Origin of the sequence: Entomohabitans teleogrylli, assembly GCF_001484765.1 — a bacterium.
Lineage (GTDB): Bacteria > Pseudomonadota > Gammaproteobacteria > Enterobacterales > Enterobacteriaceae > Entomohabitans > Entomohabitans teleogrylli.
The window spans coordinates 285,358-400,700 of the sequence record NZ_KQ947376.1 but is presented as its reverse complement, the minus strand read 5'-3'; the positions used below and the strand labels follow the sequence as shown (position 1 = coordinate 400,700).

The following is a 115,343-nucleotide window of genomic DNA, read 5'->3' as shown; positions in this document are numbered from 1 at the left end:
CATTGGCCTTTGCCGGCTGCACATCCAGATAGGCCATTTCCAGCGACTGGTTCTGGGAAGTGAAAGTGAAGTATTTTACCGGCCAGGCATAATCAAACCCTTCCAGTTGAACGCCGTAAGAGGGGGTGTCGGCGGCCAGCGCCGGCGCGGACAGGGCAACGAGCAGGGCGACGCAGGATAATCGTCGGGAAGGCATGGGCAGGCTCTCCATCAGCAACAGGAAAATGCCGCAGGCAAGCGGCAGCAAAATATAAAATGTAGAGCATCGGCAGCGGGACGTAATGTAAAGCGCGGTAAAGGTCCGATCGCCGCTGCGCGACATCCACCCGCCGGAGACGGGTGACTACGCCTGGTAGCGTTTAAGCTGGCGCGGCGGGCAGCGCAGGGTCTCATCCGCGCGGAAGATCTCCAGCAGATAGTCGACCACGGCGCGCACCCGCGGCGCCATCAGCGCCCGGTGCGGGTACTGGAGCACCATCTGGTAATCGCCGGGATCGTGTTGATCCGCCAGTACGATCTGTAGTTTTCCGGCCCTGAGGTGCGCCAGCGCATGGTGTACGCCGACCTGAGCGATGCCCAGACCGAGGCAGGCGGCCTCCACCAGCGCTTCAGGCGCGGAAAGCGTCACCACGGCCGACCCGGGGTCAAGGGTGGTCAGACTGCCGTCGGCGGCGCGAAATCCCCACGGCGACGCTTTACCGCCAAGAAAGCGCCGGGCGATAAGATGATGGCCGGTTAAATCACCAGGCGATCGGGGAATGCCATACCGCCGGAGATAATCCGGCGCGGCGACCAGAATCATCTTTAACGGGCATACCGGACGGGACACCAGCGAAGAGTCAACGATACGCCCGCCTCTGATCGCCAGATCGTAGCCATCGCGCACCAGATCGACGACCCGATCGTCAAAGTCGACCTCGACAGAAAGGGCCGGATAGCGCGCCCTGAGACCGGGCAGCGCCGGCAGGAGCTGCTGCCGGCCAAACGCGGCGCTGCTGGAGATCCGCACCCGGCCGCTGGTTTCACGCTTGCCGGACATCACGGTATCCACGGCGCTATCCAGCGCCTCCAGCGCAACCCGGGCCTGGTTGAGAAACGCCGCGCCTTCTTCCGTCAGGCTCAGTTTGCGGGTGGTACGATTCATCAGACGAATGCCCAGCGTTTTCTCGAGGCTGGCGACATTCTTGCTGACTGCCGCAGCGCTTATCCCCAGAGCGCGGGCCGCGGCGGCAAAGCTGCCGCTATCGCAGGCGGCGACAAAAGAGAGGATGGCCGGTACGCGCTGTGTGAGTTGCATTGATATCCCCGGGTCGCTGATCAGAAAGCGTTCAGTATGCCGGCAATTATCAACTTCAGGTTATCTGTTCTTCAACACTACAGGTTATTAACGCGACCTGGCGCACAGGGCATACTCTGGTTATCGCCGCGTGGCATGAGGTTCCCGGACAGGCAACCTCCGACCGCGCGGGACGGAGTAACCGACCCAACAAGGAGTCTCACCATGAACCGACGTCATCTTTTGCAGGCTGGTCTGGTACTGGCGCTCTCTCAGGCCAGCGGTATCCTGGCCGTTCAGCCGGCGCAGGCCGCCGACAAGCCGCATCAGGCGCGCATCAAAACCCTGGTGATTGTTTCACACCCTTATCCGGAACGTTCTGTGATGATCAAAGGATTACAGCAAGCGGCAGAGCGTGTCGACGGGGTGACGGTACGTAATCTGGAAAGCCTGTATGGTTTTGATACCCGTGCGATTAACGGGTCACAGGAGCGCGATATCACCGGGCAGCACCAGCGCATCGTATTTATGTTCCCGACCCACTGGTTCAATATCACGCCGATGATGAAAGCCTATCTCAATGAGGTGTGGGGCAGTGTCGGACCGGGGCTGTGGCGGGGTAAAGAGATGCTGCTGGTCACTACCGCGGCGGGGGGCGACAGTACTTACGGCAAATCCGGCAGAATCGGCGTCGCGCTGGATGAGGTATTCACCCCAATGCAGGCCAGCGCGCTGCACGCCGGGATGACATTTCTGCCGCCGCTGGCGTTTCAGGGGGTCTCCGGCGCGCAACTGGCCGACTATCAGCAGCAACTGATCGCGCGTCTGGAAAACTAGTTATTATCCTTTATGGTGAGCAATCGCTCACCTCCAGAGCAAGGCTACGCACGGCATCAAAAATCACCGCGCATTTCATCCCGGATGATTAACTCAAATCCCCACCGGCTACCAGCAGGATCGTGCCGGTGATATACATTGCTCGGGCATCGATGAGCAGGATGTAGAATCAACCGGGCCCTCGTTTAATCTTCGATTAATTAAACTCACCGTTATTCTTTTCCCGGGAAATGTCGGTCAGCGCAGCTGATTATATTATTCACAACACCGATAAATTGCATTAATTTCATTTTCCATGAAAATGTAATAGTGCCATTAATTAGCTGCTGAGTTCATTCTGACAATAATGTCATCAAAATGATGGCGGTTTTGTGATAGCGTTATTTTTATCTGGCGCGAAAACTATTTAACTGTGGGCGGATAACCCTGCATCCATCGGTCATCCGCAGACCGCCAGTTTTCCGGGAAAGCGCCGGTATGCCCTGTCGTCCGGGCGATGGCGTTTTAGGGTATTGCGCAAAGAGACGGGTAATGAAAAGAAAACTTTCGCTGGTGGCGCGACTTAGCCTGATTTTCTCCTGCGTTATGCTGGCTGTCTGGTGGTCGTCATGCTTTTTTCTGCTGTCGGCGATTAAAGCTAATTTCGCCACGCTGGAAAATAACTTTATTGAGGGGAAATTACAGTCTATTTCCCGACTGCTGAAGAGTGAATGGTCGGACAATAATGTCAATAACCAGGCGCTGCAGGAAAAAATCAGCGCCGCGCTGGTCGGTCACCGCGGGCTGTTGGTGGTAATAAAAGATCCACGGCAAAATAATATTATTGCGCTGTCGTCAGATCCGTGGCAGTCCACGGCGGATTTTTTGCATGTTACTGAGACGCCTGCCGGAAGTCTGCTACTTACCGACCGCGATCGGCGCAACTGGCGTTATCTGTCGCAATCGATTCGCGCTGCGGACAGCGCTCACCCTCTGACCCTCACCGTGGCGGTGAATGTTGACGATCGGCTTCAATTTCTCGCGACCCTGAGGCGCTGGCTGTTCTGGTTTAATCTGGGACTGATGTTTATCGCGGTGTTACTCGGCTGGTTAACGGCGCGGCTGGGCCTGAGGCCGCTGCGTAAGATGACGCATCTGGCATCCGGCATCACGAGCAGTCAACTCGATAAACGGCTCGACGCCACGCTGGCGCCGCCGGAAATCGCCGGCGCCGCCCGGGAATTCAACGCCATGCTGGCGCGGCTGGAGGATTCCTTTCGCCGGCTGTCGGCGTTTTCTTCGGATATTGCCCATGAAATCAGAACCCCGATCAGCAACCTGATGATGCAGACCCAGTATGCGCTCGCCAGAGAGCGCGAAGGCGAGCAGTACCGGGAAATTTTGTTCGCCAATCTTGAGGAGTTGAAGCGGCTGTCACGGATGTGTAATGACATGCTGTTTCTGGCGCGCTCGGAAAACGGCCTGCTACAGTTGCACAGCGGCGCTATCCGGCTTGAAGAGCAGTGGCGGGCGCTTATCGAAATGTTTGAACCGCTGACCAGCGAGAGTGGAAAAAATATCGCGTTGAGCGGCGCGGCGACTGTACAGGGGGATGAGGATATGCTGCGGCGCGCTTTCAGTAATTTGCTGGTTAACGCGATTAAATATTCCCCTGAGCGCACGACTATCAGCGTCGATATTCTCCGCCATGACGCCGCGGTGGAGATTTGCGTGATGAATGCCACCGCGCAGCTCAGCGCCGATAACCTTGACCGGCTGTTCGACCGCTTCTGGCGGGCCGACGGCGCCCGTTCGCAGTATCGCGAGGGGGCCGGGCTGGGGCTGTCGATTACCCGGGCGATTATTCAGGCTCACGGCGGGACGCTGACCGCGCAACGGCAGGGGGAAAACATTCTGTTTTGTATCCGTCTGCCGCACTGAGGCCGAGATATCCGGCGGTTGATGGTAAGATATTTACCGTCTGGCGCGAACCGCTGGTTCTGCGCCGCCACAGCCGCTGACGGACACGCAATTTTGACGATAACCAGGCGCCTTGCAGGCGTAACTCAGAAATTATCAGCCAATGCTTTTCAGCTCGTGAAGAAGCTAGCCGCCGGGATAGCTATCCTGCTGGCGGTGTTTTTTATTGGCCGCATTTACGAATCACAAAGCGGACCGGCCCTGCAGCGCTGGCACAGTTGGGCGCCGGAGGAGATGTCCGCAGAGGCCATTGACGCCGCCAGTTTTGCGAGCTGGCTGGCGCAGGAAGATGCGCTGTTTCGCGCGCTAAAGCAGCAGGTCAGCGATGACATCGCGGCGGATCAGCGTACCTCGCTGAATCGCTATTACCCGGGTAGCCTGGTGTACCCCGGTCGCTTTCCCCGCGACTGGAACCGTTCGTTTATCCTGATGCCGACAGGCCAGCCGCGCGGGGCGGTGGTTCTGCTGCACGGTCTGACCGATGCGCCGTATAGCCTGAAATCGATCGCGGAAAATTACCAGCGCCGGGGATTTATCGCCGTAGCGCCGCGTCTGCCGGGACACGGAACGGTACCCGGGGCGCTGACGCAGGTGGTATGGCAGGACTGGCTGGCGACCACACGTCTGGCGGTGCGCGAGGCCAGTCGCCTGGCGGGACCGGCGCTGCCGCTGCATATTGTCGGTTATTCCAACGGCGGCGCGCTGGCCATGAAGTACGCCCTCGACAGTCTCAGCGACGCCTCGTTACGCCGCCCCCAGCAAATTGTTCTGTTGTCGCCGATGATTGGCGTAACCCGCTTTGCCCGTTTCGCCGGGCTGGCCGGGGTGCCGGCGTTCTTCCCGGCGTTCGCCAAAGCTGCCTGGCTGAACATCACCCCGGAGTTCAATCCATTCAAATATAATTCGTTTCCGGTCAACGCCGCCCGCCAGTCGTGGCTGTTGAGCCGTACGCTGCAACAGCAAATTATTGACGACAGCCGTCGTCAGTTGCTCGATCAGTTGCCGCCAGTCCTGACGTTTCAGTCGGTGATGGATTCCACGGTCAGTACCCGGGCAGTGGTGGAGTCGCTGTATGACTACCTGAGTGATAACGGCAGTGAACTGGTACTTTTTGATATCAACCAGGCGGGCAGTTTCGCTGCGTTGTTTCGCCCGGCCTCATACTCCGCCGTGACGACACTGCTGCCGCCCATGGCGCGGCGCTATAACGTCACGGTAATCGGCAATGCCTCTGCGTCATCGCCGCTGACGGTGGAAAGGCATATCGCCGCCGGCCAGCGCGAGGAGAGGGTGCGCCCGCTGGGTATCCGCTATCCGCAGGAGATGTACTCGCTGTCCCACGTCGCGGTGCCGTTCCCGATCAGCGATCCGCTGTACGGCAGCCAGCCGCAGCCCAAAAATCAGTACGGTATCAGTCTGGGGACCATTTCCCTGCGCGGCGAATCATCGGTGCTGATTGTCGAACCGGAATCGCTGATGCGCGCGACATCAAACCCGTTTTATCCGTATATACAGGCGCGTCTCGATCATAATATCGCCTGTAGCGATCGGCCGGACGTGGTGCCGTGCATTCGCGCAGGAATACCGCTGACCGACCAGCCGTAATATTGATGGCTGGCGGTTATGGTTATCACCCGGCGATTCACAGCAAACCCGTACGTTACGGCTGAGTTATCGTGCCCATTTACGCGAACCGAACACGCACAGGATGACGCCCATGCAGGTGCCCATCATCAAGGGGCTGATGGATTCATTGAGCAACGCAGCGGAAAGCGCCAGGCCGAAGAAGGGTTGCAATAACTGGAGCTGGCCGACCGTGGCAATACCGCCCTGAGCCAACCCCCGGTACCAGAAAATAAAACCGATCAGCATGCTGAAAAGCGCAACATAACCCAGCGCATACCAGGCCGGTTTTCCAATACTGCTGAACGTCGCCGGCTGTGTCGCCAGCGCCAGCGGCAACATTAATGGCAGGGAGAGTATCAGCGCCCAGCTAATCACTTGCCAGCCGCCCATCACTCGGGTCAGTTTGGCGCCTTCGGCGTATCCGAGACCACACACCAGCACCGCCGCCAGCATCAACAGATCGCCACACAGCGACACGGTAATATCCTGACGGACCGCAAACCCGACAACCAGCAGGCTTCCCAGCGCCGAAAATCCCCAGAATGCGCGGCCGGGCCGTTCACCGCCGCGCATAACGCCAAAAACCGCCGTCGCCAGCGGCAACAGCCCGAGAAATACGATTGAGTGGGCTGAGCTGACGTGCTGCAGGGCCAGCGCGGTCAACAGGGGAAATCCCATCACCACGCCGAGGGCGACAGTCAACAGCGCCAGTAGCTGAGATTTTTGCGGTTTCGGCGCGTTAAACAGAATTGTGATAATGATCGCCAGCGCGCCCGCGATCGAAGCCCGGGCGGCGGTAAGAAAGAGGGGATCAAAATCCAGTACCGCCACACGGGTGGCGGGAAGGGAAGCACTGAAAATCACCACCCCGATCAACCCGTTCAGCCACCCGTTTAGCGAACGATATGTTGTTTTGTCTGTCATTTTATCCTCCCGTCAGCGTTCATAATGTTGCGGCCAGCGCCCTTGACGGGAAAAAGCATACCCACCACAATTTATGACAATCAAATTATTGTCATGGATACAATGCCGTGAAAGCGCGATATAAAGCTCTGGTCGATAGTTTTGCCGAGGACATTCACAGCGGAAAATTGCCCGCCGGAACCCGACTGCCAACTCATCGCCGCCTTGCCGCCGAACAGCGCATTTCTCTGGCGACCGCGACCCGGGTCTATGGCGAACTGGAGGCGGCAGGGCTGGTGAGCGGCGAAACGGGCAGAGGAACATTTGTCCGGGAGCTGGCGCTGCCAGCGGGGCAGGGCGTCGATCAATATGCCATTGCCACTGACGTGCTGGATCTGAACTTTAACTACCCGTCATTGCCGGAACAGGCGGAGCTATTGCGCAAAGCGCTCAGACAGCTTTCCGGCGCCGGAGATATAGAGGCGATGCTACGCTATCAGCCCCATGGCGGCCGGTATCAGGAGCGCAGCATCTTTACACAATATCTGGCCGGACAGGGCGTTCACTGTACGCCGGAGAATGTGCTGATCGTTAACGGGATACAGCACGGTCTGACGGTCACCATAATGGGACTGCTGAAACCCGGCGATGTGGTGGCGGTGGATATGTTTACCTACCCCGGTTTCAAAGTGCTGGCGGAACAGTTTCACATCGAACTATTGCCGGTGCGGGGTAATGCGCGCGGGCTCGATCCTGATGATCTGGAGAAACAGTGTCAGACGCGCCGCATCAGGGCAGTCTACACCATGCCCACCCTGCACAATCCGCTGGGTATAGTGATGGACGAAGCGACGCGCAGACAACTGGCAGAGGTTGCCCGCCGCTACGATTTGTTACTCATTGAGGACGCCGCCTACGCCTGGATGGTTGACGATGCTCCGGCGCCGCTACACTGCGCGGCGCCGGAGCGTACGGTCTATTTGTCCGGCTTTTCAAAAAATGTCGCCACCGGGCTGCGGGTGGCTATGGTGGTGGTGCCGGAAGGGAAAAACGCGCCTGTGGAACGGGCCATCCGGGCAACGACCTGGAATACCCCGGTGGTGATGGCGGCAATAGTCAGCAACTGGATCCAGGACGGAACGGTAGACAGGCTGGAAGCAGCCAAAAAACAGGATGCCCGGCAGCGCCAGAGGCGAGCCCGGGCCATTCTTGAGCCGCTGGTTTACCAAAGCTATCCCTGTTCATGGTTCATCTGGCTTCCTCTGGGAGAGGAGGTGCGCGCAGACAGGGTAGCCAGCGCGCTGTTAAAAGAGAAAATTACCGTATCAACCGCGGCGCCTTTTTGCACATCGACGCACATCCCCCACGCGCTACGGCTGGCGCTGGGTTCCGTGACAATGGGAGAGCTGGAGCGCGCCGTGCAGAGCGCCAGGGACATCATTGATTATTATTCTGCCTGGTGAAGATCCGGGCACGCCGGAGTGATCAGACTATGCCCATAGCGACCAGTGCCATCACCCGGCAAATAAAATCCGGCATCAGTTAATTCTTAATCCGGTTACCTGAAGGGGGGCCAGTGGCCTTTACAATATCTCGACCCGCTGGCTATGATGGCGCCTTGCGTTAAGGAAACGTAACTACCGGCAGAGCAGCGTATTGCATGCTGGCGGCAGTTTGTGAAACAACCCTTCAGGAGAGTCTTTATGGTAAATATTTATCTGGCCAGTCCGTTTTTCAGCGACGATCAGATTGACCGGGTGCAACGTGTCGAGCAGGCGCTGGAAAAGAATAAAACGGTAGATAAATATTTTTCGCCGCGGCTGGCCGACCCGGATAATCTGGAATATGGCAGTATGCCGTGGCGCGACTTTATCTTTAAAAATGATATTAAACATCTCGACGAAGCGACGGTCGTGGTGGCGGTGGTCGATTTTTTTGAAGACCACGTCGATAGCGGCACCGCCTATGAGATAGGCTATGCGCATGCGTTTAAAAAGCCGCTGATAATCGTTCAGGAAAAAGGCCATACGTTAAATCTCATGATCTCTGAAAGCCTGACCCGCTATGTCAACAGCGTTGAAGAGCTGGCGAGCTACGATTTCACCAGACTGGAGAAAAACGTCTTTACCGGCGATGTTTTTTGATGATCCCCGGTCGCGTCAGAGTACGCGACCGCTTTCCTGAAAGCCTACCCGTTTACCGCTCACTACCGGCGGGTACGGTATAAGACCAGCGGTTGCCGCTGTCGTTGACCACCTCATAGTTCACCGTCTGACAGGGACCGTCCGCGCCAGTCAGGGTCACTGGCAGGTGCGTCGCCGGCGGTACCATCACGCTATCGAGCCGGTAGTTACCGCAGCTCAGGCCGCTCAGGGTCATATGCCAGGGGCCGGGATTGTCGATAACCAACTGGCGCTGGCGCGGCAGAAAGCGAAAGGTCAGCTTTCCACCATCCTGTTCGCGCAGCGGCGCCACGCCGGCTGGGCGGATGAACAGCTTCATACGGATGCGCAGCGGCAGGATCACTTTTTGCTGCTGGCGCTCATCCTGCGCGGTCAACGGCGGGATCTGGTAAATATTCAGCCAGTACAGGGACTCCCGGTCCCGGGGCAATGTATCCCGGTCCGCTAACAGCAGTTTGACGCTGCGCAATTCACCGGGCTCCATGCGGAATACCGGCGGCAGGATCGTTAACGGCGTTTTCACACTGTCCGGCGCCACGCGCGGATCGCCTTCATCCACCCAGAGCTGTACCAGCGTGGGCTGCTGTGGCGAGTTGCTCAGCGCCAGCGAAACGCTGTTTTCATCGCCATTAAATACCACCCGGGTGACCTCGGTATTGACCACCGCCCACAGTGACCCGCCCGACAGGCTACCTGCCAGCAGCAACGCCGCGGTAGCAGGGCGGCTATTGAAAGCTAACCAGCACCTGAAGCTGAGCATAGACGACTCCTGAAGTGATGGTCTGACCGGGAATCGCCTCCAGCGAGGCGGTAAAATCACCGGTGTAAATGTTGGTACTCCCCGAGGCGCTGAGGGTGGTCAGATCCTGATAGCCATACCAGCCGCCGGCATTGCCGGTCGTCATGGTGGTAGCGCTGGGTAGCAGGTTAAGCGGCTGGCCGGAGAATTTATCGCTGTAGATGCGCAGCCCTACCCCGGAAGCCGTCCCGGAAGAACCGTAATTATTGCTCAGCAACCAGGTATAACCCCCGGAGGCGGTCATCAGCCCCAATGTCCTGGCTGCGCTGGCCGCGCTGGCATTATTGACCAGAAACCCCATCGCTACATTGGCAGACGAAGTGGTTGATGCCGCGGTGCCGGATTTAGCGCCAGATTCGCATTCGACATTCACTGAGAAAGCCGCCTGGCTGGTGCTACCGCTGGCCAGTTCCGCGACGGTGATAGTCGGCAACGTAACAATCGCCGGATAATCGCTGATGCGGCAGGCCGCTCCTCTGACGAATGCGCTCTGGTTGTACAGGCTCCAGCCGCCGGGCCAGGTACTGGCCCAGCCATTATAGTTGGTCCTGCTGTCGCTACCGACAGAGAGCGAGGGACTTAACCCGCCGCCCTGAAAGGCAATATAACCCGCTGGTCCTGCCCAGCTATAAGTGCTGCGATTGCTACTGTCAGAACCTTTACTGGCATCATCAACCCGAAATAATTCGACGAAGACATCGCTGAACGCACTGGCGGGAACATAAATATAGGTGCCGTCGTTAAAAACATCGGATTCAGGTATTGCGCGATTCTTCCAGTAGCGGGAGTAATATTCCCCGCTCTTCAGGTTGGTCAGCCGTACCGCGACGTTTTTTAGATAGGTATAGTAGGCGCCCTCAATAGCGGGGACGTCATACATTCCTCCCCAGGCGTCATCTCCATTGGTGGCGTAGTATTCATAAATGCTCCCCAAATCGGTGACGTTGCAGCGGAACAAAATCTGATTCGCCGCATATCCGGCAGTGCGCGCTGCCGGCACAAAGGTGGCCGCCGAACTGGCCAGCAGGGTGCCTTCCGGCTGAAACCCGACACCGCCGTTACTTAGCGATATCACTGCCGGCAACCCCAGTTTTCCCCGTGACTCAGCGTCAGTGGCTCCGGTCCAGTTAGCCGCGGTATACCCGGCGGCCAGTGCGGCCTGCGAGAGGGAACTGGTGGATATTACCCTGATACAGGATGCTGGCGTTACTGTGCAATAGAGTGTCGTCAGTAACAGGCAGGACAGAGAAAATGCATATTTCATCAGCGATTACTCCTGGCGGCAGGGAAGGGTTAACTGGTACAGCGGAGCGTCGGTGGTTGCCGGCAACTGGTAATACACCTGGCAGCGCCGGGCTTTATCATTTCCCCATTCCACGTACAGCACGCCGGACTGTGCCGGGAGACGCGCATAAATTTGTCCGCCCTGGCCAACCATGCCCACCGATTCTCCGTCGCTGTTGGTGACCTCCGCCCCCATTGGCGGCTGGCTGTTGTCGGGTAAAACGGTGTTGATCAGCGCGGCTTTGCCGTTGATGGTGGCGAATTTCACGTGTGTGATAGCGCCAGCATAAGGAACCACCCGTTTACTGCCGCCCACCAGTTCAACATCATCACTCATCTCCAGACTGTCGAGGCTGATGTTGTTATAGCGATAGGGGGTCATATTGGGTAACAGCGCATAGCCGAAGCGATCGATTTCCGCTCCCTGACCGTTGCGGACCGTGGCTCCCCGGGCGCCGGGCGCTTCGACCAGCGCGAAAGTGTCACTGGTGTAAGGCCCGGCGGTTAAACCACCGCGGTGCGCCACCAGGGTACCGGACATCCCCAGCCCATACTGGCGATAATCCTGGCCTTTCGACGCCGAGGCGCGCAAGGCGCCCACCGCGGTGCGATGTTCCAGGTTACCGCCAAAAGTAGCGCTGTCGCGGCTTTCCCGCTTGTCGCGCTCCACGCCGGCATAAACCGAGTAAGAGGTATTACTTTTCTCGCCAACGGTGCCGCTCATTCCCAGCGTGGCGGTTTTGTAGTTAGCGTTGCGGTTCATATCCAGATTGATCTGCGAACGACTGCTGCCAAAATCAAACGGCACCGAAATCCCCAGTGAAACCGTATTCTCGGTGTATTTACGCTGATTATCCGTATCAAAATCGCTGTCGTTGACGCTGGTGTAGTATTTACTGGTCAGCACATTGCGCTGGCGCGCCACATTCAGGTTAAAGGTGATATCGCGCCAACTGGTGCTGTAACCGAGCTGTAGCTGAGTAATACGTGAGGAGTCGCCGTAGTAATCCGAGGTGCTGCCGTTAAGGCTGAGCATCCCCCAGTCGCCGAGCGGCTGACTGACGGTTGCGGAAAAACTGTTGCGCTGGCGCAGGGTGTCAGAATAGTAGGTGACATGATTTTGCTGCTGGCGGCGCACGCCCAGCACATCCTGCAGATCGCGGTAGCCGCTGGTCGAATAACGCCAGGCGGCGAGTACCAGGTTAGTTCCGCTGGTGAAGGTTTTACTGTAGCTGGCTTCCACGCGCCATCCCTGAGCGCTGCGGTCATCCTCAACGCTGGCGTGTGAATAGACGGTATTCAGACCAAAGGCGCCCACCGGCGTCGCCAGAACGCCGCCGAGCAATCCGGCCTGGTAGTCATCAGCGATACGGGTGCCGATGTTGGCCGTCAGGTTGTTGTTAATCCCACGCTGCAGTACGCCTTCAAGGAATTTATTGTCGATGCTGTAATAGCGGCGTACGTGCCCCAGCGCCAGTTCGTAATTCCAGTTACCGGGGCGCACAGAGTCCGGCACCGCGGAATAGGGGACCGTAAATGTAGAGACCTGGCCGTTAGCCTCGACAACGTCGACCTGCAAATCGCCCTGGCCGCGGGTGTTATAGAGATCGTTAATCACGAAAGCGCCGGGAGAGACCGCCGTTTCATGGATCACTTTCCCCTGCTGGCGCACCACCACCCGGGCGGCGGTGGCGGCCACGCCGCGCACTTCCGGCGCGTAGCCGCGCTTACCCTGCGGCCACATACGCTGATCGGTACTCAGTTTCACCCCGTTAAACGACAGGCTGCCAAACAGGCTGCTGTTGGTGTAGTTATCACCGATGGCGACGATGCTGTCGATTTGCGGGATCGGCCGCTGAACCCAGGTTTTCACCGCATTGTATTTGTACTGGCTGCCGGAAATGCTGTTATCGGCATAGCGCAGGTTTCCCTGATGACGAACCTGCCAGAGCCCGAAGTTAAGTCCGGTATTAATATTGCTCCACAGATAGTTGTAGCGGAAGTCAGAGGCGGTGTTTTCGCTGTGATAGAAGTTGGTATTGTGACGTAGAAACAGCGCCGCGGCGCCGGCATCCCATTCGGAAACCGGGATATAGCCGCGCGGGTTGCGGTACAGTCCGGCCTGGGGGATGGTCATATTTAAACGCAGCCTGGCGGTATCGACATTCCAGATAATTTTCTGCCCCAGTTGACTGATAGCCCGGCATCCCGACGCGGCGTTAGCGGAATTCGCCGGCGGCGTTACGCGGATGGCGCTGGCTTCAATCTGCGCCTGTGTAAAACAGGGTTCAATCTGTTGCGCTTCAGACGGCGAGTGCTGGAGGGTAACGGTTTCTTTGCCGCGAATCAGTTGACCATTAAGGTAGATATCCAGAACATAATCACCGCTCAGCAGGTCATCGTCGGCCTGGTTAAAGCGACTGAGATCCAGACCGTTGCCATAACCGGAACCCTGCAACAGCGAAGGGTCGAACCAATATTCAGCAACCGCCGGCAGCGGTAACAGCAACGCTGCGAATAATGGCGTAAATTTTGGCGAATGTAATGCGGCAGGCAACGGATTTTTATAATGAATAATTTTCACTTATTCTCGCTCCCTGATCGTTAACCAGTGTGATCCGCACACTTTTCATTTGCGCCACAGCCGCCGGGAAAAAGAAATTTTCACTACTGAAAGGGGAGATCATATCGTTTTTATTAACGTGGTTACCGGATACTCCGGCGATATGCAGCCCGGCGATGGTCACGTAGTAGGGTTGGTTATTCGTGATGGAGATCCCCACCCGGCCATTGTGACTAATTCTTTTTACCTGCAGATTCTCGAGTATTTTTTGCGGATCGCCGGCCAGTCCTGCCGGTCGGTAAAAAAACTTCACCCGGTTACGCAGCATAATTAATATACTGTTTTGTTTTTCGTCGCTGTTTTTGGCATTTTTCAGATTGGACGGCGGAACCTGCATGAAATTAAACCAGAACATGGTTTCCCGATCCGCGGGTAATGATTTGGCGCCAGTAAACACAATGCGGATCACCTGGCCGCTATCTGGCTGTATGCGAAAAACCGGCGGGGTGGCGACAAACGGAATGGCCGCTGATTTTTCCGGTCCGTCATTGATGTCGCCATTGTCAAACCAGGTATTTATCACATAGGGAAAATTGTCTTTGTTTTTCAGATGGACATCGGTCGATTTAGCCGCGCCATTATAAATAATTCGCGTACCGGTCATTGTCACACTGGCACTGGTTTGCCCACCATAGCCAGCGGTTATTAGCAAAAGGAGAAAATAAAATAAGCGGATTCCATGGCTATGAATATTCATCAGTTTCTCCTGAAAGATGAAAATGGCGGGAAGACTTCCCCGCCATAACGGGATTTATTGATAAGAAACAGCGTACTGCAGCGATGCCTGAACGGTACCGGCAGTAGAGGCGCCCGTGGCATAATACTGGGCAGTATAAGTGGCAGTAGCGTCAGTTTCACCTGCGGCCAGCGTCAGATCGCCGGCGCCGGTAAAGGTATCTCTGAAATCGATTTCTGTATCAGCAGTGTCGAGAATCTGGATTTCAACTTCTGAAGCTGTACCGGTGCTGACCAGGTTACCGGTCCCGGCACTGACGTTGTTGCCAACAAACACAGTAGAGATATTCACGCCGGCAGGCGAGCCGGTACACCCGCTCACGCCAATGTCAAACGTGGTCTGGCCCGCGGTATCTGCAGGGGTTGACAGTGTTGATGATGAAACGGTCGGCAACAGTACGATGGGCGCCGCATCAGTACCATTCACCGATACAGAGCAAGTCTCGTCAGTCACTTCCCCCATAAAGGTAATCGTATTGTCAGACGCCAGCGCATTGCCGGATAAAATAACAGAAGCCAGAGCCGCAGAAAGTAACGCGCGATTCAGTTTCATAATTAAAACTCCATTTTTCACTAAGTTATGATGATTCTGCCAGTACAGGCAGGTGTTGCTGCCATAGCACAGGGCCACGGTGTAAAAATGATGCTGGTGCGAATAAAATCCGGAAGAATCTACCGTCGGTATAACGAAAGAATGTCATGGCACAGAAAAACGCCATGAAAATTGGCATTGCTTAATCCATATTTTTTTAATAAAAGCCGCTTACGCTGCGATATGCTCTTCATGTTATTCCCGGCTTCCGGCATTTCATCTTCACTGCACAGACTTTTCATAAAGTACCAGTTACTTTCGTTTGACTTGCCGGAATCTGTATGTTTGTTGTTTAACGTGCAGATTAATTTAACAAACTGCAGACAGCTAAGGTTACGCGGGATAACCCAGGGGAATCTGCCGGTTTTTATTTCTACTTTATGAAAAGCCGGCATAAACACCACCCGGCATGACGGATTAATGTGACTGACCAGATGTTTTCGCGCCATTAAATCATCAACGGCAATAATTAAAATCTCATTGCCGCTCAGGTTATTCATCAAAACGGGGGGCGATTGACAGTAAACGTTAATCGTCACGCCATTTATAAAATTCCTTTTGAGAATCTCGTCGACGCCGGACAGGAAGAAACTGTCATCAGATATTATGTAACAAGTCATAATTGCTGTGTTTAAACATCCTGTATTTAAGAAAAAGTCACGCTCCCTGATGGGTTGCGATTATCTGGTATCAGCATGGGGTTATGAAATTGTTTGTAGCATTCATACGTTAACATTCCATTGGTTAATGCTATTGGGCGAAACATCAGGAAAAGAATCACCCTGGTGCAGATGACTCAAGTTCATTGATAAAAATTCTTAATGGGTGATACAGAGGGAAAAAACAGCATAACGTTAAATTCAAATAACCATATGATTAATATGAGCATCAATTGCCACAGAGATTTTGAGACATAAACAATCGTTACAATTCACAAAAAGAAGTGATTAATATAAAACGCTTTTCAGCACTTTTGCCGGACCGGGAAAAATCCCAAACCAGGAGTAATCCGCAAAAAATGATGAAACACCAAAATGCGATCTGCGTCACGTTTAATCAAAATTCTCACCAGCTGCCACGGGAAAAATTCCTGGTAAGTCACCCCTGATTCTGTTGATAAGACGAATCTCAATAGCGCAAATTTTCAGCCATGAGACAGCTAAGTGACTTTCCCGTAGCCCTGAACAGATGGGGCAGGCCGGATGCAATAGTGAAGTTAACCCGGCAGTGAAAGGGGCTGGCGATGTTGCGGCAGATCGAAACGGAAGAGTGCATGGCAAGCCACGCACCTTGATTAATGCGTGGTGCCGCCGACGATCGGCACGTCCTGGTCGACGGTTAATGCAACGGTAATGGCAATCTCCAGCGCCTCGCGCATCATGCCCAGGGTCATCGACGGCGCTCCTGAATGAGCGACCGCCTGTTCAGGGAGATACGGTACGTGGATAAACCCGCCGCCCGCATCTGCTATATCCTGCAATTTATGCAGCACGCCATACATAACATGGTTGCAGACAAACGTCCCCGCGCTCTGGGAGACGGCGGCCGGGATCCCCGCCTGGCGCATCGCCGCGACCATGGCTTTGACTGGCAGGGTACTGAACCACGCCGCCGGACCGCCGGCTATCACCGGCGTATCGATTGGCTGCTGACCGCGGTTGTCCGCAATACGCGCATCATTAATATTGATTGCCACCCGCTCCACGCTGATTTCTGCTCGTCCTCCGGCCTGGCCCACGGCCAGAACGCGGCGCGGGCGAAATTCGTCAATGGCCGCATTCAGCACTGATAGTGAGTCGCCAAATGTGCAGGGCAACTGGCGCGCCACGATCCGACTGCCGGCAATTTCGCGCTGATGCAGTTGCCGGACCACTTCCCAGGAAGGGTTGATGTCTTCACCGCCAAAAGGCTCAAAACCGGTAATCAGTACGACGGACATAGTATTTATCCTGAACAAACGACAACACACAGACTGAGCAATGGTACATTATTATTTTACAACGAATACATGACAACATCTCAGGCTGTAAATCACATGCGCGTAGTTGCTGAAATAATGGCAGAACGCGGCGTAGTTATTGTCTGATCACCGTCTGTGCCAGTCCCATTCCGCGTGCAACCAGACTGCCAGCATAACCCAGCTTGAAACACACATGATGTCCGGCCAACGGGTTAACCCTGCAAGTAACTATGTTGGAGGTGATACAGGGCGTTACCGCTCCCACCAGGGCATTTACAAAATACGCCTTTAGAATCCATCTAATTTGTACTCAACAAACGGGTGTTTTCTGCCGACGATCATATCCCCGATCTGGTCTATGACATCGCCCGATCGGTGAAGACGCCTTTTTATTCAATTGATGTGGCAGCAAACACTGCGGGCACGCTGCGTTTGATAGAGATTGGCGACGGGCAGGTTTCAGACAGTAAGGAGTGGCCGGTGGAAAAGCTGGTGGACGCTTTCCGCCTGCGGCATTTAGCGAACTGCGGGATTTTGCAAGGAGCGCGCAGGCAGGGCACTGCGCGCTCCTGCAAAGCTGAAGTCAGGTGAAATACCAGGTCGCGACAAAGGCGATGACCAGCGCTGGCGTGATTGACAGTACCGGGTAACGTTTGATGCCGGAGATATTCATCGCGGCGCCAATCAGAATAATGCCGCCACATCCGGAGAAATTGTGTATGACCTGTAGCGGCACGCCTTCGGTCATCAGCGCGGACGCGGTGCAATATAAAGTCGTTTCAATAATAAATAACGGGATCGCGATAAAAAACACCGATGCGCCGAGGATCAAGCAGAAGGCGATGACGGTAAAGAAATCAATGACCGACTTTACCAGCAATAAGTCATAGTTTCCGGTCATCCCCTCGGTTAATGATCCGATGATGCCGGTCGCCCCGGTACAGAATAAAACCACCAGAGTAGTGTAGGTCTCAGAATATTTCTCTCTGGAAATAGCGGGAGGAACTTTAAATATATCGATATTTGATAACTTTCTCTGAAAGACGCCGGATAGCGCCACCACGCCTTTCTCCAGACGACTCAGTTCGCCGATGATAAACCCGATAATGATTGATAGCGTCACGATGACAAAATTATCAATTTTTACAATAAGATAAACACCAATACCAAAGGTAATCAGCGCAAAGATATCGGGAATTTTTTTAATCAATTCGCCATTAATTCTTTTTTTGAACAGGACGGCAAAAAGTGTACCGGAAAGTATCGCCAGAAAATTGATCCAGGGTCCCGTCATCCTGTCGGCCTCTGCGTATTTGCGACTATAAAAGTAGCCGTAAATTGTATAGAAAGCGGCCTGCAATGCAAATCAAGCTGATATTCACTATATCCTTTATTGATAGTGCACAGCACGAATAGCGCAATAGTGTATTTTTTTTCGGCAAAGAGAATCTAAAAGCTAATAATTTACCCAGGATAATATTCAACTTTAATAAAGATCGCTGAGCGTCGTGGAAAGAGTAGGGTAGCCGCCGCTTAGCACTCCTGACATAATCCTGATGTAATATCACCAGGCACTTGTCAGGCGAATGACGTTGTATAAAATCAGACTGACTGTATGATTTGCGCCTGACGACACTCTGCGGCTCAAAGGCAGCGACTGGAACCGCTGAACGACACTGGCACTGAACGGGAGATAACCATGTCTGAAAACAAGGATAATTCGTTACTCAACCAGTTGGATACCATCGCCAGAGGACTCAGTGAAACCTTTGCGCCGTTTTGCGAAGTGGTGGTGCACGATCTCAACAACCCGCAACACGCCATCCTTGCCATTCACAATAACTTATCCGGCAGAGAGACCGGGCAGCCGGCCACCGAGCTGGGACTGGCGCGCATTGCGTCACCGGACTTCCCCAGTATTATTGCTAACTATGCCAACCAGTTTGCGGATGGCCGGCCGGTAAAGAGCACCTCCATCGGCATTAAAGACAGCAGTGGTAAATATGTCGCCGCCCTGTGCATGAATGTGGATATGACGCTATTTCGGGGAATACAGAGCGCTCTGGCGCAGTTCACAGAGATTGAAAGCAGTGCGGTGGTCGAACATCTTGAGCCGGCTACCGGTTCCGAAGCCATTCGCCAGCGCATCGACAGCTATGCGGCAAAGCGCGCGACCACGGCCAGAGCGCTCAACGTTGCTGACCGCAGAGCCTTAATTCAGGCATTACGTAAGGAAGGGCTGCTGGAGGTACGTAAGTCTATGGACACCGTGGCCCAGCATCTCGGCATCTCCCGGGCGACGGCGTATCTGTATGCCCGCCAGGAGAACGGTTAAGCGCGCGTTCCCTGCGCTGACCGATACCGCGGTGATTGGTCCGGCGGCGAATCACTGCCAGAAGGGGCGACGGCCGACGGGCTTATCGCAGACGATCCTGGTCGCCGCCTGCACCCCGCCCATCGGTATATATGCCAGTAACAGCGCGCCGATAATCAGTAACCCGGCCATAAACCACAAGCCGGCATTAAAATCCCCGCTCATATCATGCATTACCCCAATCAGCAGTGGGCTAAGCCCGGAGCCAATATTGCCCGCGCCGCTGATAGTCGCCAGCACAACCGCCTGAGCGCCGACGCTGATCGCCCGATCGGGCGTAGTCCAGAACAGCGTCATGGCGGTGAATGCTCCGGCTGAGGCCATTATCAGACCCGGCAACTGAATCAGCGGATGTGCGGTCAGTGATGTCAGCAGCCAGCCAGCGGCGGAAAACAGGTAAGGGTAGATCGTATGACGCTTACGTTCTTTGAGGCGATCGGAACGTTTGCTCCACCACATCATCACCACGATGGTGCAAAACTGGGGGATCGCCGCCAACAGACCGACGGTAATATTGCTGCTGGAGGCATTAAAGCTTTTGAGGATTTGCGGCGTCCAGATATTGATGGCGCTGAGACTATTAGTGAGGCAGAAGTAGGCGAGAATATAGAGCGCCACTACCGGGGTAAAAATTTCGCGCCACAGCGAAACGGGCCGGGAGGTCAACATCTTCCGGTTGGCGCTGCGATCGCTTTCCATCATCCGCTGAAGAGTCTGTTTTTCATCAGCACTCAGCCATTTTGCATCCGCCGGTTTATCATCAAGATAAAACCAGGTCACTACGCCAAGGATCACCGACGGCAGCCCTTCCAGCAGGAACAACCATTGCCAGCCCCTGAGGTTCATCACCCCGTCCAGCGCCAGAATATAGCCGGAAAGCATCGATCCGAACATCATCGTCAGCGGCATAGCGATCATAAACAGCGCGTTGGCGCGGGCCCGATACCAAGACGGAAACCACCAGGTGAGATACAGCAGAATACCCGGCACAAAGCCAGCCTCAGCAACACCGACAATCATACGTAGCGCATACAGCGTACCGGCGCTGGTGGCAAACAGGGTACAGGTAGACGCCACGCCCCAGACCACCATAATGACGGCGATCCAGCGCCGCGCCCCAACCCGGCTGAGCATAATGTTGCTCGGCACCCCGAACAGCACGTAGGTGACGTAAAACAGCGTCGCGGCGAGGCCAAACATCGTGGAGGTCAGCCCCAGATCCTGGCTCATGGTCAACCCGGCAAAACCGATATTGATGCGGTCCAGGAAGGAGAATACAAATAAAACGAACAGGAATGCCACCAGGCGGCGGAACAGCTTACTCATTACCCGCTGTTCATCGGCCGTCGCCTGATTCTCCTGCGCAGATTGCGTTAACGTCGACATACTTCTCTCCTCGACCGTTACAGGTTGTTGCCGAGCCGGAAACCTTCCAGAACATCGTCTTTACGGGTGTAAGAGAAGCCATCGGCGCCGATAGTGACCGCCATTTCGCTCGGCTCGCTGCGCTCTGTGACCGGCTGGGGGTTGCCATCCAGATCCAGAACCAGCGAACCTTCGGTATACCAGCTCGCGACCACCGGATTACCCCACCAGTCGCGGCGCTGGTTGTCGTGTACATCCCAGCTCATCACCGGGTTGTCCGGATCGCCGGTGTAATAGTCCTGGGTGTAGATCTCAATACGATGGCCGTCAGGATCGCGCAGGTAGAGATAGAAGGCATTAGAAACCCCGTGGCGACCGGGACCGCGCTCAATCAGGTCTGATTTACGCAGCGCGCCCAGCTTGTCGCAAATCGCCAGGATATTGTGCTTCTCATGGGTTGAGAAGGCGATGTGGTGCATGCGCGGACCGGCGCCGCCGGTCATGGCGGTATCATGTACCGTTTGTTTTCGGCGCATCCAGGCGGCGTAAATCACTCCCTGTTGATCGCGGATCTGTTCCGTAACCTGAAAGCCGAGGGACTGGATATATGCCACTGCCTGCGGCACATCCGGGGTAATCTGATTAAAGTGGTCGAGGCGCACCAGCGCGCCGGGGGTATGGAGATCATAGCGCCATGTCAGGCGTTCAACATGTTGAACATCGTGGAAAAACTCATAGGGGAAGCCGAGCGGATCTTCAACGCGTACGGAATCGCCTGTCCCGCGGGTGAATCCGTTTTTGCGGCGCTCGGTCCGGCATCCCCTGGCCCGAAACCAGGCCTCGGCCCTGTCGACATCTTCCGGACTACGCACCCGGAAAGAGAAGGCCGCCACGGCGGCAATCGGCCCCTGGCGCAGAACGAGGTTATGGTGAATAAACTCCTCAATGGAGCGCAGGTAAATATGCTGGTCGTCTTCTGCGGTGACCGTCAGGCCGAGAATATCGACATAGAATTCGCGGGCGGTCCGCAGGTCGGTAACCTGTATCTCCATATAAGCACAGCGCAAAATATCCGGCGCCGGTACAGTGGCTATTACATTTTCAATCGTCATTGTAGGGTCTCTCAGGGTTATCGATGTGCATATCAGCGCAATTTGCACCACGGCGACAGGCCACAGCCAGCCGCGGACACATTGCCCATGGGTTTATTATGGCTTTATTAAGATATTAACGTTTTAATTTATTTAAGCCTTTATCCGGGCGATATCAAGCCAGTTTATTTAAAATTAATCCGGGCAGGGCGGAGGGTTGTAAAGATAAATTGATGCTGAATTTCATTGTATTAGCAATTTATCGAATAAATGTGTAAAAAAACCGCTTCTCTGATTTGTGATCCAGACCAGATTATTAATATGTTAATAGTGTTGGTCTGCGCTAAAAATGAGGACATTGTGGTTTAACTAATGATAAGCGAAAGCGAGAAACGCATGAATTCACTGTTCTCCTCATTGAGTATTACCCAGTTGAAAACCCTGCTGGTTATTCTTGAACAGCGCAACCTGACCCACGCCGCCGCGACCATGGGCAGCAGCCAGTCGGTTCTCAGCCGCCAGTTGGCCCATTATCGTGCCGCCTTTGATGATCCGTTGCTGGTTCGCCAGGGGAAACAGTTTCTGTTAACGGATAAAGCCAGTGCGCTGCTCGCCCCGCTGAACCAGATATTACAAAATCTCGACTCGCTGGCGCAGCCGTTGACCTTCGATCCCGGGAGCTGTACTCGCCGGTTCTCTATCGCTGCCTCCGATTATGTTGCCACCCACATTCTGCCGGACTTAATTCGTCACCTCGGGCAAGTCGCGCCGGGGGTTTGCATTGATTATCTGACCTGGCAACCCAATCGTTATGACTGGCTGTCCAGCGGTAAGGTGGACCTCGCCACCACGCTGGTTGAAGATGCGCCGCCGGAATTTCATGGCCGAACAATCGGCGATGATATTCCGGTCTGTTGTTTACGTCGCGATCACCCACTCGCCAGCGCGGAAAAAATTACCCTTAGCGATTATCTTAACTGGTCGCATATTAAAATTAGCGGCGGCGGTGATAAAGACAGTTTTATTGATAATTACCTGAAACAGCAGCAGGTCAGCAGGGTTATTCGTCTGTCGGTGCCGTTTTTTTCCGCAGCGCTGGACGTGGCCGCGCAATCAGACAACCTGTTAACCATCCCCCGATATTTACTGGAGCACAGTGTTGGAACTCGGCCATTAACCTGGCGGCCACTGGATTTCGCCGCCTGGTGTTTTCGCTATTGGGTTGTCTGGCATCGCCGCACTCATAACTCCCCGGAACATCAGTGGTTTCGGCAGTTTGTCTATCGGCACTGCCAGGCGTCAGCGTCGTTAAATCCCGGGCGTCAAAGCATGTCATATTGACATGGCAACTATTCCCGGACCGACATGTTCGCCGGCGCCGACGACTGCTAACGTGATGATGGATATCCGGAGGAATATTTTTTACCACGCCATCAGCACCGTAAATTAATTATCCAAAGGACATCAGGAAACCGATTATTTATTTAATGACGGAATTTACTCATCAGCCAGTGAGCACAGGGAAGTGCATTACGCGCCAAAATAATATTCACCGGCCGCTAATCATGAATGAGGATTTTAATATGAATAATGACCAGAATACGCCGCAGCATATGACGGGCGGGGATGCTGTCGTTAATGGCCTGAAACACCACCAGGTGGATACTGTGTTTGCCTTACCCGGCGCGCAAATTTATGGCCTGACCGATGCCTTAGCGCGCCACAGCGAGGCAATTCGCACGATTGGCGCCCGGCATGAACAAACCAGCGCCTATATGGCCTACGGCTATGCCCGATCTACCGGACACCCCGGGGTATGTGCCGTGGTCCCGGGGCCAGGTATTCTTAACGCCAGTGCGGCGCTGTTAACCGCCCATGGCTGTAACGCACCGGTACTGGCTCTGACCGGCGATGTCGAATCCGCTTACAAAGACCGTGGGCGCGGTCAGCTACATGAGCTACCACGTCAGCTTGATATCCTCGGCCATATCGGAAAGTGGAGTGCCCACATTGAGCAGCCCTGCGACGCGCCGTGGCTGGTTGCCCGCGCGTTTCAGGAGATGACGTCCGGCAGACAAGGGGTGGTGGCGCTACAGGCAGGATGGGATTTCTTCACCCGTACGGCGCGGGTGGATGGTGTTGCGCCGCTGGCGCGGAAACCGAAACCGCCGGTAGATACTGATGCTATCGACGCGGCAGCGAAACTTCTCCAGAGCTGCCGGGCGCCGATGATATTTGTCGGCAGCGGCGCTTCAGGGGCTGCGCCGGAGGTGAGGGAGCTGGCCGAAACTCTTGGCGCGCCGGTGGTCAGTTTCCGCGGCGGCCGGGGGATTATGGCTGACGATCATCCGCTGGGGTTCAACGTGGTTTCCGGGGCGCGTCTCTGGCCGCAGACCGATGTGGCGATTGTGATCGGTTCACGCTTTGAGCTGCTGGATATTCGCTGGAATTACCGTCCGCGGGGGCTGAAAATTATACGCATTGATATTGATGCCGGCGAAGTGCGACGCCTGAAGGCGGATATCAATATCATCAGCGACGCGTCTGACGGCGCCCGGGCATTGATTAGCGCCGTTAGCGCAACCGGGACACCGCCGCGACGCGACCAGACGCTGGCGGAAACCAAAGAAATCGCCGCCGCAGCCATTGAGAAAATCCAGCCGCAGGTCAGTTATTTACAGGCAATTCGCGAAGTACTACCGCGCGATGGGATCTTCATTGACGAGGTATCACAGGTCGGATTTACCGCTATCTTTGGTTTACCGATGTACCAGCCGCGCACTTTTATTTCCTCCGGCCATCAGGGAACTCTCGGTTACGGCTTCCCGACGGCGCTGGGGGTTAAAGTAGCCAATCCCGGCAAAGCGGTATTGTCTATCTGCGGCGATGGCGGTTTTATGTTTGCCGCTCAGGAGCTGGCAACGGCAGTGCAGTACAACATTAATCTGGTCACCGTGGTATTCAATAACCAGTCCTATGGCAATGTTTACCGCGATCAGCAGCAGAGCTTCGCCGGCCGTTTTATTGGTTCTGAGCTGGTAAATCCGGATTTCGTGAAGTTCGCGGAAGCTTTCGGCGTGCAGGGGATACGCGTCACCACGCCGCAAATGCTGCGCCAGGCGCTGGAACAAGCATTCGCCGCCGATAAACCGGTGTTAATTGAAGTAGCGGTAGCGCGCGGCAGCGACAGCAGCCCGTGGAAATTCCTCCACCCGCAGTTTAATGATTGACGAGAGGCAAGGGCAGGGAAGCCTGAATATGCTATTTAATATATTCTGGCATTTTTAAGCACGTTTACTGTTTTACCGGGATTTCGGGAAAAATGGAAAATGGCAGCCCGCACTTTTCCAGGATACACTTAATCGCAGCGCTGTCGACATGTTACATGCGGGGGCTGTGAAATGCTTAATTCTGAATTAAAATACAATTCGCCTTCCGGGCACACCTTCCGACATCGTATTGTTGGTTATTTATTGTTTAGCCTTATGGCGCCAGGATTATTATTTAATATATCCGTTATTTCTCAGGCTAATGCAAACTCAGATCACGAGGAGCTTAGCAAGCAAATTCACAAGGAAGTTAAAAACATATCTAAAAATGAAGGGTTCCTTGTCGACCCCAAAATAACCACGGAAATTATTTCAGACGCTGAAAACTTTAGCGCAAATTTTTGTTGGTCAGAGCCACCTCGATGTAAAAAAACCATCCCTGAAGCCAGCGTTCTGAATGCCGTCATTAATAGCTTCTTTCAGGATTTGCAAGTATCTCCTATTGATATCGAAACGATAGCGTCGCGTCTTGCCCGGCAAGACGGAATGAGTATGAGTGATGCCGGATGGCCGGCTATCCGCAGCAATGAGGTCAGTGTTGTTGAACTACCTGACTCTCTGGATGGCGCTGAAGTGTCGCTCATTACGTCGACAACAAAGGTGAAATTAGGCAAGGCCGGCTCGCTGCTTTTTATTTGGCCGGGAACGCATCAGTTAATTGCTACCCGCGAAGATGGTCAGGTAATTTATGGGACTGTCAAAGCGTCTCCACATAGTAAAGGAGTATGGACTGAATCATTGTTCCAAAACTCACTAACGGTGGGAAGGATTGACCCCGACATCAGCTTATACTGCCACTATGCAATACCACAAAATCCCGATAAAACGACATTACCGGCACCTCTGGGATTATTTAATACCGGTCGGGCGACGATTGGTGAATCTCAGGAAAAACGCATATCCAATATTATTCCGGCAGCACGCCTGTCGGGTCTGAATATTAAAGTCACTGATGAGACTGAACGTTGCGACCGTCAATGTCTTAATGGTATTTCAATCGCTTTTATACAGGCAATTTCGCTATGGAGATCGGGTTGCGCACGTTGTTCAGGCAATTCGCTGGTAGTGATTCGTACCGCAGACCAAATCTGGCTGGACATGCGTGCTGCCAATCGCCTCCGTGACATGTCCCGTAATAAAAACAATGCGCTAGACTATGATTTATCACATATCCAGCCAGCAGAGATGCAGCGTTATCAACACGCCCCTGGTTACTGGCAGGCAGGAAGCTACATCGTTGGGTATGAACAAATTGATCAAGACAACGTCCTGAAACAAGAGCTATGCCAGATAACAACCACGCCTACACCTGACTGGATTAGTTTTGCCCAGGGATATCTTTGCCCGGGGAAAGCAGTTCTGCCCACAGAAATAACCCCGGAGCTTATCATCACCAAAGACTGGACCAGTTGTGGCGAAGGTGCCATAGCATGTGCTATCCCGGGAGGGAACATACAAGTTACTGCACAATATTCTTACTGGATCCCAGGAGTACCCGCCAGCACGCCGATACTTAAGGGCAGTGGTAATAGCAGCACACCTTACCAAATAAATTTAGTCATTCTCCATGAAGTCGGGCATTGGTTTGGACTACGCCACCCGGAGGATATCGGCCTGGCATACAGAGATATCATGAAGGGTCGTACTGATAGCGAAAATGAATGCGTGTCCGCAGACAGCCTTACGATGTTAAATAATGCAACAGACAAACGCTGGAAATACCGGGCAACAGCGAATCAGGGCCTTATGCCCGGAAATTAAAATCTCATCAGGATCACTATTATGAATCGCAAACCATCGCTTTTGTGCCTTTTTGTTGTGTTTACTGTTCCATCTCTACCTGTTTACGCAGCGGATTATAATCAGCAAATCATCACTACTGTAGAGTGGCTAGCCAGGAATAAATCAGGGCTTGGTTATAGCCTGAACAGCCGTTATACCGAAGATCTGAAATATGGAGATTACACCTTCCGTTCAACCGGTGGAACAAGCACTATGTGCGTTGCTGCAGTGTTTGAAGTACTGATCAGGACACTGGCCATGGCTAAAGATAGAGAGGGAAATCCGGTAAGTTCTAAGCTACTTAAGGGGCAAGTCCTGGATGGGTCCAAAGCCCTTAATATATCACCATATGCATTTCAGTATGCTTCTCTGGTTAATATTCCTGAATACAAGAGAAAATTTTCTGCCGGAATAGGTGACGCGTTTGTTCTCTTTGGTATGGGACAATATGTGACATTTAAAAATGCGAAGGGCGGAGACTTTGTCTATTTTAATCGCTCCAATGGTTCAGGCCATGCGGTGATACTGATTAGTTATCTTAACCGTGAGGGAAAACCATCCAGCGATGCTGAGAGCGCCATTGGTTTTCGCTATTTTTCAGCCCAGAAAAATGGCACTAATGGTATGGGATACCGGGATGCATTTTTCGGTAGTTGCCCAAAAGTGGAAACCACCTATGTCAAGGATTGTGGTTTGATCAAGTCAGATAAACGTGCACTGTTCGCAATAAGTCGACTCAACGATCCTAACGAATGGTTCACCGATTTCAGCGCCATACGCGTTGAACGATACTTTAAAGGAGACTCTATCGATTCGATCACAGCCGACGAAGACGCATTTCGACAACGTGCAAAGGAGGAATTGACGGAAGCAGAAAAAAAAGCGCAAGTGTATGCAAAGCAGGGTAAATTCCCGCTGATTGTCACTGAGATAGGAGGTGAAAACGACATGGCGAAACAGTCATTGAAAGAAGTTGAATTCGACGAGGATGCTTTTGGGCCAAACTTTGCGGAATAAAAGATCGTTGTTATCAAAAAGGGCCTCACAGGAAGGCCCTTTGTCAATTTACGCCAAAGAAAAAGTTTAATAACTCGCCGACTCTGAAAATCCCGGAAGGTAATTTTAGCAATACAGTCGGTAAGGCCCGAAGGAACCCACACAGATAACTGGTAGTTAGTCGAGCAGTTTTTATCAACAAGAATGCGCCACATAAGGATTTGTGATTACCCTATGAGTATGTGCCGCTGGGGAGCAGGGACCATAAACCAGGTCCAGATTTATAGTCATTCATGGGCTGACAGTCTACCAAACTCAATTTAACATAATATACATTATGCGCACCAAAATGGTTCTGGTAGAAATCTGGATTTATCTGCTTACCAAAGTTTTCCCCGAACCTACCATTCCAGACATGTCGCCCCAACATTGGAGTCATCCGCTTTGCCACTGCAATCATCAACCCATTTTGTGAAACCCGTTACGACAATCCGCGTTAACTCCATTCGACCAGGGATGCACGCGATTGGTTACATCGCTCATTTTGCTGTCTACGCTAACGCCTCAGAAGTCAGGCGTGCTTCCATGACAACCGATATCCGCAGTATTACAAAATGTGGATAGCCCACCATACACGAAAAAATAATTCCCCTCGGTGTTTGGCGTCTGAAAACCAGCACGTATCAGCTCTCGTTATCAGTACTATAAACAGTATAGATTTTTTCTTTATAAATTATTTTGTTAGGCTATTGTAAACTAAAAAAATAATTCACTGCACCATCGGCAAAATCGGGACAATACTTAAAGTACCCGTTCGATAACATAGCCACCGTATGCGGGAGGAAAACATGACTAAATCTGTTGCGTCACAGGAGGCGACATATCCCCTGCAACAACGTTTTATCCGGCAGGTAATCGCGCTGGACCGCGAATATCTACTCCAGCTTGAAGCACTGAAATCCACGCTATCCGGTTTACAGCAGCAAGCCACGTTTTCAGTGACGCAGCGTGACGAGTTGTTTGCCTGGCGTGACGAACTTCAGCGCCGTATCAACACTTACCAGACACTGTGCGCTAAATATCAGGACGCACTGATCTCCGGACAGCACCTCGAACTGATGGCCTATATGCTATTCGGTGATGTGCGCAGTGCACGAACACAAAAGAACATTGATGAATATATCCAGATGCGCGGTACGGCAAATGCCGAACTGAAGGCGTTACTGGTAAATCTGGATTCGCAGGCCGCGCTGGGACAACACCTGCAACTGCGGTTACAGGGAGAAAAACATATCAGACGTTTTCTTGACGAATCCCCCCACTACCGCGCCAGACGCAGCGCTGGCTGAGCCTGTTCAGGCTCAGCCCTCCCCGTCTTCCGGTTCTTCTGTTGTGACAAAAACAGGTTCAATACGCTTGATGCCCGCACTGTTAATAATGATTCGCGCCCGTTCCAGGGTACTCTCTTTCCCGTCTGTTACGCGACGAATCAAATTAATATGATAAACTTTCTCACCATATAAAACCTGATCGTCATCCAGGGTTGGTAACTCATTGAGTAGCTCATCAGTATATTTCAGAAATGGCGTAATATCGAGACGCGTAATATCCATAACAGAACGATTAACCCCGGTGAATAACTGGTTGCTGGCGCGCAATTGCACATGCTTAGAATAATGCAGAATATCTTCACTTAAATAATAGTTCTGAATATCCAGAATATGTACTTTCCGACGCATCGCTTTGACATCGCCCGGCAACTGGCTTTCATCGACAAAGACGAAAGACTCATTACATTTGCCGACCGGATAACGCAGATTTTTATAGATTTCCTGCTGCCTGTCTGGCAACCAGCGGCGAAATGTGGAAAACAAACGCGCCCGAAATCCCTCTTTCATCCGATCCTTAAAAATGTAGCCAATCACCATGGCGAGAAACAGCTGCATACTCAGCGCTCCGTATTTTCCCTGCCAAATAAAGGCAACTGCGGTAGCAAAAATCATGGCAATCGCAGCGGCGATACCGGCAATGGTATGAGCAAGAAAGGTCTCGCCTTTTTTACGCCGAATATCCAGATACATCGGGCTGCTGATGTATTTCTTCAGAGTATTAACACGATAAATGACTAACTCGTTATCCGAGCCCGGCGATGGGAAAGTATCAGGATGCTGGTTTTTCCGGTACAACATCTGTTCACGCCAGAACGCACGCAGACTATCGTAGCCTGGCGAAGCGGCAAGACTGTTGAGCAGCTTGCGGCCATAGTGCGTTATCATCAGGGCAAGAAATTCATCGCCGTAGTCCACAATACGCAGTGCATTAGCCTGTGCCCCTGGCGCCACGCGTTCCCGCATCCGCCGATATCCGGCGAGAATGTCCGCCGCGATGGCGGTGAAACTTATCAGCGCCTGCTCACGCTTTTCCCCTCCCAGCCTCAGGATGTAGCGCACCTCCACATGTAATGCCCGTTTAAAAGTGAGGCAAAACATTTTCAGCCGATATTCATAACCCTGGGGAGAGATATCTTTGCTATGCTCAGCCAGTAATTGTTCAATATTGGCCAATGTCCCGGGTACATCAGCTGCCAGCTTGCGCAACATCAGGGTCGGAGGACGCAGACGGATGTAGTTCTTCAGGTTTTGCTGGAATGCCTGTGGCGGATACGTCCAGCGATTGATCTGTAAACTGGAAGGAAAAAACAGCCAGGTTTCAATATGATAATTTTCCGTCTGGAAAGGTTTATTACTGGCCTTCTGTGGAAAAAAAATGCGCTGCTTAATTTCAATACAACGCTTTCCCGATGCTCTTAAGGTATCTCCTGGCATCTTTGCCTCCTGCATAAAGGTGGTAACTCAGCGAATTACCACCTTCGTGTCGATGCTACCAGAGTGCGCTATTGAACCCCATCAGTGGCATGACATACTGGGTCCAGAGAATCAGCAGCCCCCAGATAATAATCATCTGTGTCATACCATATCTGAACGATTCACCCGTCGAGTAATGGTCAAGCAAATAACTGATGTTGGCCGGCTTGGAATTAAAATAAAGCACATACACCTGGTTAATCAGGAAAGCCATCGGCAGGCAGAATCCTACTACGTCCCAACCAAACTTTTTCGCGATACTGATAATAATCGGGAACATGATGATGGTACGCGCGGTTTTACTCTCGCTGACCAGTGTGGTGATAGCGAATACCCCACTCAGGACAGCAAAGACTAACAACTTACCGCCGCCAGAAGGATCGATCTGCCATTTATCGAACAGGCTGTGAATATAGAGACCAACGATATCAGTTTGATCTACCATCCCACCCAGCACGTAGGCACCAAAGCTGAACATCAGCATATGCCAGGGAATATCTGCGTCGTTCCACTTCATCACCCCCAGTGCGGGCAGTTTACATACAGAAGGCATCAGCACCACACAGGCTCCGGCAACAGCGATCACCTCGGCGCGCATCCCATGCACCCGGTCAGTAGCCCACAGCACCAGAACGATGATAAAGGTCAGCGCCGCACGGATTTCCGCTGAGGAAATTTTCCCGAGCTGCTGCAACTCGCCCTGCAGACGCCCCATCCCGCCCTCAATCTTCGGCTGTGCATCCTCTTTCTTGATCGGGAAAATCCATCGCGTACCGGTATACCAGGCAATAGCGCACTGGATCAGCGCCAGCGGGAACAGAGCCATAAACCAGTCGCCGTAATAGACTTTATATCCCGCTTGCTCCAGCATAGCGACCGCCAGCAGGTTGGCCGCCGACCCGGTGATAAACGCACTGGCCGACACGTTATTTGCCAACAGATTCAGCAACACCATGTTACGGCCAACGTTGTTGCGTTTTTCTCCTCCCGTGGCGCCATAGATAGCGGAAATTACCATAAACAGCGGTAACAGCAGCGCCGTTTTTGCAGAGGTGGCACTAATAAACGCACCGAGTACCAGGTTGAGCAAAATAAAGCACCAGAACAGCATGGAAATATTATTGCCCATACGTACCAGCAACCAGAGCGACATGCGCTTCGCCAGTCCCGTTACCACCAGGGCGCTGGCCATAATAAAGCTGGCAATATTGAGGATCATGACGGGTTCGCCCAGCATGGCGAAGGCGGGACGCATCTTCATGGTACCCGTGAGGATTACCACTACCACCACGATCAGCGAGGTCAGATAATTGGGAATCGCCTCTGTTAGCCATAGCACCAACGAAGCCAGGAAAATCCCTGTCGCGCTGTAGCAGTTAGCGGGAGGCACTTTGGTCTGGGTCTCAAACATCTCGATAGACCCTACCCACTGCAGATGAAACATCAGGAACAGCAGGATAGCCAACGGCATACCGATGAACTTGATCCGTTCCATCCAGAGGCCGGATTTAATCTCCTTGAATTTCTCCAGAGAATAATTGCTCATATCCAGCGGATCGAAAGTTTTTTTAACGCCTTTTTCCGACATGGCCTGTCTCCTTATGCCTCCGCAGCAGTAAATCCACTCGCGGAGGCCTGTACATCACATGCCAACAACCTGTCTGGCGGCCTTCAGATAATTAGTATTAGGCAGTTCGTCGAGCCCCAGTGCCGCTACCGCCGCCTTAATTCCTTCATAGTCTTCACTTTCGCAACAGGCGGTTTCCAGCAACGCGCCGTTAAACCACACCTGAGCATATTCGCTGATAATGCCGTTAACGGAAAAACCGTAACGCATCTTCTCTACCTTAACCGGAACCAGCTCGCTGCTGGCTCGCGCCATGCCGATGAACTCATCAAGCGTGTAACATTCTTTATCCAGCGCGAGACTGACCTGAAGGTGCTGTAAGATAGTCTCCAGTTCTTCACGCTGTACCGGAAACTGAAACTTGCCGCGCGGCTGAAAAATTTCATAACCTTCCGGGGTTTCGCCAGTTTTGGTTTTAATATCCAGCAAACCATCGCGCACCTTGACGTTGACGGCATCGGTATGTACCGATAAAAAATAGGTTTCTTCTGGCATTTTGCGTGCCTTAAACAATGTGGCTTTAGCGTCCCACATTTTTTCTTTCACCAGATCAACAATCCCATGCCCGAATACGCGGAACTCGGCACGTGGAACAATTTTTTCAGCGTCGCTGGCCGAAGTGGCAATATTCTTATCCATATGTGTAGACATTATGATTCTCCTGTTTCGTTATGGGGGATACGACGCTATTTTTCCCAGGTGGTATAGGGATTGGCGACCAGATTAGAATTGAAGTACCGCGGATCGCCGCTAACCTCTTCCCCGATCCATGCAGGCTTATCAAATTGCTGATCTTCACTTTTCAGCTCGACCTCTGCCACGATTAGTCCATCGTTAACACCGAGGAATTCATCAATTTCCCATACCACCTCGCCTACAGGAATTTTGTAGCGTTTCTTTTCGATAATCGGACGTTCCGCCAGTTCATCCAGCATAGCGCAGCAGTCGGCATAAGGAATTTCATACTCATATTCAGTTCGTGTTGCAGATACAGTAATTCCCTTGATTGTAAGATATGCCTTATCATTTATTGTCCGGATACGAACGGTTCTCTCTTTTACACTGCTGAGATATCCCTGGCGATAAACTGTCCCCTGAGCCAGGGCACGCCATTGCTCACCACATACCAGAAATTTTCTTTCAATTTCTTTAGCCATATAAAGCCTCTCTCATTGTCGAGTCTGTGTCAGGAGTGATTTGTTATCTCTATCAATTGCCTCCATATTAAGCAGACATTTATGAGAATAAAAATTGTAAATCAGTATCAGACCTATAAGTCCAGATTATAGATTGACAAAGATCACAATAATCATTTTTCAATTATTTTTAGTGAGTTATATTTTACGCGGGTGTGATGAATGCACTGGATTTATGCTGGGGCAATATCATGCGCCCTAAGCATGGCGCATCCAGAATAACCACTCTTATAAGAGTGTTACAGGAAGTACACATCAGATTTTACCCTGTGCGGGCGCATCTAACGGTGATTACGAAATATATTCTCCAGCAACTCAGGAAATTGCCCCCATTCATTATCCGGGGAATCGTCATAAAGAAGAGAAATGAAGCCAAGTGCAGCACGTGACAGGGAACGTTCACTGTGGCACACCAGGTAATAATCTACCGAGAGATTAAACCCTTTCACTCGTAACTCAACCAGATCGCCGCTATCCAGCTCGTCAGATATCGCCAGATAAGGGATCGCCGTGACGCCATATCCGCTACCTATCAGCCTCTTGGTTGCCTCAAGGTTGGACAGAGTCACCCGGTTTTGCGGAGCGATGTTCGCAGAATGACGTTTGAACCAGGAGTTAACTTTGGCGCGCATCCGCGTCCCCTTCTCACGCATAATGAAAGGGGCTTCCAGCAATTGAGCGGGACTCATCTCACGGGTGGAGTGCTCCGCCAGAGGAGAGTCTCGCCCAACGACAACTTTGTAATTTTCTCTGTGCAGGAACACTTGTTGCAACTGGGAACGAATCACGGAACGCCCGGCGAAACCCAGTTCAGCTTCTCCACTGGCAACGAGCTCCGCAATATGATGAGAGTTACCGGTCAGAATTTCCAGTTCAATGCCAGGAAAACGCTCATGAAAACGCTGGATAAAACGAGTGAGATAGTAAGTTCCCATCACACCGGTGGCGCCAATCGTCAGACGACCTACCTGTAGCTTACTGATATCCTGAAATACACTCTGTACTTCATCAAACAGATGAAAAATACGCTGTGTATACTCAAACAACACCTCGCCTTCTTTCGTCAGGCTAATTTTTCGCCGGGAGCGATCAAACAGAGAAACCTTCAAATAGCTTTCCAGCGCCTGAATCTGCATGCTGATGGCTGGCTGGGATAAAAACAAGGTTTGCGCAGCCCTGGTGAAACTCCCGCTGATGGCAACCTGGTTGAATGTCTTAAAATGGTCGATATCCATATTTGCTTACCGGCATATAATAAATAAAGGAGAACTATGCACCCGGGCTGGAAATGTGTGCAGACCCAAACATGCTACCACGCGGCCCACTTTTTCGGATAAACATAACCTTAATTAAAGTGCTTTTTAATATTGTCTGATTAGCAAACGATATCTTTTCTCATTCGCATCCACACTTGCAAAGTGTGCTCTTACAGAAGCGTCAACACCAGCTTCCACCGCTGCGCTTATTGGTCTGTATTCAATTGCGTTTTTCGCATCATGCAGTGTCAGAAAGCGGTCTATCATTAATTCAGATTTACCCAACGCTGTGCCGCAGTTTTAGTTTATGGATACGAGATTAACTTTTTGATTAGATGAGGCAATATGAGCACTCCTGATGATAATCAATCCGCCGGATGCCCCTTCCATGCCAATACCACCGGCCAGTACGCCGGCGGCGGAACAACCAACCGGGACTGGTGGCCGCACGAATTACGCGTCGACCTGCTTAACCAACATTCCAGACGTTCTAATCCCCAGGATGAAAATTTCAACTACCGCGAAGAATTCAAAAAACTCGACTATCACGCTCTGAAAGGCGATATCAAAGCCCTGTTAACCGACTCGCAGGAGTGGTGGCCGGCTGACTGGGGCAGCTATATTGGGCTGTTTATTCGTATGGCCTGGCATGGCGCCGGCACCTATCGCTCGGTGGATGGCCGCGGCGGTTCCGGTCGCGGCCAACAGCGCTTTGCGCCAGTCAACTCGTGGCCGGATAACGTCAGCCTCGACAAGGCCCGCCGCCTGCTTTGGCCTATCAAACAAAAGTATGGGCAAAAGATCTCCTGGGCTGACTTGTTCATTCTGACCGGCAACGTAGCGCTGGAAAACTCCAGCTTCCGCACTTTCGGGTTTGGCGCCGGCCGTGAAGATGTCTGGGAGCCGGATCTCGACGTGGACTGGGGTAATGAAACCGTGTGGCTGGCCCACCGCCACCCTGAAGCCCTGGCGCATCAGGCGCTCGGTGCCACTGAAATGGGTTTGATTTATGTAAACCCGGAAGGCCCTGAAGCGAGCGGCGACCCACTGTCAGCCGCCCCGGCGATTCGCGCCACCTTCGGCAACATGGGCATGAATGACGAGGAAACCGTCGCGCTGATTGCCGGCGGACATACCCTGGGTAAGACCCACGGCGCCGCACCCGGTACTCACCTTGGCCCGGATCCGGCCGCCGCGCCGCTGGAAGCTCAGGGGCTGGGCTGGAAAAGCGACTTTGCCAGCGGCGCCGGAGGCGATGCTATCACCTCTGGTCTGGAAGTCGTCTGGTCACAAACCCCGAGCCAGTGGAGCAATAACTTCTTCGAAAACCTGTTCAAATATGAATGGGTACAGACACGCAGTCCCGGTGGCGCTATTCAGTTTGAGGCGAAAGACGGTCCGGAAATTATTCCCGATCCGTTCGATCCGGCCAAAAAGCGCAAACCGACCATGCTGGTCACCGACATCACTCTGCGCCTGGACCCGGAATACGAGAAAATCTCGCGCCGTTTCCTCAACGACCCTCAGGAATTCAATGAAGCATTTGCCCGCGCCTGGTTCAAACTCACCCACCGCGATATGGGCCCTAAAGCGCGCTATTTAGGACCGGAAGTGCCTGCCGAAGATCTTATCTGGCAGGATCCGCTGCCGGCGCCAGTACACAAACCGACGCCGATAGACATTGCCACGCTGAAATCCGCCATCGTCGAGTCCGGATTATCGGTCAGCGATTTAATTTCGGTCGCCTGGGCCTCTGCCGCAACTTTCCGCGGCGGTGATAAACGCGGCGGCGCTAACGGCGCGCGGCTGGCGCTGGCACCCCAGAACGAATGGGAAGTGAACGCCCGGACAGTACAGACCGTATCGAAGCTGAAAGCCATACAGCAACATTCCGGTAAACTGTCTCTCGCTGATACCATCGTGCTTGCCGGCGTGGTTGGCGTTGAGCAAGCGGCGATTGCCGCTGGCGTACCGATTAATGTCCCCTTCACTGCCGGACGCGTCGACGCCCGCCAGGATCAAACGGATATTGAGTCGTTCAACCTGCTCGAACCCCAGGCCGATGGCTTTCGTAACTATCGTAAGAACTCAGACGGCCCGTCAACGGAGGAGTTGCTTATCGACCTGGCGCAAAAACTCACTCTGACGATACCGGAGATGACGGTATTGATCGGTGGTTTGCGGGTTCTGGGCGGCAACTTTGATAACAGCCTGCATGGTGTTTTCACCGACCGCCCCGGCGTGCTGAGCAATGACTTCTTCGTTAACCTGCTGGATATGCGCACCAAATGGCAGCCCACCGACAGCAGCAGCGAACTGTTCGAAGGCCGTGACCGCAGCAGCGGCGAGGTTAAATACACCGCCACCCGAGCCGATCTTATTTTTGGTTCGCACAGCGTACTGCGCGCCGTCGCAGAGGTTTACGCCTGTGATGACGCCAGGGAGAAGTTTGTCAAAGACTTCGTGGCGGCATGGACCAGGGTGATGAATCTCGACCGTTTTGACCTCGCCTGATCCGCGCCGGGCAACCCGCCTGCGTATTGTGCACAGGCGGGCAATCGGCTCATCTCTCCACCTCTCCCTGTTATCCGGGGAGAGGTATCGATAAGTAAACAGAATTGTCGCCACGACGCTATTCGCTGAGCGATGATTCCCGTACACTGAGCCTTCAGGCTGACTGAGGGTTCCTGTTATGGCACTTCCCCGTATTACGCAAAAAGAGATGACCGAACGCGAGCAGCGCGAACTGAAAACGCTGCTCGACCGTGCGCGTATAGCGCATGGCCGCCCGCTGACTAATAGCGAAACAAACAGCGTCAAGAAGGAATACATCGATAAACTGATGGTACAGCGCGAAGCGGAGGCCAGAAAGAGCCGCCAGTTGAAGAAAAAACAGGCTTACAAACCGGATGACGGGGCTTCATTCTCCTGGTCGGCGAATACACCCGCTCGCGGCAGGCGCTGATCTCCGGCGCGTTATGGTCTGATAGCCAACCTTTGCCCGCCCTGGCGGGCACTGTGTTACTCAGGATAACGAGGTGCGATAACCCACGGAGCTAAATCAACGCTACGCGCGGATTTTTTCCAGAAAGATAAACTTCAGCCCATCCCCCATATCCTGCTCTCTGAACGCGGTATAGCCGATTCTCTGATACAGCCTGATGTTTCTTGCACTTTTGTTACTGGTAAAAAGAACATATCTGCGCTGCGGGCACAAATGCTCAATTTCGCGCAACAACCGAGTACCGATTCCCTGCCCCTGCAGATCGGGGTGAACGATTAGCTTCCCGATATGCAGCGACCCATTTTCTGAACAGGCTCTCACAGAAGCGACAATATCGCCACACGCATTCTCCACCTTGAGAAATATCCCGCTGTAAAACTCGATGACAACCTCTTCAAGGGTTTGCGTAAGAGGCGGAATGAGAGGGTTATTGCATAATCTGGCTTCACTCTGGTAGGCAATATATTGTAAAGCCAGTATTTTAGGTAAATCTGTGCGCAGTGCCTTTTCAATAATCATCCCTGTCTCTCCGGAGTTCTGTTGAGGATTTTATCCATAAAATAACCTGCCCGTTGCATCAACTCACGATATACTGCAAAAATCATCCTGGCGACAATAAGGAGATAGCGTTAATGGAACCGACAGCACTTCACCCACAGGCTATGCACATCGCCCTTGAGCTGCCTTTTACTACCCAAACCCAGCCATTTGGCCCGCAGCATGAGGTTTTTAAAGTCCAGGAGCGGATGTTTATGCTGGCGACTCACCTGCGTGGCCAGCCGATGGTAATCCTGAAAGCCGATCCGGACAAAAGCCTGTTAAATCAGCAAATTTATCCCTTCATCACCCCTGGCTACCATATGAATAAGCGCCACTGGATTTCCGTTTACCCGGCCCCTGAATTATCACTGGCGCTGCTTGAAGAGCTGATCGTCGATTCCTGGAATCTGGTGGTGAAAAAGTTACCGCTGCGCGATCAGAAGCGCATCCAGCCGCAGCGTTTTCGCTAAACAGCAAACCCATTGGCTGAATCATAACGCCAGCGCCTGCCAACAGCATCTGATGCGGTAACATCGGCAACCTCCACATATTCATTCCTGCGAGGCCTGTGATATCAGGCACGATGCTGATGTATCATCACAAGGAAGTTTAATGAGTATGTTGTAACTAATGATATGCAAGGCCAGTAAAAACGCCCGCTATTGCGGGCGTCCGGCGACGATATCGGCGCAATATCAGCACAATGGCGCTACGGCACTGCGCATCCCGTTATCAAGAATCGACTGCAGATCTGCCGTCACCTGCTCTACCAGCCCCGGTACCCGGGTCAGATCCTGCTCCCAGTGCTGGCTATCGGAAAGCACCGATATCACCAAATCGACCAGCGCAATATGGCCAGCACCAAGGTCTCCCCATAGCTGCTGGTAACGTTCCAGCCAGTGGGCGTCATCCTGTAGCGGCCAGCTTTTACCCGCGCATTTCCCCTGGTAAAAGGCTATCAGCGCTGCCAGCGCAAAGGTCAGACGGACCGGCAGTTGTCCCTGCCGCTCAACCCCGGCCAGCAATTGCGGCAGAATACGAGTGCGGTATTTGGTCATCCCGTTCAGGGCAATAGACAACAGCTGGTGGCGAATATACGGGTTGCGAAAGCGCCCGGTCACCGCGCGGGCAAATGATTCCAGCTCATCGCGCGGCAAATCCAGTACCGGAATAATCTCTTCATGAATCGCCTTCTCCACGAAGTTGCAAATTTGTCGATCGTTCATCGCTTCGCCAACCGTCTCCAGCCCGGCAAGCCAGGCTACCGGCACCAGCGCGGTGTGGGCGCCATTGAGAATCGCCACCTTGCGCTCTTTATAAGGCCGGATATCGTCGACAATCAGTACATTCAGAGCCAGCTTATCCAGACGCAGCTCCCGGGCCAGTGATGCCGGCCCCTGAATGACAAACAGCCAGAAATGCTCAGCGGTATCGAGAAACGCATCGTGATAGCCCAACTGATTTTCCAGCTCAGTCGCTTCGTCGCGCGGGTAACCGGTGACAATCCGGTCAACCAGCGTAGAACAGAAGGTGTTCGCCTCTTCCAGCCAGCGGGTAAATGCCGCCGGCAGCTGCCAGCTTTGCGCATAGCGCAGCACCAGCTCGCGCAGCGCGGTGCCGTTATAGTCAATCAGTTCGCAGGGAATGATAATCCAGCCTTTATCCGCCGCGCCGTCAAAATGGCTAAAGCGTTCAAACAGCAGGCGCGTCAGTTTTGCCGGGTAACTCACCGCTGGCGCATCGGTAAATTTATCGTCTGCATGCCAGGCGATCCCCGCTTCCGTGGTGTTAGAAAACACAAAGCGGATATCCGGATTATGGGCCAGCTTCAGGTATTCATCATATTGCTGATATACGTTAATTTCCCGGTTAACGGAACGAATCAATCGCGCATCGCTAACCGCTTCTCCCTGCTCGTTAAGACCGCGAATAATCGTGGTATACAGGCCATCCTGAGTACTGAGCGATGGGGGGAAATCGCTGTCTATCGGGCGCACCACCACCACTCCGGCGTTCAGATCGGTATGTTCATTTAACAGATCAATCTGCCAGTCGACAAAGGCGCGCAGGAAATTACCTTCACCAAACTGGATAATACGATCGGGATACTGAGCGCCAGGGAAATCGCGACGGTTAAGAGTTTTCACGGTTGCGTCCTTTTAAAATTGTCTCGGGGAAGGTGAAATCATGGCCGACGTGCGGCCAGCCATGGCTATAGCGCTGGTTATCGCTTAAAAACGCCGCTGGCCCCTGTAGCGGAATATGATATTGTGATCGTTAACTTATTTTCTGGTACTTAACTGGTACTAAACCAGCCTGCGCGAGAATTCACCATGAGTCGCCCCCGGCATTTACGTCACACCGTTATTCATCAGATTGTGGAGAGTATCGCCAGCGGCCATCTTACCTCGCCGCTGCCCTCACAGAATGCGCTGGCGGAAATGCTCAACGTCAGCCGCACCACGGTGCGCCACATTCTCGGGCAGCTTGTGCAACAGGGAACGTTGGATCTTCAGGACGGCCAGTATCATGTGCGCCAGTTGCCCCACGCCAGCGAAAACCTCCCTCACCTGCACGCTGCGCCGGAAGCGCAGCAGCAGTGGTTTGAACGAGCGTTCTATAACATGATTAACCAGCGGGAGTTGAAGCCCGGCCAGCGCTTTACCGAACTGCAACTGGCCAGAACCACGGGAGTCAGCCCGGTGGTCGTGCGCGAGTTTTTATTGCGCTTCAGCCGCTACGCGCTGATTGAAAATGAACGGCGCGGCAGCTGGCGAATGAAGAAGTTCGACCAGCACTGGGCGACCCAGCTGTTTGAATTACGCGAAATTCTCGAAACCCATGCGCTGCGCAAGTTTATGCGCCTGCCGGCCAGCGACGCACGCTGGCTACAGGCCCGGGATCAGTTAGCGCGCCATCGCGGGTTGCGCGATACCATTGGCGGCAATTTTCGTCTGTTTGCCGGGCTGGATCGGGATTTCCACGCCCTGCTGCTTTCCGCCGCCGATAATGTCTTTTTTAACCAGTCGCTGGAAATCATTTCGATCATCTTCCACTTCCACTATCAGTGGGATGAGAAAGACCTCCAGCAGCGCAATATCGTTTCCGTGGATCAGCATATGATCATTCTCACCGCCATGCTGGCGGGCGACGAACCTGCCGCCGCCGGGGCGCTGCACAGCCACCTCGATACCGCGCGCCAGGCGATGATCAAATCCCTGGCGCTTGACCGTTAGTCGGCCCTGAGGGATTTAAAGTAAATTGTGGTACCGCTGCGGGCGCCATCCGGCATCAGCGCAAAATCCGGGATAACACCCACCCGCTGCCAGCCGCACTGCTGGTAAAACCCCTCCGCGCCGCTGCCGGTCGCCGTATCCAGCACCAACAGGTATTTGCCGGCCGCCAGCGCCTCCTCTTCCAGCCGGCGCATCAGCGTATTAGCCACCCCGCGCCGCCGGGCGCGGCTGTGAACCAGTAATTTGGCCACTTCAGCTCTGTGGGGCTGATTCTCCGGCAAACACATCTGTAACTGTACGGCCCCCAACAGCTGTCCGTCGCTTTCCTCCGCCACCAGTAGCTGACGTTCGCCCCGCGCCACTGCGTCAGCGGTACATTTCCAGAAGGCCGCCGCTTTTTCCACCGTCATCGGCAGCATAAAGCTGACCGAAGCACCCTGCTCCACGCAGTCAATTAAAAGAGAGTTCAGCGCTTCCATACGCTGCAGGATTTCTGCTCCCTGAAGCGCTTTAATCATCAATGTCATTTGATTGCCCACCTTTGCCCGTCAGCTCTTTACCGATCATCATTGGTCTGAAAAATCAGTTAATTATCAATCGATGAGCATATCGCACAGGCGGGAACAGCGAGTCAGAGGAAATTGTTATGGCTGACCCCGGAGCGCGGCAACTGTCTACCCCGGGGCGACGCAACAGACAGGAGGCGACAATCACGCCATTATCTAACGCGCCATCTGGCGCTGTACCTTCATCTGGTACATGCGGGCGTCCGCCGCTTTGATAAGGCCGTCAAGACTGGCCGGTTGATCGGGATGACAGGAGGCGCTTCCCCAGGAAAAGCGCAACTGCCAGGGATGCCCGGAAGCGTGGTTCCAGTCGGCGACGGTCTGGCTAAGCCGCTGCAGCGCCTTAGTGGTTTCCTCTTCGCTCATGCCCGGCAACAGCAGACAAAATTCGTCGCCCCCCAGTCGGGCGACCACATCCGCCTCGCGAAACGTTGTCTTCATCATGGCGGCCATCGCCGTCAACGCGTTATCCCCGGCCTGATGTCCCCAGGTATCATTGATCTGTTTAAATTTATCGAGATCGATATATACCAGGCTCATGGTTTCCCGACGCCGGGCTGCGCTTAACAGCGCATAGTGACCAATCGAGGTCAGCCCGCGGCGGTTGTTCAGGCCGGTCAGTTCGTCGGTGGACGCGGCGTTGAGTACCGCGAATTCATCTTCGACAATCGATGCCAGATCACGCAGCACCATCACTTCATGGGACGGGAACTGTCGCGCCTGATGATCGACCAGGCAAAATGCGCCAATGTTCATGCCGTCCGGCATCCGCACCGGGCAGCCGGCATAGAAGCGAATATACGGCGGGCCGGCTACCAGCGGGTTGTCCGCGAAGCGATTGTCGGCCAGCGCATTATGTACCACCAGGGGTTCACTGCTCAGAATGGTGTGAGAACAGAACGAGACATCGCGCGGCGTCTCCTGCAGACCATGCTGCGCGCCGGAGGTCAGCCATAATTTATTGGCATCCACCAGACTGACCAGCGCCATCGGCACATCAAAAATGCGCTGCGCCAGCCTGGTCAGGCGATCAAAGCGCTCCGAAGGCGCGGCTCCCAGCAGGCCGGATTCATACAGCGAACGCAAACGCTGCGTTTCATTGGCGGGAATATCAGCAACTTTCATCTTTCCTCCCGGTCAACAGTCAGCATATCCGTTCACACTGTTGCCTGATATATAGCAATTAATTCAGTCAGTTATACTCTACCGACTCTTTCAGCATAGCAGAATAATCAGCAAAAGACGATGCTGTCTCAGCGTATGAAGAAGTGTGTCGGTCGCGGGAGGACGTGGCGGGCGGTCACAAAAATATTTTTCGCAGGATATCCGATATATTTCCCGGGCGCGAAACCTTTTATTGGTTTCCTTTGTGCTGCATCGCAATATTTTTCTGAATAATAAACCCGCCATTCTGGCGACAGCCTGGCAACGTTTTCTCTCATCATCTACGCGCCGGAAAAATAATCCCAACCAATTGATTTATATCAAATTAATTTTCAATTTATATATTTCAAATAAATAAATAATTATTTTATATGAAAATTTCCCGGGTATTTTTCTGTAGTACTTTGTCGGCTTTCATTACAAAAACCCGCTGAACGCCTCGCGCAGACACCTATTAGGATAACCCGGCATCCCAATTGCGGATGTCAATAAATTTTCAGAAAGAGAATCCTTATGAACAGAAAAGTACTGGCGATAATGATTCCGGCCCTGATGGCGGCAAGCGCAGCGCATGCGGCGGAAATCTACAATAAAGACGGCAACAAGATGGATTTGTATGGCAAGATCGATGGCCTGCACTACTTCTCTGATAACAATGGCGCCAGTGGAGACCAGAGCTATCTTCGCTTCGGTTTCAAAGGTGCGACACAGATTAATGACGCGCTTACCGGCTACGGTCAGTGGGAGTACAACGTACAGGCCAACAATACTGAGAATAGCAGTAATCAATCCTGGACACGGCTGGCCTTCGCCGGCCTGAACGCCGGGCATTACGGCTCCTTTGATTATGGCCGTAACTATGGCGTGCTGTATGACGTCGAAGCCTGGACCGATATGCTGCCGGAGTTCGGCGGCGATTCATACAGCCGGGCGGATAATTTCATGACCAGCCGCACCAACGGCGTCGCCACTTATCGCAACAGCTCTCTGTTTGGTCTGGTGGATGGTCTGAATTTCGCCGTCCAGTATCAGGGAAAAAATGAAGGCGCCAGCAACGATCAGGAAGGCACTGCCAGCCGCACTTCCGGCAGTGATGACCGTTATGAAAACGGCGACGGCTGGGGCCTGTCTTCGACGTGGGATCTCGGTATGGGTATCAGCGCCGGGGCGGCGTACGCCTCCTCCGATCGCACCAACGATCAGATGAACAATACCACTGCCGGCGGGGATAAAGCCGATGCCTGGACTGTCGGTCTGAAGTATGACGCCAACAAAGTTTATCTGGCGACGATGTATTCTGAAACCCGTAATATGACGCCCTACGGCGACAGCAATGGCGTGGCGAACAAAACCCGGAACTATGAAGTCACCGCCCAATACCAGTTTGATTTTGGGCTACGCCCGGAAGTTTCTTTCCTGATGTCCAAAGGCAAAGATCTGAACACCACCCGCAATGACAGCCAAATCGTGAGCGGCGACAAAGACCTGGTAAAATACATGTCGGTCGGCGCTTCGTATTTCTTTAATAAAAACATGTCCACCTACGTGGACTACAAAATCAACCTGCTGGACAGCGGCGATTCGTTCTATAAAGACAACGGCATCAACACCGATGACATAGTGGCGCTCGGTCTGGTCTACCAGTTCTGAGTCCGGGCAATAACTCGTGGTCCCGCTGCGGCGGGCCATGGCTCCCGTTTCATTGCGGCGGTTGGTTCATCTCCTCGACCAGCCAGCGAAAAATAACCTCAACCACATACTGTTGCTGCCGATCGCTCAGGGCAACGCCCGGGGCAATGGCGTGCCACTTCGCCAGGCAGCCGCGACAACAGGTCGCCGTGGCATGCTGGGCGATAAATACCGGATGCCCGCGCATCGGCGTTTGTTTACCGTCGTGCGGCGGAAATGCCGGCGCCAGGCGGGCAGCGACAAAATCGCCGGCGTGAGATTTGATCCGTTCGGCGCCCTTCTCCAGGCAGTACTGGCGTTCTTTATGACCCAGGTGAAAGCGGCTGCGAAACCGCGATGCCTTCAGGCGCCGGAACAGACTATCGGTATCAGGTTGCATGACTCTCGACCTCCGGACTGCGGTTTACCATAAAGCGCTGGCGCATACCCGATCATCAATGCGTGACACCGTCACCATTAATCGCCCTATTGTGATTTTGAACAACGATTTACCCTGTGTTTAATTAATATCGCCTACTGTTGAACTCAGGTAAGTAACGTGGAGACAGAGATGAAACGGCGACGCGGCGAGTTAGCCATTATTGGTCTGGTGGTGGGGCTGGTCACCCTGACGATCACCGCCGTTGGTTTACTGTTATTCGCCTCACTGAGCGCCCCGTTCCTCTCCGGCTGATCCCTGCGCCGTGAATAACGCGCCAGTGACATTGTCACCTGAACGTTCTCTTTCCCGGTTCAGTAAACCGAGCGTCCCAGTTGCGCCGCCAGCAGTTCCAGCGCCGCAATCCCCACTAATGAATTGCCGGCGCGATCGAGCCCCGGGCTCCAGACGGCAATCGACATTTCATGGGGCACGATTGCGATAATGCCCCCGCCGACGCCGGATTTACCCGGCATTCCCACCCGCCAGGCAAATTCGCCGGAACTCTCGTACATCCCGCTGGTCGCCATCAGCGCGTTTACCTGACGGGCCTGTAACGGGGTAATCACCGGTTCGCTCAGGTGTGGCGCCCGTCCCTGATTCGCCAGGAACAGAAACGCGCTGGCCAGTTCAACGCAGCTCATTTTCAGGGCGCAGTAATGGAAATAGTTGTGCAACACGGTGATGACATCATTATGAAAATTACCGAATGATTTCATCAGGTAAGCAATTGCCGCATTGCGATCGGAATGTTCGAACTCGGAGCGCGCCACCCGGCGGTCATATCCGATATCCGCCACGCCGCACAGCGCGCGCACCACTTCCAGCATCCGCTGCCGGGGAGCGCTGAGGCGGCTTTGCAGCATATCGCACACTACCAGCGCCCCGGCGTTAATAAACGGATTACGCGGTTTGCCGCGCTCCAGTTCCAGTTGTACCAGCGAATTGAACGGCTGCCCGGAGGGATCTTTACCGACTCGCAGCCAGATTTCCCCTTCCTCGTAGCGACTCATGGCGAGGATTAGACTCAATACTTTAGAAATAGACTGAATGGAGAAACGTTCTGTGGCATCCCCGGCCTGATAGCACGTCCCGTCCACGGTGCAGACGGCGATCCCCAGTTTATCCGCCGCCACTTCCGCCAGCGCCGGAATATAGTCCGCCACCTTGCCCTGGTACACCAGCGGGCGAACCTGATCGAGGATCGCCGCCAGTTTCTGATTACTTAACGCCTTCGCCACTGCCTGTCTCTTTCTTGCAATACATCGGCGGCCAAGTATATAGCAGACACATTAACAGGAGTAATGTTTTATCCGGGCGTCAGCGCCGGTCCCGCCACACAGTCTGGATATTGCAGAACTCATGCAAACCGAAGTGCGACAGCTCGCGCCCGAAGCCGCTCTTTTTCACTCCGCCGAAGGGTACTCGCGGATCGCTGGCGCTGTAGCCATTGATAAACACGCCCCCGCATTCCAGACGCGCAGCCATATCGCGGGCCCGCGTTTCACTGGCGGTAAACAGCGTCGCCGACAGGCCAAAATCGCTGTCATTGGCCAGTTCCAGCGCGTGTTCCGGGTCTCTGGCGATGCTGATCGCCGCCACCGGGCCGAATAGCTCTTCGCGGAACGCGGTCATCGCCGGCGTCACATCGCTCAGCACCGTCGGCGCATAGTAGTTGCCCGGACCAGGCAATTTATCGCCGCCGACCAGCAGGGTAGCGCCCTGGCGCAGCGATGCGCACACCTGCTGATGCAGCTCATCGCGCAGATCGTAACGCGCCATCGGTCCCACCTGGGTCGCCTCATCCAGCGGGTCGCCTACCCGCAACTCCCGGGTGGCGGCGACAAACCGCTCACTAAAACGCTCAGCCACCCCCTGCTCAATAATGAAACGTTTCGCCGCTGCGCACACCTGGCCGCTGTTCTGGAATCGCCCCTGAACCGCCGCCTGTACGGCCTCATCAAGACTGGCATCATTAAGCACAATAAAAGGATCGCTGCCCCCCAGCTCCAGTACGCATTTCTTCAGCGCCGCCCCCGCCTGGCCGCCAATAGCCGCGCCGGCGCGCACGCTGCCGGTGACCGTCACAGCGGCAATGCGCGGATCGTTAATCGCCTGGCTAACGCCGGCGGGATCGATATTCAGTAAAGTAAAGACCGCCGGCGGGAACCCCGCATCGCGAAACAGCGCCTCAATCATCAACGCGCAGCCCATTACCGACGGCGCGGGTTTCAGCAGATAGCCGTTACCCGCCAGCAGAATCGGCACCGCGCCGCGCAACACCTGCCACAGCGGAAAATTCCATGGCATCACCGCCAGTACCGGCCCCAGTGGACGAAACTCAACCACCGCCTGCTGATTTTCCACCTGCGTCGGTTGCGCCGCCAGCATGGCCGGACCGTGCTGCGCATACCAGTCGCACAAATGGGCCGATTTGCGAACTTCGGCGCGCGCCTGGGCGATAGGTTTACCCATTTCGGCGCTGATCAGCCGGGCCATGGCATCTTCACGCTCGCGCAATAGTGTCGCCAGTACGCGCATCTGCCCCGCCCGCTGCGCCAGCGGCAGCGCCCGCCATAGCAGCCAGCTCTGCTGATGAGCGCCGATAGCGGCGTCGATTTGCGCGGTCTCGAGAAACGGCCAGGCGCCAAGAACTTCGCCGCTGGCCGGGTTAACGGAAATAGCGTGACGGTCGGGATGGTTCCCCATAAGAGCGCTCCTGTATGCAAGTCAGTGATATCACGATAGCGTTGCGCTGTATTTTATAAAACTGAATAATACTGACCTGAGCATTCACAAAATGAGAAAGCTATGGATCTGACACAGCTGGAGATGTTTAACGCCGTCGCGCAAACCGGCAGTATCAGCGCCGCCGCCCAACAGGTGCATCGGGTACCGTCTAACCTGACCACGCGCCTGCGCCAGCTGGAGGCGGAACTCGGTACAGCCCTGTTCATTCGCGAACATCCGCGCCTGTATCTGTCGGCGGACGGCCACAACTTTCTGGCCTACAGCCGCCAGATTATGGCGCTGGTGGAAGAAGCGCGCAGCGTGATGGCTGGCGCCGAGCCGCGCGGCGTACTGGCGCTGGGCGCGCTGGAAAGTACCGCCGCGGTGCGCATTCCCGGGATCCTTGCCCGGTTCAACCAGCGTTACCCGCGAATACAACTGGATCTGTCCACCGGCCCATCAGGCAGTATGCTCGACGGCGTGCTGGACGGCTCGCTGTCCGCCGCGTTTGTCGACGGCCCGCTGCTGCACCCGGTGCTGGAAGGTGTGCCGGTGTTTGATGAAGAGATGGTGATAATTACCCCGCCGGGACACGCGCCGGTCACCCGGGGGCGCGATGCCAGCGGTGAAAGTCTGTATGCGTTCCGCGCCAATTGCTCCTACCGGCGTCATTTCGAAAGCTGGTTGCAGGCCGACAGCGCCGTAGCGGGGAAAATACACGAGCTGGAGTCGTACCACGGCATGCTGGCCTGTGTGATTGCCGGCGCCGGGCTGGCAATGCTGCCGCGCAGTATGCTGGAAAGTATGCCGGGCTGCCACCAGGTCAGCGTCTGGCCGCTGCCCGCCCCGTGGGGAATGCTGACCACCTGGTTAATCTGGCGCCGCGGCGCCCGCAGCCGCCTGCTGGATGCTTTTATCGATTTGCTGCCGATCGCGGAAAGCGAACATCCCCGGCACAAAGCGGGAGACTGAGCGCATGCCGCGTCAGCGCAGCTCGCGCACGCCCTGCCAGATCAGCCGCGCCGCCATGGCCCCCACCACACAGCCGATCACCCCGCTGGCGACCCGGTGTATCCGTCCGTAGGCCCGGCGTACCACCTCACGGGAGAAGGTCTGGCACAGCAGTAACCGCCACAGAAAAGAGACCACAATCAGCGCAGCCCAGGTGACCAGTTTCGCCCACAGCGGGGTCTGCGGCGTCAGAGTGACCGAGAAGATGCCGATAAAGAACAGTACCGTCTGCGGGTTGGAAAGATCGGAAATCAGCCCGCGGCGAAAAAAGCCCAGCGCACTGCCGCCCTGCGGCTTTTGCAGTCCGGAAATCGCCATGGCCTGGCGGTTACGCACCACGCCCCAGGCATACCACATCAGGTACAGTCCGCCGGCGATTTTGATTACCGCGAACAGGCTCTCAAAGCGGGTCATCAGGGCAATCATGCCAAACAGCCCGAGCCCGGAATAGATGGCATTGCCCAGCACCACGCCGCAGCCACACAGCAACCCCGCCCGCCGTCCGGATGACAGGGTAGTCTGAACGACAATAAACAGGTTGGCTCCCGGGTTCAGAAAGGTCAGCATAAACAGCCCTACGGTGACCAGTACGCCATGTATCGGATCCATTCCTCGCCTCCGGCAACATATTATTATCGAAGAAAACCGCCTGTCCGGCGCCCCGCTACGCGCCGGAACCGATAACAATATTACCGGAGCGCCGCGGCGCAAATATAGCGAAATCCCCCGATCCTGCGCGGCGGATCGCAAAGTCATTCGCACGCCAGGCGGCGCAGGGGCTGAGTGGTTAGCGCAGGCCGGAAAAACCGTCCTCAGCGCAGGTAAATAGTACCGTTCAGGTAAGTGGTCGCCTGGCCGCCAATCCGCACCCGATCGCCACGCCATTCGCAGCGCAGCTCTCCACCCCGGGCGGCGCCCTGCCACGCCAGCATCTGCGTTTTGCCCAGCTTCTCGCCCCAGAACGGGATCAGCATCGAATGGGCCGAGCCGGTGACCGGATCTTCGGCCACCGCTTCCCCGGGGCAAAAAAAGCGGCTGACAAAGTCATAATTCCCTTCCCCCGGCGCCGTCACGCAGATCATTTTATCCAGTGGCAGCATGCCGTGAATATCCGGATCCAGCGCCGCCAACTGTTGTGGACTGTCCAGCACCACCAGGTAGTCGCGTCCCACCCGCAGTTCCCGGCAACCGTCAATGCCCAGACATTCAAACAGCAGCGACGGCGCCACCGTCGGCTCGCTGCGCCAGGCCGGAAAATCCAGATACAGCCAGCCGCCGCTGCGGCTGACCCATAAGTCGCCGACAAAACGGGTCGTAAAACGAATGTCGGTTTGCGGATAATTGAGGTGCTCAAAAATCACGTGGGCGGCGGCCAGCGTGGCATGTCCACACAGGTTGATCTCCCCCTGAGTGGTAAACCAGCGCAGTCCGAACCCATCATCCTGGTGAATAAAGAACGCCGTCTCCGACTGGTTATGCTGGCGCGCCATCTTCAACATCACCTCATCCGGCAACCAGTCGCTGAGCGCGCACACTGCCGCCGCATTACCGTCGAAGGTCGTTTCAGAAAACGCATCCACCATCCAGAAATCAATGGGCTGCATGGTTACTCCTGATTTATTTGACACGATCAATTCGTTAACCTGGCATGTCCTGACGGGAATTGCATCTTAAGTTTGCGCCGCGTTTCAGTTAAGCGAGAGATATTACCGGCATACATATAAAAATGAGATATTCATCACAAATCGGTTGTATCAGTGCAATGAATGGTTTTAAGATCGTTGCCTCTCCGGTTCCTTTTAATCAGCACGATACTTTTTTATGACGATAAATACCGTTTCACGCAGGACGGCGTGGCTGCGGGTGGTAACCCTTGCCGTCGCGGCCTTTATCTTCAATACCACGGAATTTGTTCCGGTAGGGTTGTTGTCCGATATCGCGCAAAGCTTCTCTATGGAAACGGCGCAGGTCGGCATTATGCTGACCATTTATGCCTGGGTGGTGGCGCTGATGTCGCTGCCGTTTATGCTGATGACCAGCAAAATGGAACGTAAGCGGCTGTTAATCGGTATCTTTATCCTGTTCATCGTCAGCCATGTACTCTCTTTCCTGGCGTGGAATTTCGTGGTGCTGGTGATTAGCCGTATCGGCATCGCTTTCGCTCACGCGATTTTCTGGTCGATTACCGCATCGCTGGCAATCCGCATGGCGCCGCACGGGAAAAAGGCGCAGGCCCTGAGCCTGATCGCCACCGGTACCGCGCTGGCAATGGTACTGGGGCTGCCCATTGGCCGTATCGTCGGCCAGTATTTCGGCTGGCGTACCACCTTTTTCGCCATCGGCGTGGTGGCGCTGATTACCCTGCTGTGCCTGGTGAAACTGCTGCCGCGGCTGCCCAGCGAACATTCCGGGGATTTACGCAGCGTTCCGCTGCTGTTTCGTCGCCCGGCGCTGGTGAGTATCTATGTACTGACCGCTGTGGTGGTCACCGCCCACTATACCGCTTACAGCTATATTGAACCGTTCGTGATGAACATCGCCGGACAGAGCGCTAACTTTGCCACCTTCCTGCTACTGGTCCTCGGCGGCGCCGGCATTATCGGCAGCCTGGTGTTCGGTAAACTGGGTAATCAGCACGCCTCGGCGCTGGTCAGTGTGGCGATCGGTCTACTGACGGGATGCCTGCTACTGCTGTTGCCGGCTTCCGACAGCGCCGCTCATCTCACGTTGCTCAGCCTGTTCTGGGGTATCGCCATTATGGTTATCGGCCTCGGGATGCAGGTGAAAGTGCTGGCGCTGGCGCCGGATGCCACCGATGTCGCCATGTCGCTGTTTTCCGGGATTTTTAACATCGGTATCGGCGCCGGCGCGCTGCTGGGCAATCAGGTCAGTCTGCACTTGTCGATGGCTTCCATCGGCCTGGTGGGCGCCGTCCCGGCGCTGGCGGCGCTCATCTGGTCAGTGGTGATTTTCCGCCGCTGGCCGGTAGCGCTGGAAGAACAGCCGGGTCATTCGTAATCACCTGGCGCCCCGGCCCCGGTCACCGTTCCGATAATCTGCTGCTGCCAGTTAAACCACGGATTCCACGTCAGCCTGGCGTGGATCCTTCCCGCCTCCTGAAGTCCCCAGTCGGAATACCACACCGTCTCCCCCGCCAGGCAGCGCCGGGCGCTCTCCTCCGCCTGACCATTGCCGCACAGGCGCTGGCTGCCGCGGCGTCCATAAACAGGGTTTTCCGGGGCAAACAGCACCGACATATGGGAGAACTGGCTAATCCGCTCCTCAGGCAGCGCGTCGCTGCGCGTCAGGATACGACTGTCCTGCGCCGCCGCATCCGGCAGATCGCCATACCAGATTAACCGGCTGCGCGGATGGGTAAAGGTAGCGCTGAATTGCCCCAGCACCCACAGGCTGTCCACCACCGAGTCGTGGCGCGCCATCACCACCAGCGTCGGTTTGGGATAGGTCTGGCGGGCGATCAGGCGCCGCACCGCGCTGCTGGTGTGGTAATACTGGGCAAAACCATTGGTCGGTACCCGCAGATAGCGGGTGGCGATTTGCTGCGGATAAAGCGCCGACGGCGGGCGCAGCCAGTCGCGAACCAGCGCCAGCGGCGGCGCCAGAAAATCATAAGGGGTGCGCGATTTCAGCGCCGGGGAAAACAGCAACAGCCCGGCCACTTGTGGATGACGATACGCGTATTCCAGCGCCAGATTGCCGCCGGTGGAAAAACCGCCCAGCCAGACTTCCGGCACCTCCCGCGCCAGTATCGCCGCCTGCTCGCGTACCACGCTACGCCACTGATTAACAGAGACATCAATCAGATCCGCCGGCCGGGTACCATGTCCGGGCAGCAGCACGCTACGCACCAGAAATCCCTGACGCGCCAGCGCCGGGCCGAGATCGCTGAACGATCCCGGGCTGTCGCCCAGGCCATGAACCAACAGAATCCCCCGCCGGGCCGTCCCTTGCGGGCGCCACTCCTGCGGGGTATTCCAGCGCAGTTCAGCCTGTTTATCCAGCGACTGAAACGCGCGTTGCGCTTCAACCATCGCCACCGTCTGGCGCTGATACCCGGCAAAAGTCTGCGGCTGTTCGGGAAGCGACGCCGTGAGGCGGCAACCGCTCAGCCCCAGCGCCAGAATAACCAGTACCCCCCTCGCGAATCCTTTCATGCCGCGCCTCACTGGTAGGTGGAAATAATCTCCAGTACACCGTTAATCACAAACTGGACGCCCATACAAACCAGCAAAAAGCCCATCAAACGGGAAATCGCTTCGATTCCCCCTTTACCCACCAGGCGCATAATGGCGCCGGAACTGCGCAGGCACGCCCAGAGGATCACCGACACCGACAGGAACACCAGCGGCGGCGCCACGGTAATCACCCAGTCGGGAAATTCACTGCTGCTTTGCGGTACCGTTGAAGCGGTACTGATGATCATCGCAATGGTGCCCGGCCCGGCGGTGCTGGGCATCGCCAGCGGTACAAAGGCGATATTCGCCGTGGGTTCGCGGCTGAGCTCTTCCGATTTGCTGCTCGCCTCCGGCGATTCGTGGGCTTTCTGGGTAGGAAACAGCATCCGGAAGCCGATAAACGCCACAATCAATCCCCCGGCAATCCGCAGGCCGGGGATCGAAATCCCGAAAGTACTCATCACCAGTTGCCCGGCGTACCACGCCACCATCATGATGGCGAAAACATATATCGACGCCATCAGCGACTGCTGATTGCGCTCGACGCTGTTCATATTTCCCGCCAGCCCGAGGAATAGCGCCACCGTGGTCAATGGATTCGCCAGCGGCAAGATGACCACCAGCCCAAGGCCAATCGCTTTGAATAGTTCCAGCATTCTCAGTTCCCCTGTTACATAAGGGCCTGAGTATAAGAAGAAAACTGCCCTGGCACCACGCCCGTAGTGTAAGGTTTTCTTAGTTTCATTGGGTGACTATCCTGGCCATTGTCAGGGAGCTAACAACCGACAAGCTTATGTTATTTAAAGGTTAATAAATAGTAGCAATGTAATATCCTGAAACGATTTTGCAAATAGTGTGATCCAGATAAACAATTTGTTTGACTTATACTTGCCTGAGCAATAATATCCAACGTGATTAATCTACTTGCCTGGGCAACAACTTTGAAACACTCCAGCGATCTGTTCAACGAAATGATCCCTCTGGCACGCCTGATTGTGCTGGTGAACCAGAAGAAAGATCGCCTGCTCAGCGGTTATTTATCTCCCCTGGAGATTACCGCTACCCAGTTCAGGGTGTTGTGCTCGATTCGCTGTGAAACCTGCATTACCCCGGGAGAGCTCAGCAAGCTGTTATCGGTAGATCCCGGCGCTCAGGCCCGCATGCTCGATCGTCTGATGAGCAAAGGCTGGATAGCGCGGCTACCTAACCCCAATGACAAACGAGGCGTACTGATCCAGCTTACCCCTGAGGGCCTGGAGATGTGTGAAAAGTGTATCGCCTTAGTGGGGCACGACCTGCATAAAGAATTAACAAAAAACCTGACGGCAGAAGAAGTGGCGACACTCGGGTACCTGCTAAAGAAGGTACTGCCGTAGCGCAAAGAAAAGAGGTAAGACGATGTCCAGACGCAATAATGATGAAGTTACTGTAAACAGCATTTTGGACTGGATTGAAGATAACCTGGAGTCACCGCTGTCCCTTGAGGTGGTCTCCCGGCGTTCTGGCTACTCAAAGTGGCACCTGCAACGGATGTTTAAAAAAGAGACCGGCCATTCTTTAGGGCAATATATTCGCAACCGCAAACTGACAGAGATCGCGCTGAAACTCAAAGAGAGCAACGAACCGATTCTTTATCTGGCCGAGCGTTACGGATTTGAGTCCCAGCAAACCCTGACCCGGACGTTTAAAAACTATTTTTCGGTACCGCCGCATAAATATCGTATTACCAGTATGCGCGGCGAAGCCAAGTTTTTACATCCGATTAAACATTAATCGTACTATTGCCGGCAGATCATCGCTGATGCCGGTTTTTATACATCGCCGCCCGTCTTCGGGCGTAAAAATGAGGTCACTATGAAACGTCTGGTCTGCGCCGTTGCGGCAATGCTGGTCATGGCATCCGCACAGGTCATGGCGGAAAGCCCCCCTACCTTCACCTATAGCCAGTCCAGCCACGGCGGCATGATCGTCCCCGGGGCCGGCAGCCACTCCCCGTATGATTTTAGCCACCGCGGGGCTGGCAGCGATAAGTCTGATGAACTCGGCGTGCCCTATTACCATAACGACGACGCAGAGTAATTCACGCGGCCCGGCAGCCCTGCCGGGCCGGACGCTTAGCCCCGGCGCATCGCGGCGCGACGGCGCAGGCGAATGCCAAACACATTGATATACAGCCCCGCCATAATCAGCAACGCCCCCAGCAACTGAATAACCGACATTCGCTCCCCGAGCAGCAGCGCGGCGCTGGCCATTCCGACCACCGGCACCAACAGCGACAGCGGCGCCACGCGCCAGGTCTCGTAACGACCCAGCAGCGCCCCCCAGATACCATAGCCGACAATCGAGGCGATAAACGCCAGGTAGCACAAGGATAACAGTGTGACGAGGTCCACTTCGCGTAGACTACTCGCTATCGCTTCTGGACCGTCCAGCAGCGCGCTGGCGGCAAAGAATGGCGCGATGGGGATCAGTGCGCTCCACACTACCAGCGACAATATCGCCGGCTGCTGCGGCAACTGCATGATCTTCTTGTTGAAGATATTACCGCAGGCCCAGCACAGCGCGGCGCAGAGGGTCAGCATAAAACCGAGCAGCGTCACCTGCTGATCGCCGAGGCTACCTTCAATCAACACCAGCACCCCGAATACCGCCAGCGAAATCCCCACCAGTTGTTTGCCCTGCAGTCGTTCGCCGAAAGCGAAAGCCCCGAGTACGATGGTGAAAAAGGCCTGCGCCTGCAGCACCAACGAGGCCAGACCAGCGGGCATCCCGTATTTAATGGCGCAGAACAGAAACGCGAACTGGCCGAAGCTGATAGTCAGCCCGTACCCCAGCAGCAGACGCAGTGGAATGTTCGGGCGCGCGACAAAGAAAATAGCCGGGAAAGCCACCAGCACAAAGCGTAATCCTGCCAGGACCAGCGGCGGCATGTTATGCAGCCCGACCTTAATAACCACAAAGTTAATTCCCCAGGCGATCACCACCAGCAGCGCCAGCAGTCCGTCTCTCTTTGTCATACCTGCCCCTTTTATTATTAAAAAACTAATCTAGTGCAAATTCGCCTGCCGATACAGGAAACGCTTTTCGCCCGGCGCGGCGCCCTGTACCTGGCGACGGCTTCCTGTCTATACTGCCTGTCTGTTCATGAACCAGAAATAAAAATGTTATTGCTGAAGCCGTTACGCTCGTTTTCCACCGGCGCCCTGCTGCTATCGTCGCTGCTACTGACCATTGGCCGCGGTATGACGCTGCCGTTTATGACGATTTACCTCAATCGCCAGTATGGACTGGATGTACATCAGGTGGGCGTTGCCATGACCATTGCGCTAACCATTGGCGTGGCGTTCAGTCTCGGGTTCGGTATGCTGGCCGACCGCTTTGACAAAAAGCGCTATATGCTGCTGGCCATCCTCGCGTTTCTGAGCGGCTTTGTATTGATCCCCCTGACCCACAGCGTGCCGCTGGTGGTGCTGTTTTTTTCGCTGATCAACTGCGCGTATGCGGTGTTTGCCACGGTACTGAAAAGCTACTTCTCCGATACGCTGGCCATCGCCGAGCGGCCGAAGATCTTTTCGCTCAACTATACCTTTATCAACATCGGCTGGACCGCCGGCCCGCCCCTCGGCACACTGCTGGTGATGTACAGCCTCAATCTGCCATTCTGGCTGGCGGCGTTAACCGCCATCCCGCCGCTGGCGCTGATTGCCCGTTTTGTCACTCCGGTACCGGTAACCCGGCAGCCCGACGGGCAGCCCGGCTGGTCGCCTGGAAAACTATTGCAGGATAAGGCGCTGTTCTGGCTGACGTTTTCCACCTTCCTCGGCCAACTGGTGTTCGGCTCCTTTACCTCCTGCCTGTCCCAGTATGTGATGGCCGTGTACGACATTAACCTGGCGCAACAGGTGGTGGCGGTGGTTCTGCCGGTCAACGCGGCAGTGGTGGTATCGTTGCAGTACAGCATCGGTAAACGGCTGCGCCAGGACAATCTGCGACGCCTGATGTTTTACGCCAGCCTGTGTTTCGCCGCCGGGCTGGTGGGCTTTATGCTGTCCGGTACCAGTCTGGTGATGTGGGGATGTTCAATGGTGGTATTTACGCTCGGGGAACTGATTTACTCGCCGGGGGAATATATGCTGCTCGACAGCATCGCGCCGCCGGGTATGAAAGCCAGCTACTTTTCCGCCCAGACGCTGGGTACCCTGGGCGGCGCTTTTAACCCGCTGCTGACCGGATATCTGTTGACCTGGCTGCCGGCGTGGACGCTGTTCATCGCCCTGATTCTGCTGGTTGGGCTGGCATATCTGACGATGCTCAAAGGCATGCGCGCCGGCGGTCTGGACCTGCTACAGAAATAGGTTACTTAAATCGCCACCAGCCGTCTGACGCCGTCGGCCTCCATCTGCGCGCCAGTTCCCTGCTGGATAATGGCGCCGCGCGACATCACCAGATAGCTGTCCGCCAGTTCAGCGGCAAAGTCGTAAAACTGTTCGACCAGCAGAATCGCCATATCGCCCCGGGCGGCCAACTGGCGGATGACCTGGCCTATCTCCTTAATCACTGAAGGCTGGATCCCCTCGGTGGGTTCGTCGAGAATCAGCAGCCCAGGCCGGCAGGCCAGCGCCCGACCAATCGCCAGTTGTTGCTGCTGGCCGCCGGAAAGATCGCCGCCGCGGCGCTGCTTCATCTCCTCCAGCACCGGGAACAGCCGGTAGATCTCCTCCGGCACCCGCTTCGCCTCCCGGGCCGGAAAGCGCGTCAACCCCATCAGCAAATTCTCCTCCACCGTCAGGCGCGGGAAAATATCGCGGCCCTGGGGAACATACGCCAGACCGGCCGCCACCCGCTGGTGAGGGCGACGGGTCAACAACGACGCGCCGTTATAACGGATCTCGCCGCTGCGCGCCGGGACCAGCCCCATCAGGCATTTCAGCAGCGTGGTTTTACCGACGCCGTTGCGCCCCAGCAGGCAGGTCACCTCGCCGGGCCGGGCGCTGAACGACACGCCGCGCAGAATATGGCTACCGCCATAGTATTGATTCAGCGCATTGACTTCGAGCATGTTACCTCCCCAGATAGACATCAATGACCTGTTCATTGGCCTGAACTTCGCGCAGCGTGCCTTCCGCCAGCACCTGGCCCTGATGCAGTACCGTAACCCGATCGGCGATGGTCTCTACAAACCCCATATCGTGCTCCACCACCATCAGCGAATGCCTGCCGGCCAGACTGCGAAACAGTTCGGCGCTGTATTCGGTTTCGGCGTCAGTCATCCCGGCGGCGGGCTCATCCAGCAACAGCAGATACGGCTCCTGCACCAGCAGCATGCCGATTTCCAGAAACTGTTTCTGGCCGTGAGACAGGGCGCCGGCCCGCCTGTTGCGTTCGGCGCCAAGGCGCAGGGTGCCGAGCATTTCGTCAATGCGATCGCGCTGTTCGCTGTTGAGCTTCGCCCGCAGGGTCGCCCACAGCGATTTGTCCCCTTTCATGGCGATCTCAAGGTTTTCAAAGACCGTCAGCGCCTCAAATACCGTGGGCTTCTGGAATTTGCGGCCAATGCCGCAGCGGGCGATAGCCACCGGATCCATGCGCGTCAGTTCCAGCGACTGATCGAACCAGGCGCTGCCGCTGTCGGGACGGGTTTTGCCGGTAATCACATCCATCAGGGTGGTTTTTCCGGCGCCGTTAGGCCCAATCACACAGCGCAGTTCACCGACGCCGATATTCATCGACAGCCGGGTCAACGCCTGGAAACCGTCAAAGTTGACGTTAATCTCTTCCAGTTGTAACACCGGATCGGTCTGGCTGCGAAAGCGATCGCCGCTCTGCGGCCGGGTAAACAGTTCCGCCTGGACTGGCATTAGTCGCCTCCTTTACGCAACAGTCCCATCACCCCGCGCGGCAGCCACAGGGTGACAAGGATAAAAATCAAACCAAGAAACAGCTGCCAGTATTCCGGCAACCACATGGTGAACAGACTTTTCGCGCCGTTGACCAGCCCGGCGCCCAGCACCGGACCAATCAGGGTGCCGCGTCCGCCCAGCGCCACCCAGACAGCGGCTTCAATGGAATTGGTGGGCGACATCTCCCCCGGGTTAATGATCCCCACCTGCGGGACATACAGCGCCCCCGCCAGGCCGCACAGCACTGCGGAAAGTACCCAGACCAGCAGTTTAAAACCGCGCGGATCGTAACCACAGAACATCAGGCGCCCTTCGGCGTCGCGTACCGCGGTCAGTATCCGGCCAAACCGCGAACGGGCCAGCGCCAGACCGAGCGCCAGGCTGAGCAGCAACAGGATCACCGTCGCCAGAAATAGCCCGACCCGGGTGCCGGTCGCGGTAACCGATGCCCCGAGCAGCGTGGTAAAGCCGGTAAAACCGTTGTTACCGCCAAAGCCGGTCTCATTGCGAAAAAACAGCAGCATCCCCGCCCAGGTCAGGGCCTGAGTCATGATCGAAAAATAGACGCCGCGAATCTTTGAGCGGAAGGCAAACCAGCCAAACAATAGCGCCAGCAGGCCTGGCACCAGCACCACCAGCGCCAGCGCCCAGACAAAATAGTCGGTGCCCCACCAGTACCAGGGAAGCGAATCCCGGGAGAGAAACGCCATAAAGGCCGGCAGCCCGTCGCCGGCGGCCTGGCGCATCAGGTACATACCCATGGCATAGCCGCCGAGGGCAAAAAACAGCCCGTGGCCCAGCGACAACATCCCGGCATAGCCCCATACCAGATCGAGGGCGATAGCCACAATCGCATAGCAGAGAATTTTCCCCACCAGGGTCAGCGTCCAGGTGGAGACACTCAGCGGATGACCCGCCGGGAGCAGCGCCAGAAACGGTAGCGCCAGCAAAATCATCATCGCAAGGCTCCCCAGCCACAGCGTCAGCCGTGGCGCCCGGGTCGCCAGCGTTAGCGTAACCGGCTGCGTCATTCGACGGTCCTCCCTTTTAAGGCAAACAGCCCCTGCGGCCGTTTCTGGATAAACAGAATAATCAGCACCAGGATGAGAATTTTGCCCGGCACCGCGCCGGTGAGCGGTTCAAGGATTTTATTGAAGATCCCAAGACCGAACGCCGCGGCGACGCTGCCCGCCAGTTGCCCGACGCCACCCAGCACCACCACCAGGAATGAATCGATAATGTATCCCTGGCCCAGTTCCGGCCCGACATTGCCCAGTTGCGACAGCGCCACGCCGCCCAGCCCGGCGATCCCTGAACCGAAGCCGAAAGCCAGCATATCCACCCGCCCGGTCGGTACTCCGCAGCAGGCGGCCATGGCCCGGTTCTGGGTCACCGCGCGCAGATTCATGCCTGGACGGGTTTTGTTAAGCAGCAGCCAGGTAAAAAACAGCACCAGCAGGACAAACCCCAGCACCACGATCCGGTTCCACGGCAGGATCAGATTCGACAGTACCGGCAGCCCGCCGGACAGCCACGCCGGATTAGCCACTTCAAGGTTTTGCGGACCAAACAGCATACGCACCAGTTGGATCAGCATCAGACTGATCCCCCAGGTCGCCAGCAGGGTTTCCAGCGGCCGGCCGTACAGATGGCGAATCACCGTGCGCTCCAGCGCCATACCGACAGTGGCGGTCAACAGAAAGGCCGCCGGCAGCGCCGCCAGCGGATACCAGGCCAGCCACTGCGGCGCCCAGAGCTGAAAAGCGCTCTGCACCAGCCAGGTCGCGTAGGCCCCCAGCATCAGCATTTCGCCGTGGGCCATGTTGATAACCCCCAGCAGACCATAGGTTATCGCCAGTCCGAGCGCCGCCAGCAGCAGAATCGATCCCAGCGAAAGCCCCATAAACGCCTGGCCGAGCAGTTCACCGCCCAGCAGTCGCCAGTGAATCCCCCGTAGCGCATCAGCTGCCGCGGCGCGCACCTGTGGGTCCGCTTCCCGTTCCGGACTGACGAACGGCTGCAACAGCGCCTGTGTTTCCGGACTGGTGACCTGCGCCACCCGCTCCACCGCTTTCAGACGGATAGCGGCATCGCTGCTGTTCAGTTGCAGACGTGCCAGCCCCTGGCTGAGCGCAGCACGCACCGGATCATCGGTTTCCGCCGCCAGACGCTGCGCCAGCAGCGCTTCTTGCGCCGGCTCCGCGTCTCTGGCGAGAGTGCGTGCCGCCTGCAAACGAATAGTGACGTTGTCACTGAAAAGCTGATGGCTGGCTAGCCCCGCCGCCGCCAGGGTGCGCAGGCGATTGGTGAGTCGCACCTTTTTCAACGCGCCTGCGGCGCTGGCGATGGTCCCCAGCGGCAGCAGCCGATCGCCCTGCTGTTCAAAAGGTTGTCCGGTGCTGTCCACCACCAGCCGTTCACCGGCCAGCGCCTGCAACAGCGCCAGCCGTTCGGGATGCGGGGCAACGGCCCATTGTTGTAACAGTTCGGCCTGCCCGGCGCGACTGGCGGCAACAAATGCCTGCGCGTCATCAGGCGTCGCGGCCCGGACGACCAGCGGACACAGCCACACCGCCAGCCACACCAGAGGTAGCAGAATTCGGGTTTTCATGGTGAGTTCTCCGCGCAGGCCCTCCCTTACGGGAGGGCTGGCGCTTACTGGCCGGTGGTTTTCATTGGCCGATCGGCTTTCTTGTCGTTACCGGGAATAAACGGGCTCCAGGGCTGAGCGCGCACCGGCTGGTCGGTCTGCCAGACCACGTTAAACTGGCCGTTATCTTCGATTTCGCCAATCATCACCGGCTTATGCAAATGGTGATTCGTGGCGTCCATGGTCAGGGTAAAGCCCGACGGCGCTGAAAAAGTTTGCCCGGCCATGGCGGCGCGAACTTTATCGACATCGGTCGTCCCGGCCTTTTCCACCGCCTGGGCCCACATGTTAATACCCACATAAGTGGCCTCCATCGGATCATTGGTCACCACGCTATCGGCCCCGGGCAGTTTGTTGGCCTTCGCCCAGGCCTTCCAGTCGGCGACAAATTTCTGGTTTACCGGATTGTCCACCGATTCAAAGTAGTTCCAGGCCGCCAGGTTGCCCACCAGCGGTTTCGTGTCGATACCGCGCAGTTCCTCTTCCCCCACCGAGAACGCCACCACGGGGACATCGGTGGCTTTGACGCCCTGATTAGCCAGCTCTTTATAAAACGGCACATTGGAGTCGCCGTTAATGGTCGATACCACCGCGGTTTTGCCGCCGGCGGCGAATTTTTTGATGTTGGCGACAATGGTCTGATAATCGCTGTAGCCAAACGGGGTGTAGACCTCTTCAATATCTTTATCTGCTACCCCTTTACTGTGCAGGAAAGCGCGCAGGATCTTATTGGTGGTGCGCGGGTAGACATAGTCGGTGCCGAGCAGGAAGAAGCGCCGGGCCCCGCCGCCGTCTTCACTCATCAGATATTCCACTGCCGGGATCGCCTGCTGATTGGGGGCGGCGCCGGTATAGAAGACATTTGGCGACATCTCTTCCCCTTCGTACTGCACCGGGTAGAACAGCAGGCCGTTAAGCTCCTCAAATACCGGCAGCACCGATTTACGTGATACCGATGTCCAGCAGCCGAAAACGACCGCCACTTTATCCTGGCTCAGCAACTGACGGGCTTTTTCGGCGAACAGCGGCCAGTTAGAGGCCGGATCCACCACCACCGGCTCAAGCTTTTTGCCCAGCACCCCGCCGCGGGCATTGATTTGCTCAATGGTCATCAGCGCCACATCTTTGAGCGGCGTTTCCGAAATGGCCATGGTGCCGGACAGGGAGTGCATAATCCCCACTTTGATGGTCTCCGCCGCCCGGGCGCTGAACGTGATGCCCATCCCGCTCACCAGCGCGGAAAGCGCAAAAGCTTTTAATAATGATCGACGCTGCATAAGACTCTCCTGAAATGACAGTTATTGTTGTGTACCCTGGTAAGCCCTTTTTTCCTGCCGCGCCTGTTGCAGCGCATGCAGGGTGATTTTGCGTACTTCCGCCTGGCTGGCGGCAATATGCTCGCGTAGCATCCGGCTGGCCTCCCCGCAGCGGCGACCGATAATCGCCTGCAAAATGGCGCTATGTTCCGCGTAGGTCGCCTGCACCCGCGACGGCTGGGTGAAGTCCATGCGCCGTACGATGCGGATCTTTTCCGTTACTTCCCGGTGTACCCGCGCCATTTGCGGATTACCGGCGGCGGCGACCAGCGTCATGTGAAACTGTTCGTCGTATCGCGCGACCGCGCTGCCGTCCGCCAGCGGCGGCGTATCAATCCAGAATTGTTTCAGCTGTTGCAGGGGCAACGGCATTACCGCATCCGGCAGGCGGCACAGACGCGCCACCGCTTCCAGCTCCAGTACAATCCGCAGGTCGTACAGCGCCTCCAGTTCGTCAAAGTCGATGGCTTTAACCTGCCAGCCGCTACGCGGCTGTACCTCGAGGTACCCCTCCTGCTCCAGGCTATACAGCGCCTGACGCACCGGGGTGCGACTGGCGGCCATCTGCCCGGCGACGTCGTTTTCGCTGAAGCGGTCTCCCGGCAACAGTTGAAAATCAAAAATCGCCTGCTTCAGTAGCCGGTAGACCCGTTCCGCCTGCCCCTCCGGACGCGGCGCGCCCTGCTCATTGCGATTCATAGCGCCTCCGCCGTTAACTGGCGATATCCAGCCACAGCAGCGCGTCGCCGGGGCCGACCGGGCGCCCCTGCTGGCAACTGATGCGGGTTACCGTACCGTCGCAGGGCGCGGAAACCATCAGCTCCATTTTCATCGCCTCGACGACAATTAATGCCTCTCCCTGCTTCACGCTCTGCCCCGGCTCGACGAGGATCTTCCAGACGTTGCCGTTGAGATCGGCGCTCACCAGGTGACCGTCCTGCTCTTCGCCGGCGGCGGCCTCGTCGGACACAACGTCAACCGGCAGTTCGTCGGCGCTGTGGTGTTGCCACAGCGCCACTTCCTGGCTGAAAGCCGCCTGCTGGCGCTCGCGAAACGCCGCAATATCGGCGGCGTTATCGGCCAGAAACTGGCGATACTGCGCGAAATCAAACTCCGCCTCTTCAATGCGCAGCGTCGCTCGCCCCTCGCGAAACGCATCGCGCAGAGTGACCAGCTCAGCCTCGCTGACCGGGTAAAAACGCACCTGATCGAAGAACTTCAGCAGCCACGGCTGAGCGCCAAACTGTGGGTTGCGCAAAAACGGGTTCCACACCGGCACGGTACGGCCGACCAGCTGATAGCCGCCCGGGGAATCCATGCCGTAGATACACATGTACATCCCGCCGATCCCTACCGTTCCTTCCGCCGTCCAGGTGCGCGCCGGATTATATTTCGAGCTCAGCAGTCGGTGGCGCGGATCCAGCGGCACCGCGCAGGGAGCGCCAAGGTAAACATCCCCCAGCCCCAGAACCAGATAGCTGGCGTCATACACAATGCGCTGTACCTCATCGCGGTGCGCCAGACCATTGGCGCGCTGGATAAAGTCGACGTTATTCGGCAGCCACGGCGCTTCGCCGCGTACCGTCTGGCGGTAGCGCTCCACGGCCGCGAGGGTGGCGCTGTCCTCAAAGGCCATCGGCAGATATACCACCCGGGAGGGGATCTTCATGGCGCTGACATCGCCGAGCCGTTCTTCAAGGGCCACCAGATGAGCGACCAGAGTGGCCTGCGCCAGTCGCTGTCCGTCATAGCGCACCTGCAGGGAACGCACCCCGGGCGACAACTCTTCCACCCCGTCCGGGGCGCTGTCGCGAATCGCCTGCATCAGCAGATGAACGCGCATGCGTAGCGCCAGGTCGAGCACATTGTCGCCATACTCAATCAGCAGGTAGCTGTCCCCGGCCTGGCGAATGGTCATCGCCGGAATGTCATCCCGGGCCGGAAGCCACGCCAGAATCGCCGGATTCACCGTATCCCCGGCCGGGAGCGCCAGTTGGCTGCGCGTCACCGCGCTGACCGCGCACAAGCTGTCGATCGCCGTTTGCCGGGCCTGTAACAGGGCCGCGGCCTGCTGTTCATCAATCAGGCGGAAGCGAATACGATCGCCGGGTTTCACCTGGCCGACTTTCCACAGTTCAGCGCGGGCAATGGTGACCGGGCAGACAAATCCCCCGAGGCTTGGGCCGTCGCGGGTGAGGATCACCGGGAAGTCGCCGGTAAAGTTCACGGCGCCAATGGCGTACTCGCAGTCGTGAACATTGGAAGGATGCAACCCGGCTTCGCCGCCGTCGGCGCGCGCCCAGTCCGGTTTAGGTCCGCTGAGCCGTACCCCGAGTCGGTTCGAGTTGTAATGCACCTGCCACTCAGTGTCGAAAAAGGTCGCCATCGACGACGGCGTGAAGAAATCCGGCGCCCCGTGGGGGCCATACAGCACGCCAATGTCCCACACCTCGCCATACTGCGGGATCAGCGCCGCATCAGGGCGGCCCGGCTCGGCGACCGGCGCTGGCGTGGTGCAGGCCGGCAGCGCCGGACGGGACAGCGGCAGTAGATCCGCCACCCGCAGGGTACGTCCGGCGTGTCCGCCGAACTGGCCGAGGGCAAATGTCGAGCGGCTGCCCAGATAACAGGGCACATCGATACCGTTGCGTACTGCCAGGTAGGTGCGGCAACCGCGGGTGGCGCGCCCCAGTTTCAGTACCTGTCCGGCCCGCACGCTTAACGGCTGCCACAGCGCAACGGGTTCGTCATCAAGCCACGCCGGACAGGTCGCGCCGGTCAGGGCGATCACCGCCGGGCAGTGAAAGCGCAATACCGGCCCCTGCAGGGTAAATTCCAGTCCGGCGGCCTGCGGATGGTTACCGACAATGCGGTTCGCCAGCTGGAACGCATAATCGTCCATCGGTCCGGAAGGCGGCACGCCGATATCCCAGTAGCCGGTACGGCCAGGGTAATCCTGCACACTGCTCCAGGTGCCCGGCTCCAGTACCTCAATGGCGTGAGCCTGATAGACCACCTCATCCAGCAGACGGGTCCACATTCGGGCAACGGCGAACGCTTCCAGCGCCACAATCTGGCGCAGGTAGTCGAGATTGGTGGCGATGCCGTGCAGTCGGGTCGCCGCCAGCGCCTGTTGCAACCCGGCCAGCGCCGCCTGGCGGTCGGCGCCGTGAACAATGATTTTGGCGATTAGCGGATCGTACCACGCCGTCACTTCGCTGCCGGTGGAGACCCAGCCGTCGACCCGGATACCGGCAGGGAAAAAAACATCGGTCAGTACCCCGGGGCTGGGTTGAAAGTTGCGCAGCGGATCCTCGGCATACAGGCGAACTTCAATGGCGGCGCCCTGCGGCGGACGGCGCAGAGCCGCCCAGTCCGGGGTTTCACCGGCTGCGACCTGCAGCATGCAGTCGATCAGGTCCAGCCCGGTAACCATCTCGGTGACCGGATGTTCCACCTGCAGGCGGGTGTTGACTTCAAGGAACCAGAAGCGATCGATGGCCGGATCGTAGATGAACTCCACCGTTCCGGCGCTGCGGTAATCCACCGCGCTGCCCAGCGCCACGGCGGCGGCATGCAGCGCCGCGCGGGTCGCGGACGGCAGCCCCGGCGCCGGCGTCTCCTCCACCACTTTCTGGTTGCGCCGCTGCAGGGAACAGTCGCGTTCGCCAAGCGCCACCACCGTACCGCAGCCATCGCCGAAAATTTGCACTTCCAGGTGGCGGGCGCTGTCAATACAGCGCTCCAGAAATACCCCATCGTCGCTGAAAAACTGCTGGCCGAGGCGCCTGACGCTGTGCCAGGTTTCCAGCAGTTGTGTTTCGTCGGCGCAGCGGGTCAGGCCGATCCCGCCGCCGCCGGCAGTGGTCTTCAGCATCACCGGATAACCGATTTCCCGCGCCGCTTCACAGGCCTGCTGCACCGTCTGTAGTAAACCGCTGCCCGGGGTCATCGGCACGCCGGCGGCGCTGGCCAGCTCGCGGGCCCGGTGTTTAAGACCAAATTCGCGGATTTGTTGCGCGGTCGGTCCGATAAAGACAATTCCCGCGGCTTCACAGGCTTCGGCGAATTCCGCCCGCTCGGAAAGAAAACCGTAGCCGGGGAATATCGCTTGCGCCCCGCTGCGCCTGGCGGCGGCAATAATTTTGTCGATGTCCAGATAGCTGTCTGCCGGCTTATCGCCCCCCAGCGCAATCGCCTCATCGGCATCAAGGACGTGCTGCGCATTGCGATCCGGATCAGAGAATACCGCCACGCTGGCGATACCGCGTTTTTTCAGGGTGCGGATAGCGCGGCAGGCAATTTCCCCGCGGTTGGCAATTAATACTTTGCGAAACATAGCGCCTCCTCAGGCCTGCTGATGTCGGGCCAGCCAGGCTTTCCAGCCGCCCCATTCGGTGATGTCCGTGGCGTCATCCAGCGCCCACGCTTCACAGATAAATCCTTTCACCCGGCGTCCGTCCGCCAGTGTCAGCGTACCGATCCCCAGCGGCGCGGGAATTTCCGCCACCAGTTCACCGAAACGCGCCAGCGGGATATCCCACAGTTCAACTGCGATCGGCGCCCCGCTGTCGCTGCGTGCCAGCCCCGGTTTCGCCGGTGTGCTGTTCGCCAGCGCATACAACCGGTAACCGGCGTCAGTGGTGGTTTGCTCCGCGAATACCGCATCGCGCTCAGTCAATTGATAGTTCAGCGGCATGCCGCGCAGATGCGCCCCCACCACCGCCAGCCGGACATATTCTGGTGACAATGTCACGTATACGGGTTCCACCATCTGCCGCGACGTGGCTCCCAGCGACAATCCCACAGCCTGCTGCCAGCGCTGGCCAAAGTGGCTCAGGGCGGCGTCGTGCCACGCCCGGGCCACCAGGGTGATGCCCGCCGGCAGTCCGTCCTCACGCCACGGTCCCGGCAGCGCCAGCGCGCAGAGATCCGCCAGATTGGTAAAGTTGGTGTAATAGCCAAAATGCGCGTTGTAACGCACCGGTTCACGGGCAATCTCTTCGCGGGTATGAATCGTCGGCGATGTCGGCACCAGCAGCGCATCCACCTGCGCCAGGGTTTCATGGATACGCCGCGCCAGCGCCGCCCGGGTGTATTCCGCCTGCCATGCCTCGCTGGCGCTGTACTGCTGCCCGCCGCTGATGATGGCGCACACCACCGGGTCCATTTCCTGCGGGTTGTCGCGCAACAGCTCCCCGACGGCGACGGTACGTTCCGCCACCCATGCACCCTGATAGAGTTGCTGCGCCAGCTCGCGGAACGGCGAGAAATCAATCGTCACCAGCTCAACCCCCAGCGCCTGCATCTGCGCCAGCGCAGCGCGGAAAGCCGCCTCGCTGAGCGGGTCGCCGTAAAACTCCAGTACATCCGGCACGCCCAGGGTTGGGGTTTGCGCAAAGCGGGCCGGCGCGGTAGCCGGATGGCGGCGCGAGTAGTCATCCCGGGCATCGTAACCGGCGGCAATGCGCACGACGGTTTCAGCATCGGCAACCGTCAGAGCAAAAACCGACACGGTGTCATTAAGCCGGCAGGCCGGCACCACGCCGCACGCCGACAGCCAGCCTTTGGTGGGTTTGAGACCGACGATATTGTTAAATCCGGCCGGAACGCGCCCGGAGCCGGCGGTATCGGTACCGAGGGCAAACGGTATCAGCCCCCGGGCCACCAGCGACGCCGAGCCGGAGCTGGAGCCGCCGCTGACGTAGCGATCGTTAAAGGTATTGGGCACCGCCCCCCAGGGCGAACGGGTGCCTGACAGGCCAGTGGCAAACTGGTCGAGATTGGTTTTCCCGACCACGATGGCGCCGGCGGCCCGTAGTTTCGCCACCACCGTGGCATCCTGCTGCGCCGGACGGGCAAAGGCCGGACAGGCGGCGGTGGTCACAAAGCCGGCGACATCAATATTGTCTTTAACGGCGAAGGGCACGCCGAATAGCGGATAGTCCGCCGGCGCACCACCGGCACATTCCAGAGCGTCGATCTGCGCGTCAATCTGCTGCATAGTGGCGAGCGATATCCAGGCCGGATCGGACTCTTCGAATGACGCCAGCAGTTGACGATAAATATCACGCAGACGCTGTGGTTGCTCGCGAAATATATCGCGCCACTCCTGCAGGGTTAATGCATTTAAGGATTTCCCGTATAATGACATGTCTGGCATCCCAACTGGTATACAAGATGAGACAGTTAATGCAAAGTAAGTGCCATATTTATTTTATTAATAATTTTCAATCAGTTAAAAATAAACCAACAATCAAAAGAGGATAATTTTCCGCAAAAACAAGGCGCCGGAAATAAATAATGCCCGGCGATGGTGCAGGATGAATAAATAAAGTGCAAAGCCAGCTAAGAAATAAGCGTCGGTTATGACAAAGAGATCGCAAAATGATTATTTACGCGCCCGACAATAAGCGCCAGAGATAGCTGAATTGATCGCCCCGGAACCGCGCCCTGCCCGCTGCCGGCGACCTTTAAGTATCGTCAATGGTTGACGACGCCCGGCGACAGGCGTTTAATGCGTGATGCTAAAGTTAACTATTCGTAAAAGATATGATCGTTCGTCCTCATCAGCACTGGTTTACGCGTTTGTTCGTCTGGCATGGCTCAGTACTGTCGAAAATTTTCACCCGCCTGTTACTCAATGTGCTGCTCTCGGTCAGCGTGATCTTTTTCCTGCCGTGGTACGAACGGCTGGGCATTAAGCTGACCATTGCGCCGTTCAGTATCCTCGGGGTGGCGATCGCCATCTTCCTCGGGTTTCGCAACAGCGCCTGCTATGCGCGCTTTAACGAGGCGCGCCAGCTGTGGGGAGAACTGCTGGTCGCCAGTCGCTCTCTCGCCCGCCAGGTAAAAACCCTGTTGCCCGACGATCCGCAGGCTGTCACCCATCTGCTTAATTTGCAGATAGCCTTTGCCCACGCTCTGCGCCTGACACTGCGCCGTCAGCCGCTGACGCCGACATTGCGCAAATGGCTGACGGAAGACGAAATCCGCCAGGTGAACCGCTGCCAGTCGCCCTGCCAGCAGATCCTCGTGCTGATGAGCGACTGGCTGGCGCGCCAGCGAGCGGCGGCGACCTTTTCCGATGTGATGTACAGCGGCCTGAATCAGCACCTCAACGCCCTTTCCATGGTGCTGGCCGGCTGCGAACGTATTGCCGGTACCCCCATTCCGTTTGCCTATTCGCTGATTCAGCACCGTACCGTTTACTGTTTCTGTATTTTGCTGCCCTTCGCGCTGGTCAACGACTTGCACTCTATGACGCCGTTTGTCTCCGTGTTCATCTCGTACACCTTTATCTCCCTGGATTCACTGGCGGAAGAACTGGAAGAACCGTTCGGTACCGAAAATAACGATCTGCCGCTGGATGCCCTGTGCAATACCCTGGAGATCGATATGCGCGACACTGATGACGACGCCAATAAGCCCGAGCCATTACGTCCTGACCGCCACTTTCAGCTCACCTGAGCGGCAGGTTGCGACTGGCTGGCAAAGGCATAACCTTCATCTTCCCAGCCGCAAATCCCGCCCAGCATGATTTTCACCGGACGCCCGAGCCGGGCCAACGCCAGCGCGGCGCGGTCGGCGCCATTACAGTGCGGACCGGCGCAATAGACCACAAACAGCGTGTCCTGCGACCACTGCGCCAGATTCTGCTCCGTGATGGCGGCGACCGGTAACCAGATGGAGCCCGGGATATGGCGCGCCCGCCAGCCGGCTTCGCTGCCGACCACGTGCAACAGCGTGAAATCCACCTCGCCGCGGGCCTGGGCGTGGTGAACATCTGCGCAATCGGTCTCCATCTGCAGGCGCTGTAAAAAGTGGCTGACGGCCTGTGGGGAACTGGCGGCCGGAAAATCCGTTACGTGACTCATTCGTATTTCTCCTCGCTTATGGTAACTGTTAACAGTACATTAACGTCGCGCGTCTCAGCGCGCCGCCGGGTTTTACGCCACATTACGCAGGAAAAACGACAAATATGGGGACATCACACCACGTAGTAGCGCTCGCTTACCACGGATTGTGTACTTTTGAATTTGGCGTCGCCGTCGAGGTCTTCGGCTTGCCGCGGCCGGAAATGGAAGATGGCTGGTACCGCTTCAGCGTCGCCGCCCTCGAACCGGGAGAACTGACGGCGACCGGCGGTTTTCGCATGGTGGCGGAATACGGTCTGGAGTGTCTGGAAACCGCGGATACTATCGTGATCCCCGGCTGGCGCGGCCCGCAGGTACCGGTGCCGCAGGCGCTGTGCGATGCGCTGTGCGCGGCCCATCGGCGCGGTGCCCGCCTGTTGTCTATCTGTTCCGGGGTCTACGTGCTGGCCGCCGCCGGTTTGCTGGATGGTAAAAACGCCACCACCCACTGGCGCTATGCCGACGACCTCGCCACCCGCTATCCACAAATTACCGTCCATCCCCGGGTGTTATACATTGATGAAGGCAACGTGCTGACTTCCGCCGGCAGCGCCGCCGGGCTCGATCTCTGTCTGCACGTAGTGCGCAAAGATTTTGGTCTCGAAGCCGCCAACCGCGTCGCCCGCCGACTGGTTCTCGCCCCGCATCGCGACGGCGGCCAGGCGCAGTTTATTGAACGTCCGGTCAGCCACGATCGGGAAACGCAGCGCCTGAATCAGTTATTTGACTATCTGCGCCAGCATCTCGGTCAGGAGCACAGTGTGGCGTCGCTGGCCGCCAGAATCGGCATGAGCCAGCGTACCCTGCTGCGGCGCTTTACCAGCGCCACTGGCGCAACGCCGGCGCGCTGGCTGTTGAATGAAAGACTGTACCGGGCCAGGGAGTTGCTGGAAAGCACCCGGCTGAGCGTTGAACAGGTAGCGGAACAGTGCGGTTTCCGCAACGCCAGCGTATTGCGTCACCACTTCCGGGCGCGCTTTTCAGTTTCCCCGGCCAGTTATCGCAAAAATTTTACGCCGGCAAGCTGATGGCCGGCGTGGCTGAAGCGGTACGCCGCAAAATCCGCGCCGGGCGCGTTACAGAAGAGAGATTTGCCGGAAAACAGGCAGAAAAAAACCGCCAGCCAGGCTGACGGTCAATGCTTGCATGGATAGTGTTTCGTTTATTGTCGGCAAATCGGGCGCTGAAAACCTGTTTTACCTTTTGCTTGTCATTTCACTCTAGCCTGTGCAATCTCAACCGCGATTAAACAAATCGTCGGCGCGGTATTTTTCCGACATCTTCCCGTGACCCGGCGCAAATAATGGATTACATCTGCAACATTGACCGTAACCGCGCAATGTAGATTACAATATTCACTTACAGCGTCCGGACATCCGTGGAGTGGATATGTCAACGCAATACCGGCTGACAAGAATACTGATCTCCTGCGGTGTGGTGGTCCTTACTTCGTCGTTCCTGATTCACTTTTTATTACAGGAACACCGTTCGATGAAAAAATACATGTCCTATATCGTCGAAAAAGGCACTACGTCGCTGATTTATGAAAAATATATAAACCAGAACCTCTCCGTTACTCTGATGCACGCTTTCTCTTCACAGCGGGAAAATAATCCCCTGCCGAATGACCCATTGCTCAGCCAGACGGTAGAGCATCAGGACCAGTTGTGGGGGATTAATCTCAGCGGACGCGGTTCATCGCTACTGCACGGCACATTGCAGAGTCAGACGCCGGACTTCAGTCCCTGGCTGGCGGATATTCCGGGGCTCAGGGCGCTGGACAATGAAATCGTCGAAGACCGTAAACCTTACGGTCTCAACAGCTCCGGGGCGATTTCCGATGGTAAACTCCATTACTATGTCGATATGGAGCATCACTATATTTATTTCTACACGCCGGTCGACAGCCGCCAGTTTATCTTCCGTAACTGGCTTATCTTTAATAGCCCGAATATCCGGCTGTCGCCGGGCGCCATTGCGGCCATGGACCACGGCGATACGGTGACCACCAATATTTATCGCGACGATCTGACCGGGCGGCCAATCATGACGCTACTCAGCCCGGTGTACTGGCTGGGGAAACTGAAAGGCGTGATCGCGGTGGATCTCAGCAAGGCGGCGCTGATCAATGTCTTCTATACTCAGGACCGACCGCTGCTGTGGAAATATCTCAATGTTGATGTGGTTGACGCCGCCGGAATGGGACGGATTGAAGTCAACCGCTCTGCCTCATCGCTGTTTGGCTATGTCGCGCACCGCCAGGCGCTCTCCCCGGATACCGATGTGGTTTTGTCGCTGGACGTGATGTATTTCATCCTCACCAGCTACCAACTGTTTCTGCCCTACATTTTCGCTACCCTGGCGCTGCTGTACCTGGTGCAGAACCACTTTCGCCACCACTACACCATCACCCGGGAAAATATTACCGACGCCATGACCGGGCTGTATAACCGCAAGGTCCTCTCGGCGCGGCTGGAATCGCGCCTGAATCAGTATGTGGCGAGAAATGTGCCAGTGACGTTTGTCGCTATCGACTGCGACGGGCTGAAAGTGATTAACGATACCCTGGGCCATAAAGCCGGCGACAGCGCGATTACGCTGCTCGCCCGGGCAATTCAGGCCTCAGTGCGTAAGAGCGATTACCCGGTAAGGCTTGGCGGCGATGAGTTCGGTATTGTGCTGATCGGTTACGACATCCATAAAAGCGCGGAAATCGTTAAGCGTATCAGGATTAAAGTCACGCTCACCGACGAGCGCAAACTGGTGAATTTTTCCTGGGGCGCTTACGCTATGCAGCCCAATGACACCCTGGAACACGCCTACCAGGAGGCCGATATGCGCCTTTACCAGAATAAATCGCAGAAAAAGACATCCCGTGACGAGGTATAACGCTATGCAGGACTGGAACCCGGCGCTCTATTTACGCTTTGACAGCGAACGCACCCGCCCGGCCTCTGAGCTTTTAACGCGTATTTATCACCCGCAAGCCGCTATTATCGCCGATCTCGGCTGCGGCCCGGGCAACAGTACCGCGCTGCTGCGGGCGCGCTGGCCGCAGGGGGAGATAACCGGCGTCGATAACTCGCCGGCAATGCTCGAACAGGCCCGTGCCGCGCTACCGGACTGCACCTTCACCCGGGCGGATATCGCCGCCTGGCAGCCGCCGCAGCCGCCTGACATCCTGTTCGCCAATGCCTCGCTGCAGTGGCTGGGAGAGCATACCCGGCTGTTTCCCCGACTCGCCGGGCTACTGGCGCCGGGCGGCGTCCTGGCAGTCCAGATGCCGGATAACTGGCAGGAACCCACCCACCGGTTGATGCGTGATACCGCGCAGGCGCTGGGGTATCCGGCACAGGCCGGACGCGAAGCGCTACTGGCTGCCCAAACCTATTATGATCTGCTGTGTTCATCAGGCTGCGAGGTGGATATGTGGCGCACCGGCTACTGGCATGTTATGCCTTCGGTTGAGGCGATGGTGGACTGGCTACGCGCCACCGGATTGCGGCCGTGGCTTAGCGGGCTGGATGCTGCGCAACAGGCAGCGTTTCTGGCGCACTATCGCGCGCGCCTTGAGGACGTCTGCCCGCCCAGGGCGGACGGCCAGCGGCTGATGCACTTTCCGCGGCTGTTTCTGGTGGCGCGCCGCGCCGCCTGAGGCGCTCAGCGCAACTGGCTGTCTTTGGAGCCGCGGCGGTTATAGCCGGAAAACACATCGTGGCGCACATCCTGCGCCTGCTGACAGCGCACACACAGCCGCACCCCAGGGATCGCGCTGCGGCGCGCGGCGGGGATCTCTTCACCGCATTGCGCACAGTAACGCAGACTTTCCCCTTTCGGCAGCGCGCTGCGCGCCCGGGCGATACCGTCTTCCACAGTACTGTTGATCTGGTCCTGCTCGGCGCCATCGCCTGCCCAACCGACTGCCATAAAGCCCTCCTTTCGCTACGCGGGCGGCGCGCAGCGGCGTTATTTCAATCTCTATCAGTATAATCCCGATAACCCTTAATATTGGGCCGCATGGCGTTTTATCAACCAGACGCCGGCGTGGAAATATCCGATACCCCGCTATAACCGCCTGTAATATCGCGACGTTTATCTGTGGTTGTATCTGACATGACTACAGTGACTTCTCCACTACCAGGGAGAAGTGAAATTTTGTTCGACAGGATGGCAATACTGGTTTTAGCTGCCCTGCTAATTTGTTGGCTGGTTCTGATTTTCGATATCAATGGCGTCAACGCGCCGCTGATGGCGTGGCTCGATATGATTGAGGATGCCGTGAAATCGCGCTGGCCCTGGCAAACCGGATAACAGCGCACGCCGGGCATGCTCTGAAGGTGGAGAATGCCGTACTCACTGACAGTGACGCTACCGTTTGCGGCCAACGCTTTATCGCTAATTTTATCGGGGCATTTATTCCCCCGCGCAGGCGGCGCAGAGGATGGCTTCCTGTTCGACAGGGGATCGGGAATTAATGCAGGCCCAGTCGGTGGGCAAAGGCAATCTCTTCGAGCAGTTCAACGGAGGTTAACTCCAGCAGATCGGCGAATTCCAGGCGAAGTTGTCTGACGCGGGTAAGATACTGGGCTGGGGTAAGGGTTTCATTCTGGCTACGCAGGTATTCGATTGCCAGGGTGGTGGGGTCTAACTCGGTGTTCATGATATTCCTCTGATCAGGTGGATGGAAGGTCAAAAAGTATACCACGATCGGGCCGCACAAAAAACCGCCAAATCAGAATTTATCGCGGCCCGGAGCCCGGCCATCAATGAAATTTACCCCACAGCCATACCAGAACCATCGCCGACACCACCCAGCAAAGCACCGCCGATCCCAGGGCGACAGGCACTTTCATAAAGGCGCTGAAATACCACAGCGACAACAGGTAAACAAAATAGGGAATGATCGCCCACATCCCGAATACCACGGTGGTGCGTAACGCTTCGGTACCGCGCTCAGAGACCACAATATAATGGGCGATCAGCGCAAAAGTTGGAAACAGCGGCACCAGACCGGCGATGTAATAGTTACGCGTTTTAGATAAAAACCCGATCAACACCACTACCGCGGCGCCGAGTATTGCTTTAAACAACAAGCCCATAGTTTACCCTGTGTGCATTTTATGATTACCAGCCTGGCGATTTGCTTCGCGCGCCCCGGCCGCGGCAAACGGCTATCCTACGGGCAAAACGCGAAAAGCTCATCAGAAAAATGTGTTATTTATCAACATGCGGCAATAAACGCATTTTCTGGCCGGCAACCCGCGTACACTGGGGATTCTGTAGCGCTAATAACCGTACCGCGACAGCGCGGGTTGGCGCATGATCTATTTTTAACGACAGATTTTGCGGGATCTGCTGACAGGGAATGATAAGGCTAAGGAGGGACAAATGGATAAACGCGCCAGGTTACACCGTATTAATCGCCTGCTTTCGCGACTGGTGACCACCGCCGCCAGCGTGATGCTGGTCGCGCTGGTGTTTCACCTGGTCAACTACGGCGCCTGACGGGGTATTAACCAGCGGTTAACGGCCGCCAGACGCGCGCAATGCAATGCGGGAACCGGGTCCACAGTGCATTATTTGATTACCAGTGCAGTAATGTGCGTCCCTCGCGTGTTACTTCCATCAGATGGGGCAGAAAAGCCATCATCACTGCTCCCCAGAAACACAGACAGACCAGCATACAGATAGTTAACGAACGCCAGCCATTTCGGGACATAGACACGCTCCACAAGTGAAGTTCTTCTCTTCCAGGATAGCGATAATACGTGCGAAATGTTATAGATATGTCACAAATTAACATTTTGTTACATTCATGCTACGAGCATCGGCGGCGCAGTGAACGGGTTTCCAGTAACCGGTGATACCCCGGGCCCGGCTCTGCGCTGACGCATCCCCTTGTCGCGACCACTTCCGCAGCCCCGAAGGCGAAATAGCTCTAATAATCACTGCAACAAAATCATTACCGCCAGACAATTCATGAAACAGCTAACAGAAACCGTTGCCCGGGCTTCTGCCGGTGATTAAAGATTGCTAGTATCCGCATGTTCGATTTCTTTTAGGTGCGCACCAGCCTTTAAATCAATCACCTGCCAGCCGCTGGTAAGAGACTGTCAACCAGGGGTTGAGTATGTCGTCATTTTTTGTCCGACCCGGGCACAGTGCCAGAAATTTCACCGACCTGCCGATCCACATCCGGGTTGAGTAACCATTCCCCCATTATACTGCCGCCAGGCGCGGTTTCCGGGCCACGGCTCAGGTTGATAGTACTGATGCTGATGATACGGTCGCGCCTGAAAAGGCGCGACAACAAAACGCCCCTGGCCAACGGCGCAGAGGCGTTTTATCCGGCATGACCCGGGACGCAGGCGCGCCGCCGGGGATAAGCGGTTAGCTGCGAATTTTACGGTAAATAAACAGCACCACCAGCGCGCCGATCACCGCCACGACAAAGCTGCCGAAGTTGAACCCGTCCACTTTGCCGAAACCAAAAAAAGTACTGATCCAGCCGCCGACCACGGCCCCCAGCACCCCCAGAATGACTGTAACAATAAACCCACCGCCGTCTTTCCCCGGCATAATCCATTTGGCCAGAATCCCGGCAATTAAACCAAAAATAATCCATGAAAGAATGCCCATGCTAGCTTCTCCTGTTGTTACAGCTTCGTCAGTGCGCCGTTGAAAACACAGCGTTTCTCTTTCTCCATTAGCGTAGCACAACCGTGGAAAGGTATCGGAATTGTCGTGCAATTCAGCATGATTTCTTATCCGCACCACCATATCCAGCACACTCAGCGGCGGACTGGCGTTTGACACCCGACCCCGCCGCCTGTTGTGCGGGCCGGATCCCGGCCGCCGGGATCTGAAGCGGGAATTCGCTGATCCACAATGGGAATTCGCCTCAGCGTATCCTCTGATAACAAAGGGGTAATGGGATTACAGGCAGCGAAAAGCCACCACGTACAGCGCGTCAGTATCGGGATAAATGTCGCGGATCACGGCTTTCAGCTCGTCCAGCGTCATGTTCTCCTGGCGAGCATGTTCCACCGTCAGCGCATCCTGAGTGATGGGCGTGACGCTGTTGATTTCGATGGTGCAAAAATAGCTGTCGTCATCATCGTAACCCACCCGCAGACGCTCGCCGGGCCGGAAATGGGATTCTGATCGATCGCGGATGGTGATGGTCTTTTTCCCGGCCAGGATATCCGCAGCAAAACGGCGGTAAAAAGTCATATCGTTCGCCATAAGTCGCCTTTCCTGTTTGTTTAAACGCCCGGTTAACGGGCGCGTTTCATGATGTTAAATGCCACATACAGCACCACCACCCACACCGGCAGCAGCAGCGCCGACAGCCGCGACGAATCCATCGTACACATCAGGCCGAGGATCATCACCAGAAACAGAATGCACAGATAGTTTCCGGCAGGATAAAACAGTGCCTTAAAGCGCGATTCACGCCCTTTGCGACGCATTGCAGCGCGGAATTTCAGATGCGCGAGGCAGATCATAATCCAGTTCAGCAGTAGCGTCGCCACCACCAGCGCCATCAGCAGACCAAACGCCTCATGGGGTAACAGATAGTTAATCACGATCACCAGCGAGGTAATCCCCCCCGACAGCAGCAGTGAATTTACCGGTACTCCACGCTGGCTGACCCGGGCCAGAAACGCCGGCGCATTCTTCTGGATCGACAGGCCAAACAGCATACGGCTGTTGGAATAGACACCGCTGTTATACACCGACAGCGATGCCACCAGAATCACCACATTCAGCGCCGAGGCGACAATATTGCTGTCCAGATCGTGAAAAATCAGCACAAAGGGACTGCTGCCGGCTGTGATATTCACCCACGGGTACAGCGCCAGCAGGACCACCAGCGAGCCGATATAAAACAGCAGGATCCGGTACACCACCTGATTCACCGCTTTGGGTATGGTCGTTTGCGGATCGCTCGCTTCCGCCGCGGTAATGCCAATCAGCTCCAGTCCGCCAAATGAAAACATGATCACCGCCAGCGACAGGACCAGCCCATGCCAGCCGGCGGCAAAAAAACCGCCGTGGCGCCACAGATTGGCGAAGCCCGCCTGCTCGCCCCCCTGTCCGGAAAATAGCAGCCAGAGACCAAAACCGATCATTCCCAGAATGGCCACCACTTTTATCAGCGCAAACCAGAATTCGGTTTCGCCATACATCCGCACGTTAACCAGATTCATCAGGTTGATCGCCACGAAGAACAGCGCCGCCCAGATCCAGGTGGGCACCGTAGGGAACCAGTACTGCATATAAATCCCGGCGGCGGTCAGTTCCGCCATCCCTACCAGCACAAACATGACCCAGTAGTTCCAGCCCGACAGGAAACCGGCAAACGGTCCCCAGTATTTCCAGGCAAAGTGGGCGAATGAACCGGAAACCGGCTCCTCGACCACCATTTCACCCAACTGGCGCATGATCAGAAAAGCGATAAAACCGGCAACCCCGTAACCCAGAATCACGGCGGGACCTGCCATCTGTATCGCCGGCCCAATGCCGAGAAACAGTCCGGTGCCTATCGCGCCGCCAAGGGCAATAAGCTGGATATGGCGATTTTTCAGACCCCGCTGCAGGCCTGGCGCAGGATGGTTGTCCGGTGACTCTGGTACTGAGTTATTCACTGCTTTTCTCTGTGTCTTTATTTTAAAGGGGCACCTTTTAACACTTTATGAAAAGGCCATGCAACCGATTTGCGCGGCGGTCAGGGGTGATTGCGCACCGCATCGACGCCCGGCGGCGGATACTGCGCAAAATAGGGTCTATTCTGGATTTATTACTATCACGGAGGCGCCTTATGATCCTGGTCACACATGAAATGATAGTGAGTCTGATTGGTTGCGTTGTCGTGACCCTGTTTAGCTGGTGGCTCTTCTCGCGAAAATCCGGTAAATAATTGCCGGCTTCGCCAGGCAATTGACAGCAAAAATAGATGCCATCCAGAACGGAAAAAGGCCACGCAAACTCACGTGGCCTTTTTGGGTAATTACTCTGTATGACACTGGCCCGTGATATACAGGAGCCACCCGGTGTATATCGCGAACAGTGCCAGAGTAATAGCCGCTGTCGCTGGTGTTGGCGAAAAACAGGGCCTTAAATATTATAACCAATTGAAAGGATTCATCAAATGAACTTAATTTATCGATCGAGAATTCCGATCGGTTAATTTTGTCAATCTGAAAATTCAATATTCGGAATTTTCAACGCAAACTCACGATGTCAACTTATATTATTCTCAGGGTAACAATATCGATGCATTAATTTAATTTTAATGAATATCATAAGGATGGCTCGACATAAAACGCGCCTTCTGCCGCGCTTTAATTTCCTGATTCCAATTTCTTATTGCCATCTCATCGGTGATGAAATAATAAATAAATCTTATCAATTTTTTCCTCAGGGAATTGCCGCTACAACTTTCGCCCCATCCATTCCACCAGATTTACCGGTCCCGGCCGTTACAGCGCCACCCACAGCGTTGTGATACGGTGTAAACCACCCGACAACCGCCGACGCCAGGTAACAGCTGGCGCTATTGCCATCACATCCAGGCAGGAGAAGAGATTGATGCCAGAGATTTTTCACGTTGACGCCTTCACCCGCGAACCGTTTCGCGGCAATTCCGCCGGCGTAGTTTTGCAGGCCGATGAACTCAGCGAAACACAAATGCAGCTCATTGCCCGGGAACTGCGCCATTCAGAAACCGCCTTTGTACTGAAAAGCGCAGACAGCGATGTGCGTATCCGCTATTTCACGCCAACTGTCGAAGTGCCGATTTGCGGTCATGCCACCGTGGCGGCCCATTATGTCAGGGCGAAAGTGTTGGGTTTAGAAAACGCCGCGGTCTGGCAGACATCGCTGGCAGGTCGCCATCGGGTGGATATCCTGTCCGAAGGCGACGATCTGCGCATTGTTCTTGAACAGGGAACGCCAACGTTTGAGCCCCCAATAGTCGGGGAAACCCGCGCCGCGATCCTCGCGGCTCTGCGGCTCTGCGGCTTAGCGAAGACGACATTCTGCCGGGATTACCGATTCAGATAGCCTCCACGGGTCATTCAAAAGTTATGGTGCCCCTCAGGCCAGAGGTTGATATCGATGCCCTGAATCCGGATCCGGATGCCCTTACCGCGATCGGTCAGTCGATCGGCTGCAACGGTTTCTTCCCGTTCCTGATCCGCCCCGGAAAAGCCGCAACCGATGGCCGAATACAGCTACGGTATCCACACAGTATCCTTTCGCCCAAAAGTTTCCCCATAGTTTATGCTTCCCTCAAATAAGGAAACTTATTGAACAACCGTATCGCTGTCTACCCTTTCAAATTACCCATCACTTCTGATACTGACAATTTAGGTAGGATCTTTACCAACAAAAGAACATGATCTAATGCTTCTGAAAGCCACGACACAAAACCAGGCTTGTGTACTAAATAGCTGAGCCTAATACCGCTACACTTTTGCCAGCCCATGTTTGCCGCCGGGGAATGGACTGACGGTTTCTATAAAATGGTGAACTTTTTTCAACAGTTGCCACATTGAGCGGCACTGATGATTTCGCGTTATTGTGTCGTGAAGTGCCTGTCATAGCCGTTCCACATGATTCACCCATGGCGAGTAAACCGGCTGATAAATGACCCTGAACTTCGGATTCTCCTTCAGCCAGCGCTGTGTTTCCCGGCTTTTGTGGATAATGTAGTTGTCCATGATCAGCGTGATGATTTTCCCCCGCCGATACGTCGCTTTAAGCCGCTTCAACAGGATGATGAATAGCACCGAACTTTTGCTGTTGCTGCCCACGTAGCTGACTTTGCCCGTTCGCAGTGCAGTGCTCCGGCCAGATAGTATTTTTCGTTCTGTCCCGGCGTCACCACGCATTTTTGCTGCCCGTGTAGCTGCCAGTCCGCACCGATTTTAGGATTAAGATGGATATCCACCTCATCTTCATAAAATACCGGATGCTCTGCGCTGCATTCGTCCAGTGCTTTGTGGATTGCCGCCATCTTTTCATCCTTATGCAGGTCACGGATACGCAGAGTTGGCGCGGCCCTTCGCCACACAAGCCCCGCAGACGGCAACCAACGGCGAACAGTTCCGGCATGTAACTGGCAGCCGATTATCTCATTGATTTTTATTGCCAGAAGTTCTGTACTCCAGCGTGAACGCCAGTAGCCAAAATCGCGGGGAGCATGTTTTACCCGCTCACGTAATAACGTGCAGATATGCTCAAAAGGCCAGTGACGGGTTCGTCCGGCAGGTAATGATTTCTGTCCTGCAACACCCGACAGCGTGAACCCGTTAATCCAGCGTCCGACGGAGGAACGGGCACAGCAGAGCGTTCTGGCAACGTCGCTGACGCGGTCACCCCGGTGCAGCATCAGAATGGCAGTCAGCCTGCGGGCATAATTTTATCGTGCGTTTTATGGATTGCTTTCTGCATCAGGCGTCGTTCGTCACGGGGAATTGGTGCTATGATCGACATCGCTCAGTCCGGTTGGTGATTTGTTTTGATTTGGCGATTGATCAGATCGCACAATCCGGGCTGAGTTCCCTCAAAGTGATCTACCATTCCGCGCAGCTATTTAGAATTAGTATCCTTGAATATTATGCAGCTCAGAGTAAAACGTGATAAAAATCACAAAAAAAAGGCATTTACTTACAGTAAATGCACACTTATTATAAGCAGATGTTAAACAAGCCTTTAGATCAACTTACAAAATAGAATAAAATGAGAAACTTAAGCATCGACACATATCGTGGGATAGGAATCCTGCTTGTGATTCTTGGGCACACTCCTGGTTTGCCATCATATATATATAATTATATATATTCATTCCATATGCCTGCTTTTTTTATTTTGTCTGGATTTCTATTCACACTATCAAAAGAAAATACATATGGAAAAATAAAATCAAAATTTAAACGATTAATCTTTCCTGCCTGGGGTTATGGGTTAATCTGCGGAATACCATTTCTATTAATGCTTGCAACAGGAAAAATAGATACCAGTACATTCCTAAATAAATTACTGGGGACATTAACCGGATACCCTTCTGTCACAAATACTTTTAACTCAACTCCTTTATGGTTTCTGTTTTCTTTATTTACTGTCGAATTTCTGGCAATTTTATTATCAGCAAATAAAAGAAGATACACAATTGCAATAATAGCATCTTTCGGAATAGCTGGATTTATCATATCCACTCAAACATCCAACTTTGGATTATTTAATGTTTTTATATCCATGACATCATGTTTATTCTTTGCTTTCGGCATGCTTATTAAAATTTTTTACAATCAAAAAGAATACAACAAAGAATTTTATGCCACCATGTTATTTGTTGCAGTTCTATTATTTATCACTCTCCAGCAAAATAAACCATTGGAATTAGCCAAAAACTATATAGGCGAAACAACGCTCACCGCAACAATTAATGTTTTAGTGGCGATCAGCGGCTCAATAATACTGTATTACATTTCATACCTTCTTTCCAGCAAAGCATTGGGGTGGCTGGGTGTCAATACAATTATAATTATTGCATTTAATTACCATTGCAATAGTTTCACTTCTAAAATACTACAACTTATTAATATAAATCATTGGGTTATACACTTCATTGTTACAACAATACTTTTATTAACGCTTATCGTTTTAAAAAAAAATCTAATAAGGTTAGTTCAAAATATCACAACCAAAAAATATAGTTTAGAGTAATTTAAAATCAATGAAATGAGAGTGGCAAAATCCACTCTCCAAATAAAATACAGATAATGTTCCACTTCATCGCAGTCAATCAATATGTGCTATGGCTATAGTGAATGTCTGTATATACATGTAATGATTGGATTTAAACGCCAGAAAGTCTAATGTATCGCATACTTATTGCAGCATCAGTAAAAATTAAATAAGAGAGACCATCGCCCGGCAAACTGTAGTCGAACATGACCCTGATTACAAAACCTGTTCCATTCAGAAAAAGACATGTTAGAAAGTTATAATTTTTTCAGAGAGTTATACTGTTCATTAAAATAAAATTCATTTCCACATTTCGACTTTATCATATACTGAGCACCATATTCATCTTAGTGTACTGATGTTCTGAGAAAAAACAGATAACATGTTTGGAGATCAATATGTAAGGAAGTGTCTCTTAACCTACACCCACCCCATGTCATACAGAAACCTGGTGCAATAATTATCCGAAAACACCAACATAAAGATATCTGGTACAAGAGACCGGGAAAAAGAATTAATCGTGCCAATTACTATGTGTTATGAAACAATGGTAACACTAGCGAGAGTAATTCAGCATTATTGCAACCGCGAGGTTAGCCCAGAGAAGATTGATCCTTCTACATCTAATCAGAATGTTCACTGTCAGAATACACACAATAACAGGGGGTACTACCTGCCTTACACTGACAGTATGAATTCAACCACACATGGTAAAAAACTCTCAATTTTACAGTTTTAGAAATAAAATTTCATATCAAGACAGGGTAAAATTACCCTGTTGGTTTGTCCATATTATTTTGCCAACTAATTTTTGAGCTGGCGATTTACCAGCATCGGCTCAATCTGCGGATCATCGCCGCGCCACTGACGGTAAAGTTCTGCCAGATCGCCGCTGTTGCCCCGTGACAAAATAGCTTCACGAAAGCGCGCGCCATTCTCCGCCGTTAGCCCTCCGCGTTCGATAAACCACTGAAAGCCGTCATCGGCCAGCATCTGCGTCCACAGATAGGCGTAGTAACCCGCCGCGTAACCGCCGCCCCAGATATGCGCAAAATAGCTACTACGATAGCGCGGCGGTATCGCGGGCAGATTGAGATGTTCCCGCTCCAGCACCTGCGCTTCAAACCCCGCCACATCCTGCGGCGTCTCCCCCGGCGCGAGACTGTGCCAGTTCATGTCCAGTAACGCCGCGGACAGCAGCTCGGTCATATCGTAACCTTTGTTAAACTGCGCTGCGCGAAGCAGCCTGGCGCGCAGTTCGGCAGGCAACGGTTCACCGGTCTGGTAATGGCGCGCATAATGCTCAAAGACTTGCGGGTGACTGGCCCAGTGCTCATTAATCTGCGACGGAAATTCGACAAAATCGCGCGGCGTGTTGGTACCGGAAAGACTGGCATATTGCTGGGTGGCAAACAGCCCGTGGAGCGTGTGGCCAAACTCATGGAACAGGGTAATGACCTCATCCCAGGAGAGCAGCGCCGGCTGGCCGCTGGCGGGTTTCTGGTAGTTACACACATTGTAAATTACCGGCGCGCAATCCAGTAGCGTCGACTGTTCGACAAAATTGCCCATCCACGCCCCGCCGACTTTGCTGTCGCGGGCGAAATAGTCGCCATAAAACAGCGCCATGCCGCGACCGTCACGATCAAAGATTTCCCATACCCGCACATCCGGCTGGTAGACCGGGATATCAAAACGCTCAACAAACGTCAGCCCATACAGACAGCCGGCGGCCCGGAACACCCCCTTCTCCAGCACATTATTGAGTTCAAACCACGGTTTAATCTGCGCGTCATCCAGCGCGTACTGCGCCTGCCGCACCTGAGCGGCATAAAACGCCCAGTCCCACGCCCGGGCCTGAAAATCACCCTGCTGCTGGTCAATAATTTGCTGAATATCCGCCAGTTCCCGGCGGGCGCGCTCGCTGGCGGCCGGTACGATATTGCGCATGAACGCCAGCGCCGCCTGCGGCGTTTGCGCCATTTGATCGGCTATCTGCCACGCGGCGTAACTGTCGAAACCGCACAGCCGCGCCTGTTCCGCCCGTAGCCCGGCGAGACGCAGCACAATCTCCCGGGTATCGTTGGCATCGCCTTTCTCGGTACGCTGCCACGCGGCGCGAAACAGCGCTTCGCGGGTATCCCGGTCGCTCAGTTCCTGCAATGCCGGCTGCTGGGTGGTATTAAGCAGCGCCAGCAGCCATTTGCCGTCCAGCCCCTTCTCCTGCGCCGCCTGGCGAGCGGCAGCAAGACAGGCATCGCTCAGACCCGCCAGTTTATCGATCTCTTCCACCACCAGACCGCCGGCTTTATCCGCCGCCAGCAGCCGGTGGCTGAACTGGCTACTGAGCTGCGCGGCCTGTTTATTGAGCGCTTTGAGACGCTGCTTCTCGTCGCTGCCCAGTCGCGCCCCGGCCAGTACGAAGCGCTGCCAGGTTACCTCCACCAGGCGCAGAGACTCGGCGTCAAGATCGAGGGTTTCCCGCTGGCGCCACACCGCATCCAGCCGGGTAAACAGCGCTTCGTTGAGACGGATCTCGTCATTCAGGGCGGTCAGTTCAACAGAAAACTGCTCCTCCAGCTGTTGCAGATACGGGTTGGTATGGGCCGACGTCATGGCAAAAAATACCGCGCATACCCGGGACAGCATCTGCCCGCTGCGCTCCAGCGCCAGAAAGGTATTAGCAAAGTTCGCCGGTTCCGGTTGCCGGATGATGGCGTCAATTTCCTGGCGCTTAATGGCCACCGCGCGATCGAACGCCGGCCGGTAATGTTGATCGGTTATCAGGGAAAATGGCGGTGCCTGATATGGCAGCGCGCTCGAGGTAAAAAACGGGTTTTCATTCATCAGTCTCTACTCCGACAACCGGGATAAGTGCTATAGCTTATGCACCACAATCAGGGAGAGCAATCTTTCCCCGCCCGGACTCAGGGTTTGACAGACTCAGCCCTGACAGTCATGTTAGGGTGTGTCCCTGAGACGGATATACGCAAAAAGCATTGAGGAACAGTGAGATGATAATTCTGGTTACCGGCGCCACCGCCGGATTTGGCAAAAGTATCACCGAACGTTTTGTGGCCAATGGCCATAAAGTTATCGCCACCGGGCGTCGTCAGGAGCGCCTGCAGGAACTGCATGATGCGCTGGGCGACAGCGTACTGACGGTGCAACTGGATGTGCGCAATCGCGCCGCCATTGAAGAAATGATTGCCGGACTGCCGGGCGAATGGCGCAATATCGACGTACTGGTCAACAACGCCGGGCTGGCGCTGGGACTCGAACCGGCCCATAAAGCCAGCGTGGAAGACTGGGAAGATATGATCGACACCAACAACAAAGGTCTGGTGTACATGACCCGCGCCGTACTGCCCGGTATGGTGGAGCGTAACCGCGGCCACATCATCAATATCGGTTCGACCGCCGGGAATTGGCCTTACGCCGGCGGTAACGTCTACGGCGCCACCAAAGCATTCGTACGCCAGTTCAGTCTCAACCTGCGCACCGATCTGCACGGCACGGCAGTGCGCGTCACCGACATTGAACCCGGTCTGGTCGGCGGCACCGAGTTCTCTAATGTGCGCTTTAAGGGCGATGATACAAAAGTACAAACCACTTATCAGAATGCCAACGCGCTGACGCCGGAAGACGTGAGCGAAGCCGTATGGTGGGTGTCCACACTCCCGGCCCATGTCAACATCAATACCCTCGAAATGATGCCGGTCAGCCAGACCTGGGCGGGACTGAGCGTTCATCGCCAGTAACCCGTCCGCTCCCTGCCCGGCCTGGAGCCGGGTATGGGCGCAGCAGTGAAAAAGTGGTAAAATCAGGCAGCTAATCTAACTCGTAGATAAATAACATGGCCGTTGAAACTCAGCTTAATCCCACCCAGCCGGTTAACCAGCAAATCTATCAGATTCTGCGGCGTGATATTGTCCAGTGTCTGATCCCCCCCGGCACGCCGCTTTCGGAGAAAGAAGTTTCAGTGCGCTTCGATGTTTCCCGGCAGCCAGTGCGCGAAGCTTTTATTAAACTGGCGGAAAACGGCCTGATTCAGATCCGCCCTCAGCGCGGCAGTTACGTCAATAAAATCTCAATGATACAGGTGAGAAATGGCTGTTTTGTCCGCGAAGCCATTGAATGCGCCGTGGTACGCCGCGCCGCGCAAATGCTCAATGCCGACCAGCTTTATCAACTGGAACAGAATCTGCATCAACAGCAACTGGCGGTATCGCGCCAGCAGGTGAATGACTTTTTCACCCTCGACGATGAGTTTCATCAGAAACTGGCGCAAATCGCCGATTGCCAGTTAGCCTGGGATACAGTGGAAAATATCAAGTCGGCCATTGACCGGGTGCGCTACATGAGTCTCGATCACGTCTCTCCGCTGGATATGCTGGTCAGTCAGCACTTGTCCATTTTCGCCGCCCTGAAGCGCCGCGATGCCGATGCGGTGGAAGTCGAAATGCGCCGTCACCTGCAGGAAATCAGTGAGTCGATTTTGCTAATTCGCCAGGAAAACGGCGACTGGTTCAGCGACGAGTAAATCCGCATGCTGCAGCGGGCGTAAAAAACCGGGAATTTCCCGGTTTTTTATTGCTGTGCCGGGCCGTCATCCTGCCCGGGCATAAGCCGCGACTGTCGCCCTGGCGCCCTGGTCCAGCAACTGGCTATAAGCGTCGGTCACTTTCGCGACAAACAGCGGATTTGCCGGCAGGTCGGCGCCGAAAATCGCGCTGATGCCCAGTAGCGCATGAACCCGCGCCTCGCCCTCAGGACTGCCGGCGACAATCTGGCGCAGCGTATCGACCAGCGGATCGCTGATATCGATTTTCTCGCCCTGCTCATCCACACCGCCGACATAGCGCATCCAGCCAGCGACGCCCAGCGCCAGCAGATCGAAAGAGTGCTGATGCGCCAGATGCCAGCGAATGGAATCCAGCATCCGCTGCGGCAGTTTCTGGCTGCCGTCCATGGCGATCTGCCAGGTTCGGTGACGCAGCGCCGGATTGCAATAACGCTCGATCAGTTGCGCGGCATAGCGTGCCAGATCGACCCCCTGTACTTTCAGCGTCGGCGCCTGTTCATCAAGCATCAGCGCATGCGCGGCAAGACGATAGTTTTCATCCTCCATGCAATCATTGATGTGCTGATAGCCGGCCAGGTAGCCGAGATACGCCAGGAAAGAGTGGCTACCGTTGAGCATACGCAATTTCATCTCTTCAAAAGGCAGCACGTCCTGTACCAGCTCCGCCCCGGCTTTCTCCCATGCCGGCCGTCCGGCGACAAAATTATCTTCGATCACCCACTGGCGGAACGGCTCGCAGGCGACGCCAGCCGGATCGCGCACGCCGGTCAATTGCTCAATCCGCTCAAGGGTTTCCGGGGTCACCGCCGGCACAATGCGGTCGACCATTGTGGAAGGAAAGGTGACATTGTCACTAATCCACTGTGCCAGCGCCGCATCCAGCGCCGCCGCATAGGCCGTAACGACATTGCGGGTCACGTGGCCATTCTCCGGCATATTATCGCAGGACATGACCGTGAACGGTTTCATCCCCGCGCTGCGGCGCCGCGCCAGCGCTTCGACAATCACGCCGATAGCCGACGCCGGCTGCTGCGGCCTGGCGAGATCGGCGGCAATCAACGGATGATCGAGCATCAGTTGCCCGGTGGCAGGCGCATGGCAGTAGCCTTTTTCGGTAATGGTCATCGATACAATGGCGACCTCCGGCTGGCACATTGCCTCCAGCACGGCCTCAAGACCATCGACACTGGCGTGTAGCGCCTGTTTAACAACCCCGGGAACCCGGGCATGCCAGCCATCGCCGGACATTTCCGCTACCGTGTACAACAGACCCTGGCATTGCAGATCGGCAATTTGCTGCTCGCCGCCAATCAGGTTTACTTCGCAATACCCCCAGTCGCTGTCATGTTCCGCGGCCAGAATATCGCTATAGACAGCCTGGTGGGCGCGGTGAAAAGCGCCAAAACCCAGGTGAACCATGCGCGTCACCAGCCGGGCGCGATCGTAAGCCGGCACAATGGCGTTAGCCTTTAATAGATTCAGTTCCATGTATAAACTCGCTTGATAAGACATTCGCTGGCAGGCCCAGGCCTGTCTGAAAAAATGCGGCACCGCCGTGCTGATGCACCCGGTGCCGCAACCATAACGCTTGCCGGTTTAGTGAGTCACGCGGGAGTAACCTGCTCCCTGGGCGCGATGAGCCGGTAACGGATCGGCGGCATCCTGCGGCGCTTCCAGATCGCGGTCGGCAACTTCCGGCATACAGATGGCGGAGATCAACCCAATCACCGAGTAGCAGATCATCATCGCCGCAATCGGCCACCAGGCGCCGGTCATATTGCAGAAGATACCGGCCAGCAGCGGGCCAAACCCGACCGCCACCAGACCGCCGGCCTCTTTAGAGATAGCCATGCGGGTAAAGCGGTTACGGGAGCCAAACATTTCCGCCATGGTGATGTTTTCCAGCGCAAACAGCCCCAGCACCGCCACGTTATGAATGATGATGATACTGGCCATGGTGACGCTAACCGCGACACTCTTGTCGACGATGATCGACAGCATCGGCCAGGCCAGCAGAATGGCGCCAATGTTGACAATCATGTATGGCACCCGGCGGCCAAATTTATCTGACAACCAGCCCAGCAGCGGAATGGTGATAAAACCCAGCACCGAACTTATCATCAGCGCATCGGTTGGGATGCTCTTACTGAACAGCAGCGTCTGCACCAGATAACCCGCCAGGAAGGTCTGGATCAGACCGGAGTTGCCCGCCTGACCGAAACGCAGCCCGGTCGCCAGCCAGAACGATTTGCTTTTCAGCATCGCACCGAAAGAGTCATTGTCTTTCAGCACTTTCGGCGCTGCCGCCGCCGTTTCCTGCGCCCCTTCAAACACCGGGCTCTCTTTAAGGTTCATCCGGATCCAGATGGCGAAGAACATCACCACCACGCTTGCCAGGAACGGAATACGCCAGCCCCAGGCGATCAGCTCTTCGCGATCGAGGAAGAAGAACATCACCGCCCAGATTGCCGTAGCGCTCAGGGTACCGCAGTTGGTGCCCATCGCCACCAGCGATGAAATCACCCCGCGTTTACCGCGCGGCGCATATTCCGCCAGCATGGTGCCGGCGCCGGAAATCTCCGCCCCGGCCCCCAGCCCCTGAATGATACGCAGTGTTACCAGCAGCACCGGCGCCATGATGCCGATCTGCGCATAGGTCGGCAGCACGCCGATCAGCGTGGTACAGATCCCCATCATGGTAATGGTAATAAACAGCACTTTCTTACGGCCGATGGTGTCCCCCATACGACCAAAGATAAAGGCGCCGACAATACGCGCAATATACCCGGCGCCGTAGGTGCCCATCGCCAGAATCAGCGCCATTGCCGCAGACTGCTCGGGGAAGAAAATCTCATGGAAGACCAGCGCGGCCCCCAGTGAGTAGAGCTGAAAGTCCATAAACTCCAGCGCCGTGCCCAACCAGCCGGAAACAGCGGCTTTCACCAGATCGCCAGTGTCCCTTTGCGGTTTATTTTTCACCTGTATTTGTTTTTCCATGTCTTGCTCTCTGTAGTTTCTTTTTTAAAGTGCAACAACAGCAAGGCTGCGGGTACAGAATCAGCCGTTAAAACGTCAGCAGCACCTTGCAACAGCTGTTCTGGTCCTTTTCGAACAGCTCCAGCGCCGTAACAACATCCGTGTAATGAAACTGATGAGTAATCAGTTTCTCAGGATGAATTTTTCCCTGCGCCATCCAGTCAATCACCATCGGGAAGCGCCCGCTGTTGAGACGTGAACTGTAAATGGTGATCTCTTTGCCGGTGATCGCCTGCTGGCTAATCACACAGGGATCCGCCGAGAAGCCCATGATCCCTATCCGCGCCGCCGGCGATGCCAGACTGATGGCCTGCGGCAGAATCGACGGATGGCAGGCGGCATCGACGATCAAGGTCGGGCGAATCCCCTGTTTTTCCAGCTCGGCCTGCAGATCAATAGCGCTGTTATTAATTACCTGCGTCGCGCCGTTGGCCCGGGCCATTTCCAGACGCGCGTCCAGCCTGTCCGCCACTATGATGGTTTTCACGCCGTATACCCCGGCCAGCGCCTGGATGGTGGTCAGCCCCATCGGGCCGGCGCCGTAGATCAGCGCCACATCCAGCGGGCCCGGCTGCATCTGATGACAGATATTGGCCGCAATAGTGAACGGTTCGATCATGGTGGCTTCGCGATCGGCTATCGATTCCGGCACCTTGTGAGCATTGCGCGCCGGTAGCGTCACGTAGTCGCTGAAACCGCCGTCGCGATGCACACCGATAACCTGTAACTGAGTGCAAACATTCGGGCGCCCGACCTGGCATGGGTAGCAATGGCCGCAGCTCACTACCGGATCCCCCACCACCCGTTCGCCGATACGTGCCGCATCGACGCCATCGCCAACGGCATCAATATGGCCAAAGAACTCATGGCCGATGACCCGCGGATATTTCGCAAACGGGTTATGACCGCGCCAGATATGGACGTCGGAACCGCAGATTCCGGCGCTCTGCACCCGCAGGCGCACTTCGCCCGCCGCCGGTTGTGGCAGCGGACGTTCTTCTATTACCAGCTCCTGAGGCTGTTTAATCACCACACTTTTCATTGTTTTCCCCTTACCAGTTCCACAACGTGCCGTCTTCGAGGCGCGCTACGGGCAAATAGGCCGGTTCGTACGGATACTTCGCCGCCAGTTTTTCATCAAATTCGATACCTAATCCCGGTTTATCCCCCGGGTGCATATAACCCTGCTCAAATGTCCAGCTATGGGGGAAGACTTCCAGCATCTGTTCGGAATAGCCCATGTACTCCTGAACGCCGAAATTCGGCACCCACAGGTCGAAATGCAGCGCCGCCGCCATACACACCGGCGACAGATCCGACGGCCCGTGGGATCCGGTGCGCACCTGATACAGAGAGGCGAAATCCGCAATACGCCGCATACCGCTGATACCGCCGGCGTGCGTGATAGTGGTGCGGATATAATCGATAAGCTGTTCTTCGATCAGCTGTTTGCAGTCCCAGATACTGTTGAACACTTCGCCAACCGCAATCGGGGTCACCGTATGCTGGCGTATCAACCGGAAGCACGCCTGGTTTTCCGCCGGGGTGGGATCTTCCATCCAGAACAGGCGGTACTCTTCAATGCGTTTACCGAAGCGGGCCGCTTCAATGGGCGTCAGACGGTGGTGCATGTCATGCAGTAAATGTTCGTCAAAGCCAAATTGCTTACGTACCGCTTCAAACAGTTTCGGTGTGAAATCGAGATACTTCTCGCTGGACCACAGTTGCTCTTCCGGTCGGATACCCCTGGTGGCCGGCTCATACGCCTGACCTTTACCTTTCGCCATACCGTAGGTGGTTTTCATGCCCGGCACGCCGCACTGCACCCGGATCGCCCGGAACCCCAGCTCTTTATGGCGCGCGTAATCCTCCAGCACCTCATCGATAGAGTGCCCGGTAGTGTGGCAGTAAACCATCACCCCTTCCCGGGAGGCGCCGCCGAGCAACTGATAGAGCGGCATACCGGCAGCTTTGGCTTTGATATCCCACAGCGCCATGTCGATAGCGGAGATCGCCGACATCGTGACCGGACCGCGGCGCCAGTAGGCGCCTTTATAGAAAAACTGCCAGATATCTTCGATACGGTGCGCGTCGCGGCCAACTAACTGGGGGCACAAATGGTCGCGCAGGTAAGAAGCGACCGGCAATTCCCGGCCGTTGAGGGTCGCGTCCCCTAACCCGGTAAGGCCGCTTTCAGTAGTGATTTTCAGGGTCACAAAGTTGCGCCCCGGGCAGGTTACAAACACTTCGGCTTTGGCAATTCTCATTCTTTCGTTCCCTGGTTCAGGCAATTATGAACGTCACTGGTGCGAATTTATGCCAATGACTACTACCATACAAGTATATGTTTAGGTATTTGCCTGTTCGATCACATTCCTGAAAGTCCATCCGGGTACCTTTCTTATGGCGGTCCCGGCGCGTAATACGCTGCGAGAGGGCTGTGCTGCCGGCGAGGTAGTGGTATAGTAAAAGCGCCAGGTTAGCGGGAACCCGGTGCTTTATTGAAAAGGAAACGATATGAAAACCATTAAACGTCTATCCGGGCTAGTACTGCCGCTGGCATTCGCGTGTGGCCTTCTGGCGGCAACGGCTCCGGTACATGCCAATACCAGCAAGCTGATTATCGAGTCCGGCGATAATGCTCAGACTCGCCAGAACGCGGCGATGGACAAGGAACAATGGGATGACACGCGTTCCCTGCGTAAAAAAGTCAACACACGCGCGGAAAAAGAGTGGGATAAAGCCGACACGGCCTTTGATGCTCGCGACAACTGTCGCAAAAGCACCAATGTTAATGCCTACTGGGAACCGCATACCCTGCGCTGCCTCGATCGCAGTACCGGGCGCGTCATCAACCCCTGATCTCTTCTTCGCCGCACAGGCTCCCGCAGCCGGGAGCCTGACACTCCGACAACCCGTTTTCACGCGCTTTGTCCGCGCCAGAAGGCTCCCGCCGGGAAGCCCGACTGAATAAGGATTTACTCATGTCCGCTGATTTGAATGTGCGACTACGCCCACTGGAGCGCGAAGATCTGCGCTTTGTCCACCAGCTTGATAATAACGCCAGCGTAATGCGCTACTGGTTTGAAGAGCCCTATGAGGCCTTCGTGGAACTCTCCGACCTGTATGACAAACACATTCACGACCAGAGCGAACGCCGCTTTGTTGTCGAATGCGACGGTGAAAAAGCCGGTCTGGTGGAACTGGTGGAAATTAACCACGTACACCGCCGGGCGGAATTTCAGATAATTATCTCCCCGGAATATCAGGGCAAAGGGCTGGCGACCCGCGCCGCCAGACTGGCCATGGATTACGGTTTTACGGTACTCAATCTGTATAAGCTGTATCTGATCGTCGATAAAGAGAACGTCAAAGCTATCCATATTTATGAAAAACTTGGCTTTATGGTGGAAGGCGAATTAATTCATGAATTCTTTATTAACGGCGAGTACCGCAATACCATCCGTATGTGTATTTTCCAGCACCAGTATCTGCAGGAACACCGGCCCGGCGGCACAATCCTGAAACCCACCGCCCAGTAGCCGGCGGCTCAGGGCGCGCGCTTTAGTAGTATTCAATGGTATTTTTGATCTGGTAGCGCTGCTGCTGCGTCGGCGTCTGGGAACTATCGGTCACCGTCAATACACAGCTCACGGGGTTATAATAGCGATCATACTCACACTGCTGGGTCGTCTGGCCGATAGGGTTGTTATCCAGCCGACTGGTCGCCGTGTAGTTAAGTTTCTGGCGCGGATCCTTATTCGGAACAATAACGGTCAACAGTGTATAACCGTCCGCGCGCATCTTTTCGCCGACGGTATACCCTTCGGTATCATAACGCCATGAGCGAGCCACCTCGCCATTGCGCGACGCCACCACAAAGTCACGCTCATCGGTGTCAAACTGCGTGGCGTCAGCGACAATTTCCGCCAACTGACATTTACCGCGCAACCTGATGCGCTTTTCTCCCGTGGCTTCATCAAGATAGTAGTTGGCATTCAGCACCAGTGCGACGCCGGTGTTCTCCTGGCGATCGTCAACGGCGAGACGTTCAAAACAACCTTCCGCAGACAACACGCCGCCTATCTGGTGCTCAACCTCGTTCTCCTGGTTGATCATGCGTTGGGTAAATGCTTTCACCGGTCCGCGCAGCGGATCAAAATTAAAAATATTCGAAAAGCTCGCCATTTCCGGGGTTAACGCTTCAGGTTTGGCGGGTTTGTCACAACCGGCCAGCAAGGCCGACAACAGGCATAAAGGCAGCAGCGATTTCACACGGGCATTATCCATCAATCCGAAAGTAACCTGATGATAGTGCAAATACAATAATTTACACCAGCTCTGCTATGCTTGAATCACCGTTCAACATAAGGAAGCGACAATGAAACGTTTGGTTTGGCTTAGCGCATTGCTGATCGCTGCCGCCAGCCCGGTTCTGGCGGCACAAAACTCATGTGAAAGAGTTAAAGCGGATATTGAGCAGCGCATTATTAATAACGGCGTACCGGAAGACAGTTTTACGCTGACCATCGTCCCCAACGATCAGGTAGACCAGAGTAACGGCCAGGTTGTCGGCCACTGCGCCAACGATACCCAAAAAATTCTCTACACCCGCACCCACGGCGCCAGCGCTGCGGATGACGGTTCGCAATAAGCGATGGGCGGCGCTGCCGCCCATCCTCCCGGAAAACTTCCCTGCGGTGATACATCAGAAAGTGACGATGTCACTTTCAGGGCGACGGTTTTTAGAAAATATTTCCCTGTCCCTTCCAGCCCCTGTACTGCCTGGTCAGGCGGATGATTTCCGGGGTAAATCGTTAGCAAATTAATGGTTGCCTTCACTGGAATCCCTGCCGCTTCGTTGCTATAGGTCAAAAACACCCTGCCGACACACGGCATAACCACACCGGACCCGGCGGATAGCGGTAAGACGTGCAACAGGGAGACCCAGGACAATGCACCATTCATCATTACTCAAGCGCGCTCTGGCGGCCATTATCGCGCTCAGCGCGCTGGTTCTGGAGTATCGGACCGGCAACCATCAGCGCCCGCAGAGTTGACCTGCTGTGGCTGGGCCAACAACACCTGCTGCTGGTCTTCAGTTCAATGGCGCTCGCTCTGCTGGTGGGAATTCCCAGCGGAATAGCCCTCAGCCGATAGTCGATGAGGATGGCCGCTACAGCGGGGAGATCTCACAGGATTATATCGCCAGCTATCTGAGTTCTGGTCGCACCCGCCGGGTACTCAACATTCACGCCCCTTCCTGACGGGCCGCCAGCGGGTTCGCGGCCGCGGACCCGTTACATCAGGTTACCCTTGTTTAAATCTTCACATCCCGCTGCCAGCCGTTTTCGGCGACAATACCCCTGTCTTCGTTAACGTTATTGTCATTATGCCTCGCCGCTTCCCGCTGTTCTGTATGCCAACCCGGCTTCGCCGCCTGCTGCTCGCCGCCATTATCGGCAGTCTCAGCGCGCTGGCCGTTGGGCTGTTTCGCCACACTCTGTGCGCCCTTGAAGGCGTCGTACTCGGCAATGCCAGCGGCAGCCTGGTCAGCGCCGCACGCCATTTACCGGCCTGGAGACGCCTGCTTACGCCAGCTCTCGGCGGCGTACTGGCGGGAGGGTTGCTCTGGCTATGGCAGAGTTCCCGGCGCCGACGTCCTCGCGGCGCCAGCGATTATCTACAGGCCTGGGCCAGCGCACAGGGCAAGCTGGATCTGCCGTCAAGCCTGGTGAAATCCGCCGCGTCATTGATTGTCGTCGCCAGCGGCAGCGCAATCGGTCGGGAGGGGGCGATGATCCTGCTGGCAACGCTGGCGGCTTCAGCCTGCGCGCCGCGCAACGCCAGCCCGGATGAGAACAAACTGGCGATCGCTTGCGGCGTGGCGGCTGGGATGACCAGCGCTTACCACGCGCCGCTGGCCAGTAGCCTCTTTGTCGCTGAAGTTCTGTCTGACAAACGGGCCTGGCGTCCGTCGGGAGCCGTGATGATCGCCGCCATGACGGCCCTGCTGACGACCCGCCTGCTCAATGGCCAGTACGCCCTGCTCTACCGCGTGACGCTGGCGCAAGCGCCGACGTGGCGGCAATATGGCGTGATGCTGATGTCCGGCATTTGCGCCGGGCTGTGTGGGCCGCTGCTGCTCTGGCTACTGGCGTTCAGCCGCAAACTGTTCCACTCGCTACGGCTCTCGCTACCGCTACAGATCGGCCTGGGCGGACTAATTGTCGGCCTGCTGTCGCTGCACACGCCTGAGGTCTGGGGCAATGGGTACAGCGTGGTGCAATCATTGCTTTCCTCACCGCCGACTGCGGCGCTGCTGACGGGTCTCCTGCTGTGTAAACTTCTCGCGTTACTGGCCAGCAACGGTTCCGGAACGCCAGGAGGGATATTCACGCCGACGCTGTTTATCGGGGTCGCGCTGGGTATGCTGCTGGCGCCGGGAGGAGGCACGCCTCAGATAGTAGCCGGACTCAGTGGAATGGCCGCCCTGCTGGCGGCGACCACTCAGGCGCCGCTGATGTCGGCATTGATGATTTGTGAAATGACCGGTGAATACCGACTGCTCGCCGGGCTACTGATCGCCTGCTTTGTCAGTGACGCCCTGGCGAGCGGGCTACGCCCGCAGTCTGTCCGCCGCCAACGCGGCCCCCGTGAGGGATAAATCGATATATTTGCCCAGATCGCGCTGTTCGGCGCGCGGCAGATAGGGAAGCTCGCCCACCAGCGGCGCCGGCAGTTTTTTACTGAGCACATCAATGATTTCCGCGTAGTGCGAAAGCCCGGGGTTAATGCGGTTCGCCACCCAGCCAATCATTGGCAGGCCATCGCTGGCGATAGCCTGAGCGGTCAACAGCGCATGGTTAATACAGCCTTCCTGAATCCCCACCACCATCAGCACCGGCAGTTGTTCCTGCACGACCCACTCCGACAGCGGACGCAGATCGTTCATCAGGCTACGCCAGCCGCCGGTACCTTCCACCACCACATGGTCGGCTTTCTCTGACAGCCGCGCCAGCCCGTCAGACAACAGGGTGTAATTGATTGGGCAACTGTGGGCGACGCTGCTCTCATCCTCACTGAATGCCACCGGGTTTATTGCGCTATAGGGTAACTGCAACGACGAAACGCTCTGCAGAACCAGCGCATCTTTATTACGCAACCCATCCGGCGTATCCTGGCAGCCTTTCGCAACCGGTTTGTAGCCCACCACTCGTTTACCGTCGGCCCCCAGGGCCTGCAGTAATGCACGGCACACCACGGTTTTACCAACAGCGGTGTCTGTACCGGTGATGAAGAAACGCTTCAGCATGACTCACTCCAGAAATAGTACGCAGTTATTGAGAACGAGAATAATCTGGAGCAAGTCTAAAAGAAGATACCCGGGTTCAGCTTGAGATAGCGCAATTTTTCATGCATCACGCCTAAATGTTAACCCTGCAACAGACGAATCAACAGCGATCCGTCATAGAGCGCATCTTTTACCAGCGCCGCGCCGGCCATGGTACCGCGGTTGATAAACTGAGTGCTTTCCACCACCGTATGGCGGCTGTAGGCGGGTAACGACTGCTGGCGAATACATTCGCTAATTGCCGGGTGGAGGATTTCCGCCGCCTGGTTGAGCGGCGAACCAATGAGTATTTTTTGCGGGTTGAACAAATTCACCATGATTGCCAGGATACGCCCGACATTATTGCCGACGCCCTGAACAATGTCCTTCGCCAGCAAATCCCCCTGTAGCGCGGCCTCGCACAGTGATTCCACCGTCAGTTTCCGGCCGTGCAACAGCGAGCCCATCGACTGGTTCATCCGTACCTGCGCCAGTTCGAGAATACTATCAATGCTGGCGATGGTTTCCAGACACCCGTGATTACCGCAGTAACAGCGTTTACCGTAAGGATCGACCTGAGTGTGGCCGATTTCCACCAGGCTACTGCTGCCGGCGTGCAACAGGCGGCCATCGGTAATCACCCCCGCCCCGACGTTATGGTCGATGACCACCTGAATCACATCCCTGGCGCCGCGCGACGCGCCGAATAACAGCTCCGCCATGGTCCAGGCGCTGATATCGTGCTGGATGTAAACCGGTACGCCGGTATGGCTCTCCAGCGCCTCCCCCAACGGCATATCAATAACGTCATAAAACGGCATCCGGTGCACAATACCGCATTCGGTATCGATGATTCCCGGCAGGGTAATCGCGATGGCGGTGAGGCGTTCGAGTTTTTTCTGGTGGCGGGTAAAGAATTGATCGATTTCATGAATAATCCGCTCCAGCAGCGGTTGTTCCGGCACCAGAGGAAAATCGAGACTCTCTTCTTCCACCAGTTTGCTGCTGAGATCGCGTAGCGCCAGATTCAGCTCGCCGCGATTGATACGTACCGAAAGATAGTGCCACGCTTCGGTCTCCACCATCAGCCCAACGGCCGGACGCCCCCGGCTACCCGGTTCCTGGATTTCGGTCTCCTGTACCAGATGCGCTTCGAGCATTTCCCGAACAATTTTCGTGATACTGGCCGGAGCCAACTGCGCAAGGCGAGAAAGATCGATACGCGATACCGGGCCAAGCTGATCGATCAGGCGATACACCACGCCAGCATTCGTCTGCTTAATTTGATCGATATGCCCCGGTTGACTGTCAGCCACCACGTCTTACTCCCTTTTATTTTCGCGCTTCGAAATAAACTTTGGCCTATGGTGAAATACTTCACCGGGGATCGTCAAATTTTTACCCATGGTTGTGATTTACTGCACATTTCCGGGGCCTTCGCGGTTATTTTTCCGCCCCGGCGGCCCGGGTAAGCAGAGTAATGAAGTGTTCAGCTACTGCACTCTGTTCGCGATGTCTGGCCCAGACCAGCCACATCTCCGACACGGCTTCCGGCTCCTGAATAGGCATCCACACCATCTCATTTAGCCGCACCCGGCGAAATGAGGCTGGCAAAATAGAGACCCCCAGCCCGGCCGCCACCAGGCCAATGATTGTCATGGCCTCGCCCACTTCCTGGGTGATAGTCGGGGTAATCCCGTAACGATGCAGCAACCCGAGAATATCATCGTACAGCCCGGTGCCGACGCGCGGATCGAAAAATACGAAAGGCTCGCTAGATAAATCCTGTAAAGAGATATGCGCTTTTTCTGCCAGCGGATGGCGGTGATGAATCAGCGCCAGCAGCGGCTCGCGCAGAATGCGCCGCCAGGTCAGGGTATCCGGCAACACCGTATTACGCATTAGCCCGACGTCCAGCGCCCCCTCATTCAGCGGAGCGATTTGCGCGTGGGTGTTAATCTCGCGGGTCTGAATATGGACATCCGGATACTGCTGGCGAAACTGCGACAGGGTATCAGAGACCGGTTTAATAAACGGCGCCGACGAGGTAAAACCGATGCGCAGTTCCCCGGTCTCTCCCTGATGCAGGCGGGCAGCCCGGGAGGCAGCGGCGTCCACCTGACTCATAATCTGGCGCGCATCGACCAGAAATTGCTGGCCGGCGGCGGTCAGGCTGACATTGCGGTTGGTACGCGCCAGCAGCCGCGCGCCGACCTGTTGCTCAAGAATCTGAATTTGCTGGCTCAGCGGCGGCTGGGAAATGTTCAGCCGCGCCGCGGCGCGCCCGAAATGCAGCTCTTCGGCAACGGCGATAAAGTAGCGTAGATGACGCAGCTCGATATTCATATTTTAAAAATATCAATTGAGAGTATTAATATATTATACAAAATAGTCACAATTTTTTAAGCTTTTGACACGTGGTTATTTTTGTCGCTCGTTAGCGCGGGTCTGCTTTAAAAAGGAACTCCCTTGAGTCGTACAACCAGCGTCAGTACCGTCCCGGCACGGGAGACTGACGACGCCAGCGCTCCGGCGCAGGCTGTGTGGATAAAACGTGGTACCCCCCAGTTTATGCGCGTTACCCTGGCGCTGTTTTCCGCCGGACTCGCCACCTTCGCTTTACTGTACTGCGTGCAGCCGATTCTGCCGGTGCTGTCGCACGAGTTCGGCGTTTCGCCGGCCAGCAGCAGTATTTCGCTTTCCATTGCCACTGCCATGCTGGCCGTTGGCCTGCTGTTCACCGGTCCGCTTTCCGACGCCATTGGCCGTAAGCCGGTGATGGTTGCGGCGCTGCTGCTGGCATCCTGCTGCACCCTGCTGTCCACTATGATGACCAGTTGGCACGGCATTTTAATCATGCGGGCGCTGATTGGCCTGTCCCTGAGCGGCGTGGCAGCGGTGGGCATGACTTATCTCAGCGAAGAAATCCATCCCAGTTTTGTCGCCTTTTCGATGGGGCTGTACATCAGCGGTAACTCTATCGGCGGTATGAGCGGACGCCTGCTGAGCGGCGTGATGACCGATCTGTTTAACTGGCGTATCGCCGTGGCGGCTATTGGCTGCTTTGCCCTCGCGTCAGCCCTGATGTTCTGGAAGATCCTACCGCCGTCCCGACACTTCAGAGCCTCTTCGCTGAAGCCGAAAACCTTGTTTATTAACTTCCGGCTGCACTTCCGCGATCGCGGGCTGCCGCTGCTGTTTATCGAAGGCTTCCTGTTGATGGGCGCCTTTGTCACGCTATTTAACTATATCGGCTATCGTCTGATGCAGGATCCCTGGCACCTCAGCCAGGCGGTGGTCGGGCTACTGTCTGTCGCTTATCTGACCGGTACCTGGAGCTCCCCAAAAGCCGGGACCATGACTGCACGCTATGGCCGTGGACCGATCATGCTGTTATTTACCGGCGTGATGTTACTCGGGCTGTTGCTGACGCTGTTCTCATCCCTGTGGCTGATCTTCGCCGGTATGCTGCTGTTTTCCGCAGGTTTCTTCGCCGCTCATTCGGTGGCCAGCAGTTGGATCGGCCCGCGGGCGAAGCGCGCCAAAGGTCAGGCCTCATCGCTGTATCTGTTCAGCTACTACCTCGGCTCCAGCCTGGCGGGCACGCTGGGCGGCGTTTTCTGGCATGACTACGGCTGGAATGGCGTGGGAGGATTTATCGCTCTCCTGCTGGTGCTGGCGCTACTGGTCGGTACCCGATTGCACACCCGGGTGCATTAATCCCTGCGTCGATCGCGCCCGCCGCGGCGCGATCGGCTACTTACCCCGTTTCATCCGCTCCCGGATATGAAATAATAATCTCTACGATTTCCGGTATTCACAGGAATTACCCTATGGCCGACACCGCCTGGCAACAACTTACCGCGACCTTTTCCCGACTCGCTCATTTCTCCCACCTTTCGGCTATTGCCGGCTGGGACATGTTTACCATGATGCCTCCCGGCGGCAGTCGGGCGCATAGCGCGGCGCTGGCGGAGCTGAGCGTATTACAACACAACATACTGACCGCCCCGCAGGTGGGCGAATGGCTTAACGCCGCGGAACAGGAAGATCTGGATGAGGACCAGCGGGCTAACCTGCGGGAAATGCGCCGCCAGTACCAGCAGGCCGTACTGCTGCCGGCCACGCTGGTAGAAGCCAAATCGCTGGCCGGCAGCCGCTGCGAACATGCCTGGCGCAGCCAGCGACCGGCTAATGACTGGCAGGGGTTTGCCGAAAACTTTAAAGACGTGGTACGTCTTAGCCGCGAGGAGGCTGCCCTGCGCGCCGCGGCCAACGGTACATCGTGTTATGATGCGCTACTGGATCTGTACGAGCCGGACATGACCAGTCAGCGGCTGGATGCGCTGTTCAGCGATCTCAGTCACTGGCTCCCGGATTTGCTACAGCGCGTCGCTGAAAAGCAGTCCCGGAATACCCTTATCGCCCCGCAGGGCCCATTCAGCATTGAGCAACAGCGCGATCTGGGGTTGTTGGTGATGCGTAAACTGGGGTTCGATTTTGATGCTGGTCGCCTTGATGTCAGCGCCCATCCGTTTTGCGGCGGCGTACCGCAAGACGTACGTATTACCACCCGCTATGACGAAACCGATCTGTTCAGCGCGCTGCTCGGCGTAATCCATGAAACCGGGCATGCGCGCTACGAGCAAAATTTACCGCGTGCCGTCGCCGGACAACCCGTTGCCCTCGCCCGTTCAACGGCGATCCATGAATCCCAGAGTTTATTCTTTGAAATGCAACTGGCGCGCAGCGCACCGTTTCTGGCGCAACTGCTGCCGGAGATTATCGCCCGCTTCGGTCAGCAACCGGCGTTTGAGTATCACAATTACATTGCCTGGAACCAGCAGGTTGCCCCCGGTTTTATCCGTATTGATGCCGATGAAGTCAGCTATCCGGCGCATGTCATTCTGCGCTATGACATTGAGCGAATGCTGATTAATGGCGATATTGAAGTAGACGATATCCCGGCTTTGTGGGATGAAAAAATGCAGCACTGGCTGGGCATCTCCACCGCCGGTAACTACCGCGATGGCTGCATGCAGGACATTCACTGGACCGACGGTAGCTTCGGCTATTTTCCGTCTTACACTCTCGGCGCTATGTACGCCGCGCAGCTTTTCCAGTCCGCCAGAACGCAGCTCCCGCGCCTGGATGAGCAAATAGCCAACGGCGAATTCAGCGCGCTGTTTGACTGGCTGCAGCGTAATATCTGGCAGCACGGCAGCCGCTATAGCACCTCCGAACTGATCGTGCGCGCCTGCGGCGAGGATCTTAATCCGCGCTATTTCCGCCAGCATCTCGAAAATCGTTATCTGTAATACTATCCCCGGACGCCGCCATGTCCGGGGTTGTACATTCCGTTACACGCCGATACCAATCACTCACGGAAAGCCGGCATCAGCGCGCATATAGTTCATCTCAACGGCCCCGCAGTGGGGTTGACGCAAAAACAAATCGAGGATGTCGAGATGAAAAAAGTATTAGCTCTGGTTGTTGCCGCTGCTATGGGTCTGTCTTCTGTTGCCTTCGCGGCGGATACTGCTGCGACAGCCGCTCCGACGTCTGCGCCGGCGAAAGTGTCTGCGGCAAAGACCACCAATCACAAACAGCATAAAAAGGCGAGCAAAACCACTGAGCAAAAAGCCCAGGCCGCTAAAAAACATCACCAGAAGGCCACCAAACCGGCAGCTGAACAGAAAGCTCAGGCAGCGAAAAAGCATCACAAAAAAGCGGCCAGCAAACCGGTAGCTCAGAAAGCCCAGGCCGCGAAGAAGCACCAGAAAAAAGCGGCTGTAAAACCGGCTGCGCAGCCCGCCGCATAATTCCGGGAATATCCCGTTCGGCATAATGACAACACCCGGTTCGCCGGGTGTTTATTTCCGGAGGACAAAGGATGGTGCGGCGCTATTTGTTTGAGATCATCCTGACGCTATTAATTATCTGCGGTATTATTGCACTCGGTTTTTATCTTTGATTGCGCCAGGGCGCTGATTTTCTCCCACTTTTTATTATTCCCGTCTATAGTTAATTCGATTATTTAAGTAACATAATGACAAATCGCCCCTTCAGAGAGTGATATGCGTAAATCTGTAGTGTTATTACTGGGAACACTTTATCTGCTGCCCACGATATCCCACGCCGATGATGGCGGGGACGACGGTATCAGCGATAGCGATGTTAAAAGACTTTTTTTTGGCAAGGATGAGCGTCGTCCGGTCGACGATCCGGCCGCCAGCCCCTGGGATGCCATTGGTCAACTGGAAACGGCCAGCGGCAATCTGTGTACCGCCACCCTGATCTCCTCCCACCTGGCGCTGACCGCCGGGCACTGCCTGCTGGCGCCGCCGAAAGGAAAAGCGGATAAAGCGGTGGTCCTGCGTTTTATCTCCCGGGATGGCCGCTGGCGTTACGAAATTCACGATATTGAAGGCCGGGTGGAAAGTTCTTTGAGCCGCCGGTTAAAGGCCGACGGCGATGGCTGGATTGTGCCACCCTCCGCGGCGCCCTACGATTTTGGTTTGATTATCCTGCATAATCCGCCGTCCGGAATTACGCCATTGCCGCTGTTTAACGGCGATAAAGAGGCCCTGACGAGCGCCCTGAAGGAGGTCAATCGCCAGGTCACGCAGTCCGGGTATCCGGAAGATCATCTCAATACCCTGTACACCCACAGTAACTGCCAGGTCACCGGCTGGGCGCAGAAAACCGTGCTTTCCCACCAGTGCGACACCCTGCCCGGCGACAGCGGCTCGCCGTTAATGATGAACACGGCTGGCGGCTGGCAACTGATTGCCGTACAGAGCTCCGCGCCGGCGGCTAAAGACCGCTACCGGGCGGATAATCGCGCGATCTCGGTTACCGGCTTTCGCGATAAGCTGCAGTCCCTCGCCGATCAGTAGCCAGCCGCCGGGAGCCATGCCAGAACAGGCGCGGCGCCCGCAGCGAAGATGACGTTGCATGCCGTGTGGCGTCAGGCAAGTTTCAGGATAACCATACCGAGCAGCAGTAATACCAGCCCCGCCCAGCCGCGATGGTTCAGACGCTGACCAAACAAAATCCAGCCTGCCGCCACCGTGGCGGCAATACCAAAACCGCCCCACAGCGCATAGGCGACAGAAAGCTCAATCCCCTTCACAGCCTGCCCCAGCGCGCTGAAAGCCGCCAGCACCGCCACCAGCGAGAGAATACCGTGCAGCGGGCGGCGAAACCCGTCGGAAAATTTAAGCAAAATGTTGGCGATAATTTCCAGAATAATTGCCGTCACCAGCCAGAGGGCGTGTAACCATTCAAACTGCTGCATGGTTCCCTCCGCCAATGGCCTTCTTATTCCCTTTTCTGGCGATGGTTCCGGACTTGATCAGCACCACGCCAGCCACCAGCGTCGCCAGACCCGCGGCTTTCACCAGCGACAACGACTCACCAAACAGCGTGACGCTAAACAGCGTAATCAGCAAAATGCCAATCCCTTCCCACAGTGCGTAAGCCACTCCCAGGGCGATTTTTTTCACCGAAAACGCCAGCAATATATAAGACAGCGCAATCATGATCAGCATAATAAGATAACCGCTGTGGCGATCATTGAGACTTGCCCATTTCATCGACAAAGTGCCGATTATTTCGGCAATAATAGCCAGAAATAATAAAATCCAGTAACGCATAATTTCTCTCCTGATGAGAAATAAACAACCGATGGCCTGCAGTAATTTGCAGACGAGAAAAACAGAAAATAAAAATGTCAGCCGCGCGAGTCCATGCAGGACGCAAGCCGGTATCAGGAGAGCGGATCTATAGCGCGCTGCGCCAGTGGCGATCGTCAGTGAGGGAACCCACGGAAAGGAAGAGAATAGAAAGCTTTATTAAGAACATCCTGAACATATTGTCCATCATGATCACAACTTAATCCGCGGTGTTGCTTCTCATCGTTGCGGATATGAAATTGTCTCCGGTAGTTAAACACGGGTATTTTTTAGCAAACTGGCAGAAAAAAAGCCAGTATTTTTCAGTTCTTTACGCAGAGTCCTACCCGTACCAAATTATTATGCAGAAAATACGATTTATTATTGCAGCGCTATTTACGAAACAAAAATTCCCCGGTACAACATCCCTGACGTATGCCATCAGGAGGGGCGCGGGCCATGTCAAAACCCACGATTACGCTTAACGGGCTAAAAATTGTCATCATGCTGGGTATGCTGGTGATTATTTTTGCCGGGATCAAGGTAGCATCAGATATTATTGTGCCTTTCATTCTGGCGCTGTTTATCGCCGTGATTCTTAATCCGCTGGTGCGCCAGATGGAGCGCTGGCGCCTGCCGCGGATCCTTGCTATCACCCTGCTGGTAGTGATTATTATTTTGTCGATGGTACTGCTGCTGGCCTACCTGGGGACATCCCTTAATGAACTGGCCCGCACCCTGCCCCAGTACCGTTCTTCGCTGATAGCGCCGCTACGCAGCCTTGAACCCTGGCTGGTCAAGGCCGGTATTGATGTTTCCGTCGATGAGGTGATGAAATATATCGATCCCAACGCTCTGATGACTTTTATTACCGGGCTGATTACCCAGCTCTCTAATGCCATGACCTCGGTTTTTCTGCTGTTACTGACTGTGGTATTTATGCTGCTGGAAGCGCCTCAGTTGCCGAACAAATTACAACAACTGATGGCGCGTCCGATTGACGGTATGGCCGCCATTCAGCGCGCGCTGGATAGTGTAACCCACTATCTGGTATTGAAAACGGTTATCAGTCTGGTCACTGGCGTGGTGGTGTGGTCGATGCTCGCCGGGCTGGGCATTCGTTTTGCGTTTGTCTGGGGATTGCTGGCCTTCGCGCTGAACTATATTCCCAATATCGGCTCCGTGCTGGCGGCGATTCCTCCCGTGGCCCAGGTGCTGGTGTTCAACGGGCTGTATGAAGGGCTGATTGTGGTCGCTGGTTATCTGGTTATCAACACCCTGTTCGGTAATATTATTGAACCGCGCATGATGGGGCGCGGCCTCGGGCTTTCCACTCTGGTAGTGTTTTTGTCGCTGATTTTCTGGGGTTGGCTGTTAGGTCCGATTGGTATGCTGCTGTCAGTACCGCTGACTATCGTGGTGAAAATCGCCCTTGAGCAAAATGACGCCGGACGCGGTATCGCCATCCTGCTGAGCGACGCCTCAACACCCCGGCGTGATTAGCGCCCGGGCAATAAAATCGTCAACGGCGCCTTTCTATTTACGGCGCCTGGCGTGGCGTTCCCAGTTTTCCTGCTTCAGTTCCTGGGATTTCCTGAGGACTACGTAACAGGCACCGCTGCCGCCGTGGTGCGGTAAGGCGCTGCAAAACGCCTGTACCTCTTCGAACTCAACCAACCAGCGCGCCAGATAGCTGCGTACGATGTTAGCGTGCGAGCTCTCTTCACGGCCTTTACCATGAATAATCAGCAGACTACGCCAGCCTTTATTCCCGGCCTCGTAGAGAAAGGCAAAGAGCATCTGACGGCACTGTTCCACCGGCTGACGTAATAAATTCAGACTCCCCTGTTGGCTATATTTCCCCTGGCGTAGCTTCTCCAGCACGCCGGGCTGAATACCCTCACGACGAAATTCCAGCGGCACATCCAGTGGAACCACATCCAGATAGCCGGTAGTGAAAAAATTATCTAACTGGAGGGTATCGATACGCTGCGTTTCCCGGCGGGTTTCCGGCCTGAGCCAGCGGGTGTTCACGCAGTCCTTCAGGGGTCTGACATCTTCCATGGCGTCAAGAAATAGCGCTTTGTCGTCAGAGTTCACAGGCCATCCTCCAGGTATTGCACGTATAACCGCAAGACACTATACCCGGCTGCCCGCCATGTCACAATGTCAGGCAACCGGGGGGTTAAAGAGGTGGTTACATACGGCGTTCGCTCGCCAGTTGTAGCTGATGAATGGTTGCTCTTGCGTCCGCCAGTTCCTGAGTACGGCGGTTGTCCAGCTCAAGAAGCGCCTGCTCCCGGGCGCTCATTTCATTGATGGTTTTTTGCTGCAGTTCTGTTTTGGTTAATGCCGCCACCCGTTCAGTATCCGCCTTAACGAATAGTGTGTGGTGATAAAATGCGGACCAGCCTAACCCACCGACCATGGTCAGAAGTAACAGTGCGATAAATGAACGATAGCGGATATCGATATCAGACCAGCCTAAGCGATGGCTGCTGCGTAAGGGAATACGATTTAACACTTTATACCTCCTGCGCCAAAATACGACGCGACCACTTTTACATGAGAATTATCTTAATAAACGCGCCACAGAGCAAAGAGAATATGTAATTTTTAGTGAAAATTATCGCTAAACGTGATCCTCTGCAGAGTATTGCCCTCAAAAATAAACAAAAAGTGCCCGCAAGGTCATGTATGGCTGCCGGCGAATTACTGTTCAACACCTTTAAAAACCCCGCTTGCCGATAACACAGTGTGATGAATCATTTATTTGACAGTCATCATAAAAACCTTTCCACGCCAGAAATGAAACCCTTTAAATATCAATAAATTAATTTATTTCTTAGCTCAGATTGCGCAATTGAAAAAGAATCATGTGTTTATTAAAGGTGACATTACCATGGTATTTGTATAACAAAATTCCGGCACTGTGAGTTTCCTGTTTCATCCCGGCGTCAGTTGACACAATATCAATACATCATGTAACAGTTCTTTTATTTTATTTCCGCTGCCGGAATAAAAACTACATATTGTGTGGTTAACTTTGCACTCTATGACATTTGCCGGGCAAGTCCTTCTCTCGCCACCACGCCGCAGGTAATTTTATGGCGCCGCCTGGGGATATACCGGCATCGAGCAGAATGATAATCTGCCCAATAACCATTATCGAAGGACCACTACCGATGCTGACATTACTGGAAGATAAAATCGCTACCCCGCTTGGGCCATTATGGATTGTGTGTGACGAGCAGTATGCTCTGCGGGCAATTGAGTGGGAAGAGCATAGCGATCGCATGGCACAGCTACTGGATATTCACTATGGAAAAAATCGCTATCAGCGGCGCTACAGCCAGGATCCCAATGGATTAAGCCGCGCCCTGACGGCTTACTTTGACGGCGATCTGCACATCATTGACACTCTGCCGACGGCAACCGCAGGAACCGAATTTCAAAGAGAGGTGTGGCGGCAATTACGCACCATCCCATGCGGCCAGACGCTCAATTACGGCCAGCTTGCCACGCGGCTTGGCCGTCCCGGGGCGGCAAGAGCGGTCGGCGCCGCTAACGGCTCGAATCCCATTAGTATCGTTGTTCCCTGCCACAGAGTGATCGGCAGTAACGGCACCATGACCGGTTATGCCGGCGGCGTTGGTCGAAAAGAATGGCTTCTGCGCCACGAAGGCTATTTGCTGCTATAGAACCGTCTCCGCCAGGCGATTTGTGCTTTCGCAAAGAATCAGATTCTTTGCTCATCACTCTGGTTGCGCCTAATAATTCAACGGGATGGGGTTTATCGCCAAAATAAGCTTACGAAAAACCCGGTATTGAGAGGTCTGAACTCTTACACAGACCTCAAAAAGATGTTAAAATTGACCAATATCAATTACGGCCTGAGCATATCTATGATCCCGGAAAAGCGAATTATTCGACGCATCCAGTCTGGCGGTTGTGCTATCCATTGCCAGGATTGCAGCATCAGTCAGCTATGCATCCCGTTCACCCTTAACGAGCATGAGCTTGATCAGCTCGATAATATTATTGAGCGTAAAAAGCCCATCCAGAAGGGACAAACGCTATTTAAAGCCGGGGATGAACTGAAGTCACTGTATGCCATTCGCTCCGGCACCATCAAAAGCTACACCATTACCGAGCAGGGTGATGAGCAGATTACCGGCTTCCACCTCGCCGGGGATTTGGTCGGCTTTGATGCCATCAGCAGCAGTATGCATCCCAGTTTTGCTCAGGCGCTGGAAACCTCAATGGTCTGCGAAATTCCCTTCGAAACTCTTGACGATTTATCAGGCAAAATGCCGAATCTGCGCCAGCAGATGATGCGTCTGATGAGCGGCGAGATCAAAGGCGATCAGGACATGATCCTGCTGCTGTCGAAAAAGAACGCCGAAGAGCGCCTGGCCGCTTTCATCTATAACCTGTCGCGTCGTTTCGCGCAGCGCGGTTTCTCTCCGCGCGAGTTTCGTCTGACCATGACGCGCGGCGATATCGGCAACTATCTGGGATTAACGGTAGAAACCATCAGCCGCCTGCTGGGCCGTTTCCAGAAAAGCGGCATGCTGGCCGTGAAAGGTAAGTACATTACTATTGAAAACAGCGAACTGCTGGCGCAACTTGCTGGCCAGGCGCGCAACGTCGCCTGATCCTCTCTCCCGCCATTGCCGGAACAGCAATTTTGTAATTTATTGATCCGACAATGGCTATTTTTCTGTTTCATTCCCGACATCCAGGTTAATCTTGAATTACACACTGTGGTTTACAGTTGTAAGGAGACCCTGTATGGCTAACTACCAGAACATGCTGGTCGTGATCGATCCTAATCAGGACGATCAGCCTGCCCTGAGGCGTGCGGTTTATCTGCACCAGCGGATCGGCGGCAAAATCAAAGCGTTTCTGCCTATCTACGATTTTTCATACGAAATGACCACCCTGCTTTCTCCCGATGAGCGCACCGCGATGCGTCAGGGTGTTATCAGTCAGCGCACCGCCTGGATCCGCGAACAGGCGCAGTACTATCTCGAAGCCGGGGTGCCGATTGATATTAAAGTGGTCTGGCATAACCGCCCTTTCGAAGCCATCATTCAGGAAGTTATCGGCGGCGGCCATGATTTGCTGCTGAAAATGGCCCATCAGCACGACAAGCTGGAAGCGGTGATATTTACCCCCACCGACTGGCATCTGCTGCGTAAATGCCCGTGCCCGGTGTGGATGGTGAAAGATCAGCCCTGGCCGGAAAACGGTAAAGCGCTGGTGGCCGTCAATCTGGCCAGTGAAGAGGTTTACCATAACGCGCTGAACGAAAAGCTGGTGCGGGAAACCATCAAACTGGCGGAGCTGGTAAACCATACTGAAGTTCACCTGATTGGCGCCTACCCGGTAACGCCGATCAACATTGCTATTGAGCTGCCGGATTTCGATCCCAGCGTCTATAACGACGCGATCCGCGGTCAGCATTTGCTGGCGATGAAAGCGCTGCGCCAGCAGTTCAGTATTGATGAGAAGATGACCCACGTCGAAAAAGGACTGCCGGAAGAGGTGATCCCGGATCTGGCGGAGCATCTTGAAGCGGGTATTGTGGTGCTCGGCACGGTTGGTCGCACTGGCCTTTCGGCGGCATTCCTTGGCAATACCGCCGAGCAGGTGATTGACCATCTGCGCTGCGATCTGCTGGCCATTAAGCCGGATGAATACCAGACGCCGGTGGAAATGGATGACGACGAAGACGACTGATCATTGCCGTTGGCGCTGACGAAAAAACCCGCGAAAATCGCGGGTTTTTCATTTCCGTGCGGCGCTCCGATTGGGCGAGCGCCGAATGGGCCTTACAGCGCGCGCAGAATCGCTTCCACGCTGGCTTTGGCATCCCCGAACAACATGTGGGTGTTATCTTTAAAGAACAGCGGGTTCTGCACCCCGGCATAGCCGGTATTCATCGAACGCTTGAACACGATAACGTTTTGCGCTTTCCAGACCTCCAGCACCGGCATACCGGCGATAGGACTGTTCGGATCTTCCTGCGCCGCAGGGTTTACCGTATCGTTCGCGCCAATCACCAGTACCGTGTCGGTATCAGCGAAGTCATCGTTAATCTCGTCCATCTCCAGCACCACGTCATAAGGCACTTTGGCCTCCGCCAGTAGTACGTTCATGTGGCCTGGCAGACGTCCGGCAACCGGATGAATCCCAAACCGCACTTTGATACCGCGAGCGCGCAGCTTCTCGGTAATTTCCGCTACCGGATACTGGGCCTGGGCGACCGCCATACCATACCCCGGAGTGATGATCACCGAGCTGGAATTTTTCAGCATTTCCGCAGTATCTTCAGCGGTGATCTCGCGGTGCTCGCCAACTTCTTCATCGCTGGCAGCCGCAGAACCATCGGTCCCGAACCCGCCGGCGATAACGCTGATAAACGAGCGGTTCATCGCTTTACACATGATGTAAGAGAGGATAGCGCCGGAAGAGCCCACCAGCGCGCCGGTCACGATCAGCAGGTCGTTGCTGAGCATAAAGCCCGCCGCCGCCGCCGCCCAGCCAGAGTAGGAGTTGAGCATCGAAACCACGACCGGCATATCCGCCCCGCCGATGGAAGCCACCAGATGCCAGCCAAACGCCAGCGCGATTGCTGTCATGACCAGCAGCGCGAACGCCTGCAGACCGACGCTTTCGGTGCGCACAAAGATAACCATCAACAGGAAAGAGACTACCAGCGCCGCCAGATTCAGTTTATGGCGATGCGGCAGCATCAGCGGTTTAGACGAAATATTACCGCGCAGCTTGCCAAACGCCACTACCGAACCGGTGAAGGTTACGGCGCCGATAAAGATACCAAGGAACACTTCGGTCAGATGAATATTCTGCATGATCCGGTCGAGACCCGGGCCATGATCCAAATAGCTATTGAAACCCACCAGGACGGCCGCCAGACCGACGAAGCTATGCAGTATCGCCACCAGTTCCGGCATTTCGGTCATCTCGACCTTTTTCGCCAGGTGGATACCGATCGCCCCGCCAATCACCATCGCGACAATGATCCAGCCAACATTCCCGGCCTCAGGACCAAAAATCGTCGCCACCAGGGCAATCGCCATCCCGGCAATCCCAAACAGGTTGCCCTGCTTAGACGTTTCGTGTTTGGACAGACCTGCCAGACTGAAAATAAACAGGATCGCGGCAACAATGTATGCAGCTGTAACTAATCCTCCAGACATTTGTTACCCCTTAGTTCTTCCGGAACATTTTCAGCATGCGCTGAGTGACGGTGAAACCACCAAAAATATTAATGCTGGCGATCAGCACGGCGATAAAGCTGAAGAAACTGACCCAGCCGCCGTGGCCTATCTGCAGCAGCGCCCCGACCACAATGATCCCGGAGATGGCGTTGGTCACCGACATCAGCGGCGTATGCAGCGCGTGGCTCACGTTCCATACCACGTAATAACCCACGACGCAGGAGAGCGCGAAAACGGTGAAGTGTCCGAGGAACTCTTTCGGAGCCACATTCGCCAGCCAGCCGAACAGAATGATCGCCAGCGCTATCAGCGCATATTTGCGCCACGGCGACGCAGGCGTCTGAGGCGCTTTTTCTGCTGCTTTCGCCTGCGCAGGCGCCGCCTTAGGCTGAGCAGAAACCTGAATCGGGGGCGCGGGCCAGGTAACTTCGCCGTCGCGGACGACGGTAACGCCGCGCACCACAACGTCTTCAAAATCGATAGTGATATTGCCATCTTTCTCTTTGCAGAGCAGCTTCAGCAGGTTAACCAGGTTGGTGCCATAAAGCTGGGAGGACTGGGTCGGCAGACGGCCTGGCAGGTCAGTATAACCAATAACTTTTACGCCATTCGGGGTGACGAATACTTCCCCGGGAACGGTATATTCACAGTTACCGCCGTTCTGGGCGGCCAGATCGACGATCACGCTGCCCGACTGCATGGAATCCACCATCTCGCGGGTGATCAGCTTCGGCGCCGGTTTGCCCGGGATCAGCGCAGTAGTGACAATAATATCCACCTCTTTGGCCTGCGCCGCGAACAGCGCCATCTCAGCCTTAATAAAGGCTTCCGACATCACTTTCGCATAACCATCCCCGCTCCCGGCCTCTTCTTTGAAGTCGAGCTCAAGGAATTCGGCGCCCATACTTTGCACCTGCTCTTTCACTTCCGGGCGAGTGTCGAAGGCGCGAACAATCGCTCCCAGACTGCCGGCGGCGCCGATCGCCGCCAGGCCGGCCACACCGGCACCGATCACCATCACTTTCGCCGGCGGCACTTTGCCTGCCGCGGTGATCTGCCCGGTAAAGAAACGTCCGAATTCATGGGCGGCTTCGACGATAGCGCGATAACCGGCAATGTTGGCCATGGAGCTCAGGGCATCCAGAGACTGAGCGCGTGAAATCCGTGGCACTGAGTCCATCGCCATAACGCTGATATTGCGCGCTGACAACTGCGCCATCAGTTCAGCGTTTTGCGCCGGCCAGATAAAGCTAATCAATAATGCGCCATCGCGCATCAGCGCGATTTCATCTTCCTGCGGCGCATTCACCTTCAGAATAATATCGGACTGCCAGATCCCGGCGGTATCATCAATTGTCGCTCCCGCCTGGACAAACGCCTCATCATCGAAACTCGCCAGCAGTCCGGCATTTTTCTCAACGGCGACCGTGAACCCCAGTTTCAGTAGCTGCTCCACCGTTTTCGGCGTGGCGGCTACCCGGGTTTCATTGGCCAACCGTTCTCTTGGTACACCAATACGCATAGTTTTCCCTTCCATCGGTTTTTTGTGATGGTTTGCTCATGAACCTTCGCCCGGCAATGTGCTACCGCTTCCCCACCAGGGAACACCAGCCATCAGGATCCGGCCCGGAAAAATTCACTGGAAACAAACTTTCTATAACCTACTGAAAATAACGCCCATGATCCACCACAGGATCGGGGTAATTTATTGCCAAAC

Annotated in this window: 106 protein-coding genes and 4 pseudogenes (1 of these 110 running past the window's edge); 48 read left to right on the top strand and 62 right to left on the bottom strand. The window is 55.4% G+C overall.

The window, feature by feature from the left end:
• Together AQ981_RS01870 and AQ981_RS01865 are read right to left on the bottom strand one after the other, a co-directional pair.
• On the bottom strand, nucleotides 1-196 hold the start of the coding sequence (locus AQ981_RS01870; RefSeq protein WP_058910320.1) for an alpha/beta fold hydrolase. Its footprint begins 812 nt before the window's first position; the window shows 196 of its 1,008 coding nt (coding positions 1-196); the start codon lies at nucleotides 194-196; its stop codon lies off the left edge, out of view.
• A 147-nt stretch (nucleotides 197-343) separates the two neighbouring features.
• The gene (locus tag AQ981_RS01865; protein WP_058910045.1) at nucleotides 344-1,297 is read right to left on the bottom strand and encodes a LysR family transcriptional regulator; all 954 of its coding nucleotides are present in this window, start codon (nucleotides 1,295-1,297) and stop codon (nucleotides 344-346) included.
• A gap of 204 nt (nucleotides 1,298-1,501) precedes the next feature.
• Here AQ981_RS01865 and AQ981_RS01860 point away from each other — a divergent pair, with 204 nt between their 5' ends.
• From AQ981_RS01860 to AQ981_RS01850, 3 genes are all read left to right on the top strand, one after another.
• Nucleotides 1,502-2,113 carry an NAD(P)H-dependent oxidoreductase gene (locus tag AQ981_RS01860; RefSeq protein ID WP_082683121.1) on the top strand — a complete coding sequence of 204 codons (612 nt, stop codon included), beginning with the start codon at nucleotides 1,502-1,504 and terminating at the stop codon, nucleotides 2,111-2,113.
• 531 nt (nucleotides 2,114-2,644) lie between these two features.
• Nucleotides 2,645-4,033: a heavy metal sensor histidine kinase gene (locus tag AQ981_RS01855; protein ID WP_058910044.1), complete on the top strand. Its 1,389-nt coding sequence runs from the start codon at nucleotides 2,645-2,647 to the stop codon at nucleotides 4,031-4,033.
• 99 nt (nucleotides 4,034-4,132) lie between these two features.
• Complete coding sequence (locus AQ981_RS01850; RefSeq protein ID WP_058910318.1) at nucleotides 4,133-5,677, top strand: alpha/beta hydrolase; 1,545 nt, start codon at nucleotides 4,133-4,135, stop codon at nucleotides 5,675-5,677.
• A gap of 66 nt (nucleotides 5,678-5,743) precedes the next feature.
• Here the strand turns inward: AQ981_RS01850 and AQ981_RS01845 are convergent, their stop codons facing one another.
• The gene (locus AQ981_RS01845; protein ID WP_058910043.1) at nucleotides 5,744-6,622 is read right to left on the bottom strand and encodes a DMT family transporter; all 879 of its coding nucleotides are present in this window, start codon (nucleotides 6,620-6,622) and stop codon (nucleotides 5,744-5,746) included.
• A 107-nt stretch (nucleotides 6,623-6,729) separates the two neighbouring features.
• On the opposite strand from AQ981_RS01845, the gene AQ981_RS01840 reads away from it, so the two are divergent.
• Nucleotides 6,730-8,064 (top strand): aminotransferase-like domain-containing protein, encoded by a 1,335-nt coding sequence (locus AQ981_RS01840; RefSeq protein WP_058910042.1) that lies wholly within the window; start codon nucleotides 6,730-6,732, stop codon nucleotides 8,062-8,064.
• 240 nt (nucleotides 8,065-8,304) lie between these two features.
• A complete protein-coding gene (locus tag AQ981_RS01835) occupies nucleotides 8,305-8,745 on the top strand; it encodes a nucleoside 2-deoxyribosyltransferase (RefSeq protein WP_058910041.1) in 441 nt (146 codons plus the stop codon).
• Between the two features lie 52 nt (nucleotides 8,746-8,797).
• On the opposite strand, the gene AQ981_RS01830 is transcribed toward AQ981_RS01835, so the two are convergent.
• The 7 genes from AQ981_RS01830 to pcp form a co-directional block, all read right to left on the bottom strand.
• Nucleotides 8,798-9,544: a fimbria/pilus periplasmic chaperone gene (locus AQ981_RS01830; RefSeq protein WP_058910040.1), complete on the bottom strand. Its 747-nt coding sequence runs from the start codon at nucleotides 9,542-9,544 to the stop codon at nucleotides 8,798-8,800.
• Complete coding sequence (gene stbD / locus AQ981_RS01825; protein WP_058910039.1) at nucleotides 9,510-10,847, bottom strand: fimbrial usher protein StbD; 1,338 nt, start codon at nucleotides 10,845-10,847, stop codon at nucleotides 9,510-9,512. Before stbD ends, AQ981_RS01830 begins: the two co-directional genes overlap by 35 nt.
• 6 nt (nucleotides 10,848-10,853) lie before the next feature.
• Nucleotides 10,854-13,451 carry a fimbrial outer membrane usher protein gene (locus AQ981_RS01820; RefSeq protein ID WP_249226247.1) on the bottom strand — a complete coding sequence of 866 codons (2,598 nt, stop codon included), beginning with the start codon at nucleotides 13,449-13,451 and terminating at the stop codon, nucleotides 10,854-10,856.
• The gene (locus AQ981_RS01815) at nucleotides 13,432-14,094 is read right to left on the bottom strand and encodes a fimbria/pilus periplasmic chaperone (protein WP_249226246.1); all 663 of its coding nucleotides are present in this window, start codon (nucleotides 14,092-14,094) and stop codon (nucleotides 13,432-13,434) included. The genes AQ981_RS01820 and AQ981_RS01815 overlap by 20 nt, the downstream gene beginning before the upstream one ends.
• Nucleotides 14,095-14,241: 147 nt before the next feature.
• Nucleotides 14,242-14,778, bottom strand: coding sequence for a fimbrial protein (locus AQ981_RS01810; protein ID WP_058910316.1), 537 nt, complete (start codon nucleotides 14,776-14,778; stop codon nucleotides 14,242-14,244).
• 119 nt (nucleotides 14,779-14,897) lie between these two features.
• Nucleotides 14,898-15,356 carry a hypothetical protein gene (locus AQ981_RS01805; protein ID WP_058910037.1) on the bottom strand — a complete coding sequence of 153 codons (459 nt, stop codon included), beginning with the start codon at nucleotides 15,354-15,356 and terminating at the stop codon, nucleotides 14,898-14,900.
• Between the two features lie 755 nt (nucleotides 15,357-16,111).
• Complete coding sequence (gene pcp, locus AQ981_RS01800) at nucleotides 16,112-16,756, bottom strand: pyroglutamyl-peptidase I (RefSeq protein WP_058910036.1); 645 nt, start codon at nucleotides 16,754-16,756, stop codon at nucleotides 16,112-16,114.
• Nucleotides 16,757-17,098: 342 nt separating this feature from the next.
• On the opposite strand from pcp, the gene AQ981_RS01795 reads away from it, so the two are divergent.
• Nucleotides 17,099-17,368: an ATP-grasp domain-containing protein gene (locus tag AQ981_RS01795; protein ID WP_058910035.1), complete on the top strand. Its 270-nt coding sequence runs from the start codon at nucleotides 17,099-17,101 to the stop codon at nucleotides 17,366-17,368.
• On the opposite strand, the gene AQ981_RS01790 is transcribed toward AQ981_RS01795, so the two are convergent.
• Nucleotides 17,361-18,071 carry a DUF554 domain-containing protein gene (locus tag AQ981_RS01790; RefSeq protein ID WP_058910034.1) on the bottom strand — a complete coding sequence of 237 codons (711 nt, stop codon included), beginning with the start codon at nucleotides 18,069-18,071 and terminating at the stop codon, nucleotides 17,361-17,363. The two genes, AQ981_RS01795 and AQ981_RS01790, sit on opposite strands and share 8 nt — an antisense overlap.
• Nucleotides 18,072-18,476: 405 nt before the next feature.
• On the opposite strand from AQ981_RS01790, the gene AQ981_RS01785 reads away from it, so the two are divergent.
• Complete coding sequence (locus tag AQ981_RS01785; protein WP_058910033.1) at nucleotides 18,477-19,112, top strand: helix-turn-helix transcriptional regulator; 636 nt, start codon at nucleotides 18,477-18,479, stop codon at nucleotides 19,110-19,112.
• A 51-nt stretch (nucleotides 19,113-19,163) separates the two neighbouring features.
• Here the strand turns inward: AQ981_RS01785 and hpaX are convergent, their stop codons facing one another.
• Entirely contained in the window at nucleotides 19,164-20,537 is a 1,374-nt protein-coding gene (gene hpaX / locus AQ981_RS01780) for a 4-hydroxyphenylacetate permease (RefSeq protein WP_058910032.1), read from the bottom strand.
• A gap of 17 nt (nucleotides 20,538-20,554) precedes the next feature.
• Nucleotides 20,555-21,628 (bottom strand): 3,4-dihydroxyphenylacetate 2,3-dioxygenase, encoded by a 1,074-nt coding sequence (hpaD, locus tag AQ981_RS01775; RefSeq protein WP_082683119.1) that lies wholly within the window; start codon nucleotides 21,626-21,628, stop codon nucleotides 20,555-20,557.
• 351 nt (nucleotides 21,629-21,979) lie between these two features.
• On the opposite strand from hpaD, the gene AQ981_RS01770 reads away from it, so the two are divergent.
• The 5 genes from AQ981_RS01770 to AQ981_RS01750 all read left to right on the top strand — a co-directional run bounded on the left by AQ981_RS01770 (nucleotide 21,980) and on the right by AQ981_RS01750 (nucleotide 29,063).
• Nucleotides 21,980-22,948, top strand: a complete 969-nt coding sequence (locus AQ981_RS01770) for a LysR family transcriptional regulator (protein WP_082683118.1) — start codon at nucleotides 21,980-21,982, stop codon at nucleotides 22,946-22,948.
• 242 nt (nucleotides 22,949-23,190) lie between these two features.
• The gene (locus tag AQ981_RS01765; RefSeq protein ID WP_249226245.1) at nucleotides 23,191-24,837 is read left to right on the top strand and encodes a thiamine pyrophosphate-dependent enzyme; all 1,647 of its coding nucleotides are present in this window, start codon (nucleotides 23,191-23,193) and stop codon (nucleotides 24,835-24,837) included.
• Between the two features lie 171 nt (nucleotides 24,838-25,008).
• Complete coding sequence (locus AQ981_RS01760) at nucleotides 25,009-26,697, top strand: hypothetical protein (RefSeq protein WP_058910030.1); 1,689 nt, start codon at nucleotides 25,009-25,011, stop codon at nucleotides 26,695-26,697.
• Between the two features lie 21 nt (nucleotides 26,698-26,718).
• Nucleotides 26,719-27,735: a hypothetical protein gene (locus AQ981_RS01755; protein WP_058910029.1), complete on the top strand. Its 1,017-nt coding sequence runs from the start codon at nucleotides 26,719-26,721 to the stop codon at nucleotides 27,733-27,735.
• A gap of 827 nt (nucleotides 27,736-28,562) precedes the next feature.
• On the top strand, nucleotides 28,563-29,063 hold the full coding sequence (locus AQ981_RS01750; protein WP_058910028.1) for a hypothetical protein: 501 nt from the start codon (nucleotides 28,563-28,565) through the stop codon (nucleotides 29,061-29,063).
• Nucleotides 29,064-29,075: 12 nt separating this feature from the next.
• On the opposite strand, the gene AQ981_RS01745 is transcribed toward AQ981_RS01750, so the two are convergent.
• The 5 genes from AQ981_RS01745 to AQ981_RS01725 all read right to left on the bottom strand — a co-directional run bounded on the left by AQ981_RS01745 (nucleotide 29,076) and on the right by AQ981_RS01725 (nucleotide 34,636).
• The gene (locus tag AQ981_RS01745; RefSeq protein ID WP_058910027.1) at nucleotides 29,076-30,539 is read right to left on the bottom strand and encodes a hypothetical protein; all 1,464 of its coding nucleotides are present in this window, start codon (nucleotides 30,537-30,539) and stop codon (nucleotides 29,076-29,078) included.
• A gap of 55 nt (nucleotides 30,540-30,594) precedes the next feature.
• Entirely contained in the window at nucleotides 30,595-32,166 is a 1,572-nt protein-coding gene (locus AQ981_RS01740) for an SLC13 family permease (RefSeq protein ID WP_058910026.1), read from the bottom strand.
• 54 nt (nucleotides 32,167-32,220) lie between these two features.
• On the bottom strand, nucleotides 32,221-32,856 hold the full coding sequence (locus AQ981_RS01735; protein WP_058910025.1) for a hypothetical protein: 636 nt from the start codon (nucleotides 32,854-32,856) through the stop codon (nucleotides 32,221-32,223).
• A gap of 35 nt (nucleotides 32,857-32,891) precedes the next feature.
• A complete protein-coding gene (locus AQ981_RS01730) occupies nucleotides 32,892-33,362 on the bottom strand; it encodes a CYTH domain-containing protein (protein WP_058910024.1) in 471 nt (156 codons plus the stop codon).
• A 320-nt stretch (nucleotides 33,363-33,682) separates the two neighbouring features.
• Complete coding sequence (locus AQ981_RS01725) at nucleotides 33,683-34,636, bottom strand: LysR family transcriptional regulator (protein WP_058910023.1); 954 nt, start codon at nucleotides 34,634-34,636, stop codon at nucleotides 33,683-33,685.
• Nucleotides 34,637-35,002: 366 nt separating this feature from the next.
• Between AQ981_RS01725 and katG the strand changes: the two genes are divergently transcribed.
• A complete protein-coding gene (gene katG / locus AQ981_RS01720) occupies nucleotides 35,003-37,171 on the top strand; it encodes a catalase/peroxidase HPI (RefSeq protein ID WP_058910022.1) in 2,169 nt (722 codons plus the stop codon).
• 178 nt (nucleotides 37,172-37,349) lie between these two features.
• A complete protein-coding gene (locus tag AQ981_RS01715; RefSeq protein WP_058910021.1) occupies nucleotides 37,350-37,622 on the top strand; it encodes a YjbD family protein in 273 nt (90 codons plus the stop codon).
• 102 nt (nucleotides 37,623-37,724) lie between these two features.
• Here AQ981_RS01715 and AQ981_RS01710 read toward each other — a convergent pair whose 3' ends face one another.
• Nucleotides 37,725-38,180, bottom strand: coding sequence for a GNAT family N-acetyltransferase (locus AQ981_RS01710; RefSeq protein WP_058910020.1), 456 nt, complete (start codon nucleotides 38,178-38,180; stop codon nucleotides 37,725-37,727).
• 113 nt (nucleotides 38,181-38,293) lie between these two features.
• Between AQ981_RS01710 and AQ981_RS01705 the strand changes: the two genes are divergently transcribed.
• Nucleotides 38,294-38,671, top strand: a complete 378-nt coding sequence (locus AQ981_RS01705) for an MmcQ/YjbR family DNA-binding protein (RefSeq protein WP_058910019.1) — start codon at nucleotides 38,294-38,296, stop codon at nucleotides 38,669-38,671.
• 225 nt (nucleotides 38,672-38,896) lie between these two features.
• Here AQ981_RS01705 and AQ981_RS01700 read toward each other — a convergent pair whose 3' ends face one another.
• Complete coding sequence (locus tag AQ981_RS01700; protein ID WP_058910018.1) at nucleotides 38,897-40,348, bottom strand: tagaturonate reductase; 1,452 nt, start codon at nucleotides 40,346-40,348, stop codon at nucleotides 38,897-38,899.
• A gap of 186 nt (nucleotides 40,349-40,534) precedes the next feature.
• On the opposite strand from AQ981_RS01700, the gene AQ981_RS01695 reads away from it, so the two are divergent.
• A complete protein-coding gene (locus AQ981_RS01695; RefSeq protein ID WP_058910017.1) occupies nucleotides 40,535-41,437 on the top strand; it encodes a GntR family transcriptional regulator in 903 nt (300 codons plus the stop codon).
• Here the strand turns inward: AQ981_RS01695 and AQ981_RS01690 are convergent.
• Both AQ981_RS01690 and AQ981_RS01685 read right to left on the bottom strand, forming a co-directional pair.
• A complete protein-coding gene (locus tag AQ981_RS01690) occupies nucleotides 41,434-41,964 on the bottom strand; it encodes a GNAT family N-acetyltransferase (RefSeq protein ID WP_058910016.1) in 531 nt (176 codons plus the stop codon). The genes AQ981_RS01695 and AQ981_RS01690 overlap by 4 nt on opposite strands.
• A gap of 195 nt (nucleotides 41,965-42,159) precedes the next feature.
• Nucleotides 42,160-43,128: a sensor domain-containing diguanylate cyclase gene (locus AQ981_RS01685; protein WP_058910015.1), complete on the bottom strand. Its 969-nt coding sequence runs from the start codon at nucleotides 43,126-43,128 to the stop codon at nucleotides 42,160-42,162.
• Nucleotides 43,129-43,680: 552 nt separating this feature from the next.
• Here AQ981_RS01685 and ompC point away from each other — a divergent pair.
• Nucleotides 43,681-44,817, top strand: coding sequence for a porin OmpC (gene ompC / locus AQ981_RS01680; RefSeq protein ID WP_058910014.1), 1,137 nt, complete (start codon nucleotides 43,681-43,683; stop codon nucleotides 44,815-44,817).
• A 49-nt stretch (nucleotides 44,818-44,866) separates the two neighbouring features.
• Here the strand turns inward: ompC and AQ981_RS01675 are convergent, their stop codons facing one another.
• Nucleotides 44,867-45,235, bottom strand: coding sequence for a DUF4186 domain-containing protein (locus AQ981_RS01675; protein WP_058910013.1), 369 nt, complete (start codon nucleotides 45,233-45,235; stop codon nucleotides 44,867-44,869).
• 171 nt (nucleotides 45,236-45,406) lie between these two features.
• On the opposite strand from AQ981_RS01675, the gene AQ981_RS28385 reads away from it, so the two are divergent.
• Entirely contained in the window at nucleotides 45,407-45,529 is a 123-nt protein-coding gene (locus tag AQ981_RS28385) for a hypothetical protein (protein WP_275935289.1), read from the top strand.
• Nucleotides 45,530-45,588: 59 nt separating this feature from the next.
• Here the strand turns inward: AQ981_RS28385 and glsB are convergent, their stop codons facing one another.
• Nucleotides 45,589-46,515, bottom strand: coding sequence for a glutaminase B (gene glsB, locus AQ981_RS01670; RefSeq protein ID WP_058910012.1), 927 nt, complete (start codon nucleotides 46,513-46,515; stop codon nucleotides 45,589-45,591).
• Between the two features lie 79 nt (nucleotides 46,516-46,594).
• Nucleotides 46,595-47,983, bottom strand: coding sequence for an aldehyde dehydrogenase family protein (locus AQ981_RS01665; protein ID WP_058910011.1), 1,389 nt, complete (start codon nucleotides 47,981-47,983; stop codon nucleotides 46,595-46,597).
• Between the two features lie 102 nt (nucleotides 47,984-48,085).
• On the opposite strand from AQ981_RS01665, the gene ptrR reads away from it, so the two are divergent.
• The gene (gene ptrR, locus AQ981_RS01660; RefSeq protein ID WP_058910010.1) at nucleotides 48,086-48,976 is read left to right on the top strand and encodes a putrescine utilization regulator PtrR; all 891 of its coding nucleotides are present in this window, start codon (nucleotides 48,086-48,088) and stop codon (nucleotides 48,974-48,976) included.
• A gap of 12 nt (nucleotides 48,977-48,988) precedes the next feature.
• Here ptrR and AQ981_RS01655 read toward each other — a convergent pair whose 3' ends face one another.
• Nucleotides 48,989-49,624, bottom strand: a complete 636-nt coding sequence (locus AQ981_RS01655) for a homoserine/threonine efflux transporter (RefSeq protein ID WP_058910009.1) — start codon at nucleotides 49,622-49,624, stop codon at nucleotides 48,989-48,991.
• A gap of 203 nt (nucleotides 49,625-49,827) precedes the next feature.
• Entirely contained in the window at nucleotides 49,828-50,619 is a 792-nt protein-coding gene (locus AQ981_RS01650) for a PhzF family phenazine biosynthesis protein (protein ID WP_058910008.1), read from the bottom strand.
• A gap of 217 nt (nucleotides 50,620-50,836) precedes the next feature.
• Here AQ981_RS01650 and AQ981_RS01645 point away from each other — a divergent pair, with 217 nt between their 5' ends.
• Entirely contained in the window at nucleotides 50,837-52,033 is a 1,197-nt protein-coding gene (locus AQ981_RS01645) for a sugar transporter (protein ID WP_058910007.1), read from the top strand.
• On the opposite strand, the gene AQ981_RS01640 is transcribed toward AQ981_RS01645, so the two are convergent.
• Entirely contained in the window at nucleotides 52,024-53,190 is a 1,167-nt protein-coding gene (locus AQ981_RS01640; RefSeq protein WP_058910006.1) for an alpha/beta fold hydrolase, read from the bottom strand. The two genes, AQ981_RS01645 and AQ981_RS01640, sit on opposite strands and share 10 nt — an antisense overlap.
• Nucleotides 53,191-53,198: 8 nt before the next feature.
• Nucleotides 53,199-53,867, bottom strand: coding sequence for a MarC family NAAT transporter (locus AQ981_RS01635; RefSeq protein WP_058910005.1), 669 nt, complete (start codon nucleotides 53,865-53,867; stop codon nucleotides 53,199-53,201).
• Nucleotides 53,868-54,152: 285 nt separating this feature from the next.
• Here AQ981_RS01635 and marR point away from each other — a divergent pair, with 285 nt between their 5' ends.
• The 3 genes from marR (at nucleotide 54,153) to marB (ending at nucleotide 55,290) form a co-directional block, all read left to right on the top strand.
• Nucleotides 54,153-54,587, top strand: coding sequence for a multiple antibiotic resistance transcriptional regulator MarR (gene marR / locus AQ981_RS01630; RefSeq protein ID WP_058910004.1), 435 nt, complete (start codon nucleotides 54,153-54,155; stop codon nucleotides 54,585-54,587).
• A 22-nt stretch (nucleotides 54,588-54,609) separates the two neighbouring features.
• Entirely contained in the window at nucleotides 54,610-54,984 is a 375-nt protein-coding gene (marA, locus tag AQ981_RS01625) for an MDR efflux pump AcrAB transcriptional activator MarA (protein ID WP_058910003.1), read from the top strand.
• 81 nt (nucleotides 54,985-55,065) lie between these two features.
• Entirely contained in the window at nucleotides 55,066-55,290 is a 225-nt protein-coding gene (gene marB, locus AQ981_RS01620; protein WP_058910002.1) for a multiple antibiotic resistance protein MarB, read from the top strand.
• A gap of 35 nt (nucleotides 55,291-55,325) precedes the next feature.
• Here the strand turns inward: marB and eamA are convergent, their stop codons facing one another.
• Nucleotides 55,326-56,228, bottom strand: coding sequence for an O-acetylserine/cysteine exporter (gene eamA, locus AQ981_RS01615; protein ID WP_058910001.1), 903 nt, complete (start codon nucleotides 56,226-56,228; stop codon nucleotides 55,326-55,328).
• 144 nt (nucleotides 56,229-56,372) lie between these two features.
• On the opposite strand from eamA, the gene ydeE reads away from it, so the two are divergent.
• Complete coding sequence (gene ydeE / locus AQ981_RS01610; protein ID WP_058910000.1) at nucleotides 56,373-57,566, top strand: efflux MFS transporter YdeE; 1,194 nt, start codon at nucleotides 56,373-56,375, stop codon at nucleotides 57,564-57,566.
• Nucleotides 57,567-57,571: 5 nt separating this feature from the next.
• Here the strand turns inward: ydeE and urtE are convergent, their stop codons facing one another.
• Genes urtE through atzF form a run of 8 tightly spaced genes read right to left on the bottom strand, consistent with a single transcriptional unit; the run spans nucleotide 57,572 to nucleotide 69,231 of the window.
• The gene (urtE, locus tag AQ981_RS01605) at nucleotides 57,572-58,270 is read right to left on the bottom strand and encodes an urea ABC transporter ATP-binding subunit UrtE (protein WP_058909999.1); all 699 of its coding nucleotides are present in this window, start codon (nucleotides 58,268-58,270) and stop codon (nucleotides 57,572-57,574) included.
• A gap of 1 nt (nucleotide 58,271) precedes the next feature.
• The gene (gene urtD, locus AQ981_RS01600) at nucleotides 58,272-59,069 is read right to left on the bottom strand and encodes an urea ABC transporter ATP-binding protein UrtD (protein ID WP_058909998.1); all 798 of its coding nucleotides are present in this window, start codon (nucleotides 59,067-59,069) and stop codon (nucleotides 58,272-58,274) included.
• Nucleotides 59,069-60,142, bottom strand: coding sequence for an urea ABC transporter permease subunit UrtC (gene urtC, locus AQ981_RS01595; protein ID WP_058909997.1), 1,074 nt, complete (start codon nucleotides 60,140-60,142; stop codon nucleotides 59,069-59,071). Before urtC ends, urtD begins: the two co-directional genes overlap by 1 nt.
• Entirely contained in the window at nucleotides 60,139-61,722 is a 1,584-nt protein-coding gene (urtB, locus tag AQ981_RS01590; RefSeq protein WP_058909996.1) for an urea ABC transporter permease subunit UrtB, read from the bottom strand. The genes urtC and urtB overlap by 4 nt, the downstream gene beginning before the upstream one ends.
• A gap of 44 nt (nucleotides 61,723-61,766) precedes the next feature.
• Nucleotides 61,767-63,038: an urea ABC transporter substrate-binding protein gene (gene urtA / locus AQ981_RS01585; protein ID WP_058909995.1), complete on the bottom strand. Its 1,272-nt coding sequence runs from the start codon at nucleotides 63,036-63,038 to the stop codon at nucleotides 61,767-61,769.
• A 21-nt stretch (nucleotides 63,039-63,059) separates the two neighbouring features.
• Entirely contained in the window at nucleotides 63,060-63,776 is a 717-nt protein-coding gene (locus AQ981_RS01580; protein WP_058909994.1) for a GntR family transcriptional regulator, read from the bottom strand.
• 13 nt (nucleotides 63,777-63,789) lie between these two features.
• Nucleotides 63,790-67,416: an urea carboxylase gene (gene uca / locus AQ981_RS01575; RefSeq protein ID WP_058909993.1), complete on the bottom strand. Its 3,627-nt coding sequence runs from the start codon at nucleotides 67,414-67,416 to the stop codon at nucleotides 63,790-63,792.
• A gap of 9 nt (nucleotides 67,417-67,425) precedes the next feature.
• Entirely contained in the window at nucleotides 67,426-69,231 is a 1,806-nt protein-coding gene (atzF, locus tag AQ981_RS01570; protein WP_121500600.1) for an allophanate hydrolase, read from the bottom strand.
• Nucleotides 69,232-69,629: 398 nt separating this feature from the next.
• Here atzF and AQ981_RS01565 point away from each other — a divergent pair, with 398 nt between their 5' ends.
• On the top strand, nucleotides 69,630-70,547 hold the full coding sequence (locus AQ981_RS01565) for a bestrophin family protein (protein WP_058909991.1): 918 nt from the start codon (nucleotides 69,630-69,632) through the stop codon (nucleotides 70,545-70,547).
• On the opposite strand, the gene AQ981_RS01560 is transcribed toward AQ981_RS01565, so the two are convergent.
• Entirely contained in the window at nucleotides 70,535-70,954 is a 420-nt protein-coding gene (locus tag AQ981_RS01560; protein ID WP_058909990.1) for a rhodanese-like domain-containing protein, read from the bottom strand. The two genes, AQ981_RS01565 and AQ981_RS01560, sit on opposite strands and share 13 nt — an antisense overlap.
• 104 nt (nucleotides 70,955-71,058) lie before the next feature.
• Between AQ981_RS01560 and ftrA the strand changes: the two genes are divergently transcribed.
• The 3 genes from ftrA to tam all read left to right on the top strand — a co-directional run bounded on the left by ftrA (nucleotide 71,059) and on the right by tam (nucleotide 74,648).
• The gene (gene ftrA, locus AQ981_RS01555; RefSeq protein ID WP_058909989.1) at nucleotides 71,059-72,021 is read left to right on the top strand and encodes a transcriptional regulator FtrA; all 963 of its coding nucleotides are present in this window, start codon (nucleotides 71,059-71,061) and stop codon (nucleotides 72,019-72,021) included.
• A 361-nt stretch (nucleotides 72,022-72,382) separates the two neighbouring features.
• The gene (gene dgcJ / locus AQ981_RS01550) at nucleotides 72,383-73,882 is read left to right on the top strand and encodes a diguanylate cyclase DgcJ (RefSeq protein WP_058909988.1); all 1,500 of its coding nucleotides are present in this window, start codon (nucleotides 72,383-72,385) and stop codon (nucleotides 73,880-73,882) included.
• 4 nt (nucleotides 73,883-73,886) lie between these two features.
• Complete coding sequence (tam, locus tag AQ981_RS01545) at nucleotides 73,887-74,648, top strand: trans-aconitate 2-methyltransferase (protein ID WP_058909987.1); 762 nt, start codon at nucleotides 73,887-73,889, stop codon at nucleotides 74,646-74,648.
• A gap of 5 nt (nucleotides 74,649-74,653) precedes the next feature.
• Here tam and AQ981_RS01540 read toward each other — a convergent pair whose 3' ends face one another.
• Nucleotides 74,654-74,920 carry a DksA/TraR family C4-type zinc finger protein gene (locus tag AQ981_RS01540; protein ID WP_058909986.1) on the bottom strand — a complete coding sequence of 89 codons (267 nt, stop codon included), beginning with the start codon at nucleotides 74,918-74,920 and terminating at the stop codon, nucleotides 74,654-74,656.
• Nucleotides 74,921-75,106: 186 nt separating this feature from the next.
• Here AQ981_RS01540 and AQ981_RS27540 point away from each other — a divergent pair, with 186 nt between their 5' ends.
• The gene (locus AQ981_RS27540) at nucleotides 75,107-75,304 is read left to right on the top strand and encodes a hypothetical protein (RefSeq protein WP_154675889.1); all 198 of its coding nucleotides are present in this window, start codon (nucleotides 75,107-75,109) and stop codon (nucleotides 75,302-75,304) included.
• A 160-nt stretch (nucleotides 75,305-75,464) separates the two neighbouring features.
• On the opposite strand, the gene AQ981_RS01535 is transcribed toward AQ981_RS27540, so the two are convergent.
• The 6 genes from AQ981_RS01535 to pheP form a co-directional block, all read right to left on the bottom strand.
• Nucleotides 75,465-75,653, bottom strand: coding sequence for a YdiH family protein (locus AQ981_RS01535; protein ID WP_058909985.1), 189 nt, complete (start codon nucleotides 75,651-75,653; stop codon nucleotides 75,465-75,467).
• Between the two features lie 103 nt (nucleotides 75,654-75,756).
• Complete coding sequence (locus tag AQ981_RS01530) at nucleotides 75,757-76,092, bottom strand: GlpM family protein (RefSeq protein WP_058909984.1); 336 nt, start codon at nucleotides 76,090-76,092, stop codon at nucleotides 75,757-75,759.
• A 485-nt stretch (nucleotides 76,093-76,577) separates the two neighbouring features.
• Entirely contained in the window at nucleotides 76,578-76,712 is a 135-nt protein-coding gene (locus AQ981_RS28380) for a hypothetical protein (protein WP_275935288.1), read from the bottom strand.
• 671 nt (nucleotides 76,713-77,383) lie between these two features.
• Nucleotides 77,384-77,632 (bottom strand): GlsB/YeaQ/YmgE family stress response membrane protein, encoded by a 249-nt coding sequence (locus AQ981_RS01525; RefSeq protein WP_058909983.1) that lies wholly within the window; start codon nucleotides 77,630-77,632, stop codon nucleotides 77,384-77,386.
• 297 nt (nucleotides 77,633-77,929) lie between these two features.
• Nucleotides 77,930-78,238 carry a N(4)-acetylcytidine aminohydrolase gene (gene yqfB / locus AQ981_RS01520; protein WP_058909982.1) on the bottom strand — a complete coding sequence of 103 codons (309 nt, stop codon included), beginning with the start codon at nucleotides 78,236-78,238 and terminating at the stop codon, nucleotides 77,930-77,932.
• A 32-nt stretch (nucleotides 78,239-78,270) separates the two neighbouring features.
• Nucleotides 78,271-79,644: a phenylalanine transporter gene (gene pheP, locus AQ981_RS01515; protein ID WP_121500598.1), complete on the bottom strand. Its 1,374-nt coding sequence runs from the start codon at nucleotides 79,642-79,644 to the stop codon at nucleotides 78,271-78,273.
• Between the two features lie 943 nt (nucleotides 79,645-80,587).
• Here pheP and AQ981_RS01510 point away from each other — a divergent pair.
• Nucleotides 80,588-81,228 (top strand): annotated as a pseudogene (locus tag AQ981_RS01510) (PhzF family phenazine biosynthesis isomerase); the annotation flags it as partial.
• Between the two features lie 237 nt (nucleotides 81,229-81,465).
• On the opposite strand, the pseudogene AQ981_RS01505 reads toward AQ981_RS01510, so the two are convergent.
• A pseudogene (locus AQ981_RS01505) lies at nucleotides 81,466-82,495 on the bottom strand (IS630 family transposase).
• 246 nt (nucleotides 82,496-82,741) lie between these two features.
• Between AQ981_RS01505 and AQ981_RS25625 the strand changes: the two are divergent.
• Nucleotides 82,742-83,728, top strand: a complete 987-nt coding sequence (locus tag AQ981_RS25625; RefSeq protein ID WP_071608777.1) for an acyltransferase family protein — start codon at nucleotides 82,742-82,744, stop codon at nucleotides 83,726-83,728.
• Nucleotides 83,729-84,553: 825 nt separating this feature from the next.
• Here AQ981_RS25625 and dcp read toward each other — a convergent pair.
• Nucleotides 84,554-86,596 carry a peptidyl-dipeptidase Dcp gene (gene dcp, locus AQ981_RS01495; protein ID WP_058909979.1) on the bottom strand — a complete coding sequence of 681 codons (2,043 nt, stop codon included), beginning with the start codon at nucleotides 86,594-86,596 and terminating at the stop codon, nucleotides 84,554-84,556.
• A 167-nt stretch (nucleotides 86,597-86,763) separates the two neighbouring features.
• On the opposite strand from dcp, the gene ydfG reads away from it, so the two are divergent.
• Together ydfG and AQ981_RS01485 are read left to right on the top strand one after the other, a co-directional pair.
• Nucleotides 86,764-87,510 (top strand): bifunctional NADP-dependent 3-hydroxy acid dehydrogenase/3-hydroxypropionate dehydrogenase YdfG, encoded by a 747-nt coding sequence (gene ydfG / locus AQ981_RS01490; protein ID WP_058909978.1) that lies wholly within the window; start codon nucleotides 86,764-86,766, stop codon nucleotides 87,508-87,510.
• A gap of 95 nt (nucleotides 87,511-87,605) precedes the next feature.
• On the top strand, nucleotides 87,606-88,292 hold the full coding sequence (locus AQ981_RS01485; protein ID WP_058909977.1) for a GntR family transcriptional regulator: 687 nt from the start codon (nucleotides 87,606-87,608) through the stop codon (nucleotides 88,290-88,292).
• A gap of 66 nt (nucleotides 88,293-88,358) precedes the next feature.
• Here AQ981_RS01485 and AQ981_RS01480 read toward each other — a convergent pair whose 3' ends face one another.
• From AQ981_RS01480 to manD, 4 genes are all read right to left on the bottom strand, one after another.
• Nucleotides 88,359-89,822, bottom strand: coding sequence for a mannitol dehydrogenase family protein (locus AQ981_RS01480; RefSeq protein WP_058909976.1), 1,464 nt, complete (start codon nucleotides 89,820-89,822; stop codon nucleotides 88,359-88,361).
• A 108-nt stretch (nucleotides 89,823-89,930) separates the two neighbouring features.
• Complete coding sequence (locus AQ981_RS01475; RefSeq protein ID WP_058909975.1) at nucleotides 89,931-91,331, bottom strand: MFS transporter; 1,401 nt, start codon at nucleotides 91,329-91,331, stop codon at nucleotides 89,931-89,933.
• Between the two features lie 67 nt (nucleotides 91,332-91,398).
• Nucleotides 91,399-92,412, bottom strand: coding sequence for a Zn-dependent oxidoreductase (locus AQ981_RS01470; protein WP_058909974.1), 1,014 nt, complete (start codon nucleotides 92,410-92,412; stop codon nucleotides 91,399-91,401).
• 10 nt (nucleotides 92,413-92,422) lie between these two features.
• The gene (gene manD / locus AQ981_RS01465; RefSeq protein WP_058909973.1) at nucleotides 92,423-93,637 is read right to left on the bottom strand and encodes a D-mannonate dehydratase ManD; all 1,215 of its coding nucleotides are present in this window, start codon (nucleotides 93,635-93,637) and stop codon (nucleotides 92,423-92,425) included.
• A 250-nt stretch (nucleotides 93,638-93,887) separates the two neighbouring features.
• On the opposite strand from manD, the gene AQ981_RS01460 reads away from it, so the two are divergent.
• Nucleotides 93,888-94,232, top strand: coding sequence for a DUF1283 family protein (locus AQ981_RS01460; protein ID WP_058909972.1), 345 nt, complete (start codon nucleotides 93,888-93,890; stop codon nucleotides 94,230-94,232).
• A 122-nt stretch (nucleotides 94,233-94,354) separates the two neighbouring features.
• A complete protein-coding gene (gene speG / locus AQ981_RS01455) occupies nucleotides 94,355-94,912 on the top strand; it encodes a spermidine N1-acetyltransferase (protein WP_058909971.1) in 558 nt (185 codons plus the stop codon).
• Between the two features lie 22 nt (nucleotides 94,913-94,934).
• On the opposite strand, the gene AQ981_RS01450 is transcribed toward speG, so the two are convergent.
• Nucleotides 94,935-95,645 (bottom strand): YnfC family lipoprotein, encoded by a 711-nt coding sequence (locus AQ981_RS01450; protein WP_249226255.1) that lies wholly within the window; start codon nucleotides 95,643-95,645, stop codon nucleotides 94,935-94,937.
• Between the two features lie 106 nt (nucleotides 95,646-95,751).
• On the opposite strand from AQ981_RS01450, the gene AQ981_RS01445 reads away from it, so the two are divergent.
• From AQ981_RS01445 to clcB, 4 genes and pseudogenes are all read left to right on the top strand, one after another.
• A complete protein-coding gene (locus tag AQ981_RS01445; RefSeq protein ID WP_058909969.1) occupies nucleotides 95,752-96,024 on the top strand; it encodes a DUF1161 domain-containing protein in 273 nt (90 codons plus the stop codon).
• A gap of 308 nt (nucleotides 96,025-96,332) precedes the next feature.
• A pseudogene (locus tag AQ981_RS25620) lies at nucleotides 96,333-96,527 on the top strand (hypothetical protein); the annotation flags it as partial.
• Nucleotides 96,524-96,637: pseudogene (locus AQ981_RS27125) on the top strand (CBS domain-containing protein); the annotation flags it as partial. The pseudogenes AQ981_RS25620 and AQ981_RS27125, both read left to right, overlap by 4 nt.
• Before the next feature lie 125 nt (nucleotides 96,638-96,762).
• Nucleotides 96,763-98,037 (top strand): voltage-gated ClC-type chloride channel ClcB, encoded by a 1,275-nt coding sequence (gene clcB / locus AQ981_RS01440; protein ID WP_058909968.1) that lies wholly within the window; start codon nucleotides 96,763-96,765, stop codon nucleotides 98,035-98,037.
• Here the strand turns inward: clcB and bioD are convergent.
• The 3 genes from bioD to AQ981_RS01425 all read right to left on the bottom strand — a co-directional run bounded on the left by bioD (nucleotide 97,990) and on the right by AQ981_RS01425 (nucleotide 101,049).
• The gene (gene bioD, locus AQ981_RS01435) at nucleotides 97,990-98,685 is read right to left on the bottom strand and encodes a dethiobiotin synthase (protein ID WP_058909967.1); all 696 of its coding nucleotides are present in this window, start codon (nucleotides 98,683-98,685) and stop codon (nucleotides 97,990-97,992) included. The genes clcB and bioD overlap by 48 nt on opposite strands.
• 119 nt (nucleotides 98,686-98,804) lie before the next feature.
• Nucleotides 98,805-100,022 carry a sugar metabolism global transcriptional regulator Mlc gene (gene mlc / locus AQ981_RS01430; protein ID WP_058909966.1) on the bottom strand — a complete coding sequence of 406 codons (1,218 nt, stop codon included), beginning with the start codon at nucleotides 100,020-100,022 and terminating at the stop codon, nucleotides 98,805-98,807.
• Between the two features lie 124 nt (nucleotides 100,023-100,146).
• Nucleotides 100,147-101,049, bottom strand: a complete 903-nt coding sequence (locus AQ981_RS01425; RefSeq protein WP_058909965.1) for a LysR family transcriptional regulator — start codon at nucleotides 101,047-101,049, stop codon at nucleotides 100,147-100,149.
• Between the two features lie 123 nt (nucleotides 101,050-101,172).
• On the opposite strand from AQ981_RS01425, the gene AQ981_RS01420 reads away from it, so the two are divergent.
• The 5 genes from AQ981_RS01420 to AQ981_RS01405 all read left to right on the top strand — a co-directional run bounded on the left by AQ981_RS01420 (nucleotide 101,173) and on the right by AQ981_RS01405 (nucleotide 105,602).
• The gene (locus AQ981_RS01420) at nucleotides 101,173-102,423 is read left to right on the top strand and encodes an MFS transporter (RefSeq protein WP_058909964.1); all 1,251 of its coding nucleotides are present in this window, start codon (nucleotides 101,173-101,175) and stop codon (nucleotides 102,421-102,423) included.
• 113 nt (nucleotides 102,424-102,536) lie between these two features.
• The gene (locus AQ981_RS01415; protein WP_058909963.1) at nucleotides 102,537-104,021 is read left to right on the top strand and encodes a carboxypeptidase M32; all 1,485 of its coding nucleotides are present in this window, start codon (nucleotides 102,537-102,539) and stop codon (nucleotides 104,019-104,021) included.
• A gap of 150 nt (nucleotides 104,022-104,171) precedes the next feature.
• Nucleotides 104,172-104,525 carry an acid resistance repetitive basic protein Asr gene (gene asr, locus AQ981_RS01410; protein WP_058909962.1) on the top strand — a complete coding sequence of 118 codons (354 nt, stop codon included), beginning with the start codon at nucleotides 104,172-104,174 and terminating at the stop codon, nucleotides 104,523-104,525.
• 71 nt (nucleotides 104,526-104,596) lie between these two features.
• Nucleotides 104,597-104,677, top strand: coding sequence for a small membrane protein YdgU (ydgU, locus tag AQ981_RS28645; protein ID WP_476701391.1), 81 nt, complete (start codon nucleotides 104,597-104,599; stop codon nucleotides 104,675-104,677).
• A 103-nt stretch (nucleotides 104,678-104,780) separates the two neighbouring features.
• Nucleotides 104,781-105,602 (top strand): trypsin-like serine peptidase, encoded by an 822-nt coding sequence (locus AQ981_RS01405; RefSeq protein WP_058909961.1) that lies wholly within the window; start codon nucleotides 104,781-104,783, stop codon nucleotides 105,600-105,602.
• A 71-nt stretch (nucleotides 105,603-105,673) separates the two neighbouring features.
• Here the strand turns inward: AQ981_RS01405 and mdtI are convergent, their stop codons facing one another.
• Together mdtI and mdtJ are read right to left on the bottom strand one after the other, a co-directional pair.
• The gene (gene mdtI, locus AQ981_RS01400; protein ID WP_058909960.1) at nucleotides 105,674-106,003 is read right to left on the bottom strand and encodes a multidrug/spermidine efflux SMR transporter subunit MdtI; all 330 of its coding nucleotides are present in this window, start codon (nucleotides 106,001-106,003) and stop codon (nucleotides 105,674-105,676) included.
• Nucleotides 105,990-106,361, bottom strand: coding sequence for a multidrug/spermidine efflux SMR transporter subunit MdtJ (mdtJ, locus tag AQ981_RS01395; RefSeq protein WP_058909959.1), 372 nt, complete (start codon nucleotides 106,359-106,361; stop codon nucleotides 105,990-105,992). The genes mdtI and mdtJ overlap by 14 nt, the downstream gene beginning before the upstream one ends.
• A gap of 477 nt (nucleotides 106,362-106,838) precedes the next feature.
• Between mdtJ and AQ981_RS01390 the strand changes: the two genes are divergently transcribed.
• Nucleotides 106,839-107,882 (top strand): AI-2E family transporter, encoded by a 1,044-nt coding sequence (locus tag AQ981_RS01390; RefSeq protein ID WP_058909958.1) that lies wholly within the window; start codon nucleotides 106,839-106,841, stop codon nucleotides 107,880-107,882.
• 33 nt (nucleotides 107,883-107,915) lie between these two features.
• Here the strand turns inward: AQ981_RS01390 and smrA are convergent, their stop codons facing one another.
• A complete protein-coding gene (gene smrA, locus AQ981_RS01385; RefSeq protein ID WP_058909957.1) occupies nucleotides 107,916-108,479 on the bottom strand; it encodes a DNA endonuclease SmrA in 564 nt (187 codons plus the stop codon).
• A 97-nt stretch (nucleotides 108,480-108,576) separates the two neighbouring features.
• Nucleotides 108,577-108,903: a lysis protein gene (locus AQ981_RS01380; protein WP_249226244.1), complete on the bottom strand. Its 327-nt coding sequence runs from the start codon at nucleotides 108,901-108,903 to the stop codon at nucleotides 108,577-108,579.
• A gap of 661 nt (nucleotides 108,904-109,564) precedes the next feature.
• Between AQ981_RS01380 and ogt the strand changes: the two genes are divergently transcribed.
• From ogt to uspE, 3 genes are all read left to right on the top strand, one after another.
• Nucleotides 109,565-110,080 carry a methylated-DNA--[protein]-cysteine S-methyltransferase gene (ogt, locus tag AQ981_RS01375; protein ID WP_058909956.1) on the top strand — a complete coding sequence of 172 codons (516 nt, stop codon included), beginning with the start codon at nucleotides 109,565-109,567 and terminating at the stop codon, nucleotides 110,078-110,080.
• A gap of 204 nt (nucleotides 110,081-110,284) precedes the next feature.
• Nucleotides 110,285-111,037 carry a fumarate/nitrate reduction transcriptional regulator Fnr gene (gene fnr / locus AQ981_RS01370; protein ID WP_154675896.1) on the top strand — a complete coding sequence of 251 codons (753 nt, stop codon included), beginning with the start codon at nucleotides 110,285-110,287 and terminating at the stop codon, nucleotides 111,035-111,037.
• A gap of 136 nt (nucleotides 111,038-111,173) precedes the next feature.
• Complete coding sequence (gene uspE, locus AQ981_RS01365; RefSeq protein ID WP_058909954.1) at nucleotides 111,174-112,124, top strand: universal stress protein UspE; 951 nt, start codon at nucleotides 111,174-111,176, stop codon at nucleotides 112,122-112,124.
• Nucleotides 112,125-112,216: 92 nt separating this feature from the next.
• On the opposite strand, the gene pntB is transcribed toward uspE, so the two are convergent.
• A complete protein-coding gene (gene pntB / locus AQ981_RS01360) occupies nucleotides 112,217-113,605 on the bottom strand; it encodes a Re/Si-specific NAD(P)(+) transhydrogenase subunit beta (protein WP_058909953.1) in 1,389 nt (462 codons plus the stop codon).
• Between the two features lie 10 nt (nucleotides 113,606-113,615).
• Nucleotides 113,616-115,148 carry a Re/Si-specific NAD(P)(+) transhydrogenase subunit alpha gene (pntA, locus tag AQ981_RS01355; protein WP_058909952.1) on the bottom strand — a complete coding sequence of 511 codons (1,533 nt, stop codon included), beginning with the start codon at nucleotides 115,146-115,148 and terminating at the stop codon, nucleotides 113,616-113,618.
• Nucleotides 115,149-115,343: the final 195 nt, after the last annotated feature.

Bases quoted from the DNA above. Each gene is read 5' to 3' on its own strand.
- AQ981_RS01865 (WP_058910045.1), bottom strand. From the start codon at position 1,297: ATGCAACTCACACAGCGCGTACCGGCCATCCTCTCTTTTGTCGCCGCC.
- AQ981_RS01860 (WP_082683121.1), top strand. From the start codon at position 1,502: ATGAACCGACGTCATCTTTTGCAGGCTGGTCTGGTACTGGCGCTCTCT.
- AQ981_RS01855 (WP_058910044.1), top strand. From the start codon at position 2,645: ATGAAAAGAAAACTTTCGCTGGTGGCGCGACTTAGCCTGATTTTCTCC.
- AQ981_RS01845 (WP_058910043.1), bottom strand. From the start codon at position 6,622: ATGACAGACAAAACAACATATCGTTCGCTAAACGGGTGGCTGAACGGG.
- AQ981_RS01835 (WP_058910041.1), top strand. From the start codon at position 8,305: ATGGTAAATATTTATCTGGCCAGTCCGTTTTTCAGCGACGATCAGATT.
- AQ981_RS01830 (WP_058910040.1), bottom strand. From the start codon at position 9,544: ATGCTCAGCTTCAGGTGCTGGTTAGCTTTCAATAGCCGCCCTGCTACC.
- stbD (WP_058910039.1), bottom strand. From the start codon at position 10,847: ATGAAATATGCATTTTCTCTGTCCTGCCTGTTACTGACGACACTCTAT.
- AQ981_RS01815 (WP_249226246.1), bottom strand. From the start codon at position 14,094: ATGACCGGTACGCGAATTATTTATAATGGCGCGGCTAAATCGACCGAT.
- AQ981_RS01810 (WP_058910316.1), bottom strand. From the start codon at position 14,778: ATGAAACTGAATCGCGCGTTACTTTCTGCGGCTCTGGCTTCTGTTATT.
- pcp (WP_058910036.1), bottom strand. From the start codon at position 16,756: ATGTCCGTCGTACTGATTACCGGTTTTGAGCCTTTTGGCGGTGAAGAC.
- AQ981_RS01790 (WP_058910034.1), bottom strand. From the start codon at position 18,071: ATGACGGGACCCTGGATCAATTTTCTGGCGATACTTTCCGGTACACTT.
- AQ981_RS01785 (WP_058910033.1), top strand. From the start codon at position 18,477: ATGTCTGAAAACAAGGATAATTCGTTACTCAACCAGTTGGATACCATC.
- hpaX (WP_058910032.1), bottom strand. From the start codon at position 20,537: ATGTCGACGTTAACGCAATCTGCGCAGGAGAATCAGGCGACGGCCGAT.
- hpaD (WP_082683119.1), bottom strand. From the start codon at position 21,628: ATGACGATTGAAAATGTAATAGCCACTGTACCGGCGCCGGATATTTTG.
- AQ981_RS01770 (WP_082683118.1), top strand. From the start codon at position 21,980: ATGATAAGCGAAAGCGAGAAACGCATGAATTCACTGTTCTCCTCATTG.
- AQ981_RS01765 (WP_249226245.1), top strand. From the start codon at position 23,191: ATGAATAATGACCAGAATACGCCGCAGCATATGACGGGCGGGGATGCT.
- AQ981_RS01760 (WP_058910030.1), top strand. From the start codon at position 25,009: ATGCTTAATTCTGAATTAAAATACAATTCGCCTTCCGGGCACACCTTC.
- AQ981_RS01755 (WP_058910029.1), top strand. From the start codon at position 26,719: ATGAATCGCAAACCATCGCTTTTGTGCCTTTTTGTTGTGTTTACTGTT.
- AQ981_RS01750 (WP_058910028.1), top strand. From the start codon at position 28,563: ATGACTAAATCTGTTGCGTCACAGGAGGCGACATATCCCCTGCAACAA.
- AQ981_RS01745 (WP_058910027.1), bottom strand. From the start codon at position 30,539: ATGCCAGGAGATACCTTAAGAGCATCGGGAAAGCGTTGTATTGAAATT.
- AQ981_RS01740 (WP_058910026.1), bottom strand. From the start codon at position 32,166: ATGTCGGAAAAAGGCGTTAAAAAAACTTTCGATCCGCTGGATATGAGC.
- AQ981_RS01735 (WP_058910025.1), bottom strand. From the start codon at position 32,856: ATGTCTACACATATGGATAAGAATATTGCCACTTCGGCCAGCGACGCT.
- AQ981_RS01730 (WP_058910024.1), bottom strand. From the start codon at position 33,362: ATGGCTAAAGAAATTGAAAGAAAATTTCTGGTATGTGGTGAGCAATGG.
- AQ981_RS01725 (WP_058910023.1), bottom strand. From the start codon at position 34,636: ATGGATATCGACCATTTTAAGACATTCAACCAGGTTGCCATCAGCGGG.
- katG (WP_058910022.1), top strand. From the start codon at position 35,003: ATGAGCACTCCTGATGATAATCAATCCGCCGGATGCCCCTTCCATGCC.
- AQ981_RS01715 (WP_058910021.1), top strand. From the start codon at position 37,350: ATGGCACTTCCCCGTATTACGCAAAAAGAGATGACCGAACGCGAGCAG.
- AQ981_RS01710 (WP_058910020.1), bottom strand. From the start codon at position 38,180: ATGATTATTGAAAAGGCACTGCGCACAGATTTACCTAAAATACTGGCT.
- AQ981_RS01705 (WP_058910019.1), top strand. From the start codon at position 38,294: ATGGAACCGACAGCACTTCACCCACAGGCTATGCACATCGCCCTTGAG.
- AQ981_RS01695 (WP_058910017.1), top strand. From the start codon at position 40,535: ATGAGTCGCCCCCGGCATTTACGTCACACCGTTATTCATCAGATTGTG.
- AQ981_RS01690 (WP_058910016.1), bottom strand. From the start codon at position 41,964: ATGACATTGATGATTAAAGCGCTTCAGGGAGCAGAAATCCTGCAGCGT.
- AQ981_RS01685 (WP_058910015.1), bottom strand. From the start codon at position 43,128: ATGAAAGTTGCTGATATTCCCGCCAATGAAACGCAGCGTTTGCGTTCG.
- ompC (WP_058910014.1), top strand. From the start codon at position 43,681: ATGAACAGAAAAGTACTGGCGATAATGATTCCGGCCCTGATGGCGGCA.
- AQ981_RS01675 (WP_058910013.1), bottom strand. From the start codon at position 45,235: ATGCAACCTGATACCGATAGTCTGTTCCGGCGCCTGAAGGCATCGCGG.
- AQ981_RS28385 (WP_275935289.1), top strand. From the start codon at position 45,407: ATGAAACGGCGACGCGGCGAGTTAGCCATTATTGGTCTGGTGGTGGGG.
- AQ981_RS01665 (WP_058910011.1), bottom strand. From the start codon at position 47,983: ATGGGGAACCATCCCGACCGTCACGCTATTTCCGTTAACCCGGCCAGC.
- ptrR (WP_058910010.1), top strand. From the start codon at position 48,086: ATGGATCTGACACAGCTGGAGATGTTTAACGCCGTCGCGCAAACCGGC.
- AQ981_RS01655 (WP_058910009.1), bottom strand. From the start codon at position 49,624: ATGGATCCGATACATGGCGTACTGGTCACCGTAGGGCTGTTTATGCTG.
- AQ981_RS01650 (WP_058910008.1), bottom strand. From the start codon at position 50,619: ATGCAGCCCATTGATTTCTGGATGGTGGATGCGTTTTCTGAAACGACC.
- AQ981_RS01645 (WP_058910007.1), top strand. From the start codon at position 50,837: ATGACGATAAATACCGTTTCACGCAGGACGGCGTGGCTGCGGGTGGTA.
- AQ981_RS01640 (WP_058910006.1), bottom strand. From the start codon at position 53,190: ATGAAAGGATTCGCGAGGGGGGTACTGGTTATTCTGGCGCTGGGGCTG.
- AQ981_RS01635 (WP_058910005.1), bottom strand. From the start codon at position 53,867: ATGCTGGAACTATTCAAAGCGATTGGCCTTGGGCTGGTGGTCATCTTG.
- marA (WP_058910003.1), top strand. From the start codon at position 54,610: ATGTCCAGACGCAATAATGATGAAGTTACTGTAAACAGCATTTTGGAC.
- marB (WP_058910002.1), top strand. From the start codon at position 55,066: ATGAAACGTCTGGTCTGCGCCGTTGCGGCAATGCTGGTCATGGCATCC.
- eamA (WP_058910001.1), bottom strand. From the start codon at position 56,228: ATGACAAAGAGAGACGGACTGCTGGCGCTGCTGGTGGTGATCGCCTGG.
- ydeE (WP_058910000.1), top strand. From the start codon at position 56,373: ATGTTATTGCTGAAGCCGTTACGCTCGTTTTCCACCGGCGCCCTGCTG.
- urtE (WP_058909999.1), bottom strand. From the start codon at position 58,270: ATGCTCGAAGTCAATGCGCTGAATCAATACTATGGCGGTAGCCATATT.
- urtD (WP_058909998.1), bottom strand. From the start codon at position 59,069: ATGCCAGTCCAGGCGGAACTGTTTACCCGGCCGCAGAGCGGCGATCGC.
- urtC (WP_058909997.1), bottom strand. From the start codon at position 60,142: ATGACGCAGCCGGTTACGCTAACGCTGGCGACCCGGGCGCCACGGCTG.
- urtB (WP_058909996.1), bottom strand. From the start codon at position 61,722: ATGAAAACCCGAATTCTGCTACCTCTGGTGTGGCTGGCGGTGTGGCTG.
- urtA (WP_058909995.1), bottom strand. From the start codon at position 63,038: ATGCAGCGTCGATCATTATTAAAAGCTTTTGCGCTTTCCGCGCTGGTG.
- AQ981_RS01580 (WP_058909994.1), bottom strand. From the start codon at position 63,776: ATGAATCGCAATGAGCAGGGCGCGCCGCGTCCGGAGGGGCAGGCGGAA.
- uca (WP_058909993.1), bottom strand. From the start codon at position 67,416: ATGTTTCGCAAAGTATTAATTGCCAACCGCGGGGAAATTGCCTGCCGC.
- atzF (WP_121500600.1), bottom strand. From the start codon at position 69,231: ATGTCATTATACGGGAAATCCTTAAATGCATTAACCCTGCAGGAGTGG.
- AQ981_RS01565 (WP_058909991.1), top strand. From the start codon at position 69,630: ATGATCGTTCGTCCTCATCAGCACTGGTTTACGCGTTTGTTCGTCTGG.
- AQ981_RS01560 (WP_058909990.1), bottom strand. From the start codon at position 70,954: ATGAGTCACGTAACGGATTTTCCGGCCGCCAGTTCCCCACAGGCCGTC.
- ftrA (WP_058909989.1), top strand. From the start codon at position 71,059: ATGGGGACATCACACCACGTAGTAGCGCTCGCTTACCACGGATTGTGT.
- dgcJ (WP_058909988.1), top strand. From the start codon at position 72,383: ATGTCAACGCAATACCGGCTGACAAGAATACTGATCTCCTGCGGTGTG.
- tam (WP_058909987.1), top strand. From the start codon at position 73,887: ATGCAGGACTGGAACCCGGCGCTCTATTTACGCTTTGACAGCGAACGC.
- AQ981_RS01540 (WP_058909986.1), bottom strand. From the start codon at position 74,920: ATGGCAGTCGGTTGGGCAGGCGATGGCGCCGAGCAGGACCAGATCAAC.
- AQ981_RS27540 (WP_154675889.1), top strand. From the start codon at position 75,107: ATGACTACAGTGACTTCTCCACTACCAGGGAGAAGTGAAATTTTGTTC.
- AQ981_RS01535 (WP_058909985.1), bottom strand. From the start codon at position 75,653: ATGAACACCGAGTTAGACCCCACCACCCTGGCAATCGAATACCTGCGT.
- AQ981_RS01530 (WP_058909984.1), bottom strand. From the start codon at position 76,092: ATGGGCTTGTTGTTTAAAGCAATACTCGGCGCCGCGGTAGTGGTGTTG.
- AQ981_RS28380 (WP_275935288.1), bottom strand. From the start codon at position 76,712: ATGTCCCGAAATGGCTGGCGTTCGTTAACTATCTGTATGCTGGTCTGT.
- AQ981_RS01525 (WP_058909983.1), bottom strand. From the start codon at position 77,632: ATGGGCATTCTTTCATGGATTATTTTTGGTTTAATTGCCGGGATTCTG.
- yqfB (WP_058909982.1), bottom strand. From the start codon at position 78,238: ATGGCGAACGATATGACTTTTTACCGCCGTTTTGCTGCGGATATCCTG.
- AQ981_RS25625 (WP_071608777.1), top strand. From the start codon at position 82,742: ATGAGAAACTTAAGCATCGACACATATCGTGGGATAGGAATCCTGCTT.
- dcp (WP_058909979.1), bottom strand. From the start codon at position 86,596: ATGAATGAAAACCCGTTTTTTACCTCGAGCGCGCTGCCATATCAGGCA.
- ydfG (WP_058909978.1), top strand. From the start codon at position 86,764: ATGATAATTCTGGTTACCGGCGCCACCGCCGGATTTGGCAAAAGTATC.
- AQ981_RS01485 (WP_058909977.1), top strand. From the start codon at position 87,606: ATGGCCGTTGAAACTCAGCTTAATCCCACCCAGCCGGTTAACCAGCAA.
- AQ981_RS01480 (WP_058909976.1), bottom strand. From the start codon at position 89,822: ATGGAACTGAATCTATTAAAGGCTAACGCCATTGTGCCGGCTTACGAT.
- AQ981_RS01475 (WP_058909975.1), bottom strand. From the start codon at position 91,331: ATGGAAAAACAAATACAGGTGAAAAATAAACCGCAAAGGGACACTGGC.
- AQ981_RS01470 (WP_058909974.1), bottom strand. From the start codon at position 92,412: ATGAAAAGTGTGGTGATTAAACAGCCTCAGGAGCTGGTAATAGAAGAA.
- manD (WP_058909973.1), bottom strand. From the start codon at position 93,637: ATGAGAATTGCCAAAGCCGAAGTGTTTGTAACCTGCCCGGGGCGCAAC.
- AQ981_RS01460 (WP_058909972.1), top strand. From the start codon at position 93,888: ATGAAAACCATTAAACGTCTATCCGGGCTAGTACTGCCGCTGGCATTC.
- speG (WP_058909971.1), top strand. From the start codon at position 94,355: ATGTCCGCTGATTTGAATGTGCGACTACGCCCACTGGAGCGCGAAGAT.
- AQ981_RS01445 (WP_058909969.1), top strand. From the start codon at position 95,752: ATGAAACGTTTGGTTTGGCTTAGCGCATTGCTGATCGCTGCCGCCAGC.
- clcB (WP_058909968.1), top strand. From the start codon at position 96,763: ATGCCTCGCCGCTTCCCGCTGTTCTGTATGCCAACCCGGCTTCGCCGC.
- bioD (WP_058909967.1), bottom strand. From the start codon at position 98,685: ATGCTGAAGCGTTTCTTCATCACCGGTACAGACACCGCTGTTGGTAAA.
- AQ981_RS01425 (WP_058909965.1), bottom strand. From the start codon at position 101,049: ATGAATATCGAGCTGCGTCATCTACGCTACTTTATCGCCGTTGCCGAA.
- AQ981_RS01415 (WP_058909963.1), top strand. From the start codon at position 102,537: ATGGCCGACACCGCCTGGCAACAACTTACCGCGACCTTTTCCCGACTC.
- asr (WP_058909962.1), top strand. From the start codon at position 104,172: ATGAAAAAAGTATTAGCTCTGGTTGTTGCCGCTGCTATGGGTCTGTCT.
- ydgU (WP_476701391.1), top strand. From the start codon at position 104,597: ATGGTGCGGCGCTATTTGTTTGAGATCATCCTGACGCTATTAATTATC.
- AQ981_RS01405 (WP_058909961.1), top strand. From the start codon at position 104,781: ATGCGTAAATCTGTAGTGTTATTACTGGGAACACTTTATCTGCTGCCC.
- mdtI (WP_058909960.1), bottom strand. From the start codon at position 106,003: ATGCAGCAGTTTGAATGGTTACACGCCCTCTGGCTGGTGACGGCAATT.
- mdtJ (WP_058909959.1), bottom strand. From the start codon at position 106,361: ATGCGTTACTGGATTTTATTATTTCTGGCTATTATTGCCGAAATAATC.
- AQ981_RS01390 (WP_058909958.1), top strand. From the start codon at position 106,839: ATGTCAAAACCCACGATTACGCTTAACGGGCTAAAAATTGTCATCATG.
- ogt (WP_058909956.1), top strand. From the start codon at position 109,565: ATGCTGACATTACTGGAAGATAAAATCGCTACCCCGCTTGGGCCATTA.
- fnr (WP_154675896.1), top strand. From the start codon at position 110,285: ATGATCCCGGAAAAGCGAATTATTCGACGCATCCAGTCTGGCGGTTGT.
- uspE (WP_058909954.1), top strand. From the start codon at position 111,174: ATGGCTAACTACCAGAACATGCTGGTCGTGATCGATCCTAATCAGGAC.
- pntB (WP_058909953.1), bottom strand. From the start codon at position 113,605: ATGTCTGGAGGATTAGTTACAGCTGCATACATTGTTGCCGCGATCCTG.
- pntA (WP_058909952.1), bottom strand. From the start codon at position 115,148: ATGCGTATTGGTGTACCAAGAGAACGGTTGGCCAATGAAACCCGGGTA.